The 115,343-nt window shown below is 53.5% G+C and carries 95 protein-coding genes, 1 tRNA gene, 2 other RNA genes and 3 pseudogenes (2 of these 101 running past the window's edge); 41 read left to right on the top strand and 60 right to left on the bottom strand.

The window, feature by feature from the left end:
* From J1G48_RS01295 to nikR, 3 genes are all read left to right on the top strand, one after another.
* On the top strand, positions 1 to 150 hold the 3' end of the coding sequence (locus J1G48_RS01295; RefSeq protein WP_000179593.1) for an AI-2E family transporter. Its footprint begins 900 nt before the window's first position; 150 of the gene's 1,050 nt are visible here — the last part of the coding sequence; its start codon lies off the left edge, out of view; the stop codon is at positions 148 to 150.
* Between the two features lie 51 nt (positions 151 to 201).
* Positions 202 to 780, top strand: a complete 579-nt coding sequence (gene acpT / locus J1G48_RS01290; RefSeq protein ID WP_000284365.1) for a 4'-phosphopantetheinyl transferase AcpT — start codon at positions 202 to 204, stop codon at positions 778 to 780.
* Positions 781 to 871: 91 nt separating this feature from the next.
* Positions 872 to 1,273, top strand: coding sequence for a nickel-responsive transcriptional regulator NikR (gene nikR / locus J1G48_RS01285; RefSeq protein ID WP_001190057.1), 402 nt, complete (start codon positions 872 to 874; stop codon positions 1,271 to 1,273).
* A gap of 88 nt (positions 1,274 to 1,361) precedes the next feature.
* Here nikR and J1G48_RS01280 read toward each other — a convergent pair whose 3' ends face one another.
* The 4 genes from J1G48_RS01280 to J1G48_RS01265 form a co-directional block, all read right to left on the bottom strand.
* Positions 1,362 to 2,486, bottom strand: coding sequence for an ABC transporter permease (locus tag J1G48_RS01280; protein WP_001214764.1), 1,125 nt, complete (start codon positions 2,484 to 2,486; stop codon positions 1,362 to 1,364).
* Positions 2,486 to 5,227 (bottom strand): ribosome-associated ATPase/putative transporter RbbA, encoded by a 2,742-nt coding sequence (rbbA, locus tag J1G48_RS01275; RefSeq protein ID WP_000202481.1) that lies wholly within the window; start codon positions 5,225 to 5,227, stop codon positions 2,486 to 2,488. The genes J1G48_RS01280 and rbbA overlap by 1 nt, the downstream gene beginning before the upstream one ends.
* Positions 5,224 to 6,291 (bottom strand): HlyD family efflux transporter periplasmic adaptor subunit, encoded by a 1,068-nt coding sequence (locus J1G48_RS01270; RefSeq protein WP_000359836.1) that lies wholly within the window; start codon positions 6,289 to 6,291, stop codon positions 5,224 to 5,226. Before J1G48_RS01270 ends, rbbA begins: the two co-directional genes overlap by 4 nt.
* A gap of 305 nt (positions 6,292 to 6,596) precedes the next feature.
* The gene (locus J1G48_RS01265) at positions 6,597 to 7,793 is read right to left on the bottom strand and encodes an NAD(P)/FAD-dependent oxidoreductase (RefSeq protein ID WP_000439236.1); all 1,197 of its coding nucleotides are present in this window, start codon (positions 7,791 to 7,793) and stop codon (positions 6,597 to 6,599) included.
* Positions 7,794 to 8,023: 230 nt separating this feature from the next.
* On the opposite strand from J1G48_RS01265, the gene pitA reads away from it, so the two are divergent.
* Positions 8,024 to 9,520, top strand: a complete 1,497-nt coding sequence (gene pitA / locus J1G48_RS01260; protein ID WP_000902764.1) for an inorganic phosphate transporter PitA — start codon at positions 8,024 to 8,026, stop codon at positions 9,518 to 9,520.
* A gap of 140 nt (positions 9,521 to 9,660) precedes the next feature.
* Here the strand turns inward: pitA and uspB are convergent, their stop codons facing one another.
* On the bottom strand, positions 9,661 to 9,996 hold the full coding sequence (gene uspB / locus J1G48_RS01255; RefSeq protein ID WP_000626193.1) for a universal stress protein UspB: 336 nt from the start codon (positions 9,994 to 9,996) through the stop codon (positions 9,661 to 9,663).
* 387 nt (positions 9,997 to 10,383) lie between these two features.
* On the opposite strand from uspB, the gene uspA reads away from it, so the two are divergent.
* Together uspA and dtpB are read left to right on the top strand one after the other, a co-directional pair.
* On the top strand, positions 10,384 to 10,818 hold the full coding sequence (uspA, locus tag J1G48_RS01250) for a universal stress protein UspA (RefSeq protein WP_000323565.1): 435 nt from the start codon (positions 10,384 to 10,386) through the stop codon (positions 10,816 to 10,818).
* A gap of 324 nt (positions 10,819 to 11,142) precedes the next feature.
* On the top strand, positions 11,143 to 12,615 hold the full coding sequence (gene dtpB / locus J1G48_RS01245; RefSeq protein WP_001098275.1) for a dipeptide/tripeptide permease DtpB: 1,473 nt from the start codon (positions 11,143 to 11,145) through the stop codon (positions 12,613 to 12,615).
* A gap of 91 nt (positions 12,616 to 12,706) precedes the next feature.
* Here dtpB and rsmJ read toward each other — a convergent pair whose 3' ends face one another.
* The 3 genes from rsmJ to J1G48_RS01230 all read right to left on the bottom strand — a co-directional run bounded on the left by rsmJ (position 12,707) and on the right by J1G48_RS01230 (position 16,967).
* A complete protein-coding gene (gene rsmJ, locus J1G48_RS01240; protein ID WP_001165127.1) occupies positions 12,707 to 13,465 on the bottom strand; it encodes a 16S rRNA (guanine(1516)-N(2))-methyltransferase RsmJ in 759 nt (252 codons plus the stop codon).
* Between the two features lie 6 nt (positions 13,466 to 13,471).
* Positions 13,472 to 15,514, bottom strand: a complete 2,043-nt coding sequence (gene prlC, locus J1G48_RS01235) for an oligopeptidase A (protein WP_000184187.1) — start codon at positions 15,512 to 15,514, stop codon at positions 13,472 to 13,474.
* Between the two features lie 181 nt (positions 15,515 to 15,695).
* The gene (locus tag J1G48_RS01230; protein WP_000766155.1) at positions 15,696 to 16,967 is read right to left on the bottom strand and encodes a phosphatase PAP2 family protein; all 1,272 of its coding nucleotides are present in this window, start codon (positions 16,965 to 16,967) and stop codon (positions 15,696 to 15,698) included.
* Positions 16,968 to 17,177: 210 nt separating this feature from the next.
* Here J1G48_RS01230 and J1G48_RS01225 point away from each other — a divergent pair, with 210 nt between their 5' ends.
* Positions 17,178 to 18,020 carry a 23S rRNA (adenine(2030)-N(6))-methyltransferase RlmJ gene (locus J1G48_RS01225; protein WP_000954238.1) on the top strand — a complete coding sequence of 281 codons (843 nt, stop codon included), beginning with the start codon at positions 17,178 to 17,180 and terminating at the stop codon, positions 18,018 to 18,020.
* A gap of 104 nt (positions 18,021 to 18,124) precedes the next feature.
* Entirely contained in the window at positions 18,125 to 19,477 is a 1,353-nt protein-coding gene (gorA, locus tag J1G48_RS01220; RefSeq protein WP_000160778.1) for a glutathione-disulfide reductase, read from the top strand.
* Positions 19,478 to 19,523: 46 nt separating this feature from the next.
* Here the strand turns inward: gorA and fraE are convergent, their stop codons facing one another.
* From fraE to J1G48_RS01195, 5 genes are all read right to left on the bottom strand, one after another.
* Positions 19,524 to 20,567 (bottom strand): fructose-asparagine asparaginase, encoded by a 1,044-nt coding sequence (fraE, locus tag J1G48_RS01215; RefSeq protein WP_000702752.1) that lies wholly within the window; start codon positions 20,565 to 20,567, stop codon positions 19,524 to 19,526.
* Positions 20,568 to 20,625: 58 nt separating this feature from the next.
* Positions 20,626 to 21,945 (bottom strand): anaerobic C4-dicarboxylate transporter family protein, encoded by a 1,320-nt coding sequence (locus J1G48_RS01210; protein WP_000498936.1) that lies wholly within the window; start codon positions 21,943 to 21,945, stop codon positions 20,626 to 20,628.
* Positions 21,946 to 21,998: 53 nt separating this feature from the next.
* A complete protein-coding gene (fraD, locus tag J1G48_RS01205; protein WP_000028433.1) occupies positions 21,999 to 22,844 on the bottom strand; it encodes a fructose-aspartate kinase in 846 nt (281 codons plus the stop codon).
* Positions 22,845 to 22,907: 63 nt separating this feature from the next.
* Positions 22,908 to 23,885: a 6-phosphofructose-aspartate deglycase gene (gene fraB / locus J1G48_RS01200; protein WP_012539922.1), complete on the bottom strand. Its 978-nt coding sequence runs from the start codon at positions 23,883 to 23,885 to the stop codon at positions 22,908 to 22,910.
* 175 nt (positions 23,886 to 24,060) lie between these two features.
* The gene (locus tag J1G48_RS01195; RefSeq protein WP_000572566.1) at positions 24,061 to 24,780 is read right to left on the bottom strand and encodes a GntR family transcriptional regulator; all 720 of its coding nucleotides are present in this window, start codon (positions 24,778 to 24,780) and stop codon (positions 24,061 to 24,063) included.
* 325 nt (positions 24,781 to 25,105) lie between these two features.
* Between J1G48_RS01195 and J1G48_RS01190 the strand changes: the two genes are divergently transcribed.
* Entirely contained in the window at positions 25,106 to 26,755 is a 1,650-nt protein-coding gene (locus J1G48_RS01190; RefSeq protein ID WP_000934257.1) for an alpha,alpha-trehalase, read from the top strand.
* A 12-nt stretch (positions 26,756 to 26,767) separates the two neighbouring features.
* On the opposite strand, the gene J1G48_RS01185 is transcribed toward J1G48_RS01190, so the two are convergent.
* On the bottom strand, positions 26,768 to 28,357 hold the full coding sequence (locus J1G48_RS01185) for an STY4199 family HEPN domain-containing protein (protein WP_000184996.1): 1,590 nt from the start codon (positions 28,355 to 28,357) through the stop codon (positions 26,768 to 26,770).
* A 280-nt stretch (positions 28,358 to 28,637) separates the two neighbouring features.
* On the opposite strand from J1G48_RS01185, the gene J1G48_RS01180 reads away from it, so the two are divergent.
* Complete coding sequence (locus J1G48_RS01180) at positions 28,638 to 28,994, top strand: lysozyme (RefSeq protein ID WP_001120249.1); 357 nt, start codon at positions 28,638 to 28,640, stop codon at positions 28,992 to 28,994.
* A gap of 5 nt (positions 28,995 to 28,999) precedes the next feature.
* On the opposite strand, the gene J1G48_RS01175 is transcribed toward J1G48_RS01180, so the two are convergent.
* Positions 29,000 to 29,602, bottom strand: coding sequence for a response regulator transcription factor (locus J1G48_RS01175; RefSeq protein WP_001196089.1), 603 nt, complete (start codon positions 29,600 to 29,602; stop codon positions 29,000 to 29,002).
* Between the two features lie 630 nt (positions 29,603 to 30,232).
* Here J1G48_RS01175 and J1G48_RS01170 point away from each other — a divergent pair.
* From J1G48_RS01170 to J1G48_RS01160, 3 genes are all read left to right on the top strand, one after another.
* Positions 30,233 to 31,132 (top strand): LysR family transcriptional regulator, encoded by a 900-nt coding sequence (locus tag J1G48_RS01170; protein ID WP_000358044.1) that lies wholly within the window; start codon positions 30,233 to 30,235, stop codon positions 31,130 to 31,132.
* Between the two features lie 72 nt (positions 31,133 to 31,204).
* Entirely contained in the window at positions 31,205 to 32,233 is a 1,029-nt protein-coding gene (gene yhjD / locus J1G48_RS01165; RefSeq protein ID WP_000191231.1) for an inner membrane protein YhjD, read from the top strand.
* Positions 32,234 to 32,583: 350 nt separating this feature from the next.
* Positions 32,584 to 33,906 carry an MFS transporter gene (locus J1G48_RS01160; RefSeq protein WP_001148981.1) on the top strand — a complete coding sequence of 441 codons (1,323 nt, stop codon included), beginning with the start codon at positions 32,584 to 32,586 and terminating at the stop codon, positions 33,904 to 33,906.
* 39 nt (positions 33,907 to 33,945) lie between these two features.
* Here J1G48_RS01160 and J1G48_RS01155 read toward each other — a convergent pair whose 3' ends face one another.
* Together J1G48_RS01155 and pdeH are read right to left on the bottom strand one after the other, a co-directional pair.
* Positions 33,946 to 36,006, bottom strand: coding sequence for an AsmA family protein (locus tag J1G48_RS01155; RefSeq protein WP_000158685.1), 2,061 nt, complete (start codon positions 36,004 to 36,006; stop codon positions 33,946 to 33,948).
* Between the two features lie 109 nt (positions 36,007 to 36,115).
* The gene (gene pdeH, locus J1G48_RS01150; protein WP_000595624.1) at positions 36,116 to 36,883 is read right to left on the bottom strand and encodes a cyclic-guanylate-specific phosphodiesterase; all 768 of its coding nucleotides are present in this window, start codon (positions 36,881 to 36,883) and stop codon (positions 36,116 to 36,118) included.
* Positions 36,884 to 37,111: 228 nt separating this feature from the next.
* Here pdeH and J1G48_RS01145 point away from each other — a divergent pair, with 228 nt between their 5' ends.
* The gene (locus tag J1G48_RS01145; RefSeq protein ID WP_000037586.1) at positions 37,112 to 38,041 is read left to right on the top strand and encodes a sugar kinase; all 930 of its coding nucleotides are present in this window, start codon (positions 37,112 to 37,114) and stop codon (positions 38,039 to 38,041) included.
* Between the two features lie 53 nt (positions 38,042 to 38,094).
* On the opposite strand, the gene J1G48_RS01140 is transcribed toward J1G48_RS01145, so the two are convergent.
* The 9 genes from J1G48_RS01140 to bcsR form a co-directional block, all read right to left on the bottom strand.
* Entirely contained in the window at positions 38,095 to 39,582 is a 1,488-nt protein-coding gene (locus tag J1G48_RS01140) for a pitrilysin family protein (RefSeq protein ID WP_001163182.1), read from the bottom strand.
* Positions 39,583 to 39,801: 219 nt separating this feature from the next.
* A complete protein-coding gene (gene dctA / locus J1G48_RS01135) occupies positions 39,802 to 41,088 on the bottom strand; it encodes a C4-dicarboxylate transporter DctC (RefSeq protein ID WP_000858228.1) in 1,287 nt (428 codons plus the stop codon).
* A gap of 157 nt (positions 41,089 to 41,245) precedes the next feature.
* Entirely contained in the window at positions 41,246 to 43,252 is a 2,007-nt protein-coding gene (gene hmsP / locus J1G48_RS01130; protein WP_001266347.1) for a biofilm formation regulator HmsP, read from the bottom strand.
* Positions 43,253 to 43,425: 173 nt separating this feature from the next.
* Entirely contained in the window at positions 43,426 to 46,968 is a 3,543-nt protein-coding gene (bcsC, locus tag J1G48_RS01125; protein WP_001225197.1) for a cellulose synthase complex outer membrane protein BcsC, read from the bottom strand.
* Positions 46,950 to 48,059, bottom strand: coding sequence for a cellulose synthase complex periplasmic endoglucanase BcsZ (gene bcsZ, locus J1G48_RS01120; RefSeq protein ID WP_000988803.1), 1,110 nt, complete (start codon positions 48,057 to 48,059; stop codon positions 46,950 to 46,952). The genes bcsC and bcsZ overlap by 19 nt, the downstream gene beginning before the upstream one ends.
* A gap of 3 nt (positions 48,060 to 48,062) precedes the next feature.
* Positions 48,063 to 50,363, bottom strand: a complete 2,301-nt coding sequence (gene bcsB, locus J1G48_RS01115) for a cellulose biosynthesis cyclic di-GMP-binding regulatory protein BcsB (protein WP_000823812.1) — start codon at positions 50,361 to 50,363, stop codon at positions 48,063 to 48,065.
* A gap of 10 nt (positions 50,364 to 50,373) precedes the next feature.
* Positions 50,374 to 52,998 (bottom strand): UDP-forming cellulose synthase catalytic subunit, encoded by a 2,625-nt coding sequence (gene bcsA, locus J1G48_RS01110; protein ID WP_001275324.1) that lies wholly within the window; start codon positions 52,996 to 52,998, stop codon positions 50,374 to 50,376.
* A complete protein-coding gene (bcsQ, locus tag J1G48_RS01105) occupies positions 52,995 to 53,747 on the bottom strand; it encodes a cellulose biosynthesis protein BcsQ (RefSeq protein WP_000996127.1) in 753 nt (250 codons plus the stop codon). The genes bcsA and bcsQ overlap by 4 nt, the downstream gene beginning before the upstream one ends.
* Positions 53,748 to 53,951, bottom strand: a complete 204-nt coding sequence (bcsR, locus tag J1G48_RS01100) for a cellulose biosynthesis protein BcsR (RefSeq protein ID WP_000282616.1) — start codon at positions 53,949 to 53,951, stop codon at positions 53,748 to 53,750. It lies immediately after the preceding gene.
* Positions 53,952 to 54,195: 244 nt separating this feature from the next.
* On the opposite strand from bcsR, the gene bcsE reads away from it, so the two are divergent.
* The 3 genes and pseudogenes from bcsE to bcsG all read left to right on the top strand — a co-directional run bounded on the left by bcsE (position 54,196) and on the right by bcsG (position 57,631).
* Positions 54,196 to 55,767: a cellulose biosynthesis c-di-GMP-binding protein BcsE gene (bcsE, locus tag J1G48_RS01095; RefSeq protein ID WP_001205767.1), complete on the top strand. Its 1,572-nt coding sequence runs from the start codon at positions 54,196 to 54,198 to the stop codon at positions 55,765 to 55,767.
* Positions 55,764 to 55,955 carry a cellulose biosynthesis protein BcsF gene (bcsF, locus tag J1G48_RS01090; protein WP_000988321.1) on the top strand — a complete coding sequence of 64 codons (192 nt, stop codon included), beginning with the start codon at positions 55,764 to 55,766 and terminating at the stop codon, positions 55,953 to 55,955. Before bcsE ends, bcsF begins: the two co-directional genes overlap by 4 nt.
* Positions 55,952 to 57,631, top strand: a pseudogene (gene bcsG, locus J1G48_RS01085) (cellulose biosynthesis protein BcsG). Before bcsF ends, bcsG begins: the two are co-directional and overlap by 4 nt.
* 81 nt (positions 57,632 to 57,712) lie before the next feature.
* On the opposite strand, the gene J1G48_RS01080 reads toward bcsG, so the two are convergent.
* On the bottom strand, positions 57,713 to 57,820 hold the full coding sequence (locus tag J1G48_RS01080) for a type I toxin-antitoxin system toxin Ldr family protein (protein ID WP_001669334.1): 108 nt from the start codon (positions 57,818 to 57,820) through the stop codon (positions 57,713 to 57,715).
* Between the two features lie 372 nt (positions 57,821 to 58,192).
* On the opposite strand from J1G48_RS01080, the pseudogene J1G48_RS23200 reads away from it, so the two are divergent.
* Both J1G48_RS23200 and J1G48_RS01070 read left to right on the top strand, forming a co-directional pair.
* A pseudogene (locus tag J1G48_RS23200) lies at positions 58,193 to 58,345 on the top strand (PLP-dependent transferase); the annotation flags it as partial.
* A gap of 117 nt (positions 58,346 to 58,462) precedes the next feature.
* On the top strand, positions 58,463 to 59,761 hold the full coding sequence (locus tag J1G48_RS01070) for an aromatic amino acid transport family protein (RefSeq protein WP_001150168.1): 1,299 nt from the start codon (positions 58,463 to 58,465) through the stop codon (positions 59,759 to 59,761).
* 100 nt (positions 59,762 to 59,861) lie between these two features.
* On the opposite strand, the gene dppF is transcribed toward J1G48_RS01070, so the two are convergent.
* The 7 genes from dppF to J1G48_RS01035 form a co-directional block, all read right to left on the bottom strand.
* The gene (gene dppF, locus J1G48_RS01065; protein WP_000103563.1) at positions 59,862 to 60,875 is read right to left on the bottom strand and encodes a dipeptide ABC transporter ATP-binding subunit DppF; all 1,014 of its coding nucleotides are present in this window, start codon (positions 60,873 to 60,875) and stop codon (positions 59,862 to 59,864) included.
* Positions 60,872 to 61,855, bottom strand: coding sequence for a dipeptide ABC transporter ATP-binding protein (dppD, locus tag J1G48_RS01060; protein WP_001196509.1), 984 nt, complete (start codon positions 61,853 to 61,855; stop codon positions 60,872 to 60,874). Before dppD ends, dppF begins: the two co-directional genes overlap by 4 nt.
* Before the next feature lie 10 nt (positions 61,856 to 61,865).
* The gene (dppC, locus tag J1G48_RS01055) at positions 61,866 to 62,768 is read right to left on the bottom strand and encodes a dipeptide ABC transporter permease DppC (protein WP_000084690.1); all 903 of its coding nucleotides are present in this window, start codon (positions 62,766 to 62,768) and stop codon (positions 61,866 to 61,868) included.
* A 9-nt stretch (positions 62,769 to 62,777) separates the two neighbouring features.
* Complete coding sequence (dppB, locus tag J1G48_RS01050) at positions 62,778 to 63,797, bottom strand: dipeptide ABC transporter permease DppB (protein ID WP_000938843.1); 1,020 nt, start codon at positions 63,795 to 63,797, stop codon at positions 62,778 to 62,780.
* Between the two features lie 156 nt (positions 63,798 to 63,953).
* Complete coding sequence (dppA, locus tag J1G48_RS01045) at positions 63,954 to 65,561, bottom strand: dipeptide ABC transporter periplasmic-binding protein DppA (protein ID WP_000028048.1); 1,608 nt, start codon at positions 65,559 to 65,561, stop codon at positions 63,954 to 63,956.
* Between the two features lie 555 nt (positions 65,562 to 66,116).
* Positions 66,117 to 67,442: a uracil-xanthine permease family protein gene (locus tag J1G48_RS01040; protein ID WP_001136079.1), complete on the bottom strand. Its 1,326-nt coding sequence runs from the start codon at positions 67,440 to 67,442 to the stop codon at positions 66,117 to 66,119.
* Positions 67,443 to 67,499: 57 nt separating this feature from the next.
* Positions 67,500 to 68,624 (bottom strand): aryl-sulfate sulfotransferase, encoded by a 1,125-nt coding sequence (locus J1G48_RS01035; protein ID WP_000940815.1) that lies wholly within the window; start codon positions 68,622 to 68,624, stop codon positions 67,500 to 67,502.
* A 149-nt stretch (positions 68,625 to 68,773) separates the two neighbouring features.
* Here J1G48_RS01035 and J1G48_RS01030 point away from each other — a divergent pair, with 149 nt between their 5' ends.
* Positions 68,774 to 69,781 (top strand): substrate-binding domain-containing protein, encoded by a 1,008-nt coding sequence (locus J1G48_RS01030; RefSeq protein WP_000290704.1) that lies wholly within the window; start codon positions 68,774 to 68,776, stop codon positions 69,779 to 69,781.
* Here the strand turns inward: J1G48_RS01030 and J1G48_RS01025 are convergent.
* The 10 genes from J1G48_RS01025 to J1G48_RS00980 form a co-directional block, all read right to left on the bottom strand.
* A non-coding RNA gene (locus tag J1G48_RS01025) (RtT sRNA) lies at positions 69,772 to 69,890 on the bottom strand. The two genes, J1G48_RS01030 and J1G48_RS01025, sit on opposite strands and share 10 nt — an antisense overlap.
* 36 nt (positions 69,891 to 69,926) lie before the next feature.
* A non-coding RNA gene (locus J1G48_RS01020) (RtT sRNA) lies at positions 69,927 to 70,060 on the bottom strand.
* A 35-nt stretch (positions 70,061 to 70,095) separates the two neighbouring features.
* Positions 70,096 to 70,172: transfer RNA gene (locus J1G48_RS01015), tRNA-Pro, on the bottom strand.
* 90 nt (positions 70,173 to 70,262) lie between these two features.
* A complete protein-coding gene (gene eptB / locus J1G48_RS01010; protein ID WP_001269258.1) occupies positions 70,263 to 71,954 on the bottom strand; it encodes a kdo(2)-lipid A phosphoethanolamine 7''-transferase in 1,692 nt (563 codons plus the stop codon).
* A gap of 217 nt (positions 71,955 to 72,171) precedes the next feature.
* Positions 72,172 to 72,699: a long polar fimbrial protein LpfE gene (gene lpfE / locus J1G48_RS01005; RefSeq protein ID WP_000792957.1), complete on the bottom strand. Its 528-nt coding sequence runs from the start codon at positions 72,697 to 72,699 to the stop codon at positions 72,172 to 72,174.
* Between the two features lie 5 nt (positions 72,700 to 72,704).
* On the bottom strand, positions 72,705 to 73,784 hold the full coding sequence (lpfD, locus tag J1G48_RS01000; RefSeq protein WP_000914254.1) for a long polar fimbrial protein LpfD: 1,080 nt from the start codon (positions 73,782 to 73,784) through the stop codon (positions 72,705 to 72,707).
* A gap of 17 nt (positions 73,785 to 73,801) precedes the next feature.
* On the bottom strand, positions 73,802 to 76,330 hold the full coding sequence (lpfC, locus tag J1G48_RS00995; RefSeq protein ID WP_000220313.1) for an outer membrane usher protein LpfC: 2,529 nt from the start codon (positions 76,328 to 76,330) through the stop codon (positions 73,802 to 73,804).
* A gap of 22 nt (positions 76,331 to 76,352) precedes the next feature.
* Positions 76,353 to 77,051: a long polar fimbrial chaperone LpfB gene (gene lpfB / locus J1G48_RS00990; RefSeq protein ID WP_001082123.1), complete on the bottom strand. Its 699-nt coding sequence runs from the start codon at positions 77,049 to 77,051 to the stop codon at positions 76,353 to 76,355.
* Positions 77,052 to 77,135: 84 nt separating this feature from the next.
* Positions 77,136 to 77,660 carry a long polar fimbria major subunit LpfA gene (gene lpfA / locus J1G48_RS00985; RefSeq protein WP_001519917.1) on the bottom strand — a complete coding sequence of 175 codons (525 nt, stop codon included), beginning with the start codon at positions 77,658 to 77,660 and terminating at the stop codon, positions 77,136 to 77,138.
* Between the two features lie 517 nt (positions 77,661 to 78,177).
* Positions 78,178 to 78,882 carry an autotransporter outer membrane beta-barrel domain-containing protein gene (locus tag J1G48_RS00980; protein WP_000637059.1) on the bottom strand — a complete coding sequence of 235 codons (705 nt, stop codon included), beginning with the start codon at positions 78,880 to 78,882 and terminating at the stop codon, positions 78,178 to 78,180.
* 156 nt (positions 78,883 to 79,038) lie between these two features.
* Here J1G48_RS00980 and tag point away from each other — a divergent pair, with 156 nt between their 5' ends.
* Positions 79,039 to 79,620: a DNA-3-methyladenine glycosylase I gene (tag, locus tag J1G48_RS00975; RefSeq protein WP_001188418.1), complete on the top strand. Its 582-nt coding sequence runs from the start codon at positions 79,039 to 79,041 to the stop codon at positions 79,618 to 79,620.
* Positions 79,598 to 80,038, top strand: coding sequence for an N-acetyltransferase (locus J1G48_RS00970; RefSeq protein ID WP_000619902.1), 441 nt, complete (start codon positions 79,598 to 79,600; stop codon positions 80,036 to 80,038). The genes tag and J1G48_RS00970 overlap by 23 nt, the downstream gene beginning before the upstream one ends.
* Here the strand turns inward: J1G48_RS00970 and J1G48_RS00965 are convergent.
* Complete coding sequence (locus J1G48_RS00965) at positions 80,007 to 82,340, bottom strand: molybdopterin guanine dinucleotide-containing S/N-oxide reductase (RefSeq protein WP_000148453.1); 2,334 nt, start codon at positions 82,338 to 82,340, stop codon at positions 80,007 to 80,009. The genes J1G48_RS00970 and J1G48_RS00965 overlap by 32 nt on opposite strands.
* 152 nt (positions 82,341 to 82,492) lie before the next feature.
* Between J1G48_RS00965 and J1G48_RS00960 the strand changes: the two genes are divergently transcribed.
* Together J1G48_RS00960 and ghrB are read left to right on the top strand one after the other, a co-directional pair.
* Positions 82,493 to 83,155 (top strand): OmpA family lipoprotein, encoded by a 663-nt coding sequence (locus J1G48_RS00960; RefSeq protein WP_000747548.1) that lies wholly within the window; start codon positions 82,493 to 82,495, stop codon positions 83,153 to 83,155.
* A gap of 218 nt (positions 83,156 to 83,373) precedes the next feature.
* Complete coding sequence (ghrB, locus tag J1G48_RS00955) at positions 83,374 to 84,348, top strand: glyoxylate/hydroxypyruvate reductase GhrB (protein WP_000804678.1); 975 nt, start codon at positions 83,374 to 83,376, stop codon at positions 84,346 to 84,348.
* A gap of 49 nt (positions 84,349 to 84,397) precedes the next feature.
* On the opposite strand, the gene J1G48_RS00950 is transcribed toward ghrB, so the two are convergent.
* The gene (locus J1G48_RS00950) at positions 84,398 to 85,108 is read right to left on the bottom strand and encodes a DUF3053 domain-containing protein (protein ID WP_000190524.1); all 711 of its coding nucleotides are present in this window, start codon (positions 85,106 to 85,108) and stop codon (positions 84,398 to 84,400) included.
* Between the two features lie 438 nt (positions 85,109 to 85,546).
* Between J1G48_RS00950 and J1G48_RS00945 the strand changes: the two genes are divergently transcribed.
* The 3 genes from J1G48_RS00945 (at position 85,547) to cueP (ending at position 87,050) form a co-directional block, all read left to right on the top strand.
* Positions 85,547 to 85,837 carry an HTH-type transcriptional regulator gene (locus tag J1G48_RS00945; protein ID WP_000455790.1) on the top strand — a complete coding sequence of 97 codons (291 nt, stop codon included), beginning with the start codon at positions 85,547 to 85,549 and terminating at the stop codon, positions 85,835 to 85,837.
* Between the two features lie 287 nt (positions 85,838 to 86,124).
* Positions 86,125 to 86,337: an RNA chaperone/antiterminator CspA gene (gene cspA, locus J1G48_RS00940; RefSeq protein ID WP_000014594.1), complete on the top strand. Its 213-nt coding sequence runs from the start codon at positions 86,125 to 86,127 to the stop codon at positions 86,335 to 86,337.
* 173 nt (positions 86,338 to 86,510) lie between these two features.
* A complete protein-coding gene (gene cueP / locus J1G48_RS00935; RefSeq protein WP_000047147.1) occupies positions 86,511 to 87,050 on the top strand; it encodes a copper-binding periplasmic metallochaperone CueP in 540 nt (179 codons plus the stop codon).
* Between the two features lie 370 nt (positions 87,051 to 87,420).
* Here cueP and J1G48_RS00930 read toward each other — a convergent pair whose 3' ends face one another.
* From J1G48_RS00930 to J1G48_RS00900, 7 genes and pseudogenes are all read right to left on the bottom strand, one after another.
* On the bottom strand, positions 87,421 to 87,906 hold the full coding sequence (locus tag J1G48_RS00930; RefSeq protein WP_000533912.1) for a GNAT family N-acetyltransferase: 486 nt from the start codon (positions 87,904 to 87,906) through the stop codon (positions 87,421 to 87,423).
* Positions 87,894 to 88,181, bottom strand: a complete 288-nt coding sequence (locus J1G48_RS00925) for a DUF1778 domain-containing protein (protein WP_000965886.1) — start codon at positions 88,179 to 88,181, stop codon at positions 87,894 to 87,896. The genes J1G48_RS00930 and J1G48_RS00925 overlap by 13 nt, the downstream gene beginning before the upstream one ends.
* A gap of 177 nt (positions 88,182 to 88,358) precedes the next feature.
* A complete protein-coding gene (locus tag J1G48_RS00920; RefSeq protein WP_000702452.1) occupies positions 88,359 to 88,826 on the bottom strand; it encodes a GNAT family N-acetyltransferase in 468 nt (155 codons plus the stop codon).
* Positions 88,827 to 88,997: 171 nt separating this feature from the next.
* Positions 88,998 to 89,396, bottom strand: a pseudogene (locus tag J1G48_RS23195) (IS3 family transposase); the annotation flags it as partial.
* Between the two features lie 389 nt (positions 89,397 to 89,785).
* Positions 89,786 to 91,855 (bottom strand): glycine--tRNA ligase subunit beta, encoded by a 2,070-nt coding sequence (glyS, locus tag J1G48_RS00910; RefSeq protein WP_001291741.1) that lies wholly within the window; start codon positions 91,853 to 91,855, stop codon positions 89,786 to 89,788.
* Positions 91,856 to 91,864: 9 nt separating this feature from the next.
* On the bottom strand, positions 91,865 to 92,776 hold the full coding sequence (gene glyQ / locus J1G48_RS00905; protein WP_001168551.1) for a glycine--tRNA ligase subunit alpha: 912 nt from the start codon (positions 92,774 to 92,776) through the stop codon (positions 91,865 to 91,867).
* A 138-nt stretch (positions 92,777 to 92,914) separates the two neighbouring features.
* A complete protein-coding gene (locus J1G48_RS00900; protein ID WP_000605592.1) occupies positions 92,915 to 93,217 on the bottom strand; it encodes a YsaB family lipoprotein in 303 nt (100 codons plus the stop codon).
* Between the two features lie 165 nt (positions 93,218 to 93,382).
* Between J1G48_RS00900 and J1G48_RS00895 the strand changes: the two genes are divergently transcribed.
* Entirely contained in the window at positions 93,383 to 94,378 is a 996-nt protein-coding gene (locus tag J1G48_RS00895) for an acyltransferase (RefSeq protein ID WP_001182581.1), read from the top strand.
* 22 nt (positions 94,379 to 94,400) lie between these two features.
* On the opposite strand, the gene J1G48_RS00890 is transcribed toward J1G48_RS00895, so the two are convergent.
* The 3 genes from J1G48_RS00890 to xylA all read right to left on the bottom strand — a co-directional run bounded on the left by J1G48_RS00890 (position 94,401) and on the right by xylA (position 97,805).
* Positions 94,401 to 94,754 (bottom strand): YiaA/YiaB family protein, encoded by a 354-nt coding sequence (locus J1G48_RS00890; protein ID WP_000340935.1) that lies wholly within the window; start codon positions 94,752 to 94,754, stop codon positions 94,401 to 94,403.
* Positions 94,755 to 94,928: 174 nt separating this feature from the next.
* Complete coding sequence (gene xylB, locus J1G48_RS00885; protein WP_000275327.1) at positions 94,929 to 96,383, bottom strand: xylulokinase; 1,455 nt, start codon at positions 96,381 to 96,383, stop codon at positions 94,929 to 94,931.
* A 99-nt stretch (positions 96,384 to 96,482) separates the two neighbouring features.
* A complete protein-coding gene (gene xylA, locus J1G48_RS00880) occupies positions 96,483 to 97,805 on the bottom strand; it encodes a xylose isomerase (protein WP_001149563.1) in 1,323 nt (440 codons plus the stop codon).
* Between the two features lie 362 nt (positions 97,806 to 98,167).
* Here xylA and xylR point away from each other — a divergent pair, with 362 nt between their 5' ends.
* Complete coding sequence (gene xylR / locus J1G48_RS00875) at positions 98,168 to 99,346, top strand: D-xylose utilization transcriptional activator XylR (protein ID WP_000459824.1); 1,179 nt, start codon at positions 98,168 to 98,170, stop codon at positions 99,344 to 99,346.
* A gap of 60 nt (positions 99,347 to 99,406) precedes the next feature.
* Here the strand turns inward: xylR and J1G48_RS00870 are convergent, their stop codons facing one another.
* Positions 99,407 to 100,231, bottom strand: a complete 825-nt coding sequence (locus J1G48_RS00870) for a protein bax (RefSeq protein ID WP_001575119.1) — start codon at positions 100,229 to 100,231, stop codon at positions 99,407 to 99,409.
* A 315-nt stretch (positions 100,232 to 100,546) separates the two neighbouring features.
* On the opposite strand from J1G48_RS00870, the gene J1G48_RS00865 reads away from it, so the two are divergent.
* Together J1G48_RS00865 and avtA are read left to right on the top strand one after the other, a co-directional pair.
* The gene (locus J1G48_RS00865) at positions 100,547 to 102,574 is read left to right on the top strand and encodes an alpha-amylase (RefSeq protein ID WP_000761307.1); all 2,028 of its coding nucleotides are present in this window, start codon (positions 100,547 to 100,549) and stop codon (positions 102,572 to 102,574) included.
* Positions 102,575 to 102,747: 173 nt separating this feature from the next.
* Positions 102,748 to 103,998: a valine--pyruvate transaminase gene (avtA, locus tag J1G48_RS00860; RefSeq protein WP_000144381.1), complete on the top strand. Its 1,251-nt coding sequence runs from the start codon at positions 102,748 to 102,750 to the stop codon at positions 103,996 to 103,998.
* Positions 103,999 to 104,034: 36 nt separating this feature from the next.
* Here the strand turns inward: avtA and J1G48_RS00855 are convergent, their stop codons facing one another.
* Both J1G48_RS00855 and yiaJ read right to left on the bottom strand, forming a co-directional pair.
* Complete coding sequence (locus J1G48_RS00855) at positions 104,035 to 104,508, bottom strand: 4Fe-4S dicluster domain-containing protein (RefSeq protein WP_001078822.1); 474 nt, start codon at positions 104,506 to 104,508, stop codon at positions 104,035 to 104,037.
* A 116-nt stretch (positions 104,509 to 104,624) separates the two neighbouring features.
* Entirely contained in the window at positions 104,625 to 105,425 is an 801-nt protein-coding gene (gene yiaJ / locus J1G48_RS00850) for an IclR family transcriptional regulator YiaJ (protein ID WP_000081338.1), read from the bottom strand.
* Between the two features lie 229 nt (positions 105,426 to 105,654).
* Here yiaJ and yiaK point away from each other — a divergent pair, with 229 nt between their 5' ends.
* From yiaK to araD, 10 genes are all read left to right on the top strand, one after another.
* On the top strand, positions 105,655 to 106,653 hold the full coding sequence (yiaK, locus tag J1G48_RS00845; protein ID WP_000869008.1) for a 3-dehydro-L-gulonate 2-dehydrogenase: 999 nt from the start codon (positions 105,655 to 105,657) through the stop codon (positions 106,651 to 106,653).
* Between the two features lie 11 nt (positions 106,654 to 106,664).
* Positions 106,665 to 107,129 carry a YhcH/YjgK/YiaL family protein gene (locus J1G48_RS00840; protein WP_000576102.1) on the top strand — a complete coding sequence of 155 codons (465 nt, stop codon included), beginning with the start codon at positions 106,665 to 106,667 and terminating at the stop codon, positions 107,127 to 107,129.
* 23 nt (positions 107,130 to 107,152) lie between these two features.
* Complete coding sequence (locus tag J1G48_RS00835) at positions 107,153 to 108,085, top strand: DUF4862 family protein (protein WP_000794979.1); 933 nt, start codon at positions 107,153 to 107,155, stop codon at positions 108,083 to 108,085.
* Between the two features lie 138 nt (positions 108,086 to 108,223).
* A complete protein-coding gene (gene yiaM, locus J1G48_RS00830) occupies positions 108,224 to 108,697 on the top strand; it encodes a 2,3-diketo-L-gulonate TRAP transporter small permease YiaM (RefSeq protein WP_000832316.1) in 474 nt (157 codons plus the stop codon).
* A gap of 2 nt (positions 108,698 to 108,699) precedes the next feature.
* Entirely contained in the window at positions 108,700 to 109,977 is a 1,278-nt protein-coding gene (gene yiaN, locus J1G48_RS00825; RefSeq protein ID WP_000301822.1) for a 2,3-diketo-L-gulonate TRAP transporter large permease YiaN, read from the top strand.
* 11 nt (positions 109,978 to 109,988) lie between these two features.
* Entirely contained in the window at positions 109,989 to 110,975 is a 987-nt protein-coding gene (yiaO, locus tag J1G48_RS00820; RefSeq protein ID WP_000766328.1) for a 2,3-diketo-L-gulonate TRAP transporter substrate-binding protein YiaO, read from the top strand.
* 3 nt (positions 110,976 to 110,978) lie between these two features.
* On the top strand, positions 110,979 to 112,475 hold the full coding sequence (locus J1G48_RS00815) for an FGGY-family carbohydrate kinase (RefSeq protein ID WP_000074095.1): 1,497 nt from the start codon (positions 110,979 to 110,981) through the stop codon (positions 112,473 to 112,475).
* Positions 112,472 to 113,134 carry a 3-keto-L-gulonate-6-phosphate decarboxylase UlaD gene (gene ulaD, locus J1G48_RS00810; RefSeq protein WP_000089527.1) on the top strand — a complete coding sequence of 221 codons (663 nt, stop codon included), beginning with the start codon at positions 112,472 to 112,474 and terminating at the stop codon, positions 113,132 to 113,134. The genes J1G48_RS00815 and ulaD overlap by 4 nt, the downstream gene beginning before the upstream one ends.
* Positions 113,127 to 113,987: an L-ribulose-5-phosphate 3-epimerase gene (locus tag J1G48_RS00805; protein ID WP_001244037.1), complete on the top strand. Its 861-nt coding sequence runs from the start codon at positions 113,127 to 113,129 to the stop codon at positions 113,985 to 113,987. Before ulaD ends, J1G48_RS00805 begins: the two co-directional genes overlap by 8 nt.
* Positions 113,981 to 114,676 (top strand): L-ribulose-5-phosphate 4-epimerase, encoded by a 696-nt coding sequence (araD, locus tag J1G48_RS00800; RefSeq protein WP_000893174.1) that lies wholly within the window; start codon positions 113,981 to 113,983, stop codon positions 114,674 to 114,676. The genes J1G48_RS00805 and araD overlap by 7 nt, the downstream gene beginning before the upstream one ends.
* A 160-nt stretch (positions 114,677 to 114,836) precedes the next feature.
* Here the strand turns inward: araD and J1G48_RS00795 are convergent, their stop codons facing one another.
* On the bottom strand, positions 114,837 to 115,343 hold the 3' portion of the coding sequence (locus tag J1G48_RS00795; RefSeq protein ID WP_000891818.1) for a helix-turn-helix domain-containing protein. Its footprint extends 309 nt past the window's final position; 507 of the gene's 816 nt are visible here — the last part of the coding sequence; its start codon lies beyond the right edge, outside the window — the gene reads right to left on this strand; it ends in the stop codon at positions 114,837 to 114,839.

The raw sequence follows: 115,343 nt of genomic DNA, 5'->3' as shown, positions 1-115,343 counted from the left end.
GTCTGGGGATGGCTATTAGGCCCGGTCGGGATGCTCTTGTCCGTTCCTTTGACCAGCGTCTGCAAAATATGGATGGAAACCACTAAAGGCGGCAGCAAACTGGCGATCTTACTGGGGCCAGGCCGACCGAAAAGCCGTTTACCGGGATGAGGCGACAGATGCTACAATCTCCTCTTCTTCATAGGCAACGTTGGTCCTGATATGTACCAGATCGTTCTGGGAAAAGTATCAACATTAAGCGCAGGTCAATTGCCCGACGCGTTAATCGCTCAGGCGCCGCAGGGCGTTCGCCGGGCAAGCTGGCTGGCCGGGCGCGTGCTGCTTTCCCGTGCGCTCTCGCCGCTACCGGAGATGGTGTATGGCGAACAGGGTAAACCGGCTTTTTCCGCCGGAACGCCGCTGTGGTTTAACCTCAGCCATAGCGGCGACACTATTGCTCTGTTGCTTAGCGACGAAGGTGAAGTCGGCTGCGATATTGAAGTGATCCGCCCGCGCGATAACTGGCGTTCGCTGGCAAATGCGGTATTCAGCCTCGGCGAACATGCTGAAATGGAAGCGGAACGTCCGGAGCAACAACTGGCGGCATTCTGGCGTATCTGGACGCGTAAAGAAGCCATCGTAAAACAACGCGGCGGCAGCGCCTGGCAAATCGTCAGCGTGGACAGCACGTTGCCCTCTGCCTTGTCGGTCAGCCAGTGTCAGCTCGATACGCTCAGTCTGGCAGTCTGTACCCCCACACCGTTTACGCTGACGCCGCAGACGATAACGAAAGCGCTATGACACATTAATTTTTCCCTCTGGCGGCGGACGTGTGTTACAAAATGCGGAGCTTCCCATGCGCCGACGCGCCATACCAAAAGGTTTAAGTCAGATGCAACGTGTCACCATCACCCTCGATGACGATTTACTGGAAACGCTGGACAGCCTGAGCCAGCGACGCGGCTATAACAATCGCTCCGAAGCGATCCGTGATATTCTGCGCGGCGCTCTGGCGCAGGAGGCCACTCAGGAACACGGCACACAGGGTTTCGCGGTACTTTCATATGTTTATGAACATGAGAAACGGGATTTAGCCAGCCGCATCGTCTCCACCCAGCATCATCATCATGATTTATCCGTCGCCACGCTGCACGTCCATATCAACCACGATGACTGTCTGGAGATCGCCGTTCTGAAGGGCGATATGGGCGACGTACAGCATTTTGCCGATGATGTTATCGCCCAGCGCGGCGTGCGCCACGGCCACTTGCAGTGTTTGCCGAAAGAAGACTAACGCCGGGGGCGCTTCGCTTGCCCGGCCTACGTTCGCACGTCGTCGTTTGTAGGCCGGATGAGGCGCAGCCGCCATCCGGCAATAATGTTTACGCCATTGTGCCAATCGTTTTTCTGAAGCGTAACAGCGCTATCAGGAAGAACACGCCGCCTATCGCCAGCAGGGTCAGGAACTGCGGCCAGACGATACTCAAACCTGCGCCGCGATAAAGAATAGCCTGGGCAAGGCTGACAAAATGCGTCGTCGGCATGGTCAGCATAATATCCTGCACCGCCTGCGGCATACTTTCGCGCGGCGTGGAACCGCCGGAAAGCATTTGTAGCGGTAACAGTACCAGAATCATTAATAACCCCAGTTGCGGCATCGAACGGGCGATGGTGCCCATAAAGATCCCAATTGAAGTGGTGGCGAACAGGCTCAGCGCCACGCCCAACATAAACAATGGGATCGATCCTTCAATCGGCACGCCAAGCACGCCTTTCACCATCAGCATCAAAGACAAACCGGAAACCACCAGCACGACCAGCCCCATCGACCACACTTTCGCCATCATGATCTCAAAGGGCGTGACCGGCATCACCAACAGATGCTCTACCGTGCCGTGTTCTCGCTCGCGGATCAGCGCCGATCCGGTCAGCACTATCGCCAGCATGGTAATGTTGTTGATAATCGCCATCACGCCGCCAAACCACGCCGGGTCCAGATTCGGGTTAAAGCGCATCCGAATCTCCAGCGACACCGGCTGAACGTTATCTCCCCGCGCGCGCGCCACAAAGCTGTTGACCTCGCCGCTAATAATATTCTGGATATAACTGTTGCCGGTAAACGCCTGGCTCATGCGCGTCGCATCGACGTTAACCTGAATATCAGGCTGACGTCCGGCCAGCACATCACGCTGGAAATTCGGCGGAATATTGACCGCAAAGGTATAGCGTCCGGCATCCAGTCCGGCATCCATTTCCGTTGCCGTAATCATCTCCGGCGGCAGAAACCACGGGCGGTAAAAACTATTCACAATACGGTTCGACAACTGTGACTGATCCATATCGGCGATGGCGATAGGGGCAAGATGCAACGAACCGGGCAGGACGGTAGCGGAGGAGTAAACCGAAATCGTAAAGGCGAAGACGATCAGCGACAGCATCGCTTTGTCGCCCAGCAGACTGCGCAGTTCTTTAACGCCGAGATTATAAATATTACGTAATCCGCGCATTACCCCTCCTGTTTTTTCAGCAGCAGAATGCTCAGACCCATCACCACCGGGACGGCAATCAGTAACGGCATAAATAACGGCCAGAGATCGGACAGATCCAACGCTTTGGAAAACGTCCCGCGCGCGATCGTCAGAAAATGGCTGGTCGGGTAGATCTCGCCGATCCATCTTCCCGGTCCTTCCAGCGAAGCCACCGGATCGATCATGCCGGAAAATTGTGTTGCCGGAATGAGGGTAATAATCGACGTCCCAAAAATAGCGGCGATTTGGCTCTTCATAAACGTGGAGATCAGCAGCCCCAGACCGGTGGCGATGATGACGTAAAGTAGCGCCGCGAGGGTAAGCGTGAGAAAGCTGCCTTTCAGCGGCACGCCGAACACAAAGACCGACAGCGCGCACAGTAGCAAGAAGTTCAGCATACCCAGCGCGATATACGGCAGTTGTTTACCCAGCAAAAATTCGCTGCGCGTCGTCGGCGTTACGTACAGATTAATTATCGACCCCAGCTCTTTCTCCCGCACCACGCTCAGGGCGCTAAGCATTGACGGGATCATCATGAGCAGCAGCGGAATGACCGCCGGAACGATAGCGGGCAGACTTTTCACATCCGGGTTATAGCGATAGCGCGTTTCAATGTTGAGCAGCCCGGTCTGTTTAACCGGGTTCGGCTGACGACTTGCCGCCTCCTGCAGCCAGCTTTGGTGCATCGCCTGAACGTACCCCTTCACCGTCTCGGCGCGGCTGGGCATGGCGCCATCCACCCAGACGCCAATCTGCGCTGGCGTACCGCGAGCAATATCGCGGCCAAAATTAGGCGGGATCTCAATGGCAACCGCCAACTCTCCCGAACGCATCCGCCGGTCAAGCTCGTCATAGCTGGCGAGCGGCGGCTGTTCGATAAAATAGCGCGATCCCGCCAGATTGAGCGACCATGCCTGGCTGCTGACGGTTTGATCGCGATCGAGTACGGCAAAACGCAGGTTCTCCACGTCCATACTGATGCCATAGCCCATAATCAGCATCAGAATTACCGTTCCCAGCAGCGCCAGCGTCGAGCGTACCGGATCGCGGCGTAGCTCCAGCGCTTCGCGGCGACTGTAGCTGAACAAACGCCGGAAGCTCAATCCCTGCCGCGACGGTTTACCTGACGCGGCGGGCGTCTGGGATGGCGGTATTGGGGTTTCAGGCGCCGCTCCCGCAGCTTCCTGTAGCCAGGAAATAAACGCCGCTTCCAGATTGGCCGCGCCCCGCTGTTGCACCAATTCCTGCGGCGTACCGCTGGCGAGCACTTTACCGGCGTGCATCAATGACATTCGGTCGCAACGTTCCGCTTCGTTCATAAAATGGGTCGAGATAAAAATCGTCACCTTATCCTGACGCGAAAGATCGACCATAAGCTGCCAGAACATATCCCTGGCGACCGGATCAACGCCGGACGTTGGCTCATCAAGAATCAGCATTTCCGGGCGATGGATCACCGCTACCGCCAGCGATAAACGCTGGCGGATACCGAGCGGCAATGAAGCAGGGAGCGTATCTTCCACCTCCGTTAGCATAAAGCGTTCGATCATCTGCGCGACGCGCGCCGGGATCTCCGCTGGCGGAATATGAAACAGGCGGGCATGAAGTTCCAGATTCTGCCGCACGGTGAGTTCGTTATAGAGCGAAAAAGCCTGCGACATATACCCGACCCGGCGACGGGTATCGATGTCGTTCGGGTCCACCGGCTGGCCAAATAGCCAGGCCTGACCTTCGCTGGCGGGAAGCAGACCGGTCAGCATTTTCATGGTGGTCGATTTGCCGCAACCGTTTGAACCGAGGAAGCCAAAAATCTCGCCGCGCGGAATGCGGAAATTAACATGGTCAACCGCGACGAACTTACCGAAGCGCATGGTCAGATCTTTCGCCTCAATGGCAATCTCTTCCTGCTCAGCGTGATACGGCGGGATCACCACTGGCTTATGCGCCTGGCGCTGCGCTTCTGGCAACAGGGCGATAAACGCCTGTTCCAGCGTCGCGCTATGGGTTTTTGCCCGCAGTTGCTGCGCGCTGCCGGTTGCCAGTATCTCGCCCGCATTCATCGCCACCAGCCAGTCAAAACGCTCCGCCTCTTCCATATAGGCCGTTGCGACCAACACGCTCATATTGGTCTGGCGCTGGCGGATACTGTCGATTAAGTCCCAGAACTGAGCGCGGGAGAGCGGGTCCACGCCGGTGGTAGGCTCATCAAGAATCAGCAATTCCGGGTCATGAATCAGCGCACAGCACAGCCCCAGCTTTTGTTTCATCCCACCGGACAGCTTCCCGGCAGGACGGTCACGAAACGGTGCCAGGCCCGTGCTGTTCAGCAGCTCGGTAATACGCGCTTCACGTTCAGCTTTGTCATGACCAAAGAGACGAGCAAAAAAATCGACGTTCTCATAAACCGATAACGTGTGATAAAGGTTTTTCCCCAGCCCCTGCGGCATCCAGGCGATGCGCGGACAGACGTCGCGGCGATGTTTCGCATCGCGCATATCCCCGCCCAGGACGATAACGTTCCCTTGCTCAATCACCCGCGCGCCAGAAATCAGCGACAGCAGGCTCGACTTACCCACCCCGTCCGGACCAATCAGCCCGACCATACTACGGGCGGGAATGTCCAGCGTGATATTGTTCAGCGCGGCTGTTTTTCCGTAATGCTGGCTCACCCCCTCAAGCTGCGCCACGGGAGGAACAGGCACCAGCTTCAGCGACGTCATTGCGACAGCCTCACGCTTAGAGCGTCAGGCCAGGGCACGCGCTCATCCAGACGAACCCAGGCCATTCCCGGCAAACCGGTTTTGACATATTCCAGATGCTGTCGCAGTAGCTCTGGCGGAATACGCGCTTTGACGCGGAACATCAGCTTCAGTCGTTCATCGTGGGTTTCCACGGTTTTGGGCGTGAACTGCGCCACGCTGGCGACAAAACTGATCGTCGCCGGAATACGCAGATCCGGCGCGGCGTCCAGCACCAGTCGCGCTTCGCCGCCGATCTTCAACAACCCCGCCTGTTCGGTCGGCAGGAAAAATGTCATATAAACATCGCTGAGATCGACCATGTTCAACACCCGGCCGCCAGCCGATAACACTTCGCCCGGCTCCGCAACGCGGTACTGCACGCGTCCATCGCGCGGCGCTTTTAATTCGCTGTCGTCGATGTCGGCGACAATACGCCGCTCGGTCGCCTGCGCCGCTTCCACGCGCGTTTGCGCCTGGATAATACTGGTACGCGCCGCTTCAATCGCCGCTTTTGCCGCAGATACCTGCGCTTTGGCGGTCTCCAGGGCGGCGCGCGCGCTTTCCGCCGCCGCGCGATCGTCATCTAACTGTTGTACAGATACCGCGCCACGCTGCGACAGCGAACGAGAACGCACGTGACGTTTAGAGACGGAGTCCAGCTCAGCTTCCCGCTGTTTGACGACCGACTGCGCGGCGCGCATTTCACTCTGGCGTTGCTCCAGCAAAGCACGGGCGGCGGCAACCGCGCTCTCGGCCTCTTTAATCTGCGCAATCGCCTCCAGCCGCTGCTCCTGCAGCACGCGGGTATCCATTTTCGCCAGCACCTCGCCCTGACGAACGAACTGCCCTTCCGAAACGAGGATGGTATCAATACGCCCGGCAATCTTAGTGGCAATATCCACTTCGGTGGCTTCAATTCTGCCGTTGCTGGCGGCAAATCCCTCCGGTATTCCCGCAGGGCGCAGCATCCACCAGGCTATCGCGGCCACCGCTACAAGAATCCCCGCTCCCCACCACACCAGATGACGCTTCATTTTGTCCATAATCGACCCGCCGTAATCCCTGTTGTCTAACCATGCGTGTCACAAAATCCGCCGGGCGTGCGCTCAGCGGGGGTTTCCATTCGGGATAAGAATGAAAAAAGAAAAGGGGCCAGACGACGAACAGACGCCGATGAAGCGCTCGCCGTCAAAGGGAGTGAATGATGTAGGTACCCGGAAAAGAGGGAGTAATGTTGTCATCATCAGCGTTCCTGGCCGTAAATGAAACACGCATACTCATAACTGCTATAAATCGATACTAACACCTCTGTCCGGGATGTCTATTCGCTTATTGTTTGTAATGGTACTTAGCGTTTTGCCGCCAAATCCTGCGCGCAGGCCCAGGCGCTCGACCACGCCCACTGGAAGTTATAGCCGCCCAACCAGCCGGTGACGTCCATCACTTCGCCGATAAAATAGAGACCCGGCACGCGGCGCGCTTCCATAGTCCGCGATGATAGTTCGTTTGTATCCACGCCGCCCAGCGTCACTTCCGCTGTCCGATAGCCTTCGGTGCCGTTAGGCTGCACTTGCCAGGCCGTAAGCGTGTCAACCAACGCCTGCTGGTCACGAACGTTCAACTGTCTGAGCGATACATCCGGGATCTGCCCCAACTGTTGTAAACACTCCACCAACCGTTTCGGCAAATGCATCGCCAGCGTGTTCTTCAGACTCTGGTTCGGGTGCGCGTTACGCTGTTCATTGAGAACATCTTCCAGCGAGAGGTCCGGCAATAAGTTAATGCTCACTAACTCGCCCGGTTGCCAGTAGCTGGAAATCTGTAAAACGGCGGGGCCGGACAGCCCACGATGGGTAAAAAGTAGGTTTTCCCGAAATACCGTGCCATTGCGGGCGGTAATCACGCAGGGCACAGAGACGCCAGACAGCGTCTGGAGCTGTTCTAACAGCGGCTTATGTAGCGTAAAGGGCACCAGCCCGGCGCGCGTCGGCAACACCTTGAGACCAAACTGTTCGGCGATTTTATAGCCAAACGGTGATGCGCCAAGCCCCGGCATCGACAGGCCGCCGCTGGCAATCACCAACTTTTGCGTAGTCACCGTCTCGCCGTTCAACGCCAGTATGAAACCCGACTCATCACGCTCGACGCTCAATACCTCGCTACGCAGGCGCATCGTTACGCCGCCTTTGTCGCACTCGGCAACCAGCATATCGACAATGCGTTGGGCGGAATCATCGCAAAAAAGCTGTCCCAGCGTTTTCTCATACCAGGCTATCCCATACCTGCCGACCAGATCGATAAAGTCCCACTGGGTATAGCGGGCTAATGCTGATTTGCAAAAATGGGGGTTCTGGCTCAAATACGCAGCAGGCTCAACATAAAGATTAGTAAAGTTGCAGCGTCCACCACCGGACATGAGGATTTTACGTCCTGGCTTCTTGCCATTATCGATGAGCAGCACGCGGCTACCCGCCTGTCCTGCCTGCGCGGCGCAAAACATGCCCGCTGCGCCAGCGCCTATAATAACGGCATCAAACCTTTCCACGTCGCCTTCCTCTCTCAAATTCGGGCGGGAATTGTAAAGTTTCCTCAGTGGTCGCACCAGCGCGAAAAGCGCCTGAAAATGGTATTTATCTGAAATATATAAGATAATTCTTTAGTGATATCAAACAAAGCACGAAGTACATCAAAAAAAGTCTATATTTCACTTTGCCCGCGCCGCCAAAGTCACTGATAATGCGCCGCGTTCATGTCCTCAAAATGGCGTAACGTCCTATGCTACATTTGTTTGCTGGCCTGGATTTACATACCGGGCTTTTATTATTGCTTGCTCTGGCTTTTGTGCTGTTCTACGAAGCGATTAACGGCTTCCATGACACAGCCAATGCAGTCGCAACCGTGATTTACACCCGTGCGATGCGTTCGCAGCTGGCGGTTGTCATGGCGGCGGTGTTTAACTTTTTTGGCGTTTTGCTGGGGGGTCTCAGCGTGGCGTATGCCATTGTGCATATGCTACCGACGGATCTCCTGCTCAACATGGGTTCCGCGCACGGCCTCGCTATGGTCTTTTCCATGTTGCTGGCGGCGATTATCTGGAACCTCGGTACCTGGTATTTCGGGTTGCCGGCGTCCAGTTCCCACACGCTGATTGGCGCCATTATCGGCATCGGTTTAACCAATGCGATGATGACCGGCACGTCAGTGGTGGATGCGCTTAACATCCCGAAAGTTATCAATATTTTCGGTTCACTCATTATCTCCCCTATTGTCGGTCTGGTATTCGCCGGCGGTCTGATTTTCTTGCTGCGCCGCTACTGGAGCGGTACTAAGAAACGCGCCCGTATCCACCTGACGCCAGCCGAACGTGAAAAGAAAGACGGCAAGAAAAAGCCGCCGTTCTGGACGCGTATCGCGCTAATCCTCTCAGCTATCGGCGTGGCGTTTTCGCATGGCGCGAACGATGGTCAGAAAGGCATTGGCCTGGTCATGCTGGTGCTGATTGGCGTCGCGCCTGCGGGTTTCGTGGTCAATATGAATGCCTCCAGCTACGAAATCACCCGTACGCGCGATGCTATCAACAATGTCGAAACGTACTTTGAGCAGCGTCCTGACCTGCTGAAAGCCGTCACCGGCGTTGACCAACTGATTCCGTCTCCGGAACCGGGCGCGACTGAACCGACTGAATTCCACTGCCATCCGGCTAACACCATTAACGCGCTTAACCGTGCGAAAGGGATGCTGGCAAACGTGGAAAGCTACGACAAGTTAAGCGTTGAACAGCGTAGTCAGTTGCGTCGCATTATGCTGTGCATTTCCGACACGACCGACAAAGTCGTGAAATTGCCTGGCGTAAGCAGCGATGACCAGCGCCTGCTGAAAAAGCTGAAGACCGATATGTTAAGCACCATTGAGTATGCGCCGGTGTGGATCATTATGGCAGTGGCGTTGGCGCTGGGTATTGGTACGATGATCGGCTGGCGTCGCGTGGCGACCACTATCGGCGAGAAAATTGGTAAAAAAGGCATGACGTATGCGCAGGGAATGTCGGCGCAGATGACGGCGGCAGTCTCTATCGGTCTTGCCAGCTACACCGGTATGCCAGTTTCTACCACTCACGTACTCTCCTCTTCAGTGGCGGGAACCATGGTCGTTGATGGCGGCGGGTTGCAGCGTAAAACCGTGACCAGCATTCTGATGGCCTGGGTATTTACGTTACCGGCGGCGATTATTCTTTCCGGCGTGCTGTACTGGCTTTCCCTGAAGATTATTTAAGCCAAATGGGCCAGAGGACGCTGTCGCTAATCCGGCCTGTCAGGATGAAACGACACAGGCCTGACAGGCCGCTACAAGCGGCGTCATCCGGGAGGCTTATCTAACACAAGCGGGTCAGGAAACTGGCCCGCTTTTTTCATTCAGTGCCAAATCATGAGCGCAATCAAGCTCACCACCACCAAACCGCATAACGCGCTGGTCAGCAGAAACTGGCGGCGCACGCGTTCACAACGGCGAATAAATTCTTCATCATGATGATCGCGATAGCGCTGAGCGTAGATATACCATACCAGGCGCACCTGTTTGTTGGGCTGACCATGCGTGGTAAAGAAGCCGCCGCCATCGACATATTGATAGAGCAAAGGATCGCAACCACGAAGTACCACTAACAGTGCGCGTAGCGATGAGAAATAGCGCGCCATATTAACAATGCAAACGACACATAAAGCCCAGAATAGTGAGACGGTGCTTATCATATCTCCTCCCCGGCGACCCGCCCACGGAGTTCCTCTCCGGGACTACCGCTCCCCGATACCCTGCCAGACAATCAGTGAAAGAGTACTACGAAAGCCGTCCATATTAGCGCTCCGCATTCGAACGGCTCTTATACACATTGTAGGAGATCAGTTAATTTTTTTACCAGAAGGTTAATCACTATCAATGCAATTCCCTGAAAATTTTGTTTAACTAACTGGCAAGCAAGGCAGATTGACGGATTATCCTGGTCGCTATAATGTAAGGATAGTTATGGTAAACGGCTGAGCTAGCCCCGCGCATAGAGTTCGCAGGACGCGGGTGACGCGGCGGCATAAGAAACGCCAGTAGCTCAATGGTCATCGACAACTTATGGAAGGAGTAACACTATGGCTTATAAACACATTCTTATCGCAGTTGATCTCTCCCCGGAAAGTAAAGTTCTGGTTGAAAAAGCGGTCTCTATGGCGCGCCCCTACAACGCGAAAATCTCCCTCATCCACGTTGATGTGAACTATTCTGACCTGTACACCGGTCTGATTGACGTCAATCTGGGCGATATGCAGAAACGTATCTCCGAAGAAACCCACCACGCGCTGACCGAGCTGTCTACCAACGCTGGCTACCCTATCACTGAAACCCTGAGCGGTAGCGGCGATTTGGGCCAGGTGCTGGTTGATGCCATCAAGAAATACGATATGGATCTGGTCGTTTGCGGTCATCACCAGGACTTCTGGAGCAAACTGATGTCTTCTGCGCGCCAGCTGATCAACACCGTTCACGTTGACATGCTGATTGTGCCGCTGCGCGACGAAGAAGAGTAATACTTGCCGTGCCGGCTGGCGGCTAAGACCGCGTCTGGTCTATAGTCAATCAGGTTGGCCTGAACCATCTGGCAAATTCTGGTTATCAACAACAACGCCCGCTTCTGTGGGCGTTTTGTTTATCCCCCCTTCTTCGCAGTACTCAGTACATCATTCCATCACACCAAACATAATTAGTGTGATCCACTAATTAGTTTGCGTATCATTTGTATAATAACCTATTGATCAGGCTAATAACCGCAGTCTATATCAGGGTAAGTCTTTTCGGCGCGTTTTGATATACGCGCTCATACGTTTCGGGATGGCATTAAAAGGCGAAGGAATATGAATACAACTGCACCTACGGGCTTGCTGCAGCAACCTCGTCCATTTTTCATGATCTTTTTTGTAGAATTATGGGAACGATTTGGCTATTACGGCGTCCAGGGCATCCTGGCGGTCTTTTTCGTTAAACAATTGGGTTTTTCTCAGGAACAGGCCTTTATTACCTTTGGCGCTTTTGCGGCGCTGGTTTATGGCCTGATCTCCATCGGCGGCTATGTTGGCGACCATCTGTTAGGGACTAAACGCACCCTGGTCCTGGGCGCGATTGTGCTGGCGATTGGCTATTTTATGACCGGCATGTCGTTATTAAATCCCGATCTGATTTTTATCGCACTGGGTACGATTGCCGTGGGCAACGGGTTATTTAAAGCCAATCCCGCCAGCCTGCTCTCTAAATGCTATCAGCCTAAAGATCCCCGGCTGGATGGCGCTTTCACCCTGTTTTATATGTCGATTAACATCGGTTCTTTGTTATCGCTATCGCTGGCGCCGGTGATTGCCGATAAATTTGGCTATGCGGTGACCTATAATCTGTGCGGCGCTGGTTTAATTGTTGCGCTTCTGGTGTACTTCGCCTGCCGTGGCATGGTGAAAAATATCGGTTCTGAACCGGATCATAAACCGCTACGTTTTCGCAATTTGCTGCTGGTACTACTCGGCACCGTCGTCATGATTTTCCTCTGCGCCTGGCTGATGCACAACGTTAAGATTGCCAATCTGGTGCTCATCGTCCTTTCTATCGTCGTCACTATTTTCTTCTTTCGCGAAGCGTTTCGTCTGGATAAAACCGGCCGCAATAAAATGTTCGTGGCGTTTATTCTGATGATTGAAGCCGTGCTGTTTTACATTCTGTATGCGCAGATGCCTACCTCGCTGAACTTCTTTGCGATTAATAACGTGCATCATGAAATTCTTGGATTCGCCATTAACCCGGTGAGTTTTCAGGCGCTGAACCCATTCTGGGTGGTCGTCGCCAGTCCGGTACTGGCAGCGATTTACACCCGACTGGGTAGCAAAGGCAAAGATCTGACTATGCCGATGAAGTTTACGCTCGGTATGTTCCTCTGCGCGCTGGGTTTTCTGACCGCCGCCGCCGCCGGGATGTGGTTTGCCGATGCGCAAGGACTGACGTCGCCGTGGTTTATCGTGCTGGTGTATCTGTTCCAGAGTCTGGGCGAGTTGCTGATTAGCGCGCTGGGACTGGCAATGGTCGCCGCTCTGGTGCCGCAGCATCTGATGGGCTTTATTCTGGGAATGTGGTTCCTGACCCAGGCCGCCGCCTTCCTGCTCGGCGGTTATGTGGCGACCTTCACTGCCGTACCGGAAAACATCACCGATCCGTTACAGACGCTGCCCATTTATACCGGCGTCTTTAGCAAAATTGGTCTGGTAACACTGGCGGTCACCGTGGTGATGGCCATTATGGTGCCGTGGTTAAACCGGATGATTAATACGCCAGGTACCGAACAGTAATACTCAGTGCCGGATGCGGCTTACGCCTTATCCGGCCTACAAATAATTGAGAATCGTAGGCCCGATAAGCGCAACGCCATCGGGCAATCCGTTACTCCGTCAGAGGGGTTCCGGCATAAATATCAAACCGATGCCCTTTGGTGACGATGGCGTTGGGCGTCGCGACATCCGCCAGCGGCGGCGCATAATCGGGACGTTTGACCACCACGCGTTTGGTCGCCAACTGACGCGCCGGTTCCAGCAGTCCGTCGGCGTCTAAATCCGGCCCCACCAACGACTGAAACACCCGCATCTCTTTCTTCACCAGCGCGCTTTTCTGCCGGTGAGGAAACATCGGATCGAGGTAGACCACCTGCGGGCGCGGCGTGATATCAGTCAACGCCGTCAGGCTGGAAGCATGAATCAACTGCAAACGCTCCTGAAGCCAGCCGCCAATGTCCGCATCGGCGTAGCCGCGCGTCAGACCGTCATCGAGCAACGCGGCAACCACCGGGTTACGCTCCAGCATCCGCACGCGGCAGCCGACGGACGCCAGCACAAACGCATCGCGTCCCAGTCCGGCCGTGGCATCAACCACGTCCGGCAGATAATCGCCCTTAATACCGACCGCCTTCGCCACCGCTTCGCCGCGCCCGCCGCCGAACTTACGCCGGTGCGCCATCGCCCCGCCGACAAAATCGACGAAAATGCCGCCAAGCTTCGGTTCGTCGCGCTTGCGCAGCTCCAGATGTTGCGGCGTCAATACCAGCGCCATCGGGTTGTCTTCGTCATGCTCCAGTCCCCAGCGGGCAGCCAGAACAGATAAGGCGCCGTCTGTGGCGCCCGTTTCATCCATTAAGCAGATTTGCACGTAAAATCAGCCTTTAATCCCGTAATGCTCCAGCATCGCGTCCAGCTGTGGTTCACGGCCACGGAAGCGTTTAAAGAGTTCCATCGGCTCTTCAGAACCACCACGAGTCAGGATGTTATCAAGGAACGACTGACCGGTCTCACGGTTGAAAATGCCTTCCTCCTCAAAGCGGGAATAAGCGTCCGCCGCCAGTACGTCGGCCCACAGATAGCTGTAGTAGCCTGCCGCATAGCCGCCAGCAAAGATATGGCTGAATGCATGTGGGAAGCGGCCCCATGTCGGTGACGGCACCACGGCGACCTGTTTTTTAATTTCAAAGAGCGTCTCAAGAATTTTCGCTCCTTGCTGCGGGTTAAATTCCGCATGCAGACGGAAATCAAACAGACCGAACTCCAGTTGACGCAGAATAAACAGCGCCGCCTGATAGTTTTTCGCCGCCAGCATTTTATCCAGCAGTTCCTTCGGCAGCGGTTCGCCGGTCTCATAGTGGCCGGAGATAAACGCCAGCGCTTCCGGCTCCCAGCACCAGTTTTCCATAAACTGGCTTGGCAGTTCGACCGCGTCCCACGGCACGCCGCTGATACCGGAGACCCCGGCGGTCTCAATGCGGGTCAGCATATGATGCAGGCCATGACCAAACTCGTGGAACAGGGTGATCACTTCGTCATGGGTAAACAGAGCGGGTTTACCGTTCACCGGACGGTTGAAATTACAGGTCAGATAAGCGACCGGCTTTTGCAATGTGCCGTCCGCCTTACGCATCTGGCCGACACAGTCGTCCATCCACGCCCCGCCGCGTTTGTGTTCGCGCGCGTACAGGTCAAGGTAGAAGCTGCCGCGCAGCTCGTTATTTTCGTCATACAGTTCAAAGAAACGCACTTCCGGGTGCCAGACATCAACGTCAGTACGCTCTTTGGCAGTGATGCCGTAAATACGTTTCACCACTTCAAACAGGCCATTCACGGCTTTGTTTTCCGGGAAGTACGGACGTAGCTGCTCATCGCTGATGCTGTACAGGTGCTGTTTTTGCTTTTCACTGTAGTACGCGATATCCCACGGTTGCAGTTCCTCAACGCCAAATTCGGCTTTGGCGAAGGCGCGCAGCTGGGCCAGCTCTTTTTCCCCCTGCGGACGGGCGCGTTTCGCCAGATCGGTTAAGAAATCGAGCACCTGCTGCGGATTTTCCGCCATCTTGGTGGCCAGTGACTCATGGGCATAATTTTCGAAGCCCAGCAGTTGCGCCAGTTCATGGCGCAGCGCAAGAATTTCTTCCATCACCGGGCTGTTATCCCACTTACCGGCGTTCGGCCCCTGGTCGGAGGCGCGAGTGGAATAGGCGCGATACATCTCTTCACGCAACGCCTGGTTGTCGCAGTAGGTCATCACTGGCAGATAGCTCGGGATATCCAGAGTCAGCAGGTAACCTTCCTGCTCTTTGGCTTCCGCCTGGGCTTTAGCTGCCGCCAGAGCGCTTTCCGGCATTCCCGCCAGCTCGGCTTCATCGGTGATGAGCTTCGTCCAGCCCATAGTGGCATCGAGCACATTATTGCTGTACTGGTTGCCCAGCTCAGACAGGCGAGTGGCGATTTCGCCGTAACGCTGCTGTTTCTCTTTCGGCAGGCCGATGCCGGACAGTTCAAAATCACGCAGCGCGTTATCAACCGCTTTCTTCTGCGCGGTATTCAGAGTGGCGTAATGATCGCCGTCGCGCAGGTCGCGGTACGCGTTGTACAACCCTTCATGCTGGCCAACCCAGGTGCTGTATTCCGACAGCAGCGGCAGCGTCTGTTCGTAGGCTTCACGCAGCTCCGGACTATTTTTCACCGAGTTTAAGTGGCTAATTGGCGAGAAAATACGCCCCAGAACATTGTCGGCTTCCGCCAACGGCTGGCAGAGGTTTTCCCAGCTATACGGCGCGCCATGCGCCACAACGCCTTCTACCGCCGCCCGGCAATCGGCCAACGCTTTGGTGACCGCAGGCACCACATGCTCCGGTTTAATTGCAGAAAAAGGCGGCAGTGAAAAAGACGTTAGTAATGGATTGGTCATATGCGCAGTCCTGTAGAAGAAGGTGAGTGGAGCGCGCTTTTGGCGCTCTCGCGATGAGATCTAGAATGGGGGATAGTAAGGGGAATTTCAATGATGGACAGCGTACAGACGTGGGTATCGCTGCAATAAGCCGCCCCTTTAACATCATCCCGGCTTACGTTTTATAAGCCGGGTGACAACGTCAGCGCGTTTTTCTCGCCATCTCGTAAGCAGCGGACAGATCCAGACGCTGCCAGAACTGTTGATCCTCGGTCTCGCCCGACAACGGATATCCTGCCGGTAACGCCGTCTCTTCCATTAACGCCTGACACTGCGCTGACGACAGGTTCGGCAGCGCTGTCTGTAGCAGAACATCGGCGCCTTTTGGTATTTTCAACGGCTGATGCTCGCCTTTCTGTTGCGGCAGGTTATAAGTCATGGTGAAGCGGTAGAAGGTATGCATGGCCGGATCGCGGTACGGATCGTCTTTTCCGGTCGATGCCGCGCATTCGACAATCGTCGTACCGCACTCTTTCACCAGCGCCTCACGCAGTTGAGCGCGAGCTTCGTTGAATAACGTACGGTAATACGGATCGTTAAGATAATGCGCGACATTACGCTGCGCGACCATCCGCGCGCCCATCACATCCAGCGGATAGTGTACGCCAAGGACCAGGCGAGAATAGCCATAACGCGCGCCACGAATCACCAGCGCATCAAAGCGTTCCGGGATCATTTCCGCCATCAACAGCGCATCCGTATAACCGGTATTCGTGTGTCCGCTGGGGAAAGCACCGCCACCCGCGGTATAAGGATGACCATCTTTTACCACCACATCATCCGGCGTCAGATGGATAGTATTACCCGGCACCTGGAAAGGACGCGGGTAATGAAAATATTTTTTCGCCGCGCCGGTGCTGACTTCCGAGGCTTTAATCAACGCCGCCGCTTTGCCCAACTCACCTTTATCATAAGCGGCGAGAAATGCCCGCCCCAGCCGCGGCCCCATTGCGTCGCTCAGGAAATAGAGATACTCCACGCTTTCCGCATCCGCCAGCGCCTGGTGACGGGTATTAACATCGGCATCGTGATTAATCGCCGTCACCGTCGCCAGATTGTCTTTCAATACTGCTTCCGGCAATGTATTGAAGGCGGAAAGTAGGGTAATTCCCATCTGTTGATTCTCAGTAGTATGAAAATCATAACCGCTAGCCTGTAACCAGGCATTATCCGCCTGGATGGAATTCTGTCGCATCTGAGCCATGGCGTCGCGAGTCAACGCGGCGGTATCGCCTTGTAATGCCTTACGCAACTGTGTCAGCCATTGAGCCTCAAGGTCATTAAAGGCGACGCTCGCCGAGTCGGGCGTCACGCTTTTCGCTATCGACTCCGCCTGGGACAGGGGAATATCTTTCGCCAGTGCCGGCATCGCCAGCGCCAGAGATGACGCCAGTACAGTAATGTGTAGTTTCATTATGGTTCCTTTCATTAAAAATAACGCCAGGTCAAAACCACTACCTTGCCCACAGGCGATGCTGGCCTGCGCAGTTGACGGTTTGATGATACGAACACGTCTTGCAATACTTTCACAACGCGCGAAACAACATGGCGGTACTGGGGTAATCTCTACGGATCTGCGGTAAACTATCGGCTAACTTGTTTACTTCCCGGAATATCTGCATCCATGCTCAGTTATCGTCACAGCTTTCACGCTGGCAACCACGCCGACGTCCTTAAACATACCGTTCAGAGCCTGATCATCGAGTCGCTAAAAGAGAAAGAAAAACCGTTTCTCTATCTGGACACGCACGCGGGCGCGGGGCGTTATCAATTGGGCAGCGAACATGCTGAACGTACCGGAGAGTATCTGGAAGGCATCGCCCGTATCTGGCAGCAGGACGATCTGCCCGCCGAACTGGAACCGTATATTAGCGTCGTAAAACATTTCAACCGCAGCGGGCAGTTACGCTACTATCCGGGCTCCCCGTTAATCGCCCGCCAGTTGCTGCGTGAGCAGGACAGTCTGCAACTCACGGAATTGCATCCCAGCGACTTCCCACTGTTGCGCGCGGAGTTTCAAAAAGACAACCGCGCCCGCGTGGAACGCGCTGACGGCTATCAGCAACTGAAAGCCAAATTACCGCCGGTTTCCCGCCGCGGTCTGATCCTCATTGACCCGCCTTATGAAATGAAAACCGACTACCAGGCGGTAGTCAGCGGCATCAGCGAGGGTTATAAACGTTTCGCCACCGGGACATACGCGCTATGGTATCCGGTGGTGCTCCGCCAGCAAATTAAGCGCATGGTTCATGATCTGGAGGCCACCGGCATCCGTAAAATCCTGCAAATTGAGCTGGCGATCCGCCCGGACAGCGATCAGCGCGGGATGACGGCGTCCGGTATGATCGTGGTTAACCCGCCGTGGAAACTGGAGCAGCAGATGAACAACGTGCTACCGTGGCTGCACAGCAGGTTGGCGCCAAACGGTCACGGACACACTTCGGTAAGCTGGATCGTGCCGGAGTAATCACAGCCATCGGTGGAACCTTTCACCTTCAGGTATACAATCGCGAATATTTTGGCGGGTAGCGCAGAATCTATCCGTCCGACAACGAACATAAAGGAGCGGTCATGACCAAACACTATGATTACATCGCTATCGGCGGCGGCAGCGGCGGTATCGCCTCGATTAACCGCGCCGCTATGTACGGCCAGAAATGCGCGCTCATCGAAGCCAAAGAGCTGGGCGGTACCTGTGTTAACGTGGGCTGCGTGCCGAAGAAAGTGATGTGGCATGCCGCGCAGATTCGTGAAGCGATTCATCTGTATGGCCCGGACTACGGTTTTGACACCACGATTAATCAGTTCGACTGGAGCAAGCTGATTGCCAGCCGTACCGCGTATATTGACCGCATCCATACTTCATACGACAACGTGCTGGGCAAAAATAACGTGGATGTGATTAAAGGCTTTGCCCGCTTTGTCGATGCCAAAACCATTGAAGTGAACGGCGAAACCATCACCGCCGACCATATTTTGATCGCTACCGGCGGCCGTCCGAGCCATCCGAGCATTCCAGGCGTGGAATACGGCATTGATTCCGACGGTTTCTTTGCGCTGTCTGCCTTGCCGGAGCGCGTCGCGGTGGTAGGCGCAGGTTATATCGCTGTTGAACTGGCTGGCGTTATCAACGCGCTAGGGGCGAAAACGCATCTGTTTGTCCGTAAACATGCGCCGCTGCGCAGTTTTGACCCGATGATTAGCGAAACGCTGGTTGAGGTGATGAACGCCGAAGGCCCGCAACTGCATACTCACGCCGTGCCGAAAGCGGTGGTAAAAAACGCCGACGGCAGTCTGACTCTGGAACTGGAAGATGGCCGCAGTGAAACCGTTGATTGCCTGATCTGGGCCATTGGTCGCGAACCGTCGACCGACAATATTAATCTGGCGGCAGCGGGCGTGAAAACCAATGAAAAAGGTTACATCATTGTCGATAAATTCCAGAATACCAACGTTGAAGGCATTTACGCCGTTGGCGATAACACCGGCGCAGTGGAGTTAACGCCAGTCGCCGTCGCCGCCGGTCGCCGTCTCTCCGAACGCCTGTTTAACAACAAGCCGGACGAGCATCTGGACTACAGCAACATCCCGACCGTGGTCTTTAGCCATCCGCCTATCGGCACCGTCGGGTTAAGCGAGCCGCAGGCGCGCGAGCAGTACGGCGACGAGCAGGTAAAAGTCTATAAATCATCGTTTACCGCTATGTATACCGCGGTGACGACGCACCGCCAGCCGTGCCGTATGAAGCTGGTCTGCGTCGGGCCGGAAGAAAAAATTGTGGGTATCCACGGTATCGGCTTCGGCATGGATGAAATGTTGCAGGGCTTCGCAGTGGCGCTGAAGATGGGCGCTACCAAGAAAGACTTCGATAATACCGTCGCTATTCACCCGACCGCATCGGAAGAGTTTGTGACCATGCGTTAATATCTTGTGCGCCCATCTTCAAGGGTGGGCGCACAAGCCTGCATGATTAATACGTACTGAAATAACTCTGGATCAGTTCCGGATTACGCGTCTGAGTTAATGCCGTCATCAGCAAGACTCGCGCCTTCGCCGGGTTGAGCGAGTCAGACACCAGCCCTGGCTGCCCTTTATCCAACGGTACGACGCCGTTTCCGGTGCGGGAAGCGCGCACCACGATAATCCCGGCTTTCTCCGCTTTTTTAATCCCCGCGTCGCTGCGTACCGAGACCGAACCTGCGCCGGTTCCGGCATAAATAATACCGTCCGCGTGATGGGCGATCGCCGCATCATACATATATTCCGGGTCGTCCTGATAGCCGTAAATAATCACCACATTGGGTAATTTTTTGATATTACGTACGTCAAAAACAGATCGCAGGGTATGAATTTTTTCCACCCGCGTTTCGAACTGTGGCTTACCATTAACGATGACCCCCAGATAGCCCTCTTCCGGCGCTTTAAAGGTATCCAGAGTCGTGGCATTGGTTTTCGTTACAAAGCGCGCCGAACCAATACGATCGTTTAAAACGACCATTACACCGCGTCCCTTCGCATTCGGGTCAGCAGCCACCGTGACCGCTTCCAGCAGGTTCATTGCGCCATCGGCGCTGATTGCCGACGCGGGCCGCATTGCAGCGGTAAACACCACCGGTTTGTCGCTTTTCACGGTCAAATTAAGAAAGTAGGCGGTTTCATCGAGCGTGTCAGTGCCATGAGTAATAACCACACCGTCAACATCGTCCCGCGCCAATAACGCATTCACCTTCTGTGAAAGTTTCAGGATGATATCGCTGGTCATATTTTCGCTACCAATATTCGCCACCTGCTCGCCGTCAACGCGAGCGATATTATTCATTTCCGGCACGGCATTTATTAATGTTTGCACGCCAAGTTCACCGGATTTATATCCGGCGGTTTGCGTATTATTGGCTGCCGTCCCGGCGATGGTACCGCCTGTCGCGAGAATAACAATATGCGGTAGTGACGTTGTGCTAAATACACAGTGGCTGATGAGCAGCAACACGGTGGCCATGAAAACTCTGATTTTCATTTTCTTCCTCTGAATTAAAAATAATAAGTGACGTGTGCTATAAAAAATTTAATAACAATCAGGCCAGAACCATTTTTCCTATTAACAGCCCGACAATGACCGAGACAATCACGTTAACTAATCCCGGACGCATAAAACTATGGTTAAGCACATATTTGCCGATACGCGTCGTACCGGTGTCGTCAAACGCCAGCGCCGCCAGACACTGCCCCGCCACCGGAATAAAGAAATAGCCGTTAACGGCAGGCCAGGAGCCGATTAACGCATAAGCGGGCACCCCTAACGCCAGCCCCAGCGGCAACAGAATTAACGTCGTTGCCGCCTGGCTGCTGACCATAGCGGACACAAAAAACATCATAATGGCGATAAGCCAGGTATGCTGTTGCAATAGAGTTTGCACTTCTGCCTTAATCAACGCGATATGACCATTCACGAACGTCTCACTCATCCAGGCCAGGCCGAAGGCGCAGACAATCGCCAGCGCGCCCGCCCGAAATACCGTACCGCTGATAATCTGATCGACCTGCGGCCGACATAACAACACAATCAGGCAGGCAAAAGAGAGCATCGTAATCTGGATAGCGGCGGACATCGAAAGCGGTTGTAGCCCTTTCGCTGTTTCCACCATGGGCCGCAGCGCCGGAATCAGTCCTAACAGAACGATAACGATCGCGCTGGTCAGAAATAACGCCACCGACAATTTGGCGCGCGAAGTGACTACCGTATTTTTACTTTCTTTCTGCGCAGGTTTAATTAACCCTTCAGCAAGCCGACGTTGATATTCCGGATCGTCTTTTAACTCTTTTCCTTTATTAAAGGTCGCTATTGCCCCCATCGCTACGCCGATTAACGTGGCGGGCACGCAAATCATCATAATGGTTGAAATAGAGACGCCCAACGGCGCCATTAAACCAATCATCGCCGCCATGGCGGCAGATATAGGACTGGCGGTGATCGCCTGCTGCGATGCGATAACGGAAATAGATAAAGGACGTTCCGGTCGAATACCTGAATCCCGTGCGACTTCAGAAATAACCGGTAACAAGCTATAAACGACATGCCCCGTTCCTGACATAAAAGTGAAGATATAACAGATAAACGGCGCTAATAACGTAATGTAACGAGGGTGGCGACGCAGAATTTTTTCCGCCAGTTTGACCAGTAAATCCAGCCCGCCGGAGGCCTGTAAAGAAGCGGCCGCCAGGACAACAGAAAGAATAATCAGAATAACATCAATCGGTGGCGTAGAAGGCGTCAGGCCAAAAATAAAAACCATCACGCCGACGCCTAACCCGCCGACCATCCCTAAAAATACGCCGCCGATCCTGGCGCCTATCATCAGGGCCACAAGGATAAAACATAATTCCGTCCAAAACATACTTCCTCCTGGGTTATCTGGAGTGAGTGTCGCTTTACATTGAGGGACGTAACCTATTGTGCAAACGGTTTACCAAAACCAAATGCGCCGTAATGAGATAACACCTGCGCCGCCGATTTCCCGCCCTGCCGCATGGCGCGTAGCACGCTTTCTTTATCGGGTTCCGCCATACCCGATTGCAAAATGGAAAGCAAAAAACCGGTTAAGAAGGCGTCGCCTGCGCCCAGCGTATCGACAGGTTCGATATAAGCAGGTTGCCACTCCAGATAATCCGCGCCGGAAAAATAATAAACTTTTTCATGCCCGCAGGTGGCAATAATATGCCGACAGCCATAACGATAAAGTTTATTGAGTTTTATTTTGATTTCATCTGGCGATAACCCGCTACAGGAGATAAATCCATAATCTACCCACGGGCATACCTTTTTAAAATAGTCGTCTGTACCGCGCCCGGAAAAATCAAAAGAGAGTAAGACGGTTTGTTGTTTAATTTTCTCCAGTTCCGATTCCAGGTGGCCGTTAATACTGGAATGGACTAAGGTAAATTGTGATATATAGCGAAGATCGTCGTCAGACAGACTAAAAGGATGTTCCCGCAATACGCCGTTTTTGTTGCTGGCGACAAATTGTCGATCACCATGCGAGAGACGGATACAGGCATACCCATTTTCGCCGGTATAATGGCGGCTGTGAGAGATGTCTATCTGTAGCTGGTGTAATACATCCTGTACGTGCTGCGCGGCGTCGTCATTGCCAAACGCCCCCATAAACGCGCTGGGGATGTCTGCTAATTTCGCATAGACAGCAAAATTTAATGCATTACCGCCGGGGTACATGATTCCGGAATGCAGGTATTTATCGACAACGTTGTCGCCAATACCCAATACGCTGATGCTCATCATTATTCCTTGTTTGTCTTTACAATAAAAAGCGTCCCTGCTTTTTTATCCATCCTGATGTAATTAATATTCCACTTTCCACATATAGCGGCGCGTCGTTAACGGATGCTGACGCGCCTCAGCTAACGCCCGATTGTAAACGGGATAAACGTTATTAAAGAGAGAGTGGTTAAAGTAATCAATAACCGTGGTTTTAATGGTCGATAGCCCCAGTTCTTTCGCATCGACAACTTCAATCCGGCGGCCATATTTTTTCAGGAAGTTTAACGCGCGTTCATCCACCGCCCGCGTATTGCCCTCGGAAAACTGGAATAAGAAAGGCGTATTCGCATCGGTAATTTCAAACGGCCCGTGGAAAAACTCACCGCTATGAATACAGGCGGAATGTATCCATTGCATTTCCATAAAGATACAGATGCTCTGTAGGTAGGCTGCGCCATAGCCCGCGCCACTGGCGACGGTGTAAATGACTTTATCGTCTTTATATTCCTGCGCGAACGCCTGCGCACGCTCCGCTACCTGCTCGCAAGCGCGCCAGACGATACGGTTGATTTTGCTGACGCCATCCTGAAAATCGTCGTAGTGCGCATACCCTTCCGTCTGCTGGAGCAGTTCGACCGCACTCAGCAGGCCTTTCATCGTTTTCTCTCCGGCAATATCTTTACCGTCGCCAAACGTGTACGTTTCCACATAGTCGCAATGCGCCACCAACGGTGAATCCATTACCCAGGTTAAACCAATGACCGGCGCGCCGTGCTGACGGGCGATTTCAGCCGCTTTAATTGTCTCTGGCGTATTACCTTTGTGGGAGGCGACAACCACAACGGCATTTTCTCCCAGCGCTACCGGCGGGTTGTTAATAAATTCTCCGCTGTTATACAGACCGACAGTCAACGCTTTCGCTTCTTTTTCTAAAAATGCTTTCGCCGGATAGAACGCCGCATAAGAACCGCCGCACGCCACATAATAGACGTGTTTAATGCCTCCTTTCTCTGCCTGGCTGGTCACAATATTGCTAACTGTCTCTTTCATACCCATCATGCTTTCCTCTGGTTCCATCAATGATACAGGCGAGGATTCGCCATAAATGACTCATAATGTATTATTATTTTTATATGACATTTAAAGACATTTGATCAAGATGGAAACCAAAAAAAATCGGGATCCGCGATCTGGATCCCGATTCAGCCTGCTCTTCGTTAGCGTAATGCTGACATCATACGGTAAACCGTATTTTATCGCCGACAATCAACTGTTGCGAAACGCAGGAGAGTTCTCCTTTGTTATCAATCATTTCACTTTTTATCAGGATCAGCGGATAACCCTCGTTGACGCCAAGATAATGGGCGACTTCAAAGCTGGCATAAACCAGTTCGATCATCTTACGGGAGTGGGTAAACCATAAATGGTATTTCTCGCGTAAGCATTCATACAAAGAGTGATTATTAAGATCTTCGTCCAGCAAAAACGCAAAACGTGGGGGAAGATGTACGGTTTCCAGCGATACCGCCACATCGTCGGCATAGCGGATACGTTCAATGACGACCGCTTTTTCGCCATCGTTCATATTCAGTAACGCTTTTGTCTCATCGTCTACCGATTCAAAAACGGATTTGATGGTGCGTGACCCCGGGCGACGTCCCTGGGACTGGCATAACTCGCTGAAACTCATGATGCCGGTCATGCTACGCTGAAATTTCTCACCAGAGACAAAGGTGCCTTTGCCGGAGACACGGGTCAGCAAATTTTCACGCGTCAGCGCATCCAACGCCTTACGGACCGTGACCCTGCTCACCTGCCAGCGCGCGCTCAGTTCATTTTCCGTCGGGATCTGCTGGCCTGGTTTATACTCTCCACGCGCAATGGCCTCTTTTAAGGCGGCTTCAAGCTGCTTATAAAGCGGTTTGGCGCTTTTACTGTCGGGTTGCTCGATCATTTGTATCCATTTGTATTATCATGGTGCCATAGCTTGTATTATAACTATTTACGTTACCTTTGCTTGTGAATCCACGCCATGCGGTGACGTAGTGATACCGCTATGAAACGAATGTTCTGATTTTAGGTCTGGGGCGGGCGTCATGAAAATAGGATTTTCGCAATACTATTCAGTAAGTTATGAAGTGTTTTTCTTGAGAGACAAATTGCAAAATGTGATCTATCGCACACTTTGCCACTCAGGTATCGAAGCGAATGTCTACGCTTAATAGACAGCCGGGCAACACCCGTATCTTTTACGACGCAAGCCGGAGGTCCTTGTCATTATGCTCAACCAGAAATTAAACCCCACGCCTTCTGAAGATCTGACTATTGATGTCGATCTGCTTTATGAAACAGACCCGTGCGAGTTAAAGCTGGATGAAATGATCGAGGCGGAACCGGAGCCGGAGATGATCGAGGGGCTTCCCGCCTCTGACGCCCTGACCCCTGCCGATCGGTATCTCGAACTGTTCGAGCATGTACAGTCAACAAAACTGTTTCCAGACAGTAAAACGTTCCCGGACTGCGCGCCGAAGATGGACCCGCTTGATATCCTGATCCGCTACCGTAAGGTCAGACGCCACCGTGATTTTGATTTACGCCGCTTCGTCGAGAACCATTTCTGGCTACCGGAAACCTTATCCAGCGAGTATGTCTCTAACCCCGAAAACTCGCTCAAAGAACATATTGACCAGCTTTGGCCGATACTGACGCGCGAACCGCAGGATCATATTCCGTGGTCTTCGCTGCTGGCGCTGCCGCAATCCTATATCGTGCCGGGAGGCCGCTTTAGCGAAACCTATTATTGGGACTCTTATTTTACCATGCTGGGTCTGGCGGAAAGCGGGCGCGAAGACTTACTTAAATGTATGGCGGATAATTTCGCCTGGATGATTGAAAACTATGGCCATATTCCCAACGGCAACCGGACCTATTATCTGAGCCGCTCGCAGCCGCCGGTTTTCGCCCTGATGGTTGAACTGTTCGAAGAAGATGGCGTACGCGGCGCGCGGCGTTATCTCGACCATCTCAAAATGGAATACGCCTTCTGGATGGACGGCGCCGAATCGCTGGCGCTCAACCAGGCTTATCGCCACGTTGTGCGGATGCCGGACGGCTCCCTGCTGAACCGCTACTGGGACGATCGCGACACGCCGCGCGACGAGTCCTGGCTGGAAGATGTCGAAACCGCAAAACACTCCGGTCGTCCGCCCAATGAAGTCTACCGGGATTTGCGCGCCGGGGCGGCGTCCGGCTGGGACTATTCTTCACGCTGGCTACGCGATGCGGGCCGGCTTGCCAGCATACGTACGACCCAGTTTATCCCTATCGATTTGAACGCTTTTCTGTATAAACTGGAGAGCGCTATCGCCAATATTTCAGCGCTGAAAGGCGAACGTGACACCGAGGCGCTATTTCGCCAGAAAGCCAGCGATCGACGCGCCGCCGTGAACCATTATTTGTGGGATGATGAAAACGGCTGTTATCGGGACTATGACTGGCGACGCGAAGAAATGGCGCTCTTTTCCGCCGCCAGTATCGTGCCGCTGTATGTCGGTATGGCGAACCATGAGCAGGCCGACCGCCTGGCAAATGTGGTACGTAGCCGTCTGTTAACGCCCGGCGGGATTATGGCGACCGAATACGAAACCGGCGAACAGTGGGATAAACCGAACGGCTGGGCACCGCTGCAATGGATGGCGATCCAGGGCTTCAAACGGTATGGCGACGATATGCTGGGCGATGAAATCGCCCATAACTGGTTAAAAACAGTGAACCATTTTTATCAGGAGCACCACAAACTGATCGAGAAATACCATATTTCCGGCGGTACGCCCCGCGAAGGCGGCGGGGGCGAGTATCCGCTACAGGATGGGTTCGGCTGGACCAATGGCGTGGTGCGCCGCCTGATTGGCCTTTACGGAGAGCCTTAACCTGCTCCGACCTCAGTGAATCGCATCATAAATGGCTGACTGAATTTTCAGCCATTTTTTATTGTCTGCGCTGGGCCGGGCCTGAGCGCGCAGTCGGGCCTGCTCCGTATCGTGCTGCTGGCGCGTCACAACAGCCGGAACGGTACAAAACGTTTGCAAATAGGTTTTATGCATCGCGGTCAGCGGCGCGCCGCTCGACATGTCATGACTTAACGTTGTGATAAATCGTCGGCAGGGTTTGACCTCATCCATCAGCGCGGGATAACGCAACAACAGTTGCAGCACCTCGGTATGTCCTGCCGCAAACGCCTGCTCCGTCCACGCGAGCTGCCAGTTCATTCCGCCCTGGAGGAACAGCGCCGTCACCCGCGTATCATTGCGCTCTATCGCCGCCCGCATGGTAAACGCATCCCAGGTAATCCCCATATGATTGAGCGTTTCCCGCGCGGAAGGCGCCTCGCGCGGCGGTTCATCCTGCGCCATTGCGGGAGCTTGCCCGTTATCGGAGCCTGGCGACGACGAACTAAATAGCCAGAACGCGCCCGCCAGTATCGCCAGCGTCATGACGCCAACCGCGCCCCACAAAGCGCCGGAAATAAGTTGCTCACGCTCTTCAGGCGTACGCGGAGGCCGCTTACGCGGTGGTTCTATGCTCTCGCTAATCTCATGCTTATCTCCCCCGGCCTGCCGATCTTTAAGCCGCGCGGTTTCCCAGAACTGGCGCAATTCACGTTCATCCGCCAGCAGAAACGAAGCGGGATTCACGCGGGTACGTTTTTCGGCATAGGCGCGCTGGATGGGCCGAACGATTTGCTGATACTGAACGTTTAGCAGCATAAGCTGCGCTGAGGTAAGCGGCTGCCTGGCGATAACCTCGTTTCGCGCGAGGCGACAATCATCCAGAAACATACGCAGAGTGGTGCGCGACTCGGCGAACAGCGTTAACGCTGAGGCGTCATTAAAAATTCTGACGTAATGACGGGCAAACAATTTTTTATCAACCACCATAAGCGCCAGTTCGCTGAACAACATGCCCTCCAGCGCATGTTGATCTTCTCCCTGTTTTAACCACTGGCGCAAACGGTCCGGGCCGAAATGTTGCTTGAGGTAGTGATTCAGGGACGCCCGATCCGGCCATGCGCGCGCAATAAGCGCTTTTAACGTCAGTTCTATCGCCCGAAGCTGACGCTGCGCCTCAAGATGCGCCTCCTGGTCGGGTTCTTCCAGCTCAGTTTGATACGTCAGTAGCGGCTGCTGCTGACGTAGATGTTCCAGCGAGGTGACAAAACGCAACGCGGCAAGGAGTTGATTTTCGCTCACCTCTTGCCCGCTGTCATACTGGGGAACATGCTGCTGAAGGTGACGCAGTTGCAGCATAAACTGGCTCAACTGCGCGTCATTTATCCGCAATTTTTTCGCCACCGCGCCCCAACCGCCCAGGTTAAGACGCGCCTGCTCAAGTTGTTCCATGAACCACCGGGGCTCTTTTCCCTCGGTGGTATGAATACCCAGCAGCAGCAGGATTTCTATTGATGCCTGGCGGATAATCCCCAGGCTATGTTCAAAAGGCGCGTGTGTCGCCTGCGAAGCGCTATTCGTCATTATCTTCCCTAAAAAGACGATCCCGCGACGAGATCTTCGTTTTCTTTTAATTATGTTTTTTCATAGATATAACAGATTTAGCCACATTTCAGTGACTTAATCTTAATGATTGCAAATTTATAAGAAGATCGGTTACTAACCAAAAACATCAGTTTTTCATTCTGTCAACGCGGCGTGACGCTGAACGGCATAGACCTTTTCCCTGCCTGCGTTTGGCCGTCTGACCGCTAGCCACGCATGCAGCACACTTTATAATCGCGCTTTTTATGAGAAAGATGCCATGCCGCACATTTCATCTCGCTTTAGCTCCGCCTGCATCGCGTTTATTAAACAGTGGCAGGGTCTGTCGCTGGAAAAGTATCGCGATCGGCAGGGTAACTGGGTGATTGGTTACGGGCATATGTTGACGCCGGATGAGACGCTGACGTTCATTACGCCCGACCAGGCGGAGGCATTCTTGCTGGATGACCTCAATAGCTGCGATATACTGCTACAGAATTGTTTGCCGGAACTTAACGATCGGTTTCAACGCGAAACGCTTATTGCGCTGATGTTCAGCATCGGACATCAGCGTTTTTTATCATTAATCAATACGGGTGATATTTCACAGCCAGAAATAAGCGGACTGCGAATTTAACGTCGTTAATTCGATTCATTTAACATCATGGCGGCCTGGGTACGATTTTTTACATCCAGCCGCCGGTAAAGCGACTCCAGATGCGCTTTAACCGTCCCGGTACTAATATTTAACGCCCGCCCAATTTGTTTATTTGATTCTCCTGCGGCAAGCATCTGCAAAATTTCCCGCTGGCGGGCGCTTAACGCTTTTATATCACGGGACTCCAGCTCCGTTGAATTTAACCAATCCCCCGGTAAAAACATCATCCCGCGAGCGACAGCATTGAGCGCAAGGACAAAGGTTTCGGCATCAGAATCGCGTGGCACCACGGCCTGAACGTTAAATTGCATGACTTCATGCAGCCACTTTTGACTGCCATCCATCGCCGTGATAATAATCTTCACCTCCGGAAATTGCTGCACGGTTCTTTGTAACACCTCGCGGCAAAATTCAGCATCCAGGCCGCTATCCAGCATGACCAGCGCATCCGGCGCGCTTTCTATTTTTTGCCAGAGTTCTTCTGCCTGACCGACACTCTGGATACTTATTCCTGGAATGTGCTGCTGCAAACTGATTTTCATTCCATGAATAAATATTGACTGCCTGTCAAACATGATTACCTGCATTACTTTTCTCCACCTGGGTAAGATAATAGTCTCAAGATGAGGAAGGGTATTACCCGTAGGGTAAAATAAGAAGTCGCCATTTGGTATAGGCCATTTTACCGATAGTCATTGGTTGAGGAAGGGAAAGGTTATGAATATTTACAGCTTCAACATCGGGATTACAGAATTCGCTAAAATTAGCCTTTTAAAGTAAGGAATATCTTATTAGCGCGAACAGCCAAGGCTAATTTGAATATTAATTTAATGAAGAGTACGCCTGGCGCGTCACAAAGGAAATATCTGCTTTTCACCTGATGTGTTACAAAAAATAAAGTAGCACATTTTGTTAAAAAATAGCCAATCCGCCTGAAAACCGCGACGATGGGTCAATGACAATACCGTATATGTACATGCATTTCTCTCTCCCACTACACCCGCGGCTATCAGCGTGTTTTACCGCTCTCGTCCCGTTTATCGGCTTTTTGGCGCTAAAATGCCTGGCCGGAAGGCGATAAATCCGCCGCGCAACGCGATCAGACGTATTCGTCACGCGAGCAATGATTGCGAAAGGGCTTATTAGGTGCTAGAAAATCAATAAAACCAGCCGCTTCAGCGTCACTGTTTCAATAAGAACAATAATAGAGCCTGATGATGGATAAAATATATGCAATGAAATTGTTTGTACGCGTGGCGGAACGGGAAAGTTTTTCCCGCGCAGCAGAGGATATCGGCCTTCCCAAAGGCAGCGTCTCACGGCAAATACAAGCGTTAGAACATCAACTGGGCATCCGCCTGCTCCACCGCACCACCCGGCGGGTACAACTTACTCAGGACGGAATGGTTTACTACGAACGGGCAAAAGATCTGTTGAGTAACCTGGATGAACTGGAGGGTCTTTTCCAGCCTGATCCCGCCAGTATCAGTGGCAAAATACGGGTAGATATACCGCCATGTCTCGCAAACAGCCTCATCATGCCGCGCCTGCCCACTTTTTTGCATCAGTATCCCGGCATTGCGCTGGAACTTTGTAGTAGCGATCGACAGGTCGATTTACTACGGGAAGATTTCGACTGCGTGGTGCGCACAGAGCCGCTACATGCGCCAGGGATACTGACGCGCCCGCTTGGCAAACTGAGAAGAGTGAACTGCGCCAGCCCACAATACCTGGCGCGCTTTGGGTATCCAGAAAACCTTGACGATCTCGCCTCACATGCGGTGGTGCATTATTCATTGACCCCGGGAGTTTCTTCACCGGGTTTTGCCTTTGAAACTCCCCACGGTATGCAGTGGGTAAAAACCGGCGGAATGCTAACGGTAAACAGTACGGAGACTTGGCATACAGCCTGTCTGGCAGGATTAGGAATCATTCAGACGCCGCGCATTGCTGTACGGGAGGCGTTACGCGCCGGAACGCTCATTGAAATTTTACCGCAATATCGCGCCGCTCCACTGCCGATGACGCTGCATTATCCCCATCGCCGTAATCTTTCCCGCCGGGTACACCTGTTTATGGTATGGCTGACGGAAAGCATTAAAGAGGCCGCAGAGTAGCCGCATTTTCAGCATCCACCGGGGAGAAGCTATACTGACATATTCTATTAATGATGAAGGACTACCGACCTGATGACGCAGGAAAATGACGTAAAACGCCCTATTCAGGAACTGGAGCACGACCCGATACAAAAAATAGAAACGCAGCCGCATGACGCCCCGGAAAAAAACGAAAAGGCAAATCAGGCGTTGCATTCCGTCACCACCCTGATGCAAAAAATTCAGCGTCAACCAATGGTGGCCCACCTCATTCGCGCGACCGAACGTTTTAACGATCGACTGGGTAATCAGTTTGGCGCGGCTATCACCTACTTTTCGTTTCTGTCGATGATCCCGATAATGATGGTGTCCTTTGCCGCGGCAGGTTTTATCCTCGCCTCGCACCCTAATCTACTGGAAGATATTTTCAGCAAGATATTGATGAATGTGAGCGATCCTACGCTGGCGTCCACGCTTAAAAATACGATTAATACGGCGGTTCAACAGCGTACCACGGTAGGGCTGGTCGGACTGGGTATCGCGCTCTATTCCGGCGTTAACTGGATGGGCAACCTGCGGGAAGCGATTCGCGCCCAGTCACGGGACGTCTGGGAGCGCAAGCCGCAGGATCAGGAGAAAATCTGGCTCAAATATCTGCGCGATTTTATCTCGCTGATTGGATTATTAATCGCTTTAATCATTACGCTGTCCATTACTTCCATCGCCGGTTCCGCCCAGCAGATGATCATCTCCGCCTTGTATCTCGACAGCATCGAATGGTTAAAACCGGCCTGGCATTTGATCGGTCTGGCCATCTCTATTTTTGCCAACTATCTACTTTTTTTCTGGATTTTCTGGCGACTGCCTCGCCATCGTCCCCGTAAAAAAGCGTTGATTCGCGGGACATTTATCGCCGCTATCGGTTTTGAGGTGATTAAAATCATTATGACCTATACGCTGCCGTCACTGGTGAAATCGCCTTCCGGCGCGGCGTTTGGCTCCGTACTCGGTCTGATGGCCTTCTTCTACTTTTTTGCCCGCCTGACGTTATTCTGCGCGGCCTGGATAGCCACCGCCGAATACAAGGACGACCCGCGAATGCCGGGTAAAACGCAACGCTAGTCTGCGGCTTGCTGCCGAATGGCACGCACGGCGGCGTCATTCGGCCTACTGCTGTGTGGACCCAGGCCGGGTATGTAAAGCGTACCCGGCGGTACAATCAGGCACGTCCTTCCGCCTCATCTCATTGTTTCAGCATATAAATCCAGTAATTAACTTTTATTTAACCTGAAACCAGTTTTATCCACCAATTCTAAAATTATGTGAAGCATTTCATAGACGCAAAATGGCAGGCTTAAAAATTATCCCCTTTTTGCGCTTTTTTTGACCATCTTTGGCTTTTGTTACACATTGAAATATAACTTTTGCTGTGCGTAATATGGCTATTCGTTCGCTAAAAATAAGAAAATAGTATGCAAGCAACCGCCACAACACTCGACCATGAACAGGAACATGTTCCGGTAAACTCACGCAATAAAGTCGTTATTGCCTCGCTTATCGGCACCGCGATTGAGTTCTTCGACTTCTATATTTACGCCACCGCAGCGGTGATCGTGTTCCCCCTTATCTTCTTCCCCCAGGGCGATCCCACTGCGGCAACGCTACAATCGCTCGCCACCTTCGCTATCGCGTTTGTGGCGCGTCCGATTGGCTCTGCGCTATTCGGCCACTTCGGCGACCGGGTAGGCCGCAAAGTCACGCTGGTGGCTTCGCTGCTGACGATGGGGATCTCCACGGTCATTATCGGTCTGTTACCGGGCTACGCGACGATAGGTATTTTCGCGCCGCTGCTGCTGGCGCTGGCGCGTTTCGGTCAGGGACTGGGGCTGGGCGGCGAATGGGGCGGCGCGGCGTTATTAGCGACGGAGAATGCGCCGCCGCGCAAACGCGCGCTATATGGCTCCTTCCCGCAGTTGGGCGCGCCGATCGGCTTCTTTTTTGCCAATGGCACCTTCCTGTTGCTCTCCTGGCTGCTGACCGACGAGCAGTTTATGAGCTGGGGCTGGCGCGTGCCGTTTATCTTCTCGGCGGTGCTGGTGATTATCGGCCTGTATGTGCGCGTGTCGCTGCATGAAACGCCGGTGTTTGCGAAAGTCGCCGCAGCGAAAAAGCAGGTAAAAATACCGCTGGGCACGTTGCTGACGAAGCATGTCCGCGTAACCATTCTCGGCACGTTTATCATGCTGGCGACCTACACGCTGTTCTATATCATGACCGTCTATTCCATGACTTACAGCACTGCCGCCGCGCCGGTGGGGCTTGGCTTGCCGCGCAATGAAATACTGTGGATGCTGATGATGGCGGTGATTGGTTTCGGCGTGATGGTGCCCGTCGCCGGCCTGCTGGCGGACGCATTTGGCCGTCGGAAAAGCATGGTCATCATTACCACGCTCATCATTCTCTTCGCGTTGTTCGCCTTTACCCCGCTGCTGGGTTCAGGCAATCCAGCGCTGGTATTCGTGTTCCTGTTGTTAGGCCTGAGCCTGATGGGGCTGACCTTCGGCCCAATGGGAGCGCTGCTGCCGGAGCTATTTCCGACGGAAGTGCGCTATACCGGCGCATCGTTTTCCTACAATGTCTCATCGATTCTGGGCGCTTCCGTCGCGCCGTATATTGCCGCATGGCTGCAAAGCCACTACGGGCTGGCGGCGGTAGGGGTTTACCTGGCGTCAATGGCGGCGCTGACGCTGATTGCACTGCTGTTAACCCATGAGACGCGTCATCAGGCGTTGTAATAGGGCGCCGGATGGCGTCATCCGGCGCGACGTTTCACGTTACTGCTTCATCTGCGTTAAAATCGTCCGGCACTGATTGGCTTCGCCTTCAGAGGGCGAAATGAGCGCCAATAGCGCGGCGGCGGGCGTTACCAACGTCGCCAGCGCTGCCGCAACCGCGCCGCGCGCAATCAGCGGGCCGGGCTTGACGCCCGCCTGCGGATTTTTAAATGTCCCACGCACGTACAGCGGCGATCGTAGCGTAATAATACGAATCCCCTTACTTTCCGGATCAATGGTTAAATCGAGCTGTTCAGAGGCGAAGCTCGCCGTACCGGTCACGTTAATCAACGCATTTTCTGTATCAAAAGCAAAAATTTGCGGTCGCGCCACGCCGTTCGCAATATTGAGATTCGCCGCCGCGCAGTTAACCCGCACTTCGTCATCGCCAAAAATCTGCCCGACAATATAGTTGCCGACGTTCAGCCCCACGATTTCCATCAGGTTGCGGCTAATCAATCCATCATTCATCAATAATTTGAGATTGCCGTTACTGTTGCCAAGCAGCGCGGCGACCGAGTTGCCCGTCCCGCGAATATCCGCATCGCCGTTCAGCTCGCCCAGCGTTTTCTGCATCAGCTCCACATCCGGCATCAGTTCTTTAAGCTTCAGCCGACGCGCCTGTATATCCGCCCGCCCCTGCATTGGCTTTTTATCCCCTTCCAAATGGATGTTGGAGACAATACTGCCGCCTGCCAGACCAAACTTCAGCGGCTGTAGACGTAAGTCGGCGTTTTTCAGGATGATATGGGTCGAAAGATCGCTAATCGGTAGACTGCCGCCATGTTCAATACGTCGGCCTTTAAACCGGACATCGGCGTCCATAACGTCCCATTTGTCGGTTTCAAAGCGATCGTAAGGCAACACTTTATCCGCCGGCTGAACATTCTTCTCGCCTTTGCGCTGTTCAGACCGTTTCGACTGCTCAGCGTCTTTCCCGGAATCCACGCCAATCAGCGGCCCAAGATCGGCCAGGCGTAACTGGCGCGATTCGACATCGCCTTCCAGTTTAGGGCGCGGTTTACCGGTGGTATAAGTGAGGGAGCCGTGGATATCACTGTCGCCAATGCGCCCGTTAAAACCGCGATAATCAAATACTGATGACTTTTCGGCGTCAATTTTCGCCACCAATCGCCCATCGGTCTCAAACGGCGGCGTATCCGGCAGCAGCACGCCGGTTAAATCATATAAATCGCCCAGTGAATCGCCAGAGAATTTAAGCCGCAGATCGACGCCGCCCATTTTCATCGGTTCGTTCACCACGCCGCTAAAAGCCACCCGCGTATTACCAGAGCGGAAATCGGCCTGCACAGGAAAAGGCGTACTTTCGCTGCGTAGCGCCAGCATACCGCCTATTTTTCCCGTACCGGTCAACGGTTCCCCGTTATAACGCCCCTGCGCCTTCAGGCCGAAGACATAGTCGCCCACGGTGGATTTGTCTGCTTTGCCTTTCGTTCCCGTCACTTCGCTGAACGGCAACGGTTTGCCTAACGGATCGACCAGAATAGTGATATCCGCTTTACTGACCTTATCATCGATCGCGATTCGCCCCTGGTCGAAGAGAATATTATCCAGCCGGAAGGACCAGGCGGAAGGTTTAGCATTGGGGTCCGTATTCTTGTCTTGCGTGAGGTTAAAGGTCCAGTTATTGGTTTTCTCGGACAGACGAATAAGACGCGCGTCGGGTTTCACCAGTTTGATCCACGGCAGCCAGACGGTTTTGGTCAGGAGCGCCAGCGGGGCAAGCGTCGCCTCAACGCGTGGCAGATGCACCATCGTAACTTCCGGAATATCCGGCGGATTGCCGAGAATGACGTCTTCCGCGTGAACATGCGGCCACGGTACCCAGCTTCGCCAGCCGGTCTCCTGTTTTTGGCGTTCCCACACCACGCCTAAATCGCCGCGAATAGCGAAAGGCCGGTTCAATTCGGTAGAGACTTTCTGGTTGATGGTCGGTTTGAGGCGGTTCCAGTCAAATGTTGCGATCAACAAAATCACTATGGCGATCAACAACAAGAAAGTCCCTGTAATGGCGGCGGTTATTTTGCCTGCTTTAGTCATGTGTTATTTCCTCACTTCTTCCCTTGCCTGTCCTAAAGATAGTTCAGCCAGACGAAAAAGGAGGATGACCGCGCCTCGTAATACCACGTATTACGGGAACAGTCTGGCGTTACAGGGTCAGAATCACCTCTTCGAGCGATATCAGCGGCACGGGTCGAGAAAGAAAATAGCCCTGGGCGGCAAAGGCGGGCGAACGCTGCACATCACGCCACTCTTCCAGCGTCTCCACGCCCTCGACAATAACGCCGCGGCAGTAGCGGTTCATCAGTTGCAGCAGCAGAGTGAACAGGTTGCGTCCCTCCGCGGACTGACGCAGCATGACGAACAGCTCGCGCGCCACTTTAATGTAGTCATAACGCACTTCGCTCAGCGCTGAAAAATTGGCCATACCAGTACCAAAATCATCCAGCCACAGCGGGCCGAACTCACACATCGAGGCGAAAGAGGAGTCTTTCGGCAAACGAATATGTTCCACCAATTCGAAACGCAGCCAGGGTAAACGCTCCATCGCTGCCAGAATGTCCGGCTGTCGTCGCATGGCAATCAGCGTAGGGCCGTCAACATTGACTGATGCCAATAAGTGATGGCGAGTGAAAAAATCCGCTTTTTGTTCAAGCTGATGAAGTTGTTCTTTCACTACGTCAATGCGGTGTCGAACCGCTAACTCCGCGAAATAACGATCCGGGGCAATACGTCTGGAAGGGTTATCAGGATGGGTGACGACAGTGAGAAGTTCAACCGCCATCAGACGGCCATCCGTCTGGTATATCGGCTGGTAAGTATAGGCACGCTCGCATTGCAGCCAATAGCGCCGTTCCTGCAAATTCTCTATACCTGCATCAGGAACGCGTAGCTGCTGGATAACCTGCTTTATCATCTCAGTTGTCCTGTTAATGGGAGTGTGACTGTCCGGACTCGTCAAAGGTTATCGGCGTTCAGGCAGAGAACTTTACCCTCGGTCCCTGGCAAAATAAAAACAGCCCCCGAAACTTGTCAAAAATACGCACTTGCTCAAAAAAATAATGGACCGATGTTTTAATATTATTGACCACTAAACATCCACAGCGCACACTAACGCTAATTTTTACAGATCAGGTTCACGACTATGTCTAAAAAGATTGCCGTGATTGGCGAATGCATGATTGAACTGTCGCAGAAAGGCGCTGATGTTCAGCGCGGCTTCGGCGGCGACACGCTGAATACCTCCGTTTATATTGCCCGTCAGGTCGATTCTGCCGCTCTGGCCGTTCACTATGTGACGGCGCTGGGTACCGACAGTTTCAGCCAACAGATGCTGGAGGCGTGGCAGCATGAAAATGTGGATACCTCGCTAACGCAGCGGATGGAAAATCGCCTACCAGGCCTCTATTACATCGAAACCGATGACACTGGCGAGCGTACCTTCTACTACTGGCGTAACGAAGCGGCAGCGAAATTCTGGCTGGAGAGCGAGCAGTCAGCGGCTATCTGCAAGGCGCTGGCGACCTTCGATTATCTCTACCTGAGCGGCATTAGCCTCGCGATTTTAAGCCCGACCAGCCGTGATAAGCTGCTGTCTTTATTGCGTGAATGCCGGGCCAACGGCGGGAAAGTCATTTTTGATAATAACTATCGCCCGCGTTTATGGACAAGTCGCGAAGAAACGCAGCAGGTCTATCAAAAGATGCTGGAATGTACTGATATCGCTTTCCTGACACTGGACGATGAAGACGCGCTATGGGGTCAGCAACCGGTGGAAGAGGTCATTGCCCGCACCCATGCGGCAGGCGTGCAGGAAGTGGTGGTAAAACGCGGGGCGGACTCTTGCCTGGTCTCAATTCAGGGCGAGGCGCTCATTGACGTTCCGGCAGTAAAACTGCCGAAAGAGAAAGTGATAGACACCACTGCCGCAGGCGACTCCTTCAGCGCCGGTTATCTGGCCGTTCGTTTGACGGGCGGCAGCGCGACGGATGCCGCGAAGCGCGGACACCTGACGGCCAGCACGGTAATTCAGTACCGTGGGGCCATTATTCCGCACGACGCGATGCCGCAGTAAGTCATTTGCTCTTGCCCGGTGGCGCTGCGCTTACCGGGCCGGCAGGCGGCAGCTTACTGTGCCGCCGGTGTCTCCGTCACTTCCGGATGCGCCTCATCTGCTTCAACAGCGGCGGCAGTTGTCGGGACCATGATTTCATCCCACGTCGCCTTTAACGCCTTCATATTAAATTCCGGCTCGCCTTGCGGTTGCAGCAAAATTAATGCCATCTCCTGCGATAGCTGCTGACGTAAATTCTGATTGAGCATATCAACGGTCAGGCTGTTGAGGAAATTCTGACGCAGCTTCTGATACTGCTCCGGCGCGATATCCACCACTTGATTCTGCAGCGAGCGCATACGCTGTCCAGTCAAAATGTCAGTATCGGTACGCGCGTAGGTCGCGAACAGCTTTTGCAATTCGAGATTTTTCTGCGCCACCAGCGCAGTAAACTCCTCTTCCGACAAACCTTTATCGCGTACTTTCGCCAGTTCATTCGCCACCAGGCTCAAATTGGTATTGAGCTTATCATTAGGTGATTCAATGTTGATGGCGCACTGCGCGCGCAGGAACAGAACCCGGCAGTCAAACCCCAGACCAATATCTTTCGCGTTATTTTTAGTAAGCTCTTGCTGGATATGCCAGAACAGCGCTTCGCGCGCCAGATCCGCCTGCCAGTAGCGCAACAGCGCCGCCGATTCGCGAATCGGTTGCCACGGCGTATCCCACATAATGGAGAGACGATCCTGGCGCACCGCATCGGTCATAATGCTCACTGATTCCGCCCGCAGCGGCGAAAGCGTCGGCACCGGGGCGGGCGTTTCGCGTTTACCTTTCAGCGTACCGAACGTTTTGTTGATCTGCTCGGCGACGGAGCGCGCATCAATGTTGCCGACAACAATCAGCGTCATGGCATCCGGGGTGTACCATTTTTCATAGAAAGCCTGAATTTTGGCTGCGTCTACCGGCTGCTTTAACGGTTCCGCGGGATCGTGCCCCAATAACGCCGACCCTTTCAGCCGATAACGCCACCAGCCCTCTTTAGTATCTGCTGGCCACGTCGCAACCATATCTTCGCTGCTTAACGCATGATTCACCGTCTCTGGCGTAATGGTTAATTTACCGGAGACGTTAGCCAGATAGGTCAGCGCTTCTTTCAGCAGATCGTTACGGTTATTGGGTAAACTGAGGTTATAGAGCGTGGAATCATAAGAAACAATAACGGGCGGCATGGGACGTTTCGGATCAAACCCTTGCTGCCATAAAGAACGTGCCTGTGCGGCATCCAGACCACCGCTTTGCGTCAGCGCGATACGGGGAATCGCATGGCTGAACCCGCTCTGTTGCGTACTTTCGGTGAGCGAACCGGTATTAACCTGGAGACGAACTTCAATACGATCGCTGGGGCGCTGAGGCGTAGCCAACACTTGCCACTGTAACCCATTAGCCAGCGTCCCCTGTTGCCATGCCGGATCGGGCTGGAGCGCATCTGCCTGCACATAGCCGGCAGAGGCCAACATCAACAGACTGCCCGCTAAGAGTCGAATTTTTGTGCCCTGCATGTGAACCCCTGATCAACAATCCTGGTAATAAAAAGACAGCCCCGGCAGGGATGCCTGAATATGACGTAAAAACACTTCGTGTTAGACCGCGAGAACCTAAAAATGTCACGGAAGAAGTGAAATAATCCCGAAGCATCATGCTGTATGCTTTGGGCGCAGGGGTCAATTATGCGCAAACACCCGCAGTCCTGGAAGGGACTACGGGCATAAGTGGCGAGATTAGGAGGAAATTTCGTGCGTTTTGCCATCCGGCGCACGATTATTAAGCACATCGTCCAGCTTTTGGTGATCTAACTCTTTCACCCATTTGGCAACCACCACCGTCGCCACGCCGTTACCCACCAGGTTAGTCAGCGCGCGCGCTTCGGACATAAAGCGGTCGATACCAAGGATTAACGCCAGTCCCGCAACCGGTAAATGGCCCACGGCGGAGATAGTGGCCGCCAGCACAATAAAGCCGCTTCCGGTCACGCCCGCGGCGCCTTTTGACGAGAGCAGCAGCACGACCAGCAGCGTTATCTGGTGGAAGATATCCATATGGCTGTTGGTCGCCTGGGCGATAAACACCGCCGCCATCGTCAGGTAAATAGAGGTGCCATCAAGGTTGAACGAATACCCCGTCGGGATCACCAGCCCCACCACCGATTTACGGCACCCCAGTTTTTCCATCTTATCGAGCATACGCGGCAACGCTGACTCGGAAGAGGAGGTGCCGAGCACAATGAGTAATTCTTCCCGGATATAGCGAATAAATTTAAAAATGCTAAAGCCCGTTACCCGTGCAATCGTCCCCAGCACCACCACCACGAAGAGAATACAGGTGATATAGAAGCAGATAATGAGCTGCCCCAGTTGCACCAGAGAACCGACGCCGTATTTACCGATGGTGAAGGCCATCGCGCCGAATGCGCCAATCGGCGCCAGGCGCATGATCATATTGATGATGCCGAAAATGACCTGCGAAAAACTCTCAATCACATTGAAAATGAGCTGGCCTTTGCTGCCCAAACGGTGCAGCGCAAAACCAAACAACACCGCAAACAGTAAGACCTGCAGAATGTTGCCGCTGGCAAACGCGCCGATCACGCTGCCCGGTATGACATCCATCAGGAAGGCAATAATGCCCTGCTCCTTGGCTTGTGCGGCATAAACGGCCACCGCCTGCGCATCCAGCGTTGCCGGATCGACGTTCATCCCGGCGCCAGGTTGCACAACGTTGACGATGATAAGACCGATAATCAGCGCAATCGTACTGACAATTTCAAAGTAAAGCAGCGCGACCGCGCCGGTACGCCCCACCGCTTTCATGCTTTCCATGCCTGCGATGCCCGTCACGACTGTACAGAAAATGACAGGAGCGATGATCATCTTAATGAGCTTAACGAACGCGTCGCCAAGCGGTTTCATTTGTGCGCCCAGTTCAGGATAGTAATGGCCAAGGAGAATACCAATGGCGATTGCTGTCAGGACCTGAAAATAAAGACTTTTGAACAGAGAGGTTTTCATAGGGTGTCCTTGAAGTAAAAACCACAGGTCTTGTAAGGTTATGAGTAACCTGCGGCCTTAAAATAACACCCACACAACATGACAGAAATGCGCCAGGATCATAATTGAAACAAAAATGTTAAAAAGTTTGAGCTGGCTCGCACAAGCGCGACCTTTTTTAACTTTTGTAATCAGAATTTTCGTGCGACAGATACCGTTCTTCAAAGATATCCGCGGGAACGGGCCGAGCAAACAGGAAGCCTTGCGCGACGTTGACTCCCGCCTGTTCCAGCCACGCGCGTTGCGCCTCGTTCTCCACGCCCTCGGCAATCAATTGTAAATTAAGACTGCGGGCCATCAGAATAATCGCCGTCACCATACTGTGATCATCCGGTAACCCATCGACAAACATTTTATCAATTTTAAGGATATCGACCGGTAGCGACTTCATATGCTGTAACTGGCGCAGCCCCGCGTAACCCATGCCAAAATCATCCAGTGCGATACGCACGCCAGCATTACGTAACGGACGTAAGATAGCGACGGCAGCGTGCGGATCGTCGATACGGCGGCTTTCAGTGACCTCAAGAATCAGCGTACCCGGTTGAATACGATAGCGATTTAACAATTCCAGCAGATCCGACACCATGCCAGGGTGCATGAGCTGTAACGCGGAAAGATTGACGGAGAGCGGCAATGTCACGCCGCGCTCCTGCCAGGCGGCAAGCTGGCGGCAGGACTCTTCCAGCACCCAATGGCCCACCGTGACCATCAGGCCGCAGGATTCAATGCGCTCAATCAGCCCCTCCGGCAATTCCCAGCTACCGTCCGGCTGTTGCATACGTAACAAGGCTTCGGCGCTTAATACGTTGCCGCTGCGCATCTCGACCTGCGGCTGCAACCAAATGGCAAACTGATGGTTATCCAGCGCGGTAAGGATATCGCTCTCTTCGGTAAGGCGCTGTTGAGCGGCCTCCATCTGCGCCGGGTCAAAGAACTGGATCTGATTTTTACCTTTTCGGCGCGCGGTAAACGCGGCGGAAACGGCGCGACCATAGAGCGCTTCGGCGGTCAGATCGCCATAATACATCGCAATGCCAATACTGCAGCTTGGGCGCAGTTGAATACCCTGGATGGGCAGTCGTTCATTAATGATAGTGAGTATTTGCTGACCTAATGTGATGGCGTGCCACGGCTCTTTAACGCCGTGGGCGATAATGGCGAAGTCATACCCGCTGACCTGCGTAAGCACCATGCGCGGCGCCAGCACCGACTTCAGCTTCTCAACCAGCGTCAGTAATAGAATCTCCCGCTGCGTTTCTTGCAGCACGCCTGCCGTGTCACGCAACGTTTCGCACGTCACGATGATAAGCGCGGTGGTCTGTTGGCGGGCGATAACCTGTTCCAGCAATGCCATTAAAAAGGCTTTATTGGGCAGCTCGGAAACCGGAAAACGCATCGCGTTGTCCGTTTGCTCCTCGCGTTGACGCTGCATAAGCTGCTGGTTGAGGTTATAGCTGCGCACCAGCATTCCAATTTCATCATCCTGATGCAGACGCGGCAACGCCAGCTGATGTCCGATCAGCTCCTGCTGCGGAATGTCGTTCAGCTCGCGGGCGATTTTGCGCAGCGGATGCACAATCAGGCGGTTTACGCACCAGGCGATGGCCACCGTCAGGATCAGCGATAAAAGTAAGTAAATGGTCACTAACGTAGAGAGCGCGCTCATGACGAACTTGTACATACGGTACGAATCCGCCTGCAATACAAGGTAGGCCAGCGGTTGCGGATTGGCGGGACGCTCCAGCGAATAAACCGGCAAAGAAATTTGTACCGGCAGTTCGAAGAGACGCGTCACCATAACCGGGACGGGGCGTTCAGGAATGAAGCGCTTACGCAACGCCTGGAACTGATTCGGCAATACCACATCGGCGCGACTCACCACGCCCGCAGGTTTAATACTTTCCAGAATGGTTTCCGCGCCGGGGAGATCCGCTTTTAAAATCGCGGAAGAAAGAGGTTCCCGAACAGATCGCGCGATGCTTTCCAGTTGCGTAGCCGTGTTGTAGCGGTTCTGCTGTACCAGATGGAACAACAAAACGGTGCAAAAGACAAAAACAAACACCATGACAACGGCCGCAACCATTGCCATCTGTTTAATTGTTAACGAGCGGCTGACGCGCAAATTGACTCTCCCTGGATATCCCGGACTGCCGCCTGAGTATACCCGATTGCAGCGGCATTAAGAGAGGCTGTATCTGAAAAGGACTTTTCTGAATAACGGTTAATGATAGCGTCTGATGGCGCTGCGCTTCTCAGGCCTACGACGCCTGTCAATTCGTAGGCCTGACGCAATGATTACCAGTCAGCGTAAGGCACCAGAGGCTGCGGCGGTAAATCCATATCCCCCTGCCAGCCCGCCGCGGAATAACGGACATACAGCAGCAGATGACTGGGGGTATAATCTTTCGCCTGCTGAATATCGACAGCCGTACCCACAAACCAGTTGGCAGTGACCCGGCGTTCAATGAGCGCCCGCGCGGTATAGCCAAATCCCTGGCTGCTGCCGCCGCCGTTGGTCTGGTCACGCGCATCCTCCTGATAATCCGCCGGGATCAAATTCATCAGCGGATAACGCGGCATGGTACGGTTGCGGGAGTGCGACCAGGATACCGAGCCGCCCAGCTCCCACGACCAGTTTTCCGTACGCTGCCGCCACATCACCGGCACCGCAAACGACAGGTATTCCTGCGGGCTATAATAACCGCCCTGACCCAGTGAATAACCGCTCAAATCTTTGTCGTAATGCCAGATCATGTTATTCAGCCCGACGGTAACGCGGCGGTTATTCTCGTTAATCACCTTATAGTAATAACCGGTCATCCAGCGCACGCGCCAGTTATCTTCCACATTTTTACCGCTCAACTGGTCGCCGCTGAGCGACGCCCAGACACCGTTTGCTTCGCCTTTATCATAGCTGAGACTGACGCCGCCGCCGTTGGCCCGCACGCCGCCCCATTTGGTGCCGGTATTGCTGCTGGCGTCCTTTTGCCCGCCAAACGCCAGCAGCGAGCTGGAGATCGGGCGACGATGCGCGTTCAGGGTATAACCCAACGGCCCGATATCGTCGCTATAGCTGACGCCGCCGACCACATCAACGACATTAAAGCCCATCGGCGTCGTGCCGATATCCCAGCGCCAGGTCTCATTCTGCCAGCCGACCGCCACGCTCGCGCCCGTATCGGCCTGGCTACGATGTCCGCTGCATTTCTCCAGCGTACAGGTACCCCAGTTATTATCGTATTTTCCATCCGTATCCGTAGAGAAGCGGCCAACATCCATATTCACCATATCAGTACGAAAGAACGCCCGTCCGTCCGACCAGGGCGCATCCACCTGAAGCATCGTGGTATGCGCCTTCAGATCGGAGTAGCCGCCAGTCCCGCTCGACCCCCAATAATCGTGCGCCAACGTGACATTGAGATCCTGCTGACGGTACAACTCCGCCGCATCGCTACGCACGCCGCGTTTTAGCCAGTCATCTTTTTCATCATTGCGCGTCAGGCGGGTAAAGGTATCGTTATCCAGGGGACGAACCGGCGTAATCGCCGCGGCGACCATTGCCTCTTTATAGGTTTCCAACGCCCGCTGCGGCTCGCCCGTTTGCGCCTGAAAAGCGGCGGCGTCACGCAATACCATCGCGCTTTCCATTGATGGCGGCTGTGCTTTTGCCTGCGGCGTAATGCGGTTGAAGGTCCGCGCCGCCGCCGTGATATCGCCAAGCTGGAGCTGCGCCAGCGCGACGCGGCGCTGCATGTTAATAGAGGTGATTTGCGACGCAGGCAGCGCCGCCAGCTGAGCGCGCGCCGCAGCGTTATCGCCCTGTGCGATGTCGATTTCCACCCGCCCCAGCATGGCATCGACATTACCCGGTTCCCGCGCCAGAACGGCGTCATAAGCGGCGCGGGCCGCCGCATTATCGCCACGCTGCTGCGCCCAGTCCGCCAACGTTAACGCAATGCGCGTAGAGGGCGGCTGCTGACGTAACAACGCTTCCGCTTCGCGTTCTTTGCCGCTATCGCGCAAGCGGTTAGCGCTTTCCAGCACCTGGTTACTTTGCAATCGGCCCGCCAGTTCCTGAATATTGCTGTTCCACTGGCTGGTCGGTAGGGTATTGAGATGCGCCAGCGCCGCCCGGTCCCGATCGCTGCCGGAAAGATAAAGCCCATAAGCATAGACCTGTTCCGGATCGTTTGGCTTCTGCTGCGCCAGAGAGCGCATTTGCGCATCGGCCTGGGCGTGCTGCCCGGCCTGCCACAGATCGCGTGACAGTCGGTACGTCACCCACACGCTCCCCGGATCTAATGCCAGCCGGCGACGGTGCAGTTCTGCGGCCTGCGCCCATTTGCCCTCGCTTTCCAGCGTTTCCGCCTGCTGCGCCAGACGGTCATTTTCCAGACTGCGTTCGATATCGTCGATACTGCGCCGCTGGCTGGCGGAAAGAGAAGCGATAAACGCGGCGGCTTTTTGCGGCGACTGCTGGCGATAAAGATTCGCCAGCCCGCGTACAGCATTGGTATTACCGCTATCCATACGCAGCGTCTGCTGATAATAACGTTCGGCGGCGGCATTATCTTTGCGCGCCATCGCCACATCCCCCAGCCCCAGTACCGCGTAGCTGTCGGTGTTATCCACCGCTCGCGCCTGCTGATAGAAACGCTCCGCCTGGGCCAGATTATTCGCTTTTAAGGCCGCGTCGCCCTGCTGAATTAACAGCCAGTAGCGATTGACCTTCAGCAGGCTCTCCCACTTATCGCGGCTGCTGCTGTGCGGCGCCATCGCCAGCGCTTTTTCAAACTGCGCGACGGCGCGGGCGCGATCGCCACGCTGTGAGTATGCCTGCCCCAGCGCGCCGACCGCCTCGCTGTCGTCCTGCCGGGCGCTCACCGCCTGCTGCAATTGCGCAATGGCCTTACCGCCTTCTCCGGCATTAACCGCCGCGATGCCCTGCGAGCGCGCGCGGAACGCCGGATCGGCTAACTGTTTTTGCTGCTCGCTAAGCTGGGCGCGGGCGGCAGACACGCTATCGCCTTCGCTAAACTGCGTCAGATAGTCTTGCAACGCTTTTACGCTGGCGTCGCTCACCGGGAGATCTTTTATCTGCTGGTACCAGATGGCGGAGGCCGCGCTGCGTCCCGTACTGGATTTCGCCATCTGTTTTAGCACCGCAAATCCCTCATCGCGCCGCCCGCTGGCGAACAACAGTTGCGCCAGCGCATTTTGCAGAGCGTTATTACCCGGACTGACGGCATTGATTTTCTGTAGCTGGTTAATCGCTTCGTGACGGCGGGCGGGCAATTTCGCCACGGTCGTCCAGTATTCGACCGCCAGTTCGCCCTCCGGCGGATAACCTTTAAACAACTTGTCGTAGCTGGCGATCGCTTGTTCAGTATGGCCGGTCGTCGCCAGTAAACGCGCCTCCTGCAAAGACTGACGTCCTTGTGGCGTGGAGAGCAGCATCGCGGTGCGGGAAGATTGATACGCCGTCGACTCCGGCGCCAGTTGCGCCAGCCGGTCAAGTAGCTTCTGTGCCCCGTCGCTATCCCCCTGGCGCAACAGATAGCGGAAACGGGCGGCGATAACCTGTGGATCATTGGGGTCGATCAGCTCCAGGCGATAGAGCGACTGACGGACTAAGTCCTCACGGTGCGTGGCCTCGCCCAGCCGAACCTGCTCCAGCAACTGTTGCTGCGCGGAGGTCGCTGCGCCGGCAAGCGGTGTTAGCGCCATACCAAGCGATAAACCCAACAATGCCCGAGAAACGCCCCTTTTGCCAGGTAAGGCGTTTCGACCGCCAGCCGGCAAAAAAGCGTGCATGAGACTTAACGTGAACTTACGCATTCCTGGCCCCAGTCAGGTAATAATTCACCTTTGACGGTGAAGCGAAAACGGTGCTGATCCCAGCCTTGTCCAAAGAGAGTCAGCACATAGTTGTAATAGGCATCGCTGCCAGGAAAATGGTCTGCGACCCGCTGTCGCTGCACGGCCTGGGCGTCGCGATTTTGCAGGAAAGGCAGTAAAGCGGCGGAAAACCCGACCGGCCCCGTCCCCTGCGCATTCCCGCTGACGACATCCACTTTCTCCGGTGGAACGCCGTTTTTCATCGTTAACGTCGCCATCGGTTTAAATCGCGCCAGTAAACGCGCTTTTTGCGGATCGCCATCATGCATCATTCCCGTCCATAAATAGACGCGAATCGCATCGTAGCTACTGATCAGCGTCTTTTCCGCTTTCAACTGCCAGCCTTGCTTGCTTTCATAACGCACCCAGTCCGGCGAGAAACCTTTCGGCGCGGTTTCCAGCAAAAGCCGCAAATTGGTTTCCCGTAGCGTCGACCACGGCGCGCCAAAACGGCTAAAGTATTGCGCCAACTGCGGCGGCAGATAGCTTGGGTTAAAACGCCAGCTATTCGCCTCGGCAAAGCCGATTTTGCCAGGTAGCAGCATTGAGCCCAGCCCCGGCACATTCACGACCTCTTCGCGGGCGATGCGTTTTAGCAACGCCGTGCCCACCTCGGTATAACGCGTCTCTTTCCACAGGCGACCGGCCTCCAGCAGCGACCATGCCATCCAGATATCGCCGTCGGACGCGGAGTTGCTGTCCAGCACCGACCAGGTGTCGGGATCTTTTTGTCCCCACAGCCAGGCGGGCAGATGTTCACGCAGCGATCCCTGCGCCAGATTGTTTTGCGTCCAGTTAAACAGTTGCGCGAACGCCGGTCGATCGTTCGCCGCCAGGGCAAAGAACATGGCGTAGCTTTGCCCTTCGGAGGTGGTAATTTTTCGCGCATCGCCCGGATCGATAACGCGTCCCTGCTGGCTAATGTAATCTTTCTTGAACTGTTCCCACGCAGGCCAGCTACAGGCCGCCTGCGCATTTATTGCCGTCAGCATGACGATCATCGTTATCCATCCGCGCAGCATAGTCATCATGCGTTACTCATGGTCAGGGTCGAGACGACGGCGACTGAGAATACGTAGCAGACGCCACAATACCCACGCCAGTAATACCACACTGAGGGCCGCCAGTACCGCCAGCAGCACCGGGTGATTCGCCAGCGCATACCACAGCCGCTCAAACCACGGCAGATGTCCGACGTAATAGATATCGCCAACGCGCAGACTGTGAACGCCGGACTCGCGGATCACCGCCACGGAACCAAACATCGCGGCGCGTTTACCGCTGTCGTTCACAGCGTCGTTCAGTAGCTGGTAACCGCGCGGGCTATCAGCCAGCAGAGCAATCACGCTGCGCTGATCATTAAACGGCGACTGGAAGCCCACCACCGCCGCCATCGGGCCGCTGGCGGTGACGGTGGACTGCGCATCCGCCGCGCGATCGGCCTCATCCGGCATAATCGACGGGAAAGCGGTCTGCCGCATCGGGGTTTTTACCCAGCTTTGTGTCGCCTGCACCAACAGATCGATACGCTTATCATCTTTTAGCTTGCCCGGAATAGCGCCAATAATCAGCAGATCGGCGTCTTTGTCGGCTATCTGAGCGCTATCATCGGTGATGGTCAGATTAATTGCCGGGAAACCGGTCTGCCCGCCAATGGCACCGACCGTATTCAGCAGCGTTTCCATTTGCGCTTCGGTTGGGGTCTTCGGCATCACCGCCAGCGTGTCAGACAAGTCGGCCATCCGGCTGAACGGGAAACCCGCATTGGCGAACGCGCGTAAATCCGGCATCGCGATAAAGTGGTAATATTTCGAAAAATCGATAGTGGAGTCATCCCCTATCACCACATGATTCGGTACAGGCTGGAAGGTAATACAGTTGTCCACCGACCCGCCCGGCATCGGATTCATGTAGCGGAAGTCAAAACGTAGTTGGTTCATCGCCCCCAGTTTGAGCGCCGGAATAGACACATCTGTTTTACCATCCAGCAGTCCCTGAAGTACCGGCAAGCGCAACAGGAGTCGATTAGTTTCCTGCGTGCTGTTAAGGCTAAAGGCTTGCAGGAACTGGTTATTCAGACTGATGTCCAGTCGTGAACTGTCTTTGGTCGGCGGCGAGGTATAACGGTAGTTGAGATCCATATCAATACCGTTGCTACGCAGCAAATAGAGGTCCGGCGGCAGATTCAAAGAAACATTGATGGGCGCCGGCTCCAGCCCACTCGACTGGAGCTGCTCTTCATAGGTTTTCAGCTCGCCAAAAGTGACCGGGCGATCGGTACGCACCCAGTTCGGCGCATCATACGGTTTGCGCGCCAGCAGCGGTTTTACATCGTTGACCACCACGCTGGAACCACGGAAGAGAATATTCCCTTGCGCGATACCTTTTGCCGCTTGCAACAGGTCTTTATCATCACGGCCAAACACGACCAGCAACTTCACATACGGATTATCCGGATGGCTCATCATCTCGATAACCGGCGCGTTAACCGCAGGATGATCGCGCAGGAAATCGGGGCGTCGATCGTTGGTGGCGAACACGATCGCATTGCGATCCGGCAGGTGATTATACAACACCGGGAAGCGCTGACCGCGCCAGCCCGCCCGCGAGCCAAACCAGGACGCGACAATAGAAGCCGCCTGCTGCTGCGCCAGATCCGGCATGTCAGCAAACACTATCGGCAACGTCACCGGACGGTTATCCCGCGGATCGAAAAACGGCACCGGGAAGTGGGACAGATCGTTATTCACCGCCAGCATGTTATAGGTCAGATCCAGGGCGCTATTTCGCCCGATGTCTAACCACAGAGTACTGCTGGCCGGATTTTCACACACGTCGCGATAGTGGCCGACAAACTCCAGCCGCACCCGGTTAAAATCGGTGATAAATAGCGGATTGATAGGTACCTGCGCCAGCGTCTTTTTCCCCAACTGCTCTTTTGTCACCGGCAGTACGCCCATCAGTTCATCATTGAGATAAACCTTGAGCTGCGACTGAACCGGCAGGAGCGACGGCGAGGGCGTATATTCCAGATTCAGCACCGCTTTCGACGCCACTTCATCGCTGCGCATACCAAATTCAATGCCGCCGTTAGGGTTAACGCCACGCAGCGCCATACTACCCGGCGGCGGCGCGATTTGCGCAAAGGTCAGCTTGACCTCGCGCGAAGGCGCGGTCTGTGCCACGACGGGCGCCTCAGTTGCGGGCGACGGCGCAGGCTCGGTGGGTTCAGCATTTATCAATGGCGGCGTAGCAGGCGCCGCCGCCGTCATGAAAGCAGGAAACGCGCTTAATCCTATTACCGCCGCACACATCCAGGACAATTTTCTTTTCATCGCATTATCATCATTGTTGAGCCTGAGCCATAACCCGATCCGACGGCTGTATCGCCGCTTGCCGCTCCGGGCGACGCGGAATAAACGATACAATCCAGGCAATTAACGCCGTCAACGATCGGAAAATTACTTTTACTGAAGGCGGCGCGAATTCCGCGAGGTGGCGATATCCGCGGAAGCCCAGCTTCAGAATATCCAGCAAGCTTTCCAGCGGTTTATCTTCCGGGAAGCTATCTTGCCAAAGCGCCCACGTATCGGCGCGAGCGAAGGTACACTGCACAAAATCAATATGTTGTTTGGTGGTGAGCGGCATCAGTTGCAGCCCGACCTCATTGCCCGTTACGCGCACCACCTGCGTTGGAAAGACATATTCCTGCTGCCCGCGTTTAAGCAACAGATTCACTTTCTGCCCTTCCAGCACCTGCGCCTGACCGTTGATCTTGATGCCTAACCCGCCGTCGGAGAAGTCATGTACGGTACAGGAGAACAAATGTCCATCTTCGCGGGCGATGGCCCCCGGCATGGCAATCTCGACCCGATGCGCGCGTCTGACCTGTTTACTCTCTACCGAAACCGCAACCGCGCCGCCGAGAATGACCAGGTTATAGAAGACCCACACCAGGCTAACGATGACGGTCAGCGTTTCATTTTCCGGCCCGTAATAGTATCGCCATACGCCCGCCGCCACGCCGAGCAGGTTAAGCAAGACAAGGAAGATATACGGACGCGAGATTACCCAGTCGACGTACTTCTCTTCCACCAGCCCGCCTTTCGCCGTGACGTTAAATTTCCCTTTGTGCGGATTGATCAACGCGACCAGAGTCGGCGGTGCGATATACCATGCCAGTACCGTTTCATAGATTTCACTCCAGAAAGAGTGACGATACTTGCCCTGAATCTTCGAGTTAGTCAGGCTGGCGTGGACCATGTGCGGTATCACAAATAGCGCAATCATCAACGCAGGCGCATAAATGATATAGGCGTGCAGCAGCAGAAAAGCCAGCGGCGCGGTCAGAAAGATCAGGCGCGGAATGCCGGACAAGAAATGGAACATCGCGTTGAGGTAGCACAGCCGCTGCGCCAGTTTTAAGCCTTTACCAAACAGAGGGTTATCGAGGCGGAAAATTTGCACCATGCCCCGCGCCCAACGAATACGCTGCCCGATATGCGCCGACAGGCTTTCCGTCGCCAGCCCCGCCGCCTGCGGAATGCGCATATACGCTGAGGTATAACCTCGCCGGTGCAGCCGGAGCGAAGTATGCGCATCTTCCGTCACCGTCTCAACGGCGATACCGCCAATCTCATCCAGCGGCTTACGGCGAATCACCGCGCACGATCCGCAAAAGAAAGTGGCGTCCCACATATCGTTACCGTCCTGTACCAGTCCGTAAAACAGCGTGCCTTCGTTAGGCGTTTTACGAAAACGTCCCAGGTTGCGCTCAAACGGGTCCGGGGAGAAGAAATGATGCGGCGTCTGCATCATCGCCAGCTGTTTTTCTTTCAGGAACCAGCCCATTGTCATTTGCAGAAACGAGCGTGTCGGCACATGGTCGCAATCGAAGATCGCCACAAACTCGCCTTTCGCGTGTTTTAGCGCATTGTTGATGTTGCCGGCTTTGGCGTGTTCATGCGTGGCGCGGGCAATGTAATGCACGCCAACATGTCGGGCAAAATGACGAAATGATTCACGCCCGCCGTCATCAAGGATCCAGATATTCAGCTTGTCCTTCGGCCAGTCAATGCCAAGCGAAGCGTAAATGGTATTTTTGACCACATTAAGGTCTTCGTTATAGGTCGGTACAAAAATATCCACCGTCGGCCACTGCGACATTTCTTTCGGCAACGGCACCGGTTGACGATTTAACGGCCACACCACCTGGAAGTACCCCAGCACCAGCACAATCCAGGCGTAGGTTTCCGCAAACAGCAGAATCAGCCCGCACACCAGACTGACCGGGTCGTCCCAATTTAGCGTCGAGGTATAGCGCCACCAGATATAACGACAGGAGACCGTTAGCGACAGCACGATGAGCATCAGCGCGGAAAAGCGTCCCGGCATACGTCGTACCAACAGCGCAACGCCCCACAGCAACAGCAGAAAGATAAATTGCGATAGCGGGTTAAATGGCTGCGTAATACAGATCAGCGCCAGTATCAGTGAAAAGGTCACGATAACGCCCAGAATAAAACGCCGGGCACCGTTGCTAAGATGTCCCAGCTCTTTTTCCTTTTCCAGGTGCGTTGTCTTTTGGCGCACCCGTTCCGGTAAGGTATCCATCCATTGATGGTAACGTCCACGAACGTCCTTCAGGCGCGCAAATGACCGCCAGCGCGGTTCATGACGTTCTTTAGTCGACGAGATCATCACCAGCCAGAGGGTCTGAATGAGGTAACGGGCCGGGTCCAGCGGGCGCGGGCGGGCGGCGTTAATATGCGGATAAAGTGCTTTATGCTCGTCGCGAATACGCTGCCAGCGCGGATGCTCAAGCGGAAAAACTATCCACGCCAGAATCATCCACAGGCAGCCGAGCGCTGCGCTAAACGGCGACGCGCCGTGGCGGCGGTAACCCTGATAGCGCTCGCTCAAACGCGCGCTAACCGGCGGGATAAGCAGCCACCGGGAAAGGGCGCTCATCGCAGGCTCCCGGCGGACGTTTTGTCGCCCGCATCATGCAGCAGGCACCAGTTCGCCAGCGTTAACACCTCTTCGGCAGCTAACGAATCGCTGCGATATTCGCCTAACGGCTGTTTCGACGCCATGCACTCCGCCATCGCCTCATCGCGATGGATCACAATGGGCAGCAACCGGCGCTGGCTTTGCAGCCAGACCTGGTACAGATCGTCCTGTAACTGACTGCCAATGCGTAAGTCATTGATCAGAATATGCGCTCCGGCAGGCAACGCCTGCTGATGAAGGCGAATATGGCAGTTAGCGTCAACCCGGGCTACCGCCAGCGTATGGTCGCAGAGGCTCACCAGCTGCCGTGTCAGCGGTGACGCGCCGTAGGGCAAGTCCAGTAAAATCCAGCTATAACGCCCGCTCGCTTTCAGCGCCTGGATAGCCGATCCGATCTCTCCCAGCGTCTCCTGCCAGGACTGCGGATTTTCCCGCTCTTGCGCGGTGAGCTGTCCAAACGGCAGTAGATCAAGCTGTGAGGTATAACGTAATCCGGCATCGCGCCAGTCCTGGCCGTCCAGCAACGATCGCGCCCAACCGCCCTGATGGACGAAGTCGACGTTAAACGACATGCGCAGCAGGTTATCGGGGCTGGCGTCAATCACCAGGACATTTTCCCCTAAGATTTGTAACGCCCAGGCGAGTGCTGCGGTGAGAGATGTGGTTCCCACCCCGCCGCGCACGCCCTGCAGTCCCAGAATCGCCATTCATGGCTTCCTTAATGAATGTGGTTGCGCAAATTCAGCCAGGAGCGGCCATCTTTTAATCGCCGCCGCCAACTGTTCGCGTTGGGAAATATCGGTATAATCTATTTCGGGTAGTGAAAACGCCTGGCTTAATGCCAGAAAATCATTTTGAAAAGTGTAGCCCAACGTTGGATCGGACTGAGCGCCAGGTTCATTGTTATACATTCTGGTTGCTCCTTTTTAAATATTTCTCACTGGCAGCATTACGCCCCGTCGTCAATACGGGAGAACGCGCATTTTTCATCTTTCCGTGACATCATTTATAATGTGTAAAAATGCAAAGCGCAGAGTTACAGGGCATCCTGCCGGGCAAATTGATTCACATGCTAAATCTGATGCGTTTTAATTTCAATGTTAGGTTTATTTCTGTGCTTTCGCTAGTAAACTGATAAACAGTTAAAATAGTGACATGAGGGACACTGTGGACCCCGTATTTTCTCTCGGCATCTCATCATTATGGGATGAACTGCGCCATATGCCAACCGGCGGCGTCTGGTGGGTTAACGCCGATCGCCAGCAAGATGCCATCAGCCTGGTGAATCAAACGATTGCGTCACAAACGGAGAATGCAAATGTCGCCGTCATCGGCATGGAAGGCGATCCTGGCAAAGTAATCAAATTAGATGAATCTCACGGTCCGGAGAAAATCCGCTTATTTACCATGCCGGATTCAGAAAAAGGGCTATACTCTTTGCCCCACGATTTGCTTTGTTCTGTTAACCCGACGCATTACTTTTTCATTCTTATTTGTGCAAATAACACGTGGCGGAATATAACGTCAGAAAGCCTGCATAAATGGCTGGAAAAAATGAATAAATGGACTCGTTTTCATCACTGTTCATTGTTGGTTATTAACCCTTGTAATAATAGCGATAAACAGTCCTCGTTGTTGATGGGCGAGTATCGCTCACTTTTCGGCCTCGCCAGTTTACGTTTTCAGGGCGACCAACATTTGTTCGATATTGCCTTCTGGTGTAACGAAAAAGGCGTCAGCGCCCGACAGCAGTTATTGCTGTGTCAGCAGGACGAACGCTGGACGCTATCCCATCAGGAGGAGACGGCAATTCAGCCGCGTAGCGACGAAAAACGCATTCTTAGCCACGTCGCCGTCCTTGAAGGCGCGCCGCCGCTCTCGGAACACTGGACGCTTTTCGACAATAACGAAGCGCTATTCAACGACGCGCGCACGGCGCAGGCCGCGACAATTATTTTTTCGCTTACACAGAACAACCAAATCGAGCCGCTTGCTCGTCGCATTCATACTTTGCGGCGCCAGCGGGGAAGCGCGCTGAAAATTGTCGTGCGCGAAAATATCGCCAGTTTGCGCGCCACCGATGAGCGCCTGCTGCTGGGCTGCGGCGCGAATATGATCATTCCCTGGAACGCCCCGCTTTCACGCTGCCTGACGCTTATTGAAAGCGTGCAGGGACAGCAGTTCAGCCGTTACGTACCGGAAGACATCACCACGCTACTGTCAATGACGCAGCCGTTGAAACTGCGCGGTTTTCAGCCGTGGGATATCTTCTGCGATGCCATCCATACGATGATGAGCAACACCCTGCTCCCCGCCGACGGGAAAGGCGTTCTGGTCGCGCTGCGCCCGGTGCCGGGCATTCGGGTTGAGCAGGCGTTAACATTATGTCGGCCAAACCGAACCGGCGATATTATGACCATCGGCGGCAACCGTCTGGTGCTGTTTTTATCATTCTGCCGGGTCAACGATCTGGATACCGCGTTAAACCATATTTTCCCTTTGCCGACGGGCGATATTTTCTCTAATCGTATGGTCTGGTTCGAAGATAAACAAATCAGCGCCGAGCTGGTGCAGATGCGCTTATTGTCGCCGGAACTGTGGGGAACGCCGCTACCGCTGGCAAAACGCGCCGACCCGGTAATAAATGCCGAACACGATGGCCGCATCTGGCGTCGTATTCCTGAACCCCTGCGATTGCTCGACGACACCGCGGAGCGTGCATCATGATGACCATCAGCGATATCGTGCAAATTATTCTTTTTTGCGCGCTGATTTTCTTTCCGCTGGGGTATCTGGCGCGTCATTCGCTACGCCGTATCAGTGATACGACCCGGCTGCTATTTGCCAAACCTCGTTATGTAAAACCAGCCGGAACTCTGCGCCGCGCTACGAAAGTCAAGGCAGACAAAAAATGACTCAGCATACTCAAACTCCATCAATGCCTTCTCCGCTCTGGCAGTACTGGCGCGGTCTTTCCGGCTGGAACTTCTATTTTCTGGTCAAGTTTGGCCTGCTGTGGGCAGGCTATCTGAATTTTCATCCTTTACTGAATCTGGTATTCATGGCGTTTCTGCTCATGCCAATACCAAAGTATCGCCTTCACCGGTTGCGCCACTGGATTGCCATTCCCGTCGGCTTCGCGCTGTTCTGGCACGATACCTAGCTGCCCGGCCCGCAAAGCATTATGAGCCAGGGGACGCAGGTGGCGGAATTCAGCTCCGGTTATCTGCTCGATCTGATCGCCCGTTTTATTAACTGGCAAATGATCGGCGCCATCTTCGTACTGCTGGTTGCCTGGCTTTTTTTATCACAGTGGATTCGGGTCACGGTGTTTGTGGTCGCCATCATGGTATGGCTGAATGTCCTGACATTAACCGGCCCGGTTTTTACGCTGTGGCCGGCAGGCCAGCCAACCGATACGGTGACGACAACTGGCGGTAACGCGGCCGCTACCGTCGCGACAGCGGGCGATAAGCCGGTCATCGGCGATATGCCTGCGCAAACCGCGCCGCCGACGACCGCGAATCTGAACGCCTGGTTGAACACCTTCTATGCCGCGGAAGAAAAGCGGAAAACGACGTTCCCGGCGCAACTTCCGCCTGATGCGCAGCCGTTCGACCTATTGGTCATCAATATTTGTTCGCTCTCCTGGTCGGATGTCGAAGCGGCAGGCCTGATGTCACATCCGCTATGGTCGCACTTTGACATTTTGTTTAAACACTTTAATTCCGGTACGTCTTACAGCGGCCCGGCGGCCATTCGTCTGCTACGCGCCAGCTGTGGTCAACCTTCGCATACCCGACTTTATCAACCAGCCAATAACGAATGTTATCTGTTTGATAATCTGGCGAAACTGGGCTTTACTCAGCATCTGATGATGGATCATAACGGTGAATTTGGCGGCTTCCTGAAAGAAGTTCGCGAAAACGGCGGTATGCAGAGCGAACTGATGAACCAGTCCGGCCTGCCAACCGCCCTGCTGTCATTCGACGGCTCGCCGGTATATGACGATCTGGCGGTCCTGAACCGCTGGTTGACAGGAGAAGAACGTGAAGCCAATTCCCGCTCCGCGACTTTCTTTAACCTGCTGCCGCTGCACGATGGCAACCACTTCCCCGGCGTCAGCAAAACGGCGGATTATAAAATCCGCGCGCAGAAACTGTTCGATGAACTGGACGCCTTCTTCACCGAACTGGAGAAATCCGGGCGTAAGGTGATGGTGGTCGTCGTACCGGAGCACGGCGGCGCGCTGAAGGGCGACAGAATGCAGATCTCAGGCCTGCGCGATATTCCCAGCCCCTCCATCACCAACGTCCCGGCGGGCGTGAAATTTTTTGGCATGAAAGCCCCGCATGAGGGCGCGCCGATTGATATTAACCAGCCGAGCAGCTACCTGGCGATTTCCGAACTGGTCGTACGCGCCGTGGACGGTAAGCTCTTTACCGAAGACAGTGTGAACTGGAACAAGCTGACCAGCAATCTGCCGCAAACCGCGCCGGTTTCAGAAAACGCTAATGCGGTGGTGATTCAGTATCAGGGTAAGCCCTACGTTCGTCTGAATGGCGGCGACTGGGTGCCTTACCCGCAGTAAACCGAAAAAGGCCGCAAGGTTTCCCCTGCGGCCTGGTTCGGGCGCATGTTGCCATTACGGCGGACAGACGCTCAAAACGCGTTACTTCCTGTCACGTAGCCAGTTGACGATCACACTGGCGATAATGCCAGCAATGATCGGCGCTGCCAGATCGTGCCAGAAGACCACGCCCAACTGCGTAAGCGTCATATAGCCGCCTTGTTGCAATGGCAACCGTTCGCGGCTATCCTTAAAGTGTTTGGGTTCAAGTTAGCCCCCGTCAGGTTGCCAAGTTTATACCAGTCAACGTGCGGGGGTTTTCTCTATCCAGCAACCTATGCCGCCGGGGATCAACCCCCCGCAACATTGCGCCTCACCGGGTAAACCCGGCTTGCTGCTGATATTACGGCAAAATCCCCGTCCCGGCACGGCGCTAACGTGCAATCTGCGTGACGCTTCGCAGACGATTACTTTTATTTGCCAGAATACATTCAGCATTTCTGAGGCTGGCAGTCAGCCGCTCAATTCTGTAAATTATGCCTCCTCGCGGCCAGTCCCGGTGATACCGAAACCCTCGTTCAGCATCCTGCGTCTATGACATATTCGCCTGTTGCGCCAGAGGAATGGCTAAAAGCAGGTATTACCGACGAACTTATCCGTCTTTCAGCGGGACCTGAAGATCCCGACGATATTATTCATGACCTTGAACGCGCCAGCAGAAAAGCAGCATTCTGACGATTGCTCGGCGAACCGCTGTCACCGGTTTGCCGCATCGGGTATCAAGGCACTATAGCCTGGTTATAGGCAGCATTCTTTATGAGAGAGCTGCCTATATTTTGGGCAGGGGGCTCTATGCAGGACGACACATTACCATTAAATAACAGTAACGCTACGACCACACCGCTTTCAACGAGATTACCGTTTACAAAATATGATTTTGGCTGGGTGCTCTTGTGTATCGGTATGGCGATCGGCGCAGGTACCGTCTTAATGCCAGTGCAAATCGGTCTCAAGGGGATCTGGGTATTTATTACCGCTTTTATCATCGCCTATCCCGCTACCTATATTGTGCAGGATATTTATCTAAAAACGTTATCTGAAAGCGAAACCTGTGACGATTATACGGATATTATCAGTCACTATCTTGGCAAAAACTGGGGCATTTTTCTCGGTGTAATCTATTTTCTTATGATTATCCACGGGGTGTTTATTTATTCCCTGTCGGTGGTGTTTGATAGCGCCTCCTATATCAAAACCTTCGGCCTTACTGAGGTCGATCTTTCGCAGTCTATTATCTATAAAGTCGCGATTTTCGCCGTGCTGGTGGCGATTGCCTCCGGCGGGGAAAAGTTATTATTTAAAATTTCCGGCCCGATGGTGGTGGTAAAAGTCGGGATCATTCTGATATTCGGTTTCGCTATGATCCCACACTGGAATCTTGATAATATTTCCGCCTTTCCCGCCGCATCGGTTTTCTTTCGCGACGTACTGCTCACTATCCCATTTTGCTTCTTTTCTGCGGTCTTCATTCAGGTGCTAAACCCAATGAACATCGCCTATCGTAAGCGCGAGCCTGACCGTGTGCTGGCCACCCGGATGGCGATTCGCACGCATCGCATTAGCTATATTACGCTGATTGCCATTATTCTCTTTTTCTCGTTCTCGTTTACCTTTTCGATTAGCCATGAAGAGGCGGTATCAGCGTTCGAGCAGAATATTTCCGCCCTTGCGCTGGCAGCTCAGGTAATCCCTGGCCATATCATCCACATTACCTCTACCATCCTCAATATTTTTGCCGTACTTACCGCGTTCTTTGGTATTTATTTAGGTTTTCACGAAGCGCTTAAAGGTATTGTACTGAATGTATTGAGTCGTATTATGGATGTCAAAAACGTCAACCCACTGTTACTGACATCTGGTATCTGTGTCTTTATCGTGGTTACTCTGGTTATCTGGGTTTCGTTTCGCGTCTCAGTATTGGTCTTTTTCCAGTTAGGCAGTCCGCTTTATGGCATTGTCGCGTGTATTATTCCTTTTTTCCTGATTTATAAAGTAGCGCAACTGGAAAAATTACGCGGCCTGAAAACCTGGCTTATTCTGTTATATGGAATATTGTTGTGCCTGTCGCCGTTATTAAAATTGATTGAATAAGTCGTACCGGAGAGCCATGCCCGGTGGCGCTACGCTTACCAGGCCTACAGGTACGGTGTAGGCTTGATAAGGCGCAGCCGCCATCCGGCATAAAACGCAATTAACTCAACGGTTTCTGCGGGTTTTCATCCTGATCGACGGCAAAGCAGGCCACCAACTGGCCGTCGTACTCTTTAAGCTGCGGCTGTAACTGCGTACAGGGTCCGAAGCGACGGCTGCAGCGGGCGTTGAAGGCGCAGCCCGGCGGCGGGTTCAGCGGACTCGGCAACTCGCCGGTCAGCTTAATCCGCTCACGGCGATCGTCCGGATTCAGCCGCGGCGTGGCGGAGAGCAACGCCTGGGTATAGGGATGACGTGGATTGTTAAAAATCTGCTCTTTGGTCCCTTTCTCCACGCAGCGGCCTAAGTACATGACCATCACTTCATCGGCGATGTGTTCCACCACCGACAGGTCGTGCGAGATAAAGACATAAGACAGCCCCATATCCTGTTGCAAATCCATCATCAGGTTCAGCACCTGGGCGCGCACCGACACGTCGAGCGCGGAGACCGGTTCGTCGGCAATCACTACGTCCGGATCAAGCATCAGACCGCGGGCGATAGCGATACGCTGACGCTGGCCGCCGGAGAACATATGCGGATAGCGGTCGTAGTGCTCGGTTTTCAGCCCCACCTTCGCCATCATCGCCAGCGCTTTTTCACGACGCTGCGCTTTACTCAGGCTGGTATTGATCAGCAACGGCTCTTCCAGAATTTGCCCCACTTTCTTGCGTGGGTTCAGGGAACCGTAGGGGTTCTGAAACACAATCTGAATTTTCTGCCGCCGCAGTTTCTGCGCGTGCGGATCGTGTTTGAGCAGATCCTGCCCCTGGTAATAAAGCTCGCCGCCGGTTGGCGTTTCAATCATCGTCAGCAGGCGGCCCAGTGTGGATTTTCCACAACCGGACTCCCCCACTACCGCCAGCGTTTTACCGCGTTCGAGATTAAACGACACGCCATCCAGCGCTTTTACCAGCCGTTCCGGAGAAAAGATCCCCTTCTTCACCGGATAGTGTTTTTTCAGGTCGATAGCCCGCAACAGCGGCTGTTGCAAGGTGGCCTCATGCGTACTCATAGTGTGGGCCTCCCGGCATCATCGAGTGGGTAATGACATTTTGACTGACGTCCATCGTCCAGTTGGTTGAGAGCAGGTTCTTCCGCACGACATCTGTCCGTGGCGTAGGGGCAGCGAGGGTTAAGCAGACAACCCGTCGGTCGGTCATATTTCCCCGGCACCACGCCCGGCAGCGACGCCAGACGCGCTTTATCTTGCGCAAACTCTGGTAACGCACGTAGCAATGCCTGGGTATACGGATGACGCGGCGCGCGGAAAATATCCTGCGCAGCGCCGGTTTCGACGACCTGCCCGGCGTACATGACGATAATTTTGTGCGCCGCTTCCGCCACCAGCGCCAGGTCATGGGTAATCAGCACCAGCGCCATGTTCTCTTTTTGCTGCAACTCCAGCAGCAGCTCAATGATTTGCGCCTGAATGGTCACATCCAGCGCCGTGGTCGGTTCATCAGCAATTAACAGCTTTGGTCGACAGGCTATGGCCATCGCAATCATCACGCGCTGACTCATGCCGCCAGAAAGCTGGTGCGGATAGACATCCAGACGAGAAGCCGGATCGGGAATACCCACCTGGTTCAACAGGTCAATCGCTCGCTGACGACGGGTTTTCTTGTTCCCGCCCTGATGTACCTTGATGGCTTCCATAATCTGAAAGCCAACGGTATAGCAAGGATTGAGGCTGGTCATCGGGTCCTGGAAAATCATCGCCACTTCAGCACCCACCAGGTTGCGACGTTCCTTCTCGGAAATGCGCTTCAGATCCTGTCCGTTAAAGAGCAGGTTTTCCGCCATCACGCGGCCTGGGTAATCGATAAGCCCCATAATCGCCAGCGAGCTGACGGATTTGCCGGAACCAGACTCGCCGACAATCCCGACCACCTCACCCTGCTTCACGCTGTAGCTAATGCGGTCGACGGCTTTGAACGGTGTCCCTTCGTCGCCGAAGTGCACCGATAATTGATCTACATTTAATAACGCCATCTCGAACCTCTTACTGCTTCAGTTTGGGATCGAGCGCGTCACGCAGCCCGTCACCCATCAGGTTAAATGCCAGTACCGTCAGCAGAATCGCCAGCCCCGGGAAGGTCACGACCCACCAGGCGCTTTGCGCGAACTGCAGAACGTCAGAGAGCATGGTGCCCCATTCCGGCGTAGGCGGCTGTGCGCCCATCCCCAGGAAGCCGAGGGCAGCCATATCGAGAATGGCGTTAGAGAAGCCCAGTGACGCCTGAACGATCAGCGGCGCAAGGCAGTTCGGGAAAATATTGACGAACATCTGACGCATCGCGCCTGCGCCCGCCACGCGGGAGGCAGTCACATAATCGCGGTTCACCTCTACCAGAACCGCCGCGCGGGTTAAGCGGACATAGTGCGGCAGCGCCACAAACGTCAACGCCAGCGCAGCGTTGCCGATGGAGGGGCCGAAGATCGCCACCAGCACCAGCGCCAGCAGCAGGCTCGGCAGGGCCAGCATAATATCGACCACGCGCATGATGATGTTATCGACCAGACCGCCGAAGTAGCCCGCGACCAGGCCGAGAATGATCCCCATTACCAGCGACAGGACGACCACCAGACAGCCGACCAGCAGTGACAAACGCGCGCCATACATCAGGCGCGAGAGGACATCGCGACCAACATCATCCGTTCCCAGAATATGCGCCCAACTGCCGCCTTCCTGCCAGACCGGCGGTGCCAGCAGCGCATCACGGAACTGCTCTGCCGGGTTGTACGGCGCAATAAAGTTGGCAAACACCGCAATCAGGATCACGATGAGAACATACGCCAGCCCGACGACCGCGCCTTTGTTGCGTTTGAAATAGTGCCAGAACTCCCGCAATGGCGTCATGGGCGCCGGTGCGGCATTAACATTATTTTCAGTAACCTGTGACATGATGGCCCCTTACTTCTTATGCCGAATACGCGGGTTCACCACGCCGTACAGCAGGTCTACCAGCAGGTTGACGAGAATAATCATCGTCGCTACCAGTAACACGCCGCCCTGCACTACCGGATAATCGCGGCGTTGCAGCGCATCGATCAGCCAGCGCCCCAGACCGGGCCACGAGAAGATAGTTTCTGTCAGAATCGCGCCCGCCAACAGCGTCCCGACCTGCAGGCCGATCACGGTGACGACTGGCAGCATAGCGTTACGCAGAGCATGGACGATAATGACGCGCATCCTGGTCAACCCTTTGGCGCGTGCGGTACGGATGTAATCCTCCCCCAGCACTTCCAGCATCGACGAACGGGTCATACGCACAATGACGGCCAGCGGGATTGTGCCGAGCACCATCGCAGGCAGGATCATATGCGCCAGCGCATCAATAAAGTTACCCTCTTCGCCCCAGATAGCGGTGTCGATCAGCATAAAGCCCGTCAACGGATTGGTATCATCAAGGAACACCATATCGCTCACGCGCCCGGAAACCGGCGTCAGGTTCCAGTGGACGGAAACCAGCATGATCAGCATCATGCCCCACCAGAAGATAGGCATAGAGTAACCGGTCAGCGCCAGGCCAACGGCAGTGTGATCGAAGATAGAACCGCGCTTCACTGCGGCCAGCACGCCCACCGGAATCCCCACGGCGACGGCAAAAATCATGGCGCAGACGCCAAGCTCCAGCGTCGCTTTAAAGCGAGGCACGAACTCGTCCCACACGGGGATTCGGCTTTTCAGCGAGATGCCTAAATCGCCATGCATCACCCCCCAGATATAATGGAGGTACTGCTGCCACATCGGTTTATCAAGACCGAGTTCAGCCAGCAGTTGAGCATGACGCTCAGGGGAAATACCTCGCTCACCCGCCATGATCATCACCGGATCGCCGGGGATCATGTGGACAAAGGCAAAGGTGAGAAGGGTAATACCGATAAACGTCGGGATAACGAGTCCCAAACGTCGGAGAATGAACTGCAACATAACCCGAATTCTCTCTCATGACGCACGGCCTGGAACCGTGAGTCTGTATTGCTCACAAATCTTATCCCACGCAAACTGCATCGCGGATAAAGCATTACGCCGGATGGCGCTGCGCTTATCCGGCCTACACAACACCGGGGCGCAGCGCTCTTTTAATTATTCGACAGAGACGTTTTCGAAGTGATGTTTGCCTAATGGATCAACCACATAGCCTTTAACTTCTTTACGCACTGGCTCATAAACCGTGGAGTGAGCGATGATCAGCGCTGGCGCCTGGTCATGCATCACAACCTGGGCCTGTTTATAGAGCTCAATACGCTTGTTGTGGTCATCGGTCGCACGCGCAGGCTGAATCAGGTCTTCAAACGGCTTGTAGCACCATTTTGAATAGTTGGAGCCTTGCTGGGCGGCATCGCAGCTGAACAGAGTGGCGAAGAAGTTATCCGGATCGCCATTATCGCCGGTCCAGCCCATCATCACCGTCTGGTGCTCGCCATCTTTAGCGCGCTTGAGGTATTCGCCCCATTCATAGGTGACAATTTTGGCCTGAACGCCAATCTTCGCCCAGTCCGCCTGGATCATTTCCGCCATACGACGCGCATTCGGGTTATAGGGACGCTGTACCGGCATCGCCCATAGATCGATGGTGAAGCCTTTTTCCAGACCGGCTTCTTTCAGCAGCACCTTCGCTTTTTCCGGATCGTAGCCGTAGTCTTTAATATCGTCGTTGTAGCCCCACATCGTCGGCGGGATCAGGTTTTTCGCCGCAACGCCCGCGCCCTGATAAACGGCTTTGATGATGGCCTCTTTATTCACGGCATAGGTCAACGCCTGGCGAACTTTGACATCATCCAGCGGTTTTTTCTGCACGTTATAGGAGAGATAACCCACGTTCAGACCGGCCTGCTCCATCAGGTTGATGTTTTTATCTTCTTTCATGCGCGCAATATCCGCCGGGTTCGGATACGGCATCACCTGACATTCGTTCTTCTGCAGTTTGGCGTAACGCACAGAGGCGTCAGGCGTGATGGAGAAGACCAGACGGTCAATCTGCGGCTTCGTGCCCCAGTAGCCGTCAAAGGCTTTGTAGAGAATGCGGGAGTCTTTCTGATATTGCACCAGTTGGAACGGGCCAGTGCCGACCGGGTTCAGATCCACTTTTTCCGGCGTACCGGCTTTCAGCATGTTGTCAGCATATTCTTTGGAAAGAATAGAGGCGAAGTCCATGGCTAAATCGGCAAGGAACGGCGCTTCCGGACGCGTCAGCACAAACTGCACCGTGTGATCGTCGACCTTCTTCACTTCGCTAATCAGATCCGGCAGCCCCATGCCTTCAAAGTATTCATAGCTGCCGCCAGACACTTTATGGTACGGGTTCTGCTCGTTTTTCTGCCGGTCAAAAGAGAACACGACATCATCGGCGTTCAGCTCGCGCGTGGGTTTGAAATCCTTGCTGGATTGCCATTTCACCCCTTTACGTAGGTGGAACGTATAGGTTTTACCGTCTTCGCTGATATCCCACTTCTCAGCAAGACCCGGGATCACTTCCGTGGTGCCGGTTTTGAATTCAACCAGACGGTTATAGATAGGTACGGAGCTGGCATCATAGGTGGTGCCAGACGTAAAGAGCTGTGGGTTAAAGCCTTCCGGCGAGCCTTCTGAACAATAAACCAGGGTTTTGGCCTGCACGCTTGCTGCAACGGTCATGGCCACCAGGCTCAAACCAAGCTTCAGCATCCCTGACTTCTTCAAGGAAATACTCATTCTTCTGCTCCAATTGTGATGTATGTTGTTTTGCCCTTTGCAAAGGCTTTTACCGCCCGGCCTTTTTTGTTTTTTACCTGGTCAGGTCAGTAGTGAGAGGTGGGGATTCCGTTCGCATAATCGACTGAGTTGCAGTGCGGATTCTCCATAAAATGCCCCTCATTCCCTACAATCTGTCAATAGAATGCCAAAACGTCAATACAGGTAACCAGCTTTTACAACAACGGTGAGAATTAACAAACAAAGATTAAAAAAAGTTCAGAAGGGTATTTTCAGCAGGGAAATTTGTGCTATGGCCAGAAAGGCAGAGTTATTCACTTAATATTTTGCAACAGTTAGTGATTAACAATTAGACATTAATTGAAAAATTTCTTTCGATATGTTGATTATCTGAGCGATTAATACCACTAACGCTAAAACGCACAGGCGAAAATGCTGAGGTTATCCATAAGCCGTGTGCAAAAAAGAGTTATACGGACATTGAAAAACACCATCGAATATGTCACAAAATTGTAAATAAGTAGGCCGTCGTGCGGCCTACCGCGATCACAAAAACTAACTTTTGACCCTGGCCTGCGTGCGCTTTTCGCTCCAGTTAAACAACGAGTTCACCAGAATCGCCGTCAACGTCCCCGCTGCCATGCCGTTGCCAAAGACCATCTGTACGCCCGCCGGGAAATTCTGATACAGGCCGGGTACCAGTATAGGTAGCATTCCCATGGCCAGCCCCATCGCCAGCGCGTAGGTTTTACCCGGCGTATGCAGTGGCTCACGCGCAATCATATCAATACCGATAACCCCGATAATGCTGAAGACAATCACCGCCGTACCGCACACCACCGAACCTGGCAGACAGGTCGCCAGACGTACCAACGGTGCGAATATGGCAATCAGGATTAACAATCCTCCGGCAGCCGCAGTCACGAAACGTGATTTCACATTAGTGGTGCGTACCACCCCAATATTTTCGCCGGAGGTGATAATTAAGGAGGTGCCAAAAATCCCCCCCAGCAGCGACATTACCGCATCACCACGAATGGTGCGTGGAATCGCCTGCTGCACATTTTGCGTGGAATTGACTATTTCCGCGGTCGCAATCGTTTGCCCGGTTGCTTCAGCCATAGAGATGACCGCGTAAATCAGTAACGGCAGCGAGGCGGAGAGATCAAAAATCGGCCAGCCGAACGGCAAAAGCTGTGGGAAACTAAACAGCGGCCCGTGACTAACACCGCTAAAATCGGTGCTGCCCAGCGCCATTCCCAGCAGCGTTCCCGCTAAAAGGCCGAACATCACCGCCAGCTGGCGTAAAATACCGCTAAACGCCAGCGCGAAAATCAGCGTTATCAGGATAGTCCCCAGCGATAAAATGATACTGGTTGGATGAGCGAAGTCGGCGCTCCCTGGCTGGCCAATGATCAACCCGCCGTACAGGCGAATAAGGTTAATCGACACCATTAGCAGCATGATGCCAATGATAAAGGGGGGAAAATGGTGCAGGCAGCGGCGGAAAATCGGCAACGCGATAAAGTAGAACAGCGAGGTCAGAATTACGGCGCCAATCGCGGTCTGGATATTGGTCTGTAAAGCGATCGCAACGAAAATCGCAATCGGCGCGCCCCCCGGTACCATAATAAACGGCAAACGCGCGCCCACCCCTTTCACACCCAGGCTTTGCAAAATAGCGCCCAGACCGCACATCAGAAAGGTCGCGCTAAGTACCGAGGCGGTCACCGTATCGGTAAAGTGGAGCGCTTTGGCGATCAGAAAGACGGAGGTAATGGGGGTGGCGGCAACGACCAGCACATGCTGAAGCGCCAAAAGTAAGGTGGTTTGCCAGGGTAATGCATCGTTATCCGGCGTAGTAAGGCCAGGCTGCGGCATGATTAACTCCCATAAAACATCAAAAAAATAACCGCCAGCGCGGGCTGGCGGTCTGCATTATTTCAACCAACTAATAGCATCAGCGGCATAGCGATGCGCACGGAAGGCGCTGTTCTGTTTTCCAGGAATAATGCCTTTACTGAGGTGCTCCGGATATTCATTAAAGAACGGAATGATATATTCCCATACCGTTTCGCCTTCCGGGGTGACTTCAAACAGGCGGCCAAACGCCGATTCACAGATAAAGGTGTTGCCGTTCGCTAGCCGCTGCGCGCTCCCCATATACGGCGAGAAAAACGCCGGCGGGAAGATATCGCGATACTGCCAGGTAATCGCTTTGGTCTGCGGATCGAACTCCAGCACCGTGGAATGCGGCGAGGTGACGCCGGGACGCAGGTTGCCGTTATCGAAAACCAGAATCGACCCGTTCTCCATCTCAACCGGCGTGTGCTGCTGCGCTACGACTTCCGGCCCTGCATGCCAGATAACCTTCCCGCTCTCTTTATCCACGGCAATGACGCCGGAAGTGGTACGCAGGCTCATCAGTACCAGGCCATCACGGGTGACGGACAGGCCGTTAATCATCGGCCAGTGGCGGCGGTCGAAAATATCATGAATCGGGAAATCTTCCGGATTCAAATGCTCCCAGGCACGCCATTCCCAGACCACTTCACCGTCGCGATTGACCTCTTTGACGACGTCGCTCTGAATGATGCCGTCCGACGCATCGCGGCGCGGGTCGCCGCCGGTAACACGGGCGGCGATATCGGCAGGTAACGGCGACGCGGCGGTATACAGCAGGTTACCGTTTTCCAGCCACTGAGCATCATGGTGATGGAAGATGTCTTCATAGTGCCAGACGATTTCGTTATCCGGCGTCACTTCGTAGAAGTCGCCGCCGTGCCAGAGATCCCACGCCGGATAGAGGTTCGCTGAAGTGCGGTGGCTGCCGTTATAACCCAGATTACCGTTCGGCAGCAGCACCGCATCACGCCCGGCGCGAACCGGAAGCTGCCACTGATGCGCGACTTCGCCCTGCTCGTCCACCAGGTAAACCCGCCCTTCGGCGGTTTGCGGCGCAAAAAGCGTATAGCCGCCAAAGCTCTTCGCCTTATCAGCGTAGATAAGGCCCGCCGGACGGCGTCCAAGGGTAAAAGTCGAGTCCTGAGTTAAGTGTGCCACATCGCCTCCTGAGGAATAAATTTGCGCCAAAATACCCCATTAAAACGTTTTAATGAAGAGTTTTTTACGATCCTCACTGAAAAAAAGCAAACGTTACCGTCTGGTAAATATGCTACCCTGTGCGCAAATTTTCGCAGGTCAGGAAGCAGATGGCTGTTCAAAATAAAAAACGCGCAAAGTTGATTGATGTTGCCCGCCATGCAGGCGTATCGCCAGGGACGGTATCCAATGCATTGCACAACACCCGCTTTGTCGAGCCGCAGACGCGACGGCGTATTGAAGAGGCCATTGTTGCGCTCAACTACACGCCGAATATTCGCGCCCGCCAGTTGCGAACCGGCAAAACCAATACCATTGCCTTGCTCTCTTCGGTGCCGCTGGCGATTGCCTCCGGCGCGTCACGACTGGGATTTATGATGGAGGTGGCGTTAACGTCCGCGATGATGGCGCTGGAAAAACAGCATGCGCTGATTCTGGTGCCGCCGGGGGCAAATCCACTGGATGCCGTCAGCTTTGACGCGGCGATCCTGATTGAGCCGGCGGAGAACGACCCGCAGCTCCAGGCGCTGGCGCAAGCGGGCATTCCCTGCGTCACCATTGGCCGCACGCCGGGGACCGACACGCCTGTGCCGTGGGTGGAGCTGCACTCGGCGGCAACAGCACAGCTTCTGCTAACGCATCTGGAGGCCTCCGGCGCCAGCAAATGTGCGTTATTTGTCGGTAACACACGGCGAACATCAGTTCTGGAGAGCGAAGCGGCTTACCAGCGCTGGTGCGCGGGACGCCAGGCCCCCGTCGTCTACTCTCTCAATGAAAGCGAGGGTGAAAATGCCGGCTACCAGGCCGCGCAGCAGCTATTACAGGCACATCCCGACGTTGACGGCGTGCTGGTGCTGATCGACACCTTTGCCAGCGGCGCGGTACGCGCTTTTCAGGAACAAGACATCGCCATACCTGAACAAATGCGGGTGGTCACCCGCTATGATGGTATCCGCGCGCGCGAATCGCTGCCGCCGCTGACGGCAGTGAATATGCATCTTGATGAGGTGGCGCGACAGGCAATCACGCTCCTGTTTGCCGTTCTGTCGGGTGAGAAGGTCAGCTACAGCGACGGGATCATGCCTGAACTGGTGGTGCGAGCGTCAACCTGCCGGTGACAGAGGATGACTTGCCACTGCGGGCCGTTGCTGACGCAACGTTCTCTCGCTTCGCTCGAGTCGAACCTCTTGCCCCCGGAGGTTCTCATCCTCGTCAGGCTTCAGATACAAAAAAAACCTGCTCGCTGAGCAGGGTTTCTGAATTTGGTCGGTGATAGAGGATGACTCGCCACTGCGTGGCTCGCCCTGCGGGCCGTTGCTGACGCAACGTTCTCTCGCTTCGCTCGAGTCGAACCTCTTGCCCCCGGAGGTTCTCATCCTCGTCAGACTTCAGATACAAAAAAACCCTGCTCATTGAGCAGGGTTTCTGAATTTGGTCGGTGATAGAGGATTCGAACCTCCGACCCCTTCGTCCCGAACGAAGTGCGCTACCAGGCTGCGCCAATCACCGAATGCGGGCGCATCTTACTGCTCAGGCGCACGCCCGTCAATCCCTTAGTCGCAAAATACAATTCAATCGGCGAGAAAGTCGGCAGACAACCTACTTCGCGGCGACTTTCTGCGCATCGGGAATATGGCACCAGTTGTTGTTCTGGTTAATGCCGCCATTCGGCGATGTATACCCCAGGCAGCCCATTATCGTATCGTACAGTTCCACATGACGACGCGGCACTTTGATCTCCGCCTGCTGTTTCAGGTGAGCGAACATCTGCGCATGTTGCGGACTGGCAAGATATTTATCCGACATCCATACCAGCATCGGAACACGGAATTGTTCCGGCGGCGCCATATTGCGCGGCGTACCGTGCAAATGTTCACGTTCGTTAATCGACTCGCCGTGGTCAGCGGCGTAGAACACAATCGCTTTTTTATCACGTAGCTGATCGAACACACTGGTAATAAAGTGATCAACATAGGTCACGGAGTTATCGTAAGAGTTGATCATCTGCGCTTTCGTGCAGCCGCTATCGACCCCAATACATTCGGGCTTCCACTGAGCGTAGCTGCGCGGATAACGTTGCGTATAGTTAAAATGCGATCCCTTAGTATGCAGGATAATCAGATGTTTACCCTCCGGGTTCTGGGCAAGCGAGTTCTGCATCTCATCAATCAACAGCATGTCATCAACCGTTTTACCACGGTTACGCGGCTCGGCGCCAATCTGCTCGCGGTAGGAGATATTATCCGCCATGGTATTGCTATAAAACCACATCTCGCTCTGCATGGCGTACAGATCGGAACTGAATCCGAGCTGTTTGAGTACGGCAAAAACATTCTGCTCTTTTAACGTACGCTGCGGGTTATTATCCGCCCCACCTTCCCGTACAAACATACAGCGTAAAGAAAGCTTCGTCGCGGTATCGCAGGAATAGCCGCGGAATGCCGCCAGATTTTTTTCCTGCGCCAGCTTCGGCGTGGTATTACGCTCGTAGCCGAAAATCCCCATGTGATCCCAACGGGTCGTCTCACCGATAATGAAAACGACGTAGGTGTCATCCCCATCTTTCGGCGCAACATAGGTAAATTTCCTGGCCGGGTTTATTAACGAATTATTGTCCGACGATTCATCTACCTGCGCCCAGGCATACAGCCCTAACGCAGATAACCAGTTTGAAGGCAGATAGGAGTTCGCCACCACGCCGCCATAGCTGGGTAAGTCGATGCCTGTCGCCCGTTCAACCTTTTTTTGCTGTATATCCAGCAGGCGGATAGGCGCCCACACCATTACGCCTGCGAGTACCACTACAGCGGCGCTGCGAAAACGCTGCCCCGGCGTACGTAGCTGGCGCAACAACGTGTAGCGACAGTGGTTACTCCAGATAAAGATGAGCGGAAGCACGCTCACGGCAATCAGCCACAATACAAAGTGCAGCCCCACCACCTCTTTCGAGAGATCGATATCGGTGGTCATAACAGACGCAATAATGCCGTAGCCAATCACCACGTTCAGGAAGGTCATGTAATAACTGGCGCCAGCGGAAAACAGCACCACCAGCGTGGCCAGCACACGCCAGACGCGTCGGCCAAACAGTGAAAGAAGACGAAGTAAGAAGAAAGTGACCAGCACCGTGGCGCCCAGTTCGACAACTGCGGAGAGGCCTTTCCAAATGGTAAATTCTTGCGCATAACTGCCGAAACGGCGGTAAAACACGGCGCAATTCATAAACAGACCGATATAGAGCGCAAGCAAGAAACTAAGTTTCTGTTGCGTCATCGATTTAATGTATCTCATGCAAACAAACCCTGGGAATCGGGATAAAAACGACCTGTACAACGATTCTGTAATCAAACAGGTAAATATGCGGCTAACGCAGATGTAAGAAAGTCTACAAGCACGGTTAAGTAGACCACAAGCAGAGGGGAAAGTGGCAACGGAGAGTGTGATCGGAGAAGATTTTTACAAAAAATCACTAAAAATGGAAAAGGGCCAGCGAACTGGCCCTCAGTGATTATTCGTATGTGACGCTAAAATTCACCGTCGCATTCGCTGTGCCAACGGTGGCATCCGGCTTAACAGGCACATAGCTGGCGATATAGTTCAGCTTGTTCGTACCATCAAACCAGACAGTGTGTTCGACAGGCGTAGAGTCGGTACTGGAGGGGTATTGTTGCTCCCCACCAGATGTTTTAATTTTTAACGCCACGCCCGTCGCGCCGCCGCTATCCAGGGCAAAAAGCGAGGGGTCAGTCGGGTCCGGAGAACCGTCCATCGTAACGCTGGCCTTTGTGGCATACGCGCAATCTTTTAAGCCGATGCTAAAGTTTTTCTGGTTCAGCTCTTTACCCACTTTTACCGGGCGCTGAAGCACCACGGTCTCCATATTGACGTCGATACTGTCGTTTTCCAGTTCACAGGTAGCCGCCTTAATAGTAATGGTAAAGTGGATATCACCAGCAGAACCGATATTAGACGGTGCCGCCATCGCGGAAGCGGTAAGCAGTAAACACGCTGGCATCAAAGCATGAAGGTTTTTCATCCTGCTTACTCCACATCAATACGCATGGTGGCAATTCCCTCGAAATCCCCGGCGGCCGGCAATTTGCCGGTGGTACTGATGGGGTAAGCCGAAATGGTCGTTGAGGCGGTACGGTGCGTGTCGTCAACAAGACCCGATACGCTCAGCTCCTGATTAACACTGGCGTCATTTGGCACCAAAATTTTACCGTTAGCGCCCTCAATGACGGCACCGATATCCGGGTTGCCCATGTCGATGGCATTCGAATCATTAGCGTTTGGCATTCCCTCAATACGCAGGAAGATCTTTATGCCATCCGAGATATTGGTGCATTTAAACTGCAGCTCTTTGGTGAATTTCGTGGCGTTCTTTGCAACTTGTCCTTTGCGATCTTTAAAATCAGTGGCCTTAAATTCCCCAAACGGAATTTCCAGCGTGCTGCCGCTGGAGAGTTCACAGCCCTGAGGTACCGTAATTGAACCACTGATATATACAGACGACGCAGGTATACTGCCATATACACTGGGTTTCTTTGTCACAAAAAGGTCCATTATTTTGGTGCTAGGTATAATACTTTCACCCACAAACGGATGGAGAATATAGAGCGATAAGTGACCTTTGCCACCGGATGTCCATATTGCATCTTTACTACTTGCATTTTGCGAACACTGAGAGCGGTTGTTTGTCAGGTTACCTACATTCTCAAACGGTGTGTTAACGTATTCTCCTCGTCCCCCCGAAATCAGTACATCGCTCGCAATGGCAATATTATTATTGATCTGGTAATAGGAGCGACTCTCTATATTCGTAACAAAGGCCAGAGGAACCACAGCCTTAAATAAGGTGTCATTTATAAGAGAGGTATCATCAGGGCATTCACAGGACATCGCATAGGTTCCACCTAAATTCCAGCTATCGAAATCTACGAAGGTCGCACCCGTTGTGTTCTTTGACGTATCTGAAACTGTTTTATTTATGGTGGCACTGAAGATATGTGTTCCACCTTCAGGAGTACATGGTCCAAAATCTGCCGCTGCCAGCGCCTGCCCCGAAAACAGCACCGACCCGCCCAACAGGCCCGTAAACATTATCAACTTTTTCAACATAATCGTTTCCTTCCCTGTTACCGGCAGACGGCATTCGCCATCACCACGCCGGTATTATCCTGTTGTTCCGGCAGCGTAAACGCCACGCGGCATTGCTGTGCCTGGTCTTTACCCCAGTTCACCTGAAGGGCACCTTTCTCCGGCATCCCGCTGATATAAAGCTGACCGTCTTCACCCACAATGCTGCTGGACTCTTTTGTGGTATCCAGCAGCGTGGCGGTAGCACCAAACGGCACCGCTTTGCCATTGGCCTGCGTCAGATTCATCAGCACGCGATAGCCCACTCGGGTATCGAAGCGGGCACGAACAATCGCGCCGCGTGTCGGCACTACGTTGACGGAGGCGGTATCCAGGTCAACCTGGTTGTTCAGGCTGTCGCTTCGCAGTGAGACTTCCGTTTCACGGTACGGAGTAAGGTAAGGCACGACCGCATTACCCATCCAGTCCACTTCCACACCACCGTTGTTGATCACGTGCGCGCCGCGCGCGCCCGGCGCGGAGATAATGGCCATGGACTCACCCAGCGGTTGAGAAAGAGTGATACCTTCGCTATGGGCTATCACACCGCCGCGCAAACCGTAGTTCACCTGCTGGCCGTCACGGTTGTAGTTGTAACCCAGGCTGGCGCTACCCACGCCGCCCTGGTAATCCAGGTTCACGCTGCCGCTGTTACCCACGCCGTTGCTGCCGTAGCCTTCCTGTACGCTATAGTTCAGATTGCGGTCTTCCAGCGCGGTGCCGCTCACCCCTAACTGCTGGTTGGTTCGGCCATGCTGATCGGTCGTGAGGTGGTAGTTACTCCACACGCGTCCCAGAGGAATCGACATGGAGAATGACAGTAAACGATCGCTCTCATCCCACTCCGGGCTTTTCGTCCAGGTGTAAGCAACGCTGTAGTTCACGCGGCCAATACGGCCGTTATAACCGGCATTCAGCGAACGCTGTTTACCTTCATCGTTCCAGTAATCCTGCTGCGTGACGTTAAAATAGACCGAGCCCCAGGCGCCCAGTTGCTGCGTCACGTTGCCCTGAATCTGACTACGTTTGTGGTACTGGCTATAAGAGCTGTCCGCATCGCTGCGCACATCCGTCGCTTCCTGGAAGGTGTAATAGCCGCTGGTCGAATACTTGTAACCCAGCAGACGGAAATCGGTACCGCTGTTAAAGCTCTTGGAATAGAGGAAACGATAAGACTGACCTTCCGAATTCTCCTCATTTGCCAGCTTGCTTTTTGCCTGGGTTACATCGATGGAGATCGCGCCGATATAGCCGAAGTTTTTACCTAATCCTCCCGCCAGCGAGTAATAGTTGTCAGAGAAGATCGCACCACCGTAAACGGTAAAGCCATACGGCAGGCCGTACATGGCATCAAGCTGCCCGAATTTTGGCTCGGCGCTGTTATAGTTCCCGGCACGGTATTCCCCGGCGGAAAGGCTGTATTTGAGATGGCCTTCACGCTGGAGGAGCGCCACCGAGGAGAACGGCTGAACGAACTTCTGCTCACTGCCGTCCGATTCTTTAATGGTGACCGTCAGGTCGCCGCTGTTTGAGGTTGGATACAGGTCGTTAATTTCAAACGCACCCGGCTGAACAAACGTACGGTAAATAACGTAGTTGTTCTGCTCAACGGTAACTTCGGCGTTACTTTTGGCAATACCCCGGATGACGGGCGCAAACCCGCGCTGGCTGTCAGGCAGCATCTCTTCGTCGGAAGTTAACTGCACACCGCGCATCTGAACGCTGTCAAAAATATCACCGGCGGTGGAGGTATCCCCCAACGTCAGCTGTGATTTCAACGGCACAATGGCACGGCTTAGAGATGTGCCAATGTTATCCCATGTGTTGTTACCGTCGTTTCGCGTCCAGGTGCTATAGTTACGTAACCGCCATGCCCCCAGGTTCATACCGCTGCGCAGATTCAGATAGTAGCTGTCGCTGTTGTAGCTGGTTTCACTGTCGTGTGCGTCATAGCTGGCGTTGCTGCCGGAAAAGTTATAATCCACCAGCAGGGCATTCACCCCTTCGTCCCACTGCGATTCTGGCACCGTACCGCGCGCTGTCTGCGTCATCGCAGCCTGCGGGAAGCTCATGATCAGGGTCTGGTCTGCAAAGTCGAAATGGCTGGCGGCCTGGGGAATAATGTCGTCAAAAGCAACACAGGCTTCAGGCGGGGCCATTTTCAGAGCCGGGAAGCTATCAATACGCACGCCCATATCTTCAAGCTGCACGCGGCTTAAGCACGGCACCAGGGATTCACCCATTTTTGCGCGCTGCGCCTCTGTCGCTGCCTTAAACTCCAGGGTGCGAGACTCCATTTTTTTTTCGTTGACCACCACCGAGACGCGGTATTTACCTGGCAGGTGTTCAGCTTTATTGGATTCATACATTGAAAGGTCAACGTGCTGATCAATACCCGGCACATCCTCCAGAAAGCGCGGGTTAAATGTTCCCGCATACGCGGGGAGCGTACCCGCTATCATCAGCGCAAGCGCAGACTGCGTGAAACGCGAGGTCTTATTGCCCAGAGGAAGATGCGTCCATGTCATAGTAATAATCCTTTAAAACGCGTTAGTTAACGCGCTGTGTCAACATGTCGCCAGCCGTGCCAAAGTCATTAATAATGTTGTATTTAACTTCGCTTACCTTGCCGGTGCCGGCTGGCAGTTCAATATTCAATGAGCCTTTTGCCGGAACCATTCCCGTTTTTTCAATATCACGGCCGTTGGCATAAAATTTATTAAACGTCAGGTTAAAGGCAGATGGGTTTTCCACTTTGATCTGGTTAGCCCCTGCGCTGGTGAACTGCAGTTTGTTCCAGCCGTCCATGCTATTGCCTTTCAGGCCCGCCGGGCGATAGAACAGTTTTAAGCGGGTACGTACGGCGATCTGCAGTACGTTTTTAGCTTCCGCGTCTTCACTTTTGGCAGGAATAGCTTTTACGTTAATCCAATAAACGGACTCGCGATCCTGCGGTAACGTGTTCGTCGTATTAACAATACGTAAAACGTTATTTTTAGTCGGGCTTAATTTAAATAACGGTGGAGTGATGATAAAGGGCGTCTTTTTATTACCGTTAGCATCATCAATCCATGACTGAATGAGAAATTCATCCGTGGTGCTTTTATTATTTACCGTAAGAGAAGCTTCCTTTCTACTACCGTCATAAATAACACGCGTGCTGCTTAATGCCACGCCTCCGGCAAAACTGTTTTGAGCAATCAACGCCAGCACCAGTGCTGTGCAAGATATCAAACGTGAGCGGTTCATGATTCTCTTCCTGAGCCTCCGCTGGAAAAAATGGCAACGGGATTTCCGTTGCCATTATGATTGTCTGTATTAACGAAAATTCGATTATTCGTAGGACAGGTTGAAGTCCACTTCTGCGTTACCGTAACCAGTGGTTACAGTATCTTTTGTTGCAACGTAGTTAGCGGTGTAGTACAGCACGGTCTGACCAGCAGCCAACGTAGTGGTGGATTTACCGGTGTTCATTTCAACAAGCTTGTTAGCGTTGTCGTAGATACCGATGCCCACGCCAGTTGCCGCACCTGCTTCAGTGTTAACAGAAACCAGTGTCGCATCGTCTGTATCACCAACGCCATTGAAGCTTACGTTAACTTTGGTATTAGAGGTGATGTCACAGTCTTCCAGTTTGATCTGGAAAGGCTTAGAAGAAGACTTGTCGCCAATGGCTTTGAAGATATTTTTCTTAACCTGACCCAGCACAACTTCCTGGTTCTGAGAGTCAGTAGAAACGACGCATGGCGCGTCAACGATTTCACCGGTGAATTTAATGGTGCCGTCACCAGATTCAGCAGCGAAAGCAGAAGTGGAAACTACAGCGAGAGCAGACAGAGCAAAAACAACCTTTTTCATTAAAAACTCCATTTATGACGGTAGATAATAGAACGCATCCTTAGGATTATCTGCATTCTGTGAGGAAATGGAGTGTATAGAGGTGGGTATTGGATACTATAATTAGTATATATAAAAACAATTGTTAGTTAATCTTAAAAAGAATAGAAATCAATATGTTACAAATGCAGCGTACATAAATGTAATTTTTTATTAAGAATAAATTAATATAATTAATATATTATTTCTTCCTATTCATAAATAAGTTAAATGTCTTCCTTATTTATTAGACGTTTTTTTAACTACAATTGATTAGGTATTTGTGCTAAATAAAAAAAAGGGCACCAAATGGGTGCGCTGTACGCCTGGTGTTGCATGTGTTACGCAGACGCTTCGCTAACCCCCTCCCACTGCGGCTGGCGAATAGTGGTGGAAAGTGCCAGCGAGATAATTAACAGCGCAAAGATAACGCAGAAGGTTAGCACCCTACTTCCGCCACAAGAGCTGTTATCACTGCGTTTCGATTATAATTTTTAAGTTAAAACCTGGCGCTCACCCCCAGGGTATACAAATAATCGCTATCCGTAGCGCTATTTTCCGCCTGGGAAAACGCCGCATACGCCGCCAGGTGCGGGTTAAGTAACACGTCCGCGCCTACGGTGACATCCAGCCAGTTTCCCGCCTGATTTCCTGCGGTCATACGACTCAACCCGGACTGCGCTTTCCAGATATTCTCCCCAAACTGTTGGTTATAGCTGATTTGCGCCCAGGGACGGACATCGCCGAACTGCGAGTTTACCCGCCAGCCTAACGTACTGACGCTGGCGTGCCATAACGGATCGGTAAACGCTAATGTCGTCGCGCTATCGCCATATTCGTTATACATTGATGACGTCGAACCGTCGTAATGCAGCGCCGCGACCGGCCCAGTGGTCACGCGTCGGGAAAGCGGAAAATTCCAGCCCATACTGATACCGCTGGTCGCATCAAGCGGGGTTTCATCCGCCAGGCTAAGCACCGGCCCCACTGTATTTTGCGTAGACTGAATACGTTCGGCCAGTATGTCGTTGTAATTCGGTTGGTGATCGCTGTCCCAGGTATAGCGTTCCGTCGTATGCCCCGGAGCCGCTTCAGCGATATATTCTTGTTGCCAGGCATACGTGGTATTGATAAAAAACGAGCAGGCCATAAGGCCCGCCAGACAACACAACGTCCGGCGACCACGGCGTTTTCTTACAATCATCAACGCGACTCCAGAGTAGAGCCGAATTCGGCGATATTATTGTCATTGAATGAAGGATGTCGGGCATCAGCCCTGTATTAACTATTGTCCTTTTAGCGGGCCCGTCAAGGCGGGTTGAAGGAAATTTTCGCGGTAACCACAATAACGAGGAAGTCTATGCAGCGTTGCGACTGGGTCAGCCAGGACCCCCTTTATATTGCCTATCATGATAACGAGTGGGGCGTACCGGAAACTGACAGCAGAAAGCTGTTTGAAATGATCTGTCTTGAAGGTCAACAGGCCGGTTTATCCTGGATCACCGTGCTTAAAAAGAGAGAGAACTATCGCGCCTGTTTTCATCAGTTTGACCCGGTACGCATCGCAGCTATGCAGGAGGAGGATGTTGAACGCCTGCTGCAGAACACGGGCATCATACGACATCGCGGTAAAATTCAGGCCATTATCAGTAACGCCCGCGCCTGGCTTGCGATGGAGCAAAACGGCGAGTCTTTCGCCGATTTTGTCTGGTCATTCGTTGATGGCCAGCCGCAGATCACCCAGGCGGCCAGCCTGGATAAGATCCCCACCTCAACACCTGCGTCCGATGCGCTTGCTAAGGCATTGAAAAAACGTGGTTTCAAGTTTGTCGGTACGACTATCTGTTACTCCTTTATGCAGGCGTGCGGACTGGTCAACGACCATATTACCGGCTGTTTTTGCCATCCGGGAGAAAAACATGATTCGCAAATCCCAGAGTGAAGACATGGCGTCTATTCTGGCGCTGTGGATGAAAAGTACCATTTATGCCCATCCCTTTATCGAAGAACGTTACTGGCACGAGAGCGAAGCAATTGTACGCGACGTCTATTTACCCGCCGCACAAACCTGGGTATGGGAGGAAAATGGACAACTGAAAGGCTTCGTCAGCGTACTGGAAGCCCGTTTTGTCGGGGCGCTGTTTGTCGCCCCCGACGCGTTAAGACACGGCATTGGCAAAGCGCTTCTGGAATATGTCCAGCAACGTTTTCCTCTGCTGAGCCTTGAGGTTTACCAGAAAAATCAATCCGCCGTAAACTTCTACCATGCGCTTGGTTTTCGTATTGAAGATAGCGCCTGGCAGGAGGATACCGCCCACCCCACCTGGATTATGAGTTGGCAGGCGGATCAAACGCCGTAAGCGGTAGCGCCGGGCCGGTATATTTCTCAAACCAGACCAGCGCGGTGTTGCCCGCACAACCGTTCCCCAGCCGGGAACTGGGAAGATCTTTTGTCAGGACGTTTACCGCGCCGTTTTTGCATATGCCGCCTGCGGTAGGTTCAGGGTCCGGCCATGCGCCTTCGTGAATACAGATAACGCCAGGCCGAATTCCGTCGGTAACGACCGCGCCCGCCAGAACCTGCCCGCGATGATTCCAGACGCGTACCGTATCGCCATCGACGATTCCGCGCGTTGTCGCATCCTGCGGATGAATCGTCACCGGTTCGCGTCCGGCCACCGCATACCGCTCCCGTAACGAACTGTAGTTAAGCTGGCTATGCAGACGGTGCGCCGGATGCGCGGAAAGTAGCTGAACCTGCCCCGCATCGGCGTTCCCGTGCCACTCATCCGGCGCCAGCCACATCGGATGACCGGGACAATCCGCATAACCATAGCTGGCAATGCGCGCAGAATAGATTTCGATTTTGCCGCTGGCCGTTTTTAGCGGATGGTTATCAGGATCGCGGCGAAAATCCGCGAAGCGCACAAACTGCGCGTTGGCGGGATTTTCCGGCATCTCCAGTAAACGGTTAGCCTGCCAGAATGCGGCAAACGGCGGCAGCGTCACCCCCTGGCTGGCGCCACGCTGGGCGGCAATATTGTAGAAAGTCTCCAGCCACGCCAGCTCGCTTTTTCCTTCGGTGAACCGAGCGTAACCGCCGGCTTCCCACCGTTCGCTCAGTTCAGCAAAAACGTCAAAATCATTCCGCGCCTCCCACCGGGGCGACACGACCTGCTTCATCGGCGCCAAATGCTGATTGCTATAGTCGCCGGTCATGGTTAAATCGTTACGCTCATAGCTGGTGGTCGCAGGCAGAACAATATCCGCGTGTTTCGCGGCGGCCGTCCAGAAACATTCCGAGATAACGACCAGTTCCGGTTTTTGCCACGCGCGAATCAGACGGTTGGTATCCTGATGATGGGTAAAGTTCGCGCCGCCCGCCCACCAGATAAAACGAATATCCGGGAAGCGGCGATCCATCCCATTGTGTTGGTAAAACCCACCGGGGTTTTCCAGCGCCTCGACAATACGCGCCACCGGTATTTTATCTACCGCATCGACCCCGCCAGGGATGCTTCCCTGCATCGAGGCTAACACGGCGGCGCGGCGCGTCGGGTTTCCGCCGTTAGCAAAATGATAAGAAAAACCAAACCCGCCGCCAGGCGTACCAATCTGCCCCAGCATTGCGGCCAGCGTAACGATCATCCAGTGCTTTTGCTCGCCGAACTGCTGACGCTGCATTCCCCAACCGGCCATCAACATGGTGGTGTTATGATGAAATATTTCCGCCAGTTCGCGGATTTTCACCGCAGAAACGCCGCAAATTTCCGCCGCCCATTCCGCTGTTTTGGCCGTACCGTCGGTCGTGCCCAAAAGATAGTCGGCGAAGCGGTCATAACCCGTTGTGCAGCGGGCAAGGAACGCTTCATCCTGCCAACCGTTTTCCACCAGCGTATGGGCGATCCCCAACATTAACGCCACATCGGTGCCCATATGCGGGGCGATCCACTCCATCTTATCGCCAAAAAAGTCGACGCTTTCCGATCGCATCGGATCGATGCAGATCAGGCGCTTGCCGCTTTGTCGCAACGCCGCAAAATAGTCGAGCCCCTGTTCATCCGAGGCATTCCAGGCAATTTTCAGAGTATTCAGCGGGTTCGCGCTCCAGAGCACCACCACCTCGCTGTGTTCCAGCACCACCGGCCAGCTAGTCTGCTGCTGGTAAACCTCGTTGCCACCCACCACATAAGGCATGATAGCCTGCGCCGCGCCGGTGGAATAATCGCCAAGATGGCCGGTATACCCTCCCGCCAGCGCCATGTAACGCTGCAATAGTGTAGCCGCTTTATGCAATACGCCGTTCGAACGCCAACCGTAGGAGCCGGCGAAGATGGACGATGGCCCATAACTTTCGCGAATACGTTTGTGCTGAGCGTGGATCAGGTCCAGCGCGTCATCCCAACTTACGCGAACAAACTCATCCTGCCCGCGTATGCCTTGCGGCTTATCGGGAGAAGCCAGGAACCCTTTACGCACCATCGGGAAGCGAACCCGCGTTTTACTGTGCACCTGGTCATGCACAACGGTTTGCAGGGAGTTCTGGTGTGCCGTCGGGAGTTCGCCATACGAGGCAAAAATGCGTTCTCCGTCGGTTTCAACGCGGACTGGCCCCCAGTGTGCGGCGGTCAATACCGAATGACGCGATGGTGCGTGGGTCAAGGTTCGCTCCTGAATTATTGGGATTATTTATTTTGCCGATCAATGTTACTTACAAATTTCAGAGTTTTCCCTGGAATTTTCTTCATGTGCAGACGTCATAATCAACCGCCACGGTCGCTGTGGTAAAAATAAAAAAGTGATAAGGATTTAAGATGAAAAAACGTGTATTTGTGATTGCTGCCATCGTGAGCGGCGCCCTGGCAGTATCTGGCTGCACAACAAACCCTTACACCGGCGAACGCGAAGCAGGTAAATCCGGCATTGGCGCGGGTATTGGATCGCTGGTCGGCGCAGGCATCGGCGCGCTCTCCTCCTCCAAAAAAGATCGCGGTAAAGGCGCGCTGATTGGCGCGGCGGCTGGCGCGGCGCTGGGCGGCGGCGTGGGTTACTACATGGACGTACAGGAAGCGAAACTGCGTGACAAAATGCGGGGCACAGGCGTTAGCGTGACGCGAAGCGGCGATAATATCATTCTGAATATGCCGAATAATGTCACCTTCGACAGCAGCAGCGCGACGCTGAAACCGGCAGGCGCTAACACGCTGACCGGCGTGGCGATGGTGCTGAAAGAGTATCCCAAGACCGCCGTCAATGTGGTGGGCTACACCGACAGCACCGGTAGCCACGATCTGAATATGCGTCTGTCGCAGCAGCGTGCTGACTCCGTCGCCAGTTCGCTGATCACCCAGGGCGTTGACGCCAGCCGTATCCGTACCAGCGGAATGGGTCCGGCGAACCCGATCGCCAGCAACAGTACGGCAGAAGGTAAAGCGCAAAACCGCCGCGTCGAAATTACCTTGAGTCCATTGCAGTAAACTACCGTACCGGGTAAGGCGGCATGCTTTACCCGGCCTGCATTATTCCCTCGCCAGACCGGATACACCTCGCATTATTCGGTATTCATTCACCATTTACCACGATACGGCTGCCGACAACGGGAAAATCGGCTGGTCGATTATTGCTAAGCGGGTTAATAATAAGCCTGTTCCGGTTGGCGCATGCCGCGCTTACCTTTTGATTTACGGAGAGTCGCATGAAGCCGTCCATCATTCTCTACAAAACCCTGCCTGATGATTTGCTGCATCGCCTGGAGGCGCATTTTACCGTCACCCAGGTACCGAACCTGCATCCGGAAACGGTAGCGCGACACGCGCAGGCATTTGCCAGCGCGCAAGGCCTTCTGGGCGCCAGCGAAACCGTTAACCGCGCGCTGCTGGAAAAAATGCCGGCGCTACGCGCGGCGTCAACCATCTCGGTGGGATACGATAATGTCGAGGTGGACGCCCTTACTGCCCGCAAAATAGTCCTGATGCACACGCCTGCCGTTTTGACGGAAACCGTTGCCGATACGGTGATGGCATTGATGCTGGCCACTGCCCGCCGCGTGGTGGACGTCGCAGAACGGGTTAAGGCGGGTGAATGGACAGAAAGCATTGGCCCGGCATGGTTTGGCGTCGATGTGCATCACAAAACACTCGGTATCGTTGGGATGGGGCGTATCGGGATGGCGCTGGCGCAGCGAGCGCACTTTGGGTTTACCATGCCGGTTCTCTATCACGCCCGTCGGCGGCATCAGGAGGCGGAGGACCGGTTTAACGCCCGCTACTGCGATCTGGATACGTTGTTGCAGGAGGCTGATTTTGTCTGCGTGATCCTGCCGCTAACGGCAGAAACGCGACATCTGTTTGGCGCAACACAGTTTGCCAGAATGAAATCGTCCGCCATTTTTATTAATGCCGGACGCGGCCCGGTGGTCGATGAAAACGCGCTGATTGCCGCGCTGCAAAACGGTGAAATATATGCGGCAGGTCTGGATGTCTTTGAACAGGAACCGCTATCTGTGGATTCGCCCCTGCTGAACATGTCTAATGTCGTCGCGGTGCCGCATATTGGCTCGGCAACGCATGAGACGCGCTACAACATGATGGCCTGTGCGGTGGATAATTTGATTGATGCGCTGCAGGGAAAAATAGAGAAGAACTGCGTCAACCCGCAGGCGGCGGGATAGCGCTACAGGCCCGATAAGCGCTGGTTTGCGCTTATCGGGCAGACTGTCATTACTGGGTTGCGTTTACCGCCGCCGTCCAGGCCTGATTAAACGCCTGATGCTGCGAGGCCAACGGCCCAATCAGCGCATTATATTGGCTGGCCTGCTGTGAGGTCGGGAACTGAATGCCGTTCGCGACGAAGCTCACCTGCTCGCCCTGTTGCGCAATATAATCGCCCACTTGTACCAACTGCTGCGTAAAGATCTGCGCCGCCGGGATCAGCGGCTGCAAAGCATCTGCCGGCACGGTGACTACTTTTTTGTAGACCTGATCAAACACAGGTTTCAGGTCATCGGCCTGCTTTAACGCGCCATGCGCGGCATCAGCCTGCAGTTTTGCATTCTGCAACTGTTGCGCCAGCACGCCTAACGAACCATTTGCCTGCCGCAGCGGCTCGCGTTGCGTCATATAATCCTGCGGAACGCGGATGGCGTTAACGCTATCGACCACCGGGCGCAGACCGGAATCCATCGCCTGGTTTACCTGCTGCGAGTAGCCATACAGTATCGCGTAATCAGACACGAACGGACCAAACTGTTTTTTCTGATCGGCCGTCAGCGTTGGTAAACGCTCTCCGCTACGCATTGCTGTATTCTGCAGGAAATCGACAAACGCTTTGCGCTGATCGCCTTCTTTATCAAAACACCCGCTCAGGCTAAACACCATTAATAACGCCACAACAGGCGCAAACCAGCGAGAGCAGGACTTACCTGTCGCCATTGTTAATACTCCTTTCACCCAAAAATGCGCACAACGACACCTGCGTGCCTGACGGCTTACAAGGATAGTCCAGGTCAGGCTTGCAGGATACCCTTTCCACGCGATCTTGTAGCGGAAAATTATGTTTATCTGCATCAATGCTTAATTTGTTATTTTATTGTTAATTTTTGACCTGACACTGCGATAAAAAACGCGGCAAGAAAGCTTTCCAGCGGGGGATGTAATATTTTTTTAATCTTTACAATTATTTTCTGAAAGACGGATATACCTTCCTGGATCAAATTGTTAGCGTCCTAAAAGTCGCGTAGCGTAAGGCATCGAAACGAATCGATAGCGCTTCCTGGCGGCGCGTCGCCCCCCACCCGCAAGTTTCCCGACTATTCTTAAGAGGCTTCGATGCATTTCACGATCCCGCTGTGTGATTTACAGGAGTTCTCAATGGAATATAAAGATCCGATGTTTGAGCTGCTGAGCAGCCTGGAACAAATTGTTTTTAAAGATGAAACGCGAAAGATCACCCTGACGCAAAAACCCAATCCTTTTACCGAATTTGAACAGTTACGGAGAGGAACGGGACTAAAAACAGATGAATTCGCCAGAGCGCTGGGCGTAACGGTTGCCATGGTTCAGGAATGGGAATCGAAACGCGAAAAACCCACGCCAGCAGAGCTTAAATTGATGCGCCTGATACAGGCGAACCCACGCTTAAGTAAGCAATTGATGGAGTAATTTTTACCCCTTTCTGTTTTAACGGTCCTGCGCAAGGACCGTTTTCCCCGCCCGATTACTGGCCTGGAGAAATAAAGTAAAATAAAAGTTGCATCGCCCGGCATTACATGAGTTAATGTGCTCAACGGTTTGACGTACAGACCATTAAAGCAGTTTAGTAAGGCAAGTCCCTTCAAGAGTTATCCATTAGATACCCCTCGTAGTGCGCATTTCCTTAACGCTTAAAAAATCTGTAAAGCACGCCATAACGCCGAAAGGCACACTTATTTTTTAAAAGGTAATACACTATGTCCGGTAAAATGACTGGTATCGTAAAATGGTTCAACGCTGATAAAGGCTTCGGCTTTATTACTCCTGATGACGGTTCTAAAGACGTGTTCGTACACTTCTCCGCTATTCAGAACGATGGTTACAAATCTCTGGACGAAGGTCAGAAAGTTTCCTTCACCATCGAAAGCGGCGCTAAAGGCCCGGCAGCTGGCAACGTAACCAGCCTGTAAGCTTAAAAAGCTCAGAATTTTGAATCCCTGCCTGATGGCGGGGATTTTTTTTATTCCAATTCCCCCCTCTCCCCCAGCATAACTTTGCATTACTTTACCCTGCGTCCCTTTGACCTTTCCCTTAGGGGAACCCCTATAGTAGGCAAGGAGATTGTTCACAAGGAATTGAAGTTATGTCGAAATCATCATGGTTATTACTTTTGGGTTTATGCGCCAGCGGCTCCGCGCTTGCGGCATCCTCAGAATCCGCTTTTCTGGCGCAACATGGGCTGGCGGGAAAAACGGTTGAGCAGATCGTGGATACGATTGATCAGACGCCGCAGAGCCGTCCTTTGCCTTACTCCGCGTCGATTACCAGTACCGAGCTCAAATTATCTGACGGAGAGCAGATTTATACGCTGCCGTTAGGCGACAAATTCTATCTCTCTTTTGCGCCCTATGAATGGCGGACACACCCCTGTTTTAACCACAGCCTTTCCGGCTGTCAGGGAGAAATGCCGAATAAACCGTTCACTGTAAAAGTGACAGACAGTAAAGGCGCTGTCATCGTACAAAAAGAGATGCAAAGCTATCGAAACGGATTTATCGGTGTTTGGCTACCGCGCAATATGGAAGGGACGCTGGAAGTAAGCTACAACGGTAAAACGGCGTCACATGCCATTGCCACCAAAGATGACAGCCAGACCTGTCTGACGGAATTACCATTACGTTAAAAAATGCCCGATAACATAATGGGTTATCGGGCCTATAAAACGCCAACAAGATAAAATTAACAGAGTGCCTTGAGAATGCATAACGCCACAAGAATGGCGGAGGTGGGCTCACTTTGTACTGACCCCAAAAACCTGGACAGATTAACCGAGGCATCAGCGAAAGAGTCCATTTAATACATGGGCTCTTTTTTGTTTCTGGCTATAACTAAATAACATTGTCCGCAATCGAATTATCCATTCCGTTGCTTTCTTGCATCACGCGGATTCCTGTCTCATCAATATTTTGTTCGTCGTATTCTTCCTGAATTTAACCTTAGACGTTCTATCAAATTATCGCTTATAGCGATTTGAACATAACAGTCTTTGCATTCTATTGAGGGAGCCTAAGGAACAATGTTCGCTGCTGAGTTTGTGATGATTTGAAACCATGGTGAATGTAGAAATTTTTGGCTTCTTCGGTAAGTGCATGAACCATGATTGCACGTACACCAATATTCTCGGCAACCCGATAGCAACGAAGCACTGCATCATGAAGTAAATCAGCACCAAGCCCTTTTCCATGGAATGAGAGATCGACAGCAAGACGGGCAAGTATAATGACAGGGATGGGATCTGGCATGTTACGCCGAAGGTTGCCTGTCACTTCTGTATGGTTGACGCTACCGGTGGCCAGAGAGTAAAAACCGGCTACTTGCTTCGTGTCTTTCTTGCACACCACAAATGTTCTGGCCGCTCCGAGAGCCTGGTTTTTGAGGCCCTTTTGCTTCAACCAGTCATCGAGCACAGCTTCACCGCTGACGAACTCAGCTACCTGATGAAAAGCGGACAAAGGTTCTGGTGCTGTTACACGTCCCACTGAGGTTTCCTTGCCAGCAGTTTTTCGATAACGGGATCATCTGCGACTGGTGCATCAAGCAGATTGATGAACTCCTCATATTGCTCATCGTTAAAGTTAAATACACGGCGGTCAAGGATCACTTTCTCGGCAGCCTGGCAGGCCGTTTCCAGAATGAAATCTGTACGTGACTTGTGAAGGATTTCCGCAGCTGCATCAATGAGCGCCCGCTGCGATTCCTTAGCTCTAAGGTTAAGTTGAACATCTGATTTCATGAGACACCCCTTGTATAGCATTTGCTTTACAAGAATAGCACAACCACCATGTATAGCAAACGGTATACATCAAGTCGTCGTTTTTCATTTTTTGAATACTGATGTTCGCTTTGTGCCAGAAGCGGAAATTGCTCATTGTAGCGGTTTACTGAGTTCAACAAGGCAAAAGAACAATGCTGCCTTTCTGCAGGCTGACTATTATTTCGCCAAACATTTCCTCATCAGAGCATTTTGTAATGTCACTCCACGGCAAATAGGAAAGCCTCGCTCCACTATATGAAAGCCGTGTCGTAGAAAGAACACTTCCGCAGCCTTACTTACATTTGAAGTAAGTTCACTAATTCCACGCTGTCTGGCTTCCTCATGAATGCAATTCATCAGTAGTGTCCCTACCCCCTGTCTTGAATAGGTTCCTGATACAAAGAAATGATCAATGTATCCATTTGGTTGAACATCTGCATATCCAGCTATTTCACCATCCAGCTCTACAACAAAAGGTTGTAATTCCTTAATGTGATTGGCCCATCGCTCCAGGTCGATATCTGCTGGGGCCCAGGCATCAATTTGTTCACGTGTGTAGTAGTGTGATGCGATCGTATGTACAGATGAGAAAAAAACTCTGAATAACGATATTTCATCCCCATTACTGAACCTTCTGATTTTCATAAAACCTCATTGTGAGAGTTACTTGTAGAACAATACTAATTTTTGTGAAATAGGGCGTCCGTTCCTCGCTCATAGCAGACATTTGCGTGACCGTATCCACCAACGTTCAGGTTTCCTGATAGCATCCCTGTACAGACCTTGTTAATTTCTGCCTGGATAGCTCTTTAGGCGCTATTCAACCGGGCTGAGTCCGTTAAATTTAAGGCTAATTCGTCGAGTATTGTAGTATCGTATGTAATCCTCAATAGCTATCTTAAGTTCATCAATATCCTTAAATTTACTGGTGTAAAAACTTTCTGATTTTAAAGTCCCGAAAAAACATTCTGCACAGGCATTATCAAGGCAGTTGCCTTTGCGGGACATACTTTGGATGATGCCAAACTCTCGTAACTGATACTGGTACCATCAATGACGGTATTGCCAGCCCTGATCTGAATGAAGAACCGGATTGGTACCCGCATCAAGTCTGGCAAATGCCTTCATGAGCATGTCATCGATCATCGGCATAGTTGGACGTTCTGAAATACTGCAGGAGATCGCTTCGTTATTGAAGAGATCAATAATGGGCGCAGTGCACTTTTGATTTATATACCCTTCATACTTCAAGTTGCTTATGTGTTGGCTACGCTCGCTCACCCCAGTCACATAGTTATCTATGCTCCTGGGGACTCACTCCCTTGCCGCCTTTAAGCAACTCGAATTATTTTGGGTATAGTCAGGTGGGGATTTTCTCTGTCTGCCTTTTGGTGAATACCTGAGACAAACAGTCTCAAGCACCCGCAGCTATTCTAACGCCAATATCCGTACCGCCAGCGTTAATGTATTCCTGAAATAATTCTTGCCAATCAATAGAGATAACCGCGTCTATGAGTTACAGAATTATTAGCGAATCAACTAATACTATTTATGTTATAAAAAAACCTGCCCGAGAGCAGGTTTTTGTTTATTTAACTGAACGCTTATTGCAGTAACGAAATATCCGCAACCTGCAGGAACAGTTCGCGTAGTTTCGACAACAGCGTCAGGCGGTTGATACGGATATCTTTCTCTTCCGCGTTAACCATGACATTTTCGAAGAATTCATCCACCGGAGCGCGCAGAGCAGCCAGCTCAATCAACGCTTCCTGATAACGACCATCGGCAAAGTACGGCTGAAGCTTATCACGCAGCACAACCAGATGTCTGGCCAACTCAATTTCCGCCGCTTCTTTCAGTACGGAGGCGTGGACGATATCGTTCAGCGGCTCAGTGGCTTTCGCCAGGATGTTGGAGACGCGCTTGTTCGCCGCCGCCAGCGCAGAGGCTTCTTCCAGGGTGCGGAAATGAGACACCGCCTTCATGCGGGCATCAAAATCTGCCGGACGGGTCGGACGACGCGCCAGTACCGCCTGGATAGTGTCGACGGTGTAACCTTCATCCTGATACCAGGCGCGGAAGCGACCCAGCATAAAATCGATCACATCATCGACTACGTTGGCATTGGTCAGCTTGTCGCCATACAGACGCACCGCTTCTTCGGTCAGCGTTTGCAGATCAAGAGCGAGGTTCTTCTCAACGATGATGCGCAGCACGCCCAGCGCGGCACGACGCAGCGCAAACGGGTCTTTGTCGCCTTTCGGATGCTGACCAATACCGAAGATACCCGCCAGAGTATCCATCTTATCGGCGATCGCCAGCGCGCAGGCCACCGGGTTAGACGGCAGGTCATCACCGGCAAAGCGTGGCTGATACTGTTCGTTCAGCGCCACGGCCACATCTTCCGCTTCACCATCATGGCGCGCGTAGTGCATCCCCATCACGCCCTGGGTGTCGGTGAACTCGAAGACCATGTTGGTCATCAGGTCGCACTTGGAGAGCAGGCCCGCACGAGTGGCGTGGTTGACGTCAGCGCCAATCTGACCGGCAATCCAGCCCGCCAGCGCCTGAATACGGTCGGTCTTGTCGCGCAGCGTGCCCAGCTGTTGCTGGAACAGCACGGTTTGTAGACGCGGCAGATGGTCTTCCAGACGTTTTTTACGGTCGGTATTGAAGAAGAATTCAGCATCTGCCAGACGCGGACGCACCACTTTCTCGTTACCGGAGATAATCTGGGTCGGATCTTTCGACTCGATGTTGGCGACGAAGATAAAGTTCGGCAGCAGCTTGCCCGCGTTGTCATAAACCGGGAAATACTTCTGGTCGCCCTTCATGGTGTACACCAGCGCTTCGGCAGGCACGGAGAGGAATTTCTCTTCGAATTTCGCCGTCAATACCACCGGCCATTCCACCAGCGAAGCTACTTCTTCCAGCAGGCTTTCGCTCAGGTCGGCATTACCGCCAATCTTACGTGCTGCTTCTTCAGCGTCCGCTTTGATTTTGGCTTTACGCGCTTCGTAGTCGGCAATGACTTTACCGCGCTCCAGCAGAATTTGCGGGTACTGGTCAGCATTGTCGATAGTGAACTCCGGCTCACCCATAAAGCGGTGGCCGCGAATGACGCGGTCAGACTGAATACCCAGAATAGTCGCCGGAATGACCTTATCGCCCAACAGCAGGGTCACGGTGTGCACCGGACGCACGAAGTGTACGTCAGACGCGCCCCAGCGCATCAGTTTCGGGATCGGTAGTTTCGCCAGCGAGGTGGCTACCATGTTCGGCACCAGCGCTTCGGTACTTTCGCCCTTCACGTGGGCACGATACAGCAGCCATTCGCCTTTGTCGGTCTTCAGACGCTCGGCCTGATCAACGGTGATCCCGCAGCCGCGCGCCCAGCCTTCTGCCGCTTTGCTCGGTTTGCCTTCGGCGTCAAACGCCTGAGCAATCGCCGGACCACGTTTTTCGACTTCGCGATCGGGCTGAGATTCAGCAAGATTCGCCACTTTCAGCGCCAGACGGCGCGGGGCGGCAAACCATTCAACGTTACCGTGCGCGAGGCCGGCGTTATCCAGCTCCGCAGTGAAGTTCGCAGCAAAGGACTCAGCCAAACTGCGCAGTGCTTTTGGTGGCAGCTCTTCAGTGCCGATTTCCACCAGAAAAGTTTTCTCAGACATGGCCGCCTCTTACTTGTCTTTGTTGCACATCGGGAAGCCGAGGGCTTCACGGGAAGCATAATAAGCCTCTGCCACTGCTTTGGTCAGGGTGCGAATACGCAAAATGTAGCGCTGACGTTCGGTGACGGAGATAGCTTTACGCGCATCCAGCAGGTTGAAGCTATGGGCGGCTTTCAGAATACGCTCGTAGGCCGGCAGCGGCAGCGGGTTTTCCAGCGCCAGCAGCTGCTGGGCTTCTTTTTCATACTGCTCGAAGCAGGTGAATAAGAAATCCACATCGGCGTATTCAAAGTTATAGGTGGATTGCTCCACTTCGTTTTGATGGAACACGTCGCCGTAGGTGGTTTTACCCAGCGGGCCATCGCTCCAGACCAGGTCGTAAACGCTGTCCACGCCCTGGATATACATCGCCAGACGTTCCAGACCGTAGGTGATTTCACCGGTCACCGGCTTGCACTCCAGGCCGCCGACCTGCTGGAAGTAGGTGAACTGCGTCACTTCCATGCCATTCAGCCACACTTCCCAGCCGAGTCCCCAGGCGCCCAGCGTCGGGTTTTCCCAGTTATCTTCCACGAAACGGATGTCGTGAATGGTCGGGTCCATACCCAGCTCTTTCAGAGAACCGAGGTACAGCTCCTGAATGTTGTCCGGAGACGGCTTAATCACTACCTGGAACTGATAGTAGTGCTGTAAGCGGTTCGGGTTTTCGCCGTAGCGGCCATCGGTCGGACGACGAGAAGGCTGCACATAGGCAGTCGCCATCGGCTCTGGCCCCAGCGCGCGCAGGCAGGTCATTGGATGAGAAGTTCCCGCGCCGACTTCCATGTCCAATGGTTGAACAATGGTGCAGCCCTGGCGAGCCCAGTAATCCTGTAAGGTCAGGATCAAGCCCTGGAAGGTCCTGGTATCAAACTTTTGCATATTATTTCGTGCTGGATACGTGTGGATTTAAAGGAAGGAGCCAGTATACCCGCTGGATGCGAGATATACAGTATGAAACCGGTTTGTTTAGCGAAAATTGCCGGATTTCGCGGCATCACACCTCACCAGGCGCGGCTTTTACCGCATAGAAAGATGTAAAAACTGCCCATCTGCATCAAAAGAGCAGACAAAACTCTCTTTACGGAAGGTATTACCCCGCATCTCATAGCTCCCCTGAAACTGTTCGAAACCGGTAACAGCAATTTTCTGTGCGCCAGTATTGTAACGCTGCGCCGCCTGAGCTTTACACAATGCTTCCATATCCAGCGTGCGTGTTGGGCTCACTTTACTCTGCTGGGCTTTTTGCGTCGGTGGCGGTGTCGCAGTGCATCCCACCAGAGCGATGGCTATCATCACAGTACAGAAATACTTCATTATCATTTTTATTACCGTCTGGTTTGCTGGTCAGTCTTATTATTAAGGTTTGTGGGTAACAGAAACATTGTGCGAATCTCCTTACGCCATCACAAGATGTAGCGTAGAAAGTCGGATTTTTCCAGTGAGCCACCGCGCTGGAACTCTATTCAAACGGAAGCTGAGGAACTGATGCAGCCTAAAATTAACTGGATTGATAACCTGCGAGGGATCGCCTGTTTAATGGTAGTGATGATCCATACTACAACGTGGTACATCACCAACGCCCACAGCGTCAGCCCGCTAAACTGGGATATTGCGAATGTCCTGAATTCGGCTTCGCGCGTTAGCGTTCCCCTGTTTTTTATGATTTCAGGCTATCTTTTTTTTGGCGAGCGCTGCGCGCAACCGCGGCATTTTTTACGTATCGCCCTGTGCCTTATCTTTTACAGCGTTGTCGCCCTGGCTTACATTTCACTTTTTACTTCGATCAACGTCGAGCTTTCGCTAAAAAATGTGCTGCAAAAACCCGTGTTTTACCACCTGTGGTTTTTCTTTGCGATTGCGGTGATCTACCTGGTATCGCCATTAATCCAGGTAAAAAACGTGAGCGGCAAAATGCTCCTGATGCTGATGGTGATCATTGGTATTATTGCTAACCCAAATACTGTGCCGCAAAAAATCGGCGGCGTTGAATGGTTGCCCATCAATCTGTATATCAGCGGCGACACGTTCTACTACATTCTCTACGGTATCCTGGGCCGCGCCATTGGCATGATGGAGACGCAAAAGCCATCGCTGACGCTTATCTGCGCTGCCCTGTTCATCATCGCGGTATTTGTTATTTCTCGCGGCACATTGCATGAATTACGCTGGCGCGGAAATTTTGCCGATACCTGGTATCTGTATTGCGGTCCCATGGTGTTTATTTGCGCCGTCTCACTGTTCACGGTAGTTAAAAATAAGCTGAATGCGCGGACGTTACCTGGACTAGGGCTTATCTCCCGCCACTCGTTGGGCATTTATGGTTTCCACGCACTGATTATCCATGCGCTACGTACTAATGGTCTGGAGTTAAAACGTTGGCCGCCGTTAGATATCGTGTGGGTTTTTGCCGCGACGGTGACAGGAAGCCTGCTACTTTCCATGCTGTTACAGCGTATTGATAAACGGAAATGGGTTAGCTAAACGACAATGATGGCTCCGGCCATCATTCATCATCACTGTAGGAAGCGTAAAGATCGGTTCCATATATACTGACCCCCAGCGCCACCAGACACAGTATTTTCAGCGCGCCCGCCAGCGCCAGGTTAAATACGCCGACCGCGACCATGCCGATGCCAAGCAACAGCAAAGATTTGCAACGAGAAAGCAAGCGGCCATTTCCCGTGTGTTCCTGGCGAATTAAGACTGGAAAACCACACATGACGATTGCCGCAAAAAAATATCCCTTTTCGCTTAATGTATGACAGCCTGGCCACAGTCCCACCAGGTATACCACTGCACCGACAACTAACATTCCCAGGCCGAATATCCGTTTCCTGCGCGCAACGTGATCGTCCATCTCACTCTCCTTGTGGTTGTGTGAGACACATTAAGCGAAGAAATAGCGATGAAAAAGGCGCCTGCCCAGCAATAATATAAAAATCAGAAAACACACATACTTACTTCGATATAATTCAATAGAATTAATATTTACGGGAAATGCCTTTCGGCCAAAACCGAAAGGCATTCTGACTTATGACATCAACGGCAACAGCTGCTGATAAAGTCGACGGAAGGTTTCACGACGTTGTTGATAAACCGCATGATGCTGCGCATCAGGATAATGCGCCTGCTCCAGCGGCAACTGCGGCAATACATCGGCGAGCGGAGTCTGTTTATTCACCGCAATTTGCGCCAGACGCGCCGCGCCCAGCGCTGGCCCTACATCGCCGCCAGTACGATAATCAAGCTGTAGCCCGCTAATATCAGATAGCATCTGACGCCAGTATTCGCTGCGCGCCCCGCCGCCGATAAGCGTCACGCTGGCGGGTTTGACGCCGCAGGCGTGAACCACATCCATACCGTCCGCCAGAGCATATCCCACGCCCTCCAGTACCGCCCGCGCCAGTTCCGCCGGGCCATGCTGATGGGTTAAACCAAAGAAAACGCCTTTTGCCTGCGGATTATTGTGCGGCGTGCGCTCGCCGGACAGGTACGGCAAAAACCAGATCGAATCGGCATGCTCATCCGCCTGCTGTGCGGCGGCAATCAGCGCCGGGACGTTCTCCTGCCCGGTGAGTTTAGCCGCCCAGTCCAGACAAGAGGCGGCGCTCAACATCACAGACATTAAATGCCAGCGTTCCGGCAGCGCATGGCAAAAACTGTGTACTGCGCTCTCCGGTTTACTCAGAAAGCCGTCGCTGACGGCAAAATAGACGCCCGATGTTCCGAGCGAGAGCATCGCCTGTCCGGCATCGATCATTCCTACGCCGACCGCGCCTGCCGCATTGTCGCCGCCGCCCGCCACCACGGGTACTGTTGGCATTCCCCATGCGCTGGCTACCTCCGGCAGCAACGTTCCGGTAATGTCACTACCTTCAAATAACGCTGGCATCTGCTGTCGGGTTAAATGACAGGCGTTGAGCATAACGTCGCTCCAGTCGCGCTTTTTCACGTCCAGCCACATCGTTCCCGCCGCATCCGACATATCGCTGGCAAAGACGCCTGTCATTCGCAGCCGCAGAAAATCTTTCGGCAGCAGAACCTTGTCTATCTGGTAGAAAATATCCGGTTCGTGGCGCTGCACCCAGACTAATTTGGGCGCGGTAAAACCGGGCATCATCAGATTACCGGTTATCGCACGCGACTGCGGCACCTGTTTTTCCAGCCAGGCGCACTCTTCGCTACAGCGTCCGTCATTCCATAAAATCGCTGGTCGCAGAACCTGCTGACGGCTATCAAGCAATGTCGCGCCATGCATTTGTCCGGCGATGCCCAACGCCCGAACGCCACTTAACGACTGTTGCCGACCTAAACCTTTAACCGCACGATCCGTCGCCTGCCACCACTGCTCTGGTTCCTGTTCCGACCATAAGGGATGCGGACGCGATACGGTCAGTTTTTCAGTATGCGTAGCCAGCACATCGCCCTGCTCATTCAACAGGATAGCTTTTACACCCGATGTACCAAGATCGATCCCGATATACATATTGTGGGTTCCTTTACTGAAAGCGCCCGGCAGCGCTACGCTTACCGGGCTAATCACGACTACAGGCCGGGCTAACGCGGAGTCGCCCGGTAGATAGGGTTATTTATCAAACAGATAACGGTTAACCAGATTTTCTAACAGCTCCTGATGACCGCTTTGATGTACTGGCGCCAGATTATGCTGCTCCGCATACTGCGCCAGTTCGCCTAAGGAGAGTTGTCCTTTCAGAATCTGCTGACCCAGCTCGCTATTCCAGCCGGCATAGCGCTTCGCCACGCGTTTATCCAGCTCGCCGTCTTCAACCATACGCGCGGCGATTTTCAGCGACAACGCCATCGTATCCATCGCGCCGATATGACCGTAGAACAGATCGTATTTATCGGTGCTCTGGCGACGAACTTTGGCGTCGAAGTTGAGACCGCCCGTCGTGAATCCGCCCGCTTTCAGGATTTCGTACATCACCAGCGCGTTCTCTTCAACGCTAATCGGGAACTGATCGGTATCCCAGCCCAGTTGCGCATCGCCGCGGTTGGCGTCAACGGAGCCAAAAATACCCAGCGCGATAGCGGTCGCGATTTCATGGTGGAACGAATGGCCCGCCAGCGTCGCGTGGTTCGCCTCAATGTTCACTTTGATCTCTTTTTCCAGGCCGAACTGTTTGAGGAAGCCATAGACCGTTGCAACGTCATAATCATACTGATGTTTTGTCGGTTCCTGCGGTTTCGGTTCAATCAGCAGCGTGCCCTGGAAGCCCATTTTATGTTTGTGCTCGACCACCATTTGCATAAAGCGGCCAATCTGTTCGCGTTCCTGGCGCAGATCGGTATTCAGCAACGTTTCATAACCTTCGCGCCCGCCCCACAGGACGTAATTTTCGCCGCCCAGTTTATGCGTGGCGTTCATTGCCGTAACCACTTGCGTCGCTGCCCAGCTAAAGACTTCCGGGTCCGGGTTAGTGGCGGCGCCTGCGCCATAGCGCGGGTTGGTAAAGCAGTTCGCCGTTCCCCACAGCAGTTTTACGCCGCTCTGCTCCTGTTTCGCCGCCAGCACATCCACCATCTGCGCGAAGTTGTTTTTATATTCTTTCAACGACGCGCCTTCCGGCGACACATCCACGTCATGGAAGCAATAAAAAGGCACATTCAGTTTGTGGAAAAATTCAAACGCCACGTCCGCTTTGCGTTTCGCCAGCTCCAGCGCTTCGCCCGGTTGCTGCCACGGACGATTAAACGCGCCTACACCAAACATATCCGCGCCGTTCCAGCAGAAGGTATGCCAGTAACAGGCCGCGAAACGCAGGTGATCTTCCATACGTTTACCTAAAACCAGCTCGTCGGGATTGTAATGACGAAATGCCAGCGGGTTAGTCGATTGAGGGCCTTCATAGCGAACACGATCGAGTTGGTCAAAATAAGCCTGCATAGTGAGCTCCATAATCAGATAAGACGGCAAGTAAACGACATAACGTCATACTGGAATTTCCTGATTTATTGCTCAATTACGTTATTTCACACCGCTATTAAGAGAATCCCCAAATGTGCTCTGGCTCTCAAAAAAACGCTGAAAACCACAGAAGAAAAAAGCGATCGCGATCGAATCCTGGCAAATAAACAAAAAACCGTAATATATAGATAAGAAATGACAATTGTCATCCGCCGTTTGCTGTGATGAATTTCGCATAACGTTTCAGGCGCAAAATAATTTGTCATCATTCGCCAGACCGTTATGTCAGCCGTTTTGATAGTATCCATGAGTCCAGGTTCACTTTTGCAGGATATATCCTCATGTTTGATAAACGTCACCGTATCACTCTGTTATTTAACGCGAATAAAGCCTATGACCGTCAGGTAGTGGAGGGGGTGGGTGAATATTTACAAGCCTCGCAATCCGAATGGGATATATTTATTGAGGAAGATTTCCGTGCCCGTATCGATAACATTAAAGAGTGGTTAGGCGACGGCGTTATTGCCGATTACGATGATGACGATATCGCGCAATTATTGGCCGATGTCGACGTACCCATTGTCGGGGTCGGCGGTTCTTACCATCTTGCTGAAAATTATCCCGCCGTTCATTACATCGCCACCGATAATCATGCGCTCGTTGAAAGCGCTTTCCTGCATTTAAAAGAAAAAGGCGTTAACCGCTTCGCGTTTTACGGTTTGCCCGACTCCAGCCGCAAACATTGGGCGGCGGAACGGGAATACGCCTTTCGCCAGCTGGTCGCCGAGGAAAAATACCGCGGCGTAGTCTATCAGGGGCTGGAAACCGCGCCGGAAAACTGGCAGCACGCGCAAAATCGCCTCGCCGACTGGCTTCAGACGCTGCCGCCGCAAACCGGCATCATTGCCGTAACGGATGCCCGCGCCCGTCACGTATTGCAGGCCTGTGAACACCTGCATATTCCGGTGCCGGAAAAACTTTGCGTTATCGGTATTGATAACGAAGAGTTAACCCGTTATCTGTCGCGCGTCGCGCTTTCCTCCGTCGCGCAGGGGGCGCGGCAAATGGGCTATCAGGCGGCGAAGCTGCTGCACCGTTTGCTGGCGCGCGAAGAGATGCCGTTACAGCGCATTCTGGTGCCGCCGGTGCGCGTCATTGCGCGCCGCTCGACAGACTATCGCTCCCTGACCGATCCGGCGGTTATCCAGGCGATGCACTTTATTCGTAACCATGCCTGTAAGGGCATTAAAGTCGAGCAAGTGCTGGACGCGGTTGGGATTTCACGTTCAAACCTGGAAAAACGTTTTAAGGAAGAAGTTGGCGAGACGATACATGCGCTGATCCACGCCGAAAAGCTGGAAAAAGCGCGTAGTTTGTTGATTTCCACCACGTTGGCGATAAACGAAATTTCGCAAATGTGCGGCTACCCGTCACTGCAATATTTCTATTCGGTGTTTAAAAAGGAGTACGTCACTACGCCTAAGGAGTATCGCGACCAGCATAGTGAAGCGTTGTTGTAGTTTATCCAGCCTACAGACGCCTTGTAAGCCGGATAGCGTAGCGCCATCCGGCACACAGAATTACATATGCGCGGCGATCAGACGCTGGTTGTCCTGGTACATCGCGAACAAGTAGTTGTTATAGCGCGACCCCTGGGTAGAGTAACCCTTCAGCTTATGAATCATCGCCGTGGCGGTGACTTCCTGATCCGCCTTACGCAGTTGGGCGCGCGACTTGCGGAAAGAGGAATAAGCCGGATGCGTGTTCAGGTTAGCGACATACGCGCTCACCGACTCCTCAACCGACGCGAATTGCGAGTAACCTTTCACCTTACCCGGCGTATTGGTACAACGCCCTTTCGTGCACTTCATGCCGAACAGGTTATTGTTGCTACGCGCCAGTTTAGAGGTTCCCCAGCCGCTTTCCGCCGCCGCCATCGTCGCCACCATGCTGGTTGGGATAATGTCGACGCGCTCCAGCAACGTATTCCACGGAATACGACGCGTGTTGCCGGACCAGCTCACTTTATAGCGCTTCGCGATATCTTTCATACGCGCGCGTTCAGACGGCGACCAGCGGTTCTGGTACTGTTTTGAGATCAGCCAATTACGGTCCGCGGTAATCGCGGCATTTTGGCTGGTGATGTAAGGCATAACGGTCCGGAGAAACGCTTTTTTTCTGGGGGTTCCGGAAGGGTATTTTCGCAAATCAGGAAGTGAACTGCTCTTTGCACTATTGCGAGAATACTCTTGTTTACTGCTAACCTGTTTATAACTTGTCTCAGTTATGTGGGACTTTTGACTCGTTTGTGTTGCGTGCGTCTTTGCCAGCACCTCACCCGAAAATGCGATGGTGAGTAACATAAGAATCATTGCCCCATATCGTCGCATGGGAGTCAATATCATTAGGTCTCCTGGTCGGATTGATACATTCCAACACCTTTTATTTTTCACGAAGTTGAGGTTTGAACCCCAAATTCTAGCAAAAATAGGCTTAAAAAGCACCTCAGGGAATAGTCTTAATCCGAAACTATGTCAACTATTAACGATAACAGGCAGCAATAATGCCAATAAAATGTGGTGCTTATCGCAAATAGAGGCGTTTTTTTGCGCCTCGTCGCTCACCCTCGCGCCTCCTCCTGCGCGACTCTCTGCTGAGGAGGAGTTCATTCGCCTAAAAACCAGGCAAGCTGATGAATATTGCCCACAAAGGATAGCGTGATGAAACTTGCCGCCTTCGCTCTGACGCTGATACCCGGTATCGCGATCGCCTCATCATGGACCTCACCCGGTTTTCCGACGTTCTCGACGCAGGAAACCGGGCGCTTTACCAGCCATGCTGCATTAACAAAAGGTACACGCGCGTTAACGCTCCATATTGACCAGCAGTGCTGGCAGCCCTCCGGCGCCATAAAACTCAACCAAATGTTGTCGTTAAAACCCTGCGAAGGCGCGCCACCGCAATGGCGTTTGTTTAAAGATGGCGACTATACGATAACGGTAGATACCCGCTCCGGTACGCCGACCCTGTTGTTATCGATAAAAACTGAACCTGAGCGCACCGCGCAGCTCGCCTACCAGTGTCCCGTCTGGGATGGTTCGCCGCTCACGCTGGATGTTCGCCAGACCTTTCCGGAAGGGACGGTAGTGCGCGATTATTACAGTGGTCAAACCGATACCGTCCAAAACGGGCAAATCACGCTGCAACCTGCCGACAGCCACGGGCTTTTATTGCTGGAACGCGCGGAAACCCATGCGTCAGCGCCTTTTAACTGGCGCAACGCCACCGTTTATTTTGTGCTTACGGATCGCTTTCGCAATGGCGATCCAACCAATGACCACAGCTATGGTCGCCATAAGGATGGTATGCAAGAGATTGGCACTTTCCACGGCGGCGATTTGCGTGGGTTGACGAGTAAACTGGACTATCTACAGCAATTAGGCGTGAACGCCTTGTGGATAAGCTCGCCGTTTGAACAGATCCACGGCTGGGTCGGCGGCGGAGCAAAAGGCGATTTTCCTCATTACGCCTATCACGGCTATTACACTCAGGACTGGACGACGCTGGATGCCAATATGGGCAACGAAGCCGATCTCCGCGCGCTGGTCGACGGCGCGCACCAGCGCGGCATCCGTATTTTATTTGACGTAGTAATGAATCATGCCGGTTACGCTACGCTGGAGGATATGCAGGAGTATCAGTTTGGCGCGCTCTATTTATCCGGCGCGGAACGGCAAAAAATTCTCGGCGATCGCTGGACAAACTGGCGACCCGCCGCCGGACAAAGCTGGCACAGCTTTAACGACTACATCAACTTCAGCGACAGCGCCGCCTGGGAAAAATGGTGGGGGAAAAAGTGGATTCGTACCGATATTGGCGACTACGACAGTCCGGGATTTGACGATTTAACCCTGTCGCTGGCCTTCCTGCCGGATATAAAAACGGAATCTACCACGCCTTCCGGTCTACCCGCGTTCTATGCCAACAAACCCGATACTAAAGCAAAGTTCATTGAAGGCTATACGCCACGGGATTATCTGACTCACTGGTTAAGCCAGTGGGTGCATGATTACGGCATTGACGGGTTCCGGGTCGATACTGCCAAAAACGTTGAGCTTCCTGCCTGGCAACAGCTAAAAACCCAGGCCAGCGCGGCGTTACATGAATGGAAGCAGGCCAATCCGGACAAAGCGCTGGATGATAGCCCGTTCTGGATGACTGGCGAAGCGTGGGGCCACGGCGTCATGAAAAGTGATTATTATCGCTATGGTTTCGACGCGATGATCAATTTTGATTATCAGGAGCAGGCGGCGAAAGCGGTCGATTGCCTGGCGGAAATGGGGCCAGTCTGGCAGCAGATGGCGGATAAAATGCAGGATTTCAACGTATTAAGTTACCTCTCCTCGCATGATACGCGCCTTTTCCGTGAGGGCGGTGATAAGGCGGCGGAACTGCTGCTGCTTTCGCCAGGCGCGGTGCAGATCTTTTACGGCGATGAATCCGCTCGTCCCTTCGGCCCCACCGGCTCCGACCCGCTGCAAGGCACCCGTTCAGATATGAACTGGCAGGACGTGAGCGGAAAGTCAGCCGCAGCCGTCGCGCACTGGCAGCGTATTAGCCAGTTCCGCGCCAGACATCCCGCCATCGGCGCAGGCCAACAAACCACGCTGACGCTAAAACACGGGTACGGTTTTGTACGCCAGTACGGCGACGATACGGTGATGGTCGTCTGGGCGGGCCGCCGCTAATCGTGGCGCTACCGGTCTCCTCGCGTACCGGTAGCCCCTTCAAAATAAAAAACTAACCTGATAAAAATTTGTAGCATAAAACATCAATACTACCGCCTGACCCCCATTTGCGCCCCGCCATTTGTAGCGTTATGGTTATCCACTTTGACAGACAGTTCGATAGATCACCCGTTATGACATTTTCACTTTTCGGCGATAAATTTACCCGCCATTCAGGCATTACCCGCCTGATGGAGGATCTCAACGACGGCTTACGCACGCCAGGCGCCATCATGCTTGGCGGCGGTAACCCGGCACACATCCCTGCAATGCAGGATTATTTCCAGACGCTACTGACAGATATGGTAGAAAGCGGCAAAGCCGCTGATGCGCTTTGTAATTATGACGGTCCCCAGGGAAAAACGGCGCTACTGAATGCACTGGCCGTACTGCTACGTGAAACGCTGGGATGGGATATCGAACCACAGAATATTGCGCTGACAAATGGCAGTCAGAGCGCGTTTTTCTACTTATTTAATCTCTTCGCCGGACGTCGCGCCGACGGCAGTACGAAAAAGGTACTATTCCCGCTTGCGCCGGAATACATCGGCTATGCAGATTCCGGTCTGGAAGACGACCTCTTCGTTTCGGCGCGCCCGAATATTGAGCTGCTGCCGGAAGGCCAGTTTAAGTATCACGTCGATTTTGAGCATCTGCACATCGGCGAAGAAACGGGGATGATTTGCGTCTCGCGCCCGACCAACCCAACCGGTAACGTTATCACCGACGAAGAGCTGATGAAGCTGGACAGACTGGCGAATCAGCACAACATCCCACTGGTGATTGATAACGCTTACGGTGTACCGTTTCCGGGCATTATCTTTAGCGAGGCGCGCCCGCTGTGGAACCCCAATATTATCCTATGCATGAGCCTCTCGAAGCTGGGGCTGCCCGGTTCCCGCTGCGGGATTATCATCGCCAATGATAAGACGATTACCGCCATTGCCAACATGAACGGCATCATCAGCCTTGCGCCCGGGGGCATGGGCCCGGCGATGATGTGCGAAATGATTAAGCGTAACGATCTGCTGCGGCTGTCGGAAACGGTTATCAAACCTTTCTACTATCAGCGCGTTCAACAGACGATCGCGATCATTCGTCGCTATTTATCCGAAGAACGCTGCCTGATTCATAAACCGGAAGGCGCAATATTTTTGTGGCTGTGGTTTAAAGATCTGCCGATTACCACCGAGCTACTCTATCAACGCTTGAAAGCGCGCGGCGTGCTGATGGTGCCAGGCCACTATTTCTTTCCCGGACTGGATAAACCCTGGCCGCACACACACCAGTGTATGCGGATGAACTACGTGCCTGAACCGGACAAAATCGAGGCGGGCGTAAAAATTCTGGCAGAAGAGATTGAACGCGCCTGGCGTGAAGGCTGACGGTTATTCCGGTCATCATGCAGGCCGGAACGACGTTCAGAAAGGTTGAGAATAGAGGCGCTGGCGCTGCACATTTGTTGCGTCAACGCACTGTAACGCACTGGTCGGGCAGGCTTCCACGCACGCCGGCCCCGCTTCCCGATGCCAGCAAAGATCGCATTTAATCGCCTGCGCGCCTGACGCGGACGCCACCACAGTCATCGCGCCAAACGGGCAAGCCAGCATACAGCTTTTACAACCAATGCAGCGCGATGACGTCACGAAGATATGCCCCCGATCACGGCGAATCGCCTGTACCGGGCAGACATTCGCGCACGGCGCGTCCTCACACTGATGGCAGACCGTGGCCGTGGTGAAGCTATCCTCTTTTATCACCCGGATACGCGGCACAAAGTCCGCCGTCGTCACCGCCGCGCTATTCTGCTGTTCCTGGTGCGACACCACGCAGGCGACCTCGCAGGTACGACACCCGATACACGCCGACGCATCCGCCATAATAAACCGGTTCATTGTTCTCCCCCTGCGTTAAAACGCCAGAATGCCAGAGAGCCATTCCCCGCCGCTTTGATCCCACTACGCAAACGGACAAATTTTGTCAGATGCCTGATAAAACCTGGCGAGCTGTCTTATTCGCGAACGGTAAATCCCAGCTCATTAGAGATAGCCTGTGCGGTTTCACGCAACGGTTTGAGCAGATTTTTCTCGCCGATCTGTTTTAGCCGTGACGTCGACAGTGAAATAGAAATGGCGTAAGGCACTCGATGGTGAATATCAAACACAGGCACAGCAATACAGGAAACGCCTAGTTCATTTTCTTCGCGATCCATCGCCATGCTGGTTTCACGAATTTGCGCCAGCTCATCGTACATTGCTGGTAAATCGGTAATGGTATTACGAGTCAGCGGCTGGATCTGATCTTTATGGCTTTCCCAGTAAGACGCCACATAATCCGGCTGACCAAACGCCATATAAATTTTCCCCATCGCCGAGCAGTACAGCGGCATATGCTGGCCAATGTAGGCACGCGTGCGCAGCATACCGGTGGTCGGTTCCAGCTTATAAATCAGGATAGCGTGGTCATCTTCACGGCTGGAAAAATTCACCGTCTCGCCGGTGGCCAGGTTGAGCGCCTCAAGGTGCGGTGCCGCAACGTGGATGATATTCAGCGATGACAGGGCTTTTTGGCCGACGGCAATAAACTTTGTCGTCAGACGGTAGCTTCCGGCCGCCGGCGCTGGCGTCACGTATCCGCAGGATTGAAGCCCCTGCAACAAACGATGGACGGTACTCTTGTTCAACCCCGCCAGCTCCGACAGGTGCGCCAGTGGGCAACCGTTCGGGTAGTTACTCAAAATTTCTATCAACATCAGGCCACGAAACAGGCTCTGACTCCCCGCAGGCTTCTCTTTATCGTTGTTCTGGCTCATCAGAAAACTCTCTCCTTTCTTGGGCGATCAGATGGTAGCTCAAAGTGTGTTGCAGTTCACGATATCAGCATAAAAAACATAACCCGATGATTTTAATCTTTTTTAAAAAGCTTCTCTGGCGTTGCCATGTCAATTTTTGATCTATATATTTGGAACTACATTTCGCATTATGAAATTTATCGACAAAAAAACATACTAAAATTTCTAACAATCGACCAGGAGAACAGGGATGAAAGTAACTTTCGAAGAGTTAAAAGGGGCCTTCTACCGCGTCTTGCGGTCGCGGAATATTGCGGAAGATACCGCCGACGCCTGCGCGGAAATGTTCGCTCGCACCACCGAGTCCGGTGTCTATTCCCACGGCGTGAACCGCTTTCCCCGCTTCATCCAGCAACTGGATAACGGCGACATTATTCCTGATGCTAAACCGCAGCGAGTTACCAGCCTCGGCGCCATCGAACAGTGGGATGCTCAGCGCGCTATCGGCAACCTGACGGCGAAAAAGATGATGGACCGGGCCATCGAGCTGGCTTCCGATCATGGTATTGGCCTGGTGGCGTTACGTAATGCTAACCACTGGATGCGCGGCGGCAGCTACGGCTGGCAGGCGGCGGAAAAAGGCTATATCGGCATTTGCTGGACCAACTCCATCGCCGTCATGCCGCCGTGGGGGGCGAAAGAGTGCCGTATCGGTACCAATCCGCTGATCGTCGCTATCCCTTCCACGCCGATCACGATGGTGGATATGTCGATGTCGATGTTCTCCTACGGAATGTTAGAAGTTAACCGTCTGGCGGGCCGCGAACTGCCGGTGGATGGCGGTTTCGACGATAACGGTCAGTTGACCAAAGAACCGGGCGTTATCGAGAAAAATCGCCGCATTTTACCAATGGGTTACTGGAAAGGATCTGGTCTGTCGATTGTGCTGGACATGATTGCCACCCTGCTTTCCAACGGCTCTTCCGTTGCCGAAGTGACCCAGGAAAACAGCGATGAGTATGGCGTCTCACAGATTTTCATCGCCATAGAAGTGGATAAGCTGATCGATGGCGCAACCCGCGATGCCAAACTGCAGCGGATTATGGATTTCATCACCACTGCTGAACGCGCCGACGACAACGTCGCGATTCGGCTGCCCGGCCACGAATTTACCAAATTGCTGGATGACAACCGCCGTCACGGTATCACCATTGACGACAGCGTCTGGGCCAAAATTCAGGCGCTGTAAGGAGCCACATCATGATTTTTGGACATATTGCGCAGCCTAATCCGTGCCGGCTACCGTCGGCCATAGAGCAGGCGCTCGATTTCCTGCGCAATACGGACTTTCGCACGCTGGAACCTGGCGTAGTGGAAATCGACGGCAAAAATATCTTCGCGCAGATTATCGATATGACCACCCGCGATGCTGCTGAAAATCGTCCGGAAGTCCATCGCCGCTATCTGGATATTCAGTTTCTGGCATGGGGCGAAGAGACAATTGGGGTTGCCATTGATACCGGTAATAATCAAATCAGCGAGTCATTATTAGAACAGCGCGATATTATTTTTTATCACGACAGTGAACATGAATCATTCATTGAAATGATACCGGGAAGTTATGCCCTGTTTTTCCCGCAGGATGTTCATCGTCCCGGTTGTAATAAAAGCATTGCTACGCCGATACGGAAAATAGTCGTAAAAGTCGCCATAGACGTTTTATAAAATAGAGTTTACTGGAGCACAAAATGAAAAATAATACCGGTTATATTATCGGTGCGTACCCTTGTGCACCCTCATTTCACCAGAAGAGTGAAGAGGAAGAGACGGAATTCTGGCGGCAACTCTCTGATACTCCGGATATCCGGGGGCTGGAGCAGCCTTGTCTTGAACATCTTCACCCGCTCGGCGACGAGTGGTTATTGCGCCATACACCAGGGAACTGGCAAATCGTGGTCACCGCGATAATGGAAACCATGCGCCGCCGTAGCGAAAACGGCGGTTTTGGATTAGCGTCCAGTGACGAGGAACAGCGTAAAGCCTGCGTGGAGTACTATCGTCATCTGCATCAGAAGATCAATAAAATCAATGGGAACAATACCGGCAAAGTCATAGCCCTTGAGCTTCATGCCGCCCCGCTGGGGGGCAATCCGAACGTGGCGCAGGCAACCGACGCCTTTGCGCGCTCATTAAAAGAGATTGCCAACTGGGACTGGTCCTGCGACCTGGTGCTTGAACACTGCGACGCGATGACCGGCCCCGCACCGCGCAAAGGATTCTTACCGTTAGTAAACGTACTGGAAACTATTGCCGACTATGACATAAGCGTCTGCATTAACTGGGCGCGCTCGGCTATTGAAGGGCGGGATACCTCTCTACCGCTGATCCATACGCAGCAGGCCAAACAGGCTGGAAAACTCGGGGCGCTGATGTTCTCCGGTACAACGCTGGATGGAGAATACGGCGAATGGCAGGACCTCCATGCTCCGTTTGCACCTTTCTGTCCACAAAGCCTGATGACGGAGAAACATGTTCAAGAACTCATTACCGCCGCCGCTCCCGAACTGTTGCAGTTTACCGGTATTAAATTGTTGGAAATCAATGCCAGTGCCGATATTAATCACCGCATAAATATATTACGCGATGGTATTAACATAATGAAAAAGGCCACACGCCGCTAACCTGAATTAAACATCATCACCTTAATTCTCGGCCTGCAACTCAACGTTGCGCCGACCTAATATAAACCAAACATAAGAAATTAAGTTCCACTATTCAGCATCGAAAGAGATAAGTTTCTATAACCTGATGGAGTCGTTATGAAGCGGGTACTTGAGGGCATACTTGCGGTATTAATTGCCGTACTTTCCTGCATTGTATTTATTAACGTTATTTTACGTTACGGTTTTGAGAGCAGTATTTTGTCGGTAGATGAACTATCACGTTATCTATTTGTATGGCTGACGTTTATTGGCGCCATCGTTGCATTTATGGATAACGCTCACGTTCAGGTCACTTTTGTGGTGGAAAAACTTTCGCCAGCGAATCAGCGTCGACTCTCGCTGCTGACACATTCGCTGATTTTATTGTTATGCCTCGCATTAGGCTGGGGCAGCCTGCAAAAAGCGTTGCAGGACTGGAGCGATCACTCGCCAATCCTCGGTTTACCGATCGGCCTGATGTATATCGCCTGTCTGCCCACAAGCGTTGCCATCGCGTTAATCGAGCTGCGTCGGCTTTATCACTTAATAACGCGTAACGATTCCTTTCAACAACCACAGCAAGGAGCCTAATCATGGCCGTGGTGATATTTCTCTGCTGCCTGCTCGGCGGGATCGCGATAGGTTTACCCATCGCCTGGTCGCTGCTGCTTTGCGGCGCTGCTCTGATGGCATACCTGGATATGTTTGACGTGCAGATTATGGCGCAAACCCTGGTTAACGGCGCGGACAGTTTCTCCCTGCTGGCTATTCCCTTTTTTGTTTTGGCCGGTGAAATCATGAACGCGGGCGGCCTGTCAAAGCGAATTGTCGACCTGCCGATGAAGCTGGTCGGCCATAAACCCGGCGGCCTGGGCTACGTGGGCGTTATTGCGGCAATGATTATGGCCAGCCTTTCCGGCTCTGCGGTAGCAGATACCGCTGCGGTCGCCGCGCTGCTGGTGCCGATGATGCGCTCCGCAAACTACCCGATCAACCGCTCCGTTGGGTTAATCGCTTCCGGCGGGATCATTGCGCCAATTATTCCACCCTCGATTCCTTTTATTATCTTCGGCGTTTCCAGCGGCTTGTCGATCAGCAAGCTGTTTATGGCCGGGATCGCACCGGGCATCATGATGGGCGCGGCGCTTATGCTCACCTGGTGGTGGCAGGCCGGGCGATTAAATCTCCCTTCTCAGCCTAAAGCAACACCGCGTGAAATCTGGCAATCATTGGTTTCAGGTATCTGGGCGCTGTTTTTACCGGTGATTATTATCGGCGGCTTCCGTTCCGGACTTTTCACGCCAACGGAGGCAGGGGCGGTTGCCGCGTTTTACGCCCTCTTTGTCGCCGTTGTTATCTATCGGGAATTAACGTTTTCCAGTCTCTACCACGTGCTGGTCAATGCCGCCAAAACGACGTCAGTCGTCATGTTTCTGGTGGCCGCGGCCCAGGTATCCGCCTGGCTGATTACGATCGCGGAATTACCCATGATGGTGTCAGATTTGCTGCAGCCGCTGGTCGACTCTCCGCGACTCTTATTTATCGTCATTATGATCTCAATTATGGTCGTCGGTATGGTGATGGATTTAACGCCAACGGTGTTAATTCTTACCCCTGTATTATTGCCATTAGTTAAAGAAGCCAATATTGACCCGATTTATTTCGGCGTCATGTTCATTATTAACTGCTCTATTGGATTAATCACACCGCCCGTTGGCAACGTCCTCAACGTTATTTCCGGGGTAGCAAAATTGAAATTTGATGACGCGGTAAGAGGCGTATTCCCTTACGTTGTCGTACTGATGTCGCTGCTGGTTTTATTTATTTTTATTCCCGAGCTAATTATCACACCGCTTAAATGGATTAATTAAAGGATAATATTATGAAATTACACGTTATTGCTCGTTCATTATTGATAGCTGGTCTGACGGTTTTCAGCGTGTCGTCTCTGGCGGCGCAATCTTTACGTTTTGGTTATGAAACACCGCAAACTGACTCCCAACATATTGCCGCGAAAAAATTTCACGAATTATTAAAAGAAAAAACTAACGGCGAATTAACGCTAAAACTCTTTCCTGACAGCACATTAGGTAACGCCCAGGCAATGATCAGCGGGGTGCGCGGCGGAACTATTGATATGGAAATGTCCGGTTCGAACAATTTCACCGGCCTGGCCCCTGTATTCAACTTACTTGATGTCCCCTTCCTGTTTCGCGATACCGCGCATGCGCATAAAACGCTCGACGGCAAAGTCGGCGATGAACTGAAAAAATCACTCGATTCAAAAGGGTTAAAAGTGCTGGCCTACTGGGAAAACGGCTGGCGCGACGTCACCAACTCCCGCGCGCCGGTAAAAACGCCGGGCGATTTGAAAGGCTTAAAAATCCGCACTAACAACAGCCCAATGAATATCGCGGCCTTTAAAATCTTCGGCGCGAACCCTATTCCGATGCCGTTCTCCGAAGTCTATACCGGCCTCGAAACCCGTACGATTGATGCCCAGGAACACCCTATCAACGTCGTGTGGTCAGCGAAATTCTATGAGGTACAGAAATACCTCTCCCTCACTCATCACGCCTATTCGCCTCTGCTGCTGGTGATCAATAAAGCCAAATTCGACGCTTTAAGCCCGCAGTTCCAGGAGGCACTGCTGAGTTCCGCCAAAGAAGCGGGTGACTATCAGCGCAAACTGGTCGCCGAAGATCAGCAAAAAATTATCGATGGCATGAAAGAAGCCGGAGTTGAAGTCCTGACCGATATCGACCGTAAAGCCTTCAGCGATGCGCTGGGCAGCCAGGTGCGCGATATGTTCCTGAAAGACAACCCGCAGGGCGCCGATCTCCTGAAAGCCGTGGACGAGGTGCAATAAGTCATGAGCAACTACTGGCTGGGGTTAGATTGTGGTGGGAGTTGGCTAAAAGCCGGGTTGTACGATGGCGCAGGCCGGGAAGTAGCGGTGCAACGCCTGCCGCTGCACGCTTTAAGCCCGCAGCCAGGCTGGGTTGAACGCGATATGACCGAACTGTGGCAACAGTGCGGCTCGGTCATCAGCAAACTGCTGACGCACACGGGGGTGAGCGGCTCACAAATCCGCGGTCTGGGTATTTCCGCTCAGGGTAAGGGCCTGTTCCTGTTAGATAAAAGCGATCGGCCATTAGGTAAAGCGATACTCTCTTCCGACCGTCGCGCCATGGAAATTGTCCAGCGCTGGCAAAAAGAAGCGGTTCCGCAAAAACTCTACCCGCTGACTCGGCAAACCCTGTGGACCGGGCATCCGGTCTCCCTTTTACGCTGGGTAAAAGAGAATGAGCCGCAGCGCTACGCGCAGATAGGCAGCGTCATGATGACGCATGACTATCTGCGCTGGTGCTTAACCGGCGTGAAAGGCTGTGAGGAGAGCAACATCTCCGAGTCCAACCTCTACAACATGGCGACGGGCCAGTACGACCCGCGTCTGACCGAGTGGCTGGGCATCAGTGAAATCGACAGCGCGCTGCCCCCCGTGGTGGGTTCAGCCGAAATCTGCGGGGAGATCACCGCTCAGGCAGCCGCCATCACCGGTCTGGCGGCGGGCACCCCCGTCGTCGGCGGCCTGTTTGATGTGGTTTCCACCGCCCTTTGCGCCGGTATTGAGGATGAATCAACGCTCAATGCGGTGATGGGCACCTGGGCCGTCACCAGCGGCATCGCTCACGGCCTGAGCGACCATGAGGCCCATCCTTACGTCTATGGCCGCTACGTCAATGACGGGCAGTATATCGTTCACGAAGCCAGCCCGACCTCCTCCGGCAACCTCGAATGGTTTACCGCCCAGTGGGGCGACCTCTCTTTTGACGAGATCAACCAGGCGGTCGCCAGCCTGCCGAAAGCCGGTAGCGACCTCTTTTTTCTGCCGTTTCTCTACGGCAGCAATGCCGGACTGGAGATGACCTGCGGCTTTTACGGCATGCAGGCGCTGCACACCCGCGCCCACCTGCTGCAGGCGATTTATGAAGGCGTGGTCTTCAGCCATATGACCCACCTCAACCGCATGCGTGAACGCTTTACCGACGTTTGCGCCCTGCGCGTTACCGGCGGCCCGGCCCACTCCGACGTCTGGATGCAGATGCTGGCGGACGTCAGCGGTTTACGCATTGAGCTGCCGCAGGTGGAGGAGACCGGCTGCTTCGGCGCGGCGCTGGCTGCCCGCGTCGGCACCGGCGTATATCGCGATTTCCGCGAGGCCCAACGCGACCTGCAGCACCCGGTGCGCACGCTGCTGCCGGACATGACCGCGCACGCCCTCTACCAGCGCAAATACCGCCAATACCAGGATTTGATTGAAGCACTACAGGGCTATCACGCCCGTATTAAGGAGCACGCATTATGAGCCGACCATTACTGCAACTGGCGCTCGACCACACCAGTCTGGAAGCAGCCCAACGCGATGTCGCCCTGCTACAGGATCATGTCGATATCGTTGAGGCCGGAACCATCCTTTGTTTAACCGAAGGCCTTAGCGCGGTGAAAGCCCTGCGAGCGCAGTGCCCGGAAAAAATCATCGTCGCCGACTGGAAAGTGGCCGATGCTGGTGAAACCCTGGCGCAGCAGGCTTTTGGCGCTGGCGCCAACTGGATGACTATCATCTGCGCCGCGCCGCTCGCGACCGTCGAGAAAGGCCACGCCGTCGCGCAATCCTGCGGCGGTGAAATTCAAATGGAGCTGTTCGGCAACTGGACGCTGGACGACGCCCGAGACTGGTATCGCACCGGCGTGCGTCAGGCGATTTATCATCGCGGACGCGATGCGCAGGCCAGCGGGCAACAGTGGGGAGAAGCGGACCTGGCACGCATGAAGGCGTTGTCCGACATCGGCCTTGAACTATCGATTACCGGCGGCATTACCCCAGCGGATCTGCCGCTGTTCCGCGACATTAACGTTAAGGCATTTATCGCCGGACGCGCGCTGGCAGGTGCCGCCCATCCGGCGCAGGTCGCCGCCGAATTCCACGCCCAAATTGACGCCATTTGGGGAGAAAAGCATGCGTAATCATCCATTAGGTATTTACGAGAAAGCACTGGCGAAAGATCTCAGTTGGCCAGAGCGGCTGGTGCTGGCAAAAAGCTGCGGTTTTGATTTTGTTGAGATGTCGGTGGATGAAACCGACGAACGTCTCTCACGCCTGGAGTGGACCTCGGCCCAACGCGCTTCGCTGGTGAACGCGATGCTGGAAAGCGGCGTCGCCATCCCGTCGATGTGCCTCTCCGCCCATCGTCGCTTCCCTTTTGGCAGCCGCGACGAAGCGGTACGCCAGCGGGCGCGTGAAATCATGACCAAAGCCATTCGCCTGGCGCGCGATCTCGGTATCCGCACCATCCAGTTGGCAGGTTACGACGTCTATTACGAAGAGCACGACGAAGGCACCCAGCAACGTTTCGCCGAAGGGCTGGCGTGGGCGGTGGAACAGGCCGCAGCGGCGCAGGTGATGCTGGCGGTGGAGATCATGGATACCGCGTTTATGAACTCCATCAGCAAGTGGAAAAAGTGGGACGAGATGCTTTCGTCACCGTGGTTCACCGTTTATCCAGACGTCGGCAACCTCAGCGCCTGGGGGAACAACGTGACCGCCGAGCTGAAGCTGGGTATCGACCGTATCGCCGCAATTCATCTGAAAGATACGCTGCCGGTGACCGGCGATAGCCCCGGCCAGTTCCGCGACGTGCCGTTTGGCGAAGGATGCGTTGATTTTGTGGGCATTTTTAAAACGCTGCATGAGCTGAATTATCGCGGTTCATTTCTGATTGAGATGTGGACAGAGAAAGCCAGTGAGCCGGTGCTGGAAATTATCCAGGCCCGCCGCTGGATTGAATCACGGATGCAGGAAGGAGGTTTCACATGTTAGAGCAACTGAAAGCCGAGGTGCTGGCGGCCAACCTGGCCCTCCCGGCGCACGGGCTGGTCACCTTTACCTGGGGCAACGTCAGCGCGGTCGATGAGACGCGCAAGCTGATGGTCATTAAGCCTTCCGGCGTCGAATATGAGGTGATGACCGCCGACGATATGGTGGTGGTAGAGATCGCCAGCGGTAAGGTCGTTGAAGGCAACAAAAAACCCTCGTCCGATACCGCGACCCATCTGGCGCTCTATCGCCGCTATCCGCAGATCGGTGGGATCGTGCATACCCATTCCCGCCATGCGACGATCTGGTCGCAGGCCGGGCTCGATCTGCCCGCCTGGGGCACCACCCACGCCGACTATTTCTATGGCGCGATCCCCTGTACCCGACTGATGACCGTTGAGGAGATTAACGGCGAGTACGAGTATCAGACCGGCGAGGTGATTATTAAAACCTTTGAAGAGCGCGGTCTGGATCCGGCGCAAATCCCGGCGGTATTAGTTCATTCACACGGCCCGTTTGCCTGGGGTAAAAATGCCGCCGATGCCGTCCACAACGCCGTGGTGCTTGAGGAGTGCGCCTATATGGGGCTGTTCTCGCGCCAGCTGGCCCCCCAGCTGCCGGATATGCAGCCTGAACTGCTCGATAAGCACTATCTGCGTAAACATGGCGCGAATGCCTATTACGGGCAGTAATACCGGCAGTCACAGCCTGTGTCGGATGGCGGCTGCGCCTTATCCGACCTACAAGATGTGCAATATCAATACGTTGTGATGAACTCTTGTAGGCCCGATAAGCAAAGCGCCATCGGGCATTCAGTTTGCAACCGCGTTGTCAGAGGGCCAAAGATTATACTCAAGAATTAACGTGTTCCTTACTGTAGCGCCGCTTCCAGGCGGTAGGCGTCAGGCCGGTGTGCTTGCGGAAGATCTGGCGAAAGTAACCAACGTCATTAAAACCGCACCGTTCCGCCACCTCTTTTAACGAACGCGCGTCGCTAATCAGCAACTTTTCCGCCTCGCGCACCCGCTGGCGGTGGATGGCTTCCGTTAGCGTAAGGTGAAATACCCGCCGATAAACGCGTCCCAGATAATCCACATTGCAATGCAGTTCTTTCGCCAGAACCGAGCTGGAAAGCGGCAGGTGATAGTGCGTTCGAATCAACTGCTGTACTTTCCAGGCCAGCGACACGCCAGCGGCCTCGGCGTTTTCATTCTGCCGGGCGTCAACGGTGAGCTGCTGCAAAATCAGCAGCACGATGAACTCCAGCGCCGGGCTGCGCTGGTGCTTTTCCTGCTCGTTCATAAACTGGCGAAAAAGCGCAATCAGCGCCTGCGGATCGGCAACCTGGGTATGCTGCGG

Source organism: Salmonella sp. SAL-020 (assembly GCF_017372215.1).
GTDB lineage: Bacteria > Pseudomonadota > Gammaproteobacteria > Enterobacterales > Enterobacteriaceae > Salmonella > Salmonella enterica.
This window is presented reverse-complemented; position numbering and strand designations above follow the sequence as displayed.

What these genes read in the sequence shown, in the direction of transcription:
- yhjD (WP_000191231.1), top strand. Translation starts at nt 31,205, where the DNA reads ATGACGCAGGAAAATGACGTAAAACGCCCTATTCAGGAACTGGAGCAC.
- J1G48_RS01145 (WP_000037586.1), top strand. Translation starts at nt 37,112, where the DNA reads ATGTCTAAAAAGATTGCCGTGATTGGCGAATGCATGATTGAACTGTCG.
- avtA (WP_000144381.1), top strand. Translation starts at nt 102,748, where the DNA reads ATGACATTTTCACTTTTCGGCGATAAATTTACCCGCCATTCAGGCATT.
- uspB (WP_000626193.1), bottom strand. Translation starts at nt 9,996, where the DNA reads ATGATAAGCACCGTCTCACTATTCTGGGCTTTATGTGTCGTTTGCATT.
- araD (WP_000893174.1), top strand. Translation starts at nt 113,981, where the DNA reads ATGTTAGAGCAACTGAAAGCCGAGGTGCTGGCGGCCAACCTGGCCCTC.
- cueP (WP_000047147.1), top strand. Translation starts at nt 86,511, where the DNA reads ATGTCGAAATCATCATGGTTATTACTTTTGGGTTTATGCGCCAGCGGC.
- J1G48_RS01140 (WP_001163182.1), bottom strand. Translation starts at nt 39,582, where the DNA reads ATGCAGGGCACAAAAATTCGACTCTTAGCGGGCAGTCTGTTGATGTTG.
- xylA (WP_001149563.1), bottom strand. Translation starts at nt 97,805, where the DNA reads ATGCAGGCTTATTTTGACCAACTCGATCGTGTTCGCTATGAAGGCCCT.
- dppC (WP_000084690.1), bottom strand. Translation starts at nt 62,768, where the DNA reads ATGTCACAGGTTACTGAAAATAATGTTAATGCCGCACCGGCGCCCATG.
- xylB (WP_000275327.1), bottom strand. Translation starts at nt 96,383, where the DNA reads ATGTATATCGGGATCGATCTTGGTACATCGGGTGTAAAAGCTATCCTG.
- gorA (WP_000160778.1), top strand. Translation starts at nt 18,125, where the DNA reads ATGACCAAACACTATGATTACATCGCTATCGGCGGCGGCAGCGGCGGT.
- J1G48_RS00815 (WP_000074095.1), top strand. Translation starts at nt 110,979, where the DNA reads ATGAGCAACTACTGGCTGGGGTTAGATTGTGGTGGGAGTTGGCTAAAA.
- dppD (WP_001196509.1), bottom strand. Translation starts at nt 61,855, where the DNA reads ATGGCGTTATTAAATGTAGATCAATTATCGGTGCACTTCGGCGACGAA.
- bcsF (WP_000988321.1), top strand. Translation starts at nt 55,764, where the DNA reads ATGATGACCATCAGCGATATCGTGCAAATTATTCTTTTTTGCGCGCTG.
- J1G48_RS01270 (WP_000359836.1), bottom strand. Translation starts at nt 6,291, where the DNA reads ATGGACAAAATGAAGCGTCATCTGGTGTGGTGGGGAGCGGGGATTCTT.
- J1G48_RS00855 (WP_001078822.1), bottom strand. Translation starts at nt 104,508, where the DNA reads ATGAACCGGTTTATTATGGCGGATGCGTCGGCGTGTATCGGGTGTCGT.
- xylR (WP_000459824.1), top strand. Translation starts at nt 98,168, where the DNA reads ATGTTTGATAAACGTCACCGTATCACTCTGTTATTTAACGCGAATAAA.
- J1G48_RS01030 (WP_000290704.1), top strand. Translation starts at nt 68,774, where the DNA reads ATGGCTGTTCAAAATAAAAAACGCGCAAAGTTGATTGATGTTGCCCGC.
- J1G48_RS00840 (WP_000576102.1), top strand. Translation starts at nt 106,665, where the DNA reads ATGATTTTTGGACATATTGCGCAGCCTAATCCGTGCCGGCTACCGTCG.
- J1G48_RS01155 (WP_000158685.1), bottom strand. Translation starts at nt 36,006, where the DNA reads ATGACTAAAGCAGGCAAAATAACCGCCGCCATTACAGGGACTTTCTTG.
- J1G48_RS00835 (WP_000794979.1), top strand. Translation starts at nt 107,153, where the DNA reads ATGAAAAATAATACCGGTTATATTATCGGTGCGTACCCTTGTGCACCC.
- J1G48_RS00960 (WP_000747548.1), top strand. Translation starts at nt 82,493, where the DNA reads ATGAAAAAACGTGTATTTGTGATTGCTGCCATCGTGAGCGGCGCCCTG.
- yiaM (WP_000832316.1), top strand. Translation starts at nt 108,224, where the DNA reads ATGAAGCGGGTACTTGAGGGCATACTTGCGGTATTAATTGCCGTACTT.
- tag (WP_001188418.1), top strand. Translation starts at nt 79,039, where the DNA reads ATGCAGCGTTGCGACTGGGTCAGCCAGGACCCCCTTTATATTGCCTAT.
- yiaN (WP_000301822.1), top strand. Translation starts at nt 108,700, where the DNA reads ATGGCCGTGGTGATATTTCTCTGCTGCCTGCTCGGCGGGATCGCGATA.
- J1G48_RS01040 (WP_001136079.1), bottom strand. Translation starts at nt 67,442, where the DNA reads ATGCCGCAGCCTGGCCTTACTACGCCGGATAACGATGCATTACCCTGG.
- J1G48_RS01195 (WP_000572566.1), bottom strand. Translation starts at nt 24,780, where the DNA reads ATGATCGAGCAACCCGACAGTAAAAGCGCCAAACCGCTTTATAAGCAG.
- J1G48_RS00945 (WP_000455790.1), top strand. Translation starts at nt 85,547, where the DNA reads ATGGAATATAAAGATCCGATGTTTGAGCTGCTGAGCAGCCTGGAACAA.
- J1G48_RS00890 (WP_000340935.1), bottom strand. Translation starts at nt 94,754, where the DNA reads ATGGACGATCACGTTGCGCGCAGGAAACGGATATTCGGCCTGGGAATG.
- fraE (WP_000702752.1), bottom strand. Translation starts at nt 20,567, where the DNA reads ATGAAAATCAGAGTTTTCATGGCCACCGTGTTGCTGCTCATCAGCCAC.
- prlC (WP_000184187.1), bottom strand. Translation starts at nt 15,514, where the DNA reads ATGACCAATCCATTACTAACGTCTTTTTCACTGCCGCCTTTTTCTGCA.
- J1G48_RS01225 (WP_000954238.1), top strand. Translation starts at nt 17,178, where the DNA reads ATGCTCAGTTATCGTCACAGCTTTCACGCTGGCAACCACGCCGACGTC.
- bcsB (WP_000823812.1), bottom strand. Translation starts at nt 50,363, where the DNA reads ATGAAAAGAAAATTGTCCTGGATGTGTGCGGCGGTAATAGGATTAAGC.
- pitA (WP_000902764.1), top strand. Translation starts at nt 8,024, where the DNA reads ATGCTACATTTGTTTGCTGGCCTGGATTTACATACCGGGCTTTTATTA.
- yiaJ (WP_000081338.1), bottom strand. Translation starts at nt 105,425, where the DNA reads ATGAGCCAGAACAACGATAAAGAGAAGCCTGCGGGGAGTCAGAGCCTG.
- lpfB (WP_001082123.1), bottom strand. Translation starts at nt 77,051, where the DNA reads ATGAACCGCTCACGTTTGATATCTTGCACAGCACTGGTGCTGGCGTTG.
- bcsA (WP_001275324.1), bottom strand. Translation starts at nt 52,998, where the DNA reads ATGAGCGCCCTTTCCCGGTGGCTGCTTATCCCGCCGGTTAGCGCGCGT.
- fraB (WP_012539922.1), bottom strand. Translation starts at nt 23,885, where the DNA reads ATGATGGGTATGAAAGAGACAGTTAGCAATATTGTGACCAGCCAGGCA.
- dppA (WP_000028048.1), bottom strand. Translation starts at nt 65,561, where the DNA reads ATGAGTATTTCCTTGAAGAAGTCAGGGATGCTGAAGCTTGGTTTGAGC.
- J1G48_RS00980 (WP_000637059.1), bottom strand. Translation starts at nt 78,882, where the DNA reads ATGATTGTAAGAAAACGCCGTGGTCGCCGGACGTTGTGTTGTCTGGCG.
- acpT (WP_000284365.1), top strand. Translation starts at nt 202, where the DNA reads ATGTACCAGATCGTTCTGGGAAAAGTATCAACATTAAGCGCAGGTCAA.
- dppF (WP_000103563.1), bottom strand. Translation starts at nt 60,875, where the DNA reads ATGAGTACGCATGAGGCCACCTTGCAACAGCCGCTGTTGCGGGCTATC.
- J1G48_RS01180 (WP_001120249.1), top strand. Translation starts at nt 28,638, where the DNA reads ATGCCGCACATTTCATCTCGCTTTAGCTCCGCCTGCATCGCGTTTATT.
- nikR (WP_001190057.1), top strand. Translation starts at nt 872, where the DNA reads ATGCAACGTGTCACCATCACCCTCGATGACGATTTACTGGAAACGCTG.
- J1G48_RS00925 (WP_000965886.1), bottom strand. Translation starts at nt 88,181, where the DNA reads ATGCTATACAAGGGGTGTCTCATGAAATCAGATGTTCAACTTAACCTT.
- yiaO (WP_000766328.1), top strand. Translation starts at nt 109,989, where the DNA reads ATGAAATTACACGTTATTGCTCGTTCATTATTGATAGCTGGTCTGACG.
- J1G48_RS01185 (WP_000184996.1), bottom strand. Translation starts at nt 28,357, where the DNA reads ATGACGAATAGCGCTTCGCAGGCGACACACGCGCCTTTTGAACATAGC.
- dtpB (WP_001098275.1), top strand. Translation starts at nt 11,143, where the DNA reads ATGAATACAACTGCACCTACGGGCTTGCTGCAGCAACCTCGTCCATTT.
- lpfC (WP_000220313.1), bottom strand. Translation starts at nt 76,330, where the DNA reads ATGACATGGACGCATCTTCCTCTGGGCAATAAGACCTCGCGTTTCACG.
- dppB (WP_000938843.1), bottom strand. Translation starts at nt 63,797, where the DNA reads ATGTTGCAGTTCATTCTCCGACGTTTGGGACTCGTTATCCCGACGTTT.
- J1G48_RS01280 (WP_001214764.1), bottom strand. Translation starts at nt 2,486, where the DNA reads ATGCGCGGATTACGTAATATTTATAATCTCGGCGTTAAAGAACTGCGC.
- yiaK (WP_000869008.1), top strand. Translation starts at nt 105,655, where the DNA reads ATGAAAGTAACTTTCGAAGAGTTAAAAGGGGCCTTCTACCGCGTCTTG.
- lpfA (WP_001519917.1), bottom strand. Translation starts at nt 77,660, where the DNA reads ATGAAAAAGGTTGTTTTTGCTCTGTCTGCTCTCGCTGTAGTTTCCACT.
- fraD (WP_000028433.1), bottom strand. Translation starts at nt 22,844, where the DNA reads ATGAGCATCAGCGTATTGGGTATTGGCGACAACGTTGTCGATAAATAC.
- pdeH (WP_000595624.1), bottom strand. Translation starts at nt 36,883, where the DNA reads ATGATAAAGCAGGTTATCCAGCAGCTACGCGTTCCTGATGCAGGTATA.
- J1G48_RS01160 (WP_001148981.1), top strand. Translation starts at nt 32,584, where the DNA reads ATGCAAGCAACCGCCACAACACTCGACCATGAACAGGAACATGTTCCG.
- ulaD (WP_000089527.1), top strand. Translation starts at nt 112,472, where the DNA reads ATGAGCCGACCATTACTGCAACTGGCGCTCGACCACACCAGTCTGGAA.
- J1G48_RS00950 (WP_000190524.1), bottom strand. Translation starts at nt 85,108, where the DNA reads ATGGCGACAGGTAAGTCCTGCTCTCGCTGGTTTGCGCCTGTTGTGGCG.
- J1G48_RS00865 (WP_000761307.1), top strand. Translation starts at nt 100,547, where the DNA reads ATGAAACTTGCCGCCTTCGCTCTGACGCTGATACCCGGTATCGCGATC.
- J1G48_RS01175 (WP_001196089.1), bottom strand. Translation starts at nt 29,602, where the DNA reads ATGCAGGTAATCATGTTTGACAGGCAGTCAATATTTATTCATGGAATG.
- bcsQ (WP_000996127.1), bottom strand. Translation starts at nt 53,747, where the DNA reads ATGGCGATTCTGGGACTGCAGGGCGTGCGCGGCGGGGTGGGAACCACA.
- uspA (WP_000323565.1), top strand. Translation starts at nt 10,384, where the DNA reads ATGGCTTATAAACACATTCTTATCGCAGTTGATCTCTCCCCGGAAAGT.
- eptB (WP_001269258.1), bottom strand. Translation starts at nt 71,954, where the DNA reads ATGAGATACATTAAATCGATGACGCAACAGAAACTTAGTTTCTTGCTT.
- J1G48_RS01210 (WP_000498936.1), bottom strand. Translation starts at nt 21,945, where the DNA reads ATGTTTTGGACGGAATTATGTTTTATCCTTGTGGCCCTGATGATAGGC.
- J1G48_RS00895 (WP_001182581.1), top strand. Translation starts at nt 93,383, where the DNA reads ATGCAGCCTAAAATTAACTGGATTGATAACCTGCGAGGGATCGCCTGT.
- cspA (WP_000014594.1), top strand. Translation starts at nt 86,125, where the DNA reads ATGTCCGGTAAAATGACTGGTATCGTAAAATGGTTCAACGCTGATAAA.
- J1G48_RS00920 (WP_000702452.1), bottom strand. Translation starts at nt 88,826, where the DNA reads ATGAAAATCAGAAGGTTCAGTAATGGGGATGAAATATCGTTATTCAGA.
- J1G48_RS00805 (WP_001244037.1), top strand. Translation starts at nt 113,127, where the DNA reads ATGCGTAATCATCCATTAGGTATTTACGAGAAAGCACTGGCGAAAGAT.
- J1G48_RS01230 (WP_000766155.1), bottom strand. Translation starts at nt 16,967, where the DNA reads ATGAAACTACACATTACTGTACTGGCGTCATCTCTGGCGCTGGCGATG.
- J1G48_RS00900 (WP_000605592.1), bottom strand. Translation starts at nt 93,217, where the DNA reads ATGATAATGAAGTATTTCTGTACTGTGATGATAGCCATCGCTCTGGTG.
- J1G48_RS01070 (WP_001150168.1), top strand. Translation starts at nt 58,463, where the DNA reads ATGCAGGACGACACATTACCATTAAATAACAGTAACGCTACGACCACA.
- J1G48_RS01170 (WP_000358044.1), top strand. Translation starts at nt 30,233, where the DNA reads ATGGATAAAATATATGCAATGAAATTGTTTGTACGCGTGGCGGAACGG.
- J1G48_RS01190 (WP_000934257.1), top strand. Translation starts at nt 25,106, where the DNA reads ATGCTCAACCAGAAATTAAACCCCACGCCTTCTGAAGATCTGACTATT.
- bcsZ (WP_000988803.1), bottom strand. Translation starts at nt 48,059, where the DNA reads ATGATGACTATGCTGCGCGGATGGATAACGATGATCGTCATGCTGACG.
- J1G48_RS00970 (WP_000619902.1), top strand. Translation starts at nt 79,598, where the DNA reads ATGATTCGCAAATCCCAGAGTGAAGACATGGCGTCTATTCTGGCGCTG.
- J1G48_RS01080 (WP_001669334.1), bottom strand. Translation starts at nt 57,820, where the DNA reads ATGACGCTTACGCAGTTGGGCGTGGTCTTCTGGCACGATCTGGCAGCG.
- ghrB (WP_000804678.1), top strand. Translation starts at nt 83,374, where the DNA reads ATGAAGCCGTCCATCATTCTCTACAAAACCCTGCCTGATGATTTGCTG.
- lpfD (WP_000914254.1), bottom strand. Translation starts at nt 73,784, where the DNA reads ATGTTGAAAAAGTTGATAATGTTTACGGGCCTGTTGGGCGGGTCGGTG.
- J1G48_RS00870 (WP_001575119.1), bottom strand. Translation starts at nt 100,231, where the DNA reads ATGATATTGACTCCCATGCGACGATATGGGGCAATGATTCTTATGTTA.
- glyS (WP_001291741.1), bottom strand. Translation starts at nt 91,855, where the DNA reads ATGTCTGAGAAAACTTTTCTGGTGGAAATCGGCACTGAAGAGCTGCCA.
- bcsR (WP_000282616.1), bottom strand. Translation starts at nt 53,951, where the DNA reads ATGTATAACAATGAACCTGGCGCTCAGTCCGATCCAACGTTGGGCTAC.
- rbbA (WP_000202481.1), bottom strand. Translation starts at nt 5,227, where the DNA reads ATGACGTCGCTGAAGCTGGTGCCTGTTCCTCCCGTGGCGCAGCTTGAG.
- bcsC (WP_001225197.1), bottom strand. Translation starts at nt 46,968, where the DNA reads ATGCGTAAGTTCACGTTAAGTCTCATGCACGCTTTTTTGCCGGCTGGC.
- bcsE (WP_001205767.1), top strand. Translation starts at nt 54,196, where the DNA reads ATGAGGGACACTGTGGACCCCGTATTTTCTCTCGGCATCTCATCATTA.
- dctA (WP_000858228.1), bottom strand. Translation starts at nt 41,088, where the DNA reads ATGAAAACCTCTCTGTTCAAAAGTCTTTATTTTCAGGTCCTGACAGCA.
- glyQ (WP_001168551.1), bottom strand. Translation starts at nt 92,776, where the DNA reads ATGCAAAAGTTTGATACCAGGACCTTCCAGGGCTTGATCCTGACCTTA.
- lpfE (WP_000792957.1), bottom strand. Translation starts at nt 72,699, where the DNA reads ATGAAAAACCTTCATGCTTTGATGCCAGCGTGTTTACTGCTTACCGCT.